At 34.7% G+C, this 115,343-nt stretch carries 96 protein-coding genes (1 of these 96 running past the window's edge); 52 read left to right on the top strand and 44 right to left on the bottom strand.

Annotation, left to right across the window (positions count from 1 at the left end; genetic code table 11):
• Nucleotides 1–188: 188 nt before the first annotated feature.
• On the top strand, nt 189–1,076 hold the full coding sequence (bla, locus tag BUA98_RS01715; RefSeq protein WP_072969934.1) for a class A beta-lactamase, subclass A2: 888 nt from the start codon (nt 189–191) through the stop codon (nt 1,074–1,076).
• A 94-nt stretch (nt 1,077–1,170) separates the two neighbouring features.
• On the top strand, nt 1,171–1,824 hold the full coding sequence (locus tag BUA98_RS01710; protein ID WP_072969933.1) for a 3-oxoacid CoA-transferase subunit B: 654 nt from the start codon (nt 1,171–1,173) through the stop codon (nt 1,822–1,824).
• 138 nt (nt 1,825–1,962) lie between these two features.
• On the opposite strand, the gene BUA98_RS01705 is transcribed toward BUA98_RS01710, so the two are convergent.
• Both BUA98_RS01705 and BUA98_RS01700 read right to left on the bottom strand, forming a co-directional pair.
• Complete coding sequence (locus BUA98_RS01705) at nt 1,963–2,493, bottom strand: DUF6646 family protein (RefSeq protein WP_072969932.1); 531 nt, start codon at nt 2,491–2,493, stop codon at nt 1,963–1,965.
• Nucleotides 2,494–2,541: 48 nt separating this feature from the next.
• Nucleotides 2,542–3,276, bottom strand: a complete 735-nt coding sequence (locus tag BUA98_RS01700; protein ID WP_072969931.1) for a metallophosphoesterase family protein — start codon at nt 3,274–3,276, stop codon at nt 2,542–2,544.
• A 136-nt stretch (nt 3,277–3,412) separates the two neighbouring features.
• On the opposite strand from BUA98_RS01700, the gene dinB reads away from it, so the two are divergent.
• Both dinB and BUA98_RS01690 read left to right on the top strand, forming a co-directional pair.
• Nucleotides 3,413–4,495 carry a DNA polymerase IV gene (dinB, locus tag BUA98_RS01695; protein WP_072969930.1) on the top strand — a complete coding sequence of 361 codons (1,083 nt, stop codon included), beginning with the start codon at nt 3,413–3,415 and terminating at the stop codon, nt 4,493–4,495.
• Nucleotides 4,496–4,590: 95 nt separating this feature from the next.
• The gene (locus BUA98_RS01690; RefSeq protein WP_072969929.1) at nt 4,591–5,088 is read left to right on the top strand and encodes a PAS domain-containing protein; all 498 of its coding nucleotides are present in this window, start codon (nt 4,591–4,593) and stop codon (nt 5,086–5,088) included.
• 126 nt (nt 5,089–5,214) lie between these two features.
• On the opposite strand, the gene BUA98_RS01685 is transcribed toward BUA98_RS01690, so the two are convergent.
• The 8 genes from BUA98_RS01685 to BUA98_RS01650 form a co-directional block, all read right to left on the bottom strand.
• On the bottom strand, nt 5,215–6,819 hold the full coding sequence (locus tag BUA98_RS01685) for a fumarate hydratase (RefSeq protein ID WP_072969928.1): 1,605 nt from the start codon (nt 6,817–6,819) through the stop codon (nt 5,215–5,217).
• Between the two features lie 89 nt (nt 6,820–6,908).
• On the bottom strand, nt 6,909–8,348 hold the full coding sequence (locus BUA98_RS01680; RefSeq protein WP_072969927.1) for a nucleoside recognition domain-containing protein: 1,440 nt from the start codon (nt 8,346–8,348) through the stop codon (nt 6,909–6,911).
• A 358-nt stretch (nt 8,349–8,706) separates the two neighbouring features.
• Nucleotides 8,707–9,780, bottom strand: a complete 1,074-nt coding sequence (locus BUA98_RS01675; RefSeq protein ID WP_072969926.1) for a winged helix DNA-binding domain-containing protein — start codon at nt 9,778–9,780, stop codon at nt 8,707–8,709.
• A 78-nt stretch (nt 9,781–9,858) separates the two neighbouring features.
• Complete coding sequence (locus BUA98_RS01670) at nt 9,859–10,572, bottom strand: 3'-5' exonuclease (RefSeq protein WP_072969925.1); 714 nt, start codon at nt 10,570–10,572, stop codon at nt 9,859–9,861.
• A 95-nt stretch (nt 10,573–10,667) separates the two neighbouring features.
• Nucleotides 10,668–11,144 (bottom strand): methylated-DNA--[protein]-cysteine S-methyltransferase, encoded by a 477-nt coding sequence (locus BUA98_RS01665; protein WP_072969924.1) that lies wholly within the window; start codon nt 11,142–11,144, stop codon nt 10,668–10,670.
• Between the two features lie 192 nt (nt 11,145–11,336).
• Complete coding sequence (locus BUA98_RS01660) at nt 11,337–12,161, bottom strand: SDR family oxidoreductase (protein WP_072969923.1); 825 nt, start codon at nt 12,159–12,161, stop codon at nt 11,337–11,339.
• Nucleotides 12,162–12,306: 145 nt separating this feature from the next.
• Nucleotides 12,307–12,756 (bottom strand): GNAT family N-acetyltransferase, encoded by a 450-nt coding sequence (locus BUA98_RS01655; RefSeq protein WP_072969922.1) that lies wholly within the window; start codon nt 12,754–12,756, stop codon nt 12,307–12,309.
• The gene (locus BUA98_RS01650) at nt 12,741–13,643 is read right to left on the bottom strand and encodes a LysR family transcriptional regulator (RefSeq protein WP_072969921.1); all 903 of its coding nucleotides are present in this window, start codon (nt 13,641–13,643) and stop codon (nt 12,741–12,743) included. Before BUA98_RS01650 ends, BUA98_RS01655 begins: the two co-directional genes overlap by 16 nt.
• A 144-nt stretch (nt 13,644–13,787) precedes the next feature.
• On the opposite strand from BUA98_RS01650, the gene BUA98_RS01645 reads away from it, so the two are divergent.
• Nucleotides 13,788–14,183 (top strand): rhodanese-like domain-containing protein, encoded by a 396-nt coding sequence (locus BUA98_RS01645; protein ID WP_072969920.1) that lies wholly within the window; start codon nt 13,788–13,790, stop codon nt 14,181–14,183.
• 39 nt (nt 14,184–14,222) lie between these two features.
• Here the strand turns inward: BUA98_RS01645 and BUA98_RS01640 are convergent, their stop codons facing one another.
• Genes BUA98_RS01640 through BUA98_RS01630 form a run of 3 tightly spaced genes read right to left on the bottom strand, consistent with a single transcriptional unit; the run spans nt 14,223 to nt 18,511 of the window.
• Nucleotides 14,223–16,625, bottom strand: a complete 2,403-nt coding sequence (locus BUA98_RS01640; protein WP_072969919.1) for a M28 family peptidase — start codon at nt 16,623–16,625, stop codon at nt 14,223–14,225.
• A 12-nt stretch (nt 16,626–16,637) separates the two neighbouring features.
• Nucleotides 16,638–16,985 (bottom strand): hypothetical protein, encoded by a 348-nt coding sequence (locus BUA98_RS01635; RefSeq protein WP_026984200.1) that lies wholly within the window; start codon nt 16,983–16,985, stop codon nt 16,638–16,640.
• On the bottom strand, nt 16,982–18,511 hold the full coding sequence (locus tag BUA98_RS01630; protein ID WP_072969918.1) for a bifunctional GNAT family N-acetyltransferase/carbon-nitrogen hydrolase family protein: 1,530 nt from the start codon (nt 18,509–18,511) through the stop codon (nt 16,982–16,984). The genes BUA98_RS01635 and BUA98_RS01630 overlap by 4 nt, the downstream gene beginning before the upstream one ends.
• 178 nt (nt 18,512–18,689) lie before the next feature.
• Between BUA98_RS01630 and BUA98_RS01625 the strand changes: the two genes are divergently transcribed.
• Nucleotides 18,690–19,022 carry a single-stranded DNA-binding protein gene (locus BUA98_RS01625; RefSeq protein WP_072970564.1) on the top strand — a complete coding sequence of 111 codons (333 nt, stop codon included), beginning with the start codon at nt 18,690–18,692 and terminating at the stop codon, nt 19,020–19,022.
• A 59-nt stretch (nt 19,023–19,081) separates the two neighbouring features.
• Here the strand turns inward: BUA98_RS01625 and BUA98_RS01620 are convergent, their stop codons facing one another.
• The 10 genes from BUA98_RS01620 to BUA98_RS01570 all read right to left on the bottom strand — a co-directional run bounded on the left by BUA98_RS01620 (nt 19,082) and on the right by BUA98_RS01570 (nt 30,125).
• Nucleotides 19,082–19,774, bottom strand: a complete 693-nt coding sequence (locus BUA98_RS01620) for a DUF2461 domain-containing protein (protein ID WP_072969917.1) — start codon at nt 19,772–19,774, stop codon at nt 19,082–19,084.
• A 330-nt stretch (nt 19,775–20,104) separates the two neighbouring features.
• Nucleotides 20,105–20,290 carry a hypothetical protein gene (locus BUA98_RS01610; RefSeq protein WP_026984196.1) on the bottom strand — a complete coding sequence of 62 codons (186 nt, stop codon included), beginning with the start codon at nt 20,288–20,290 and terminating at the stop codon, nt 20,105–20,107.
• A gap of 81 nt (nt 20,291–20,371) precedes the next feature.
• Nucleotides 20,372–20,890, bottom strand: a complete 519-nt coding sequence (locus BUA98_RS01605) for a ferritin (RefSeq protein ID WP_056188711.1) — start codon at nt 20,888–20,890, stop codon at nt 20,372–20,374.
• A gap of 94 nt (nt 20,891–20,984) precedes the next feature.
• Nucleotides 20,985–22,382: a hypothetical protein gene (locus BUA98_RS01600; protein WP_086065104.1), complete on the bottom strand. Its 1,398-nt coding sequence runs from the start codon at nt 22,380–22,382 to the stop codon at nt 20,985–20,987.
• Between the two features lie 234 nt (nt 22,383–22,616).
• Nucleotides 22,617–23,753, bottom strand: coding sequence for an OmpA family protein (locus tag BUA98_RS01595; protein WP_072970563.1), 1,137 nt, complete (start codon nt 23,751–23,753; stop codon nt 22,617–22,619).
• A 108-nt stretch (nt 23,754–23,861) separates the two neighbouring features.
• Nucleotides 23,862–24,491: a chloramphenicol acetyltransferase gene (locus BUA98_RS01590; protein ID WP_072969914.1), complete on the bottom strand. Its 630-nt coding sequence runs from the start codon at nt 24,489–24,491 to the stop codon at nt 23,862–23,864.
• Complete coding sequence (locus tag BUA98_RS01585) at nt 24,491–25,198, bottom strand: HAD family hydrolase (RefSeq protein ID WP_072969913.1); 708 nt, start codon at nt 25,196–25,198, stop codon at nt 24,491–24,493. The genes BUA98_RS01590 and BUA98_RS01585 overlap by 1 nt, the downstream gene beginning before the upstream one ends.
• Nucleotides 25,199–25,634: 436 nt before the next feature.
• Entirely contained in the window at nt 25,635–26,522 is an 888-nt protein-coding gene (locus BUA98_RS01580; protein ID WP_072969912.1) for a DMT family transporter, read from the bottom strand.
• An 81-nt stretch (nt 26,523–26,603) separates the two neighbouring features.
• Nucleotides 26,604–28,739 (bottom strand): methionine--tRNA ligase, encoded by a 2,136-nt coding sequence (gene metG, locus BUA98_RS01575; RefSeq protein ID WP_072969911.1) that lies wholly within the window; start codon nt 28,737–28,739, stop codon nt 26,604–26,606.
• Between the two features lie 498 nt (nt 28,740–29,237).
• Entirely contained in the window at nt 29,238–30,125 is an 888-nt protein-coding gene (locus BUA98_RS01570) for a 3-keto-disaccharide hydrolase (RefSeq protein ID WP_072969910.1), read from the bottom strand.
• 255 nt (nt 30,126–30,380) lie between these two features.
• On the opposite strand from BUA98_RS01570, the gene BUA98_RS01565 reads away from it, so the two are divergent.
• Nucleotides 30,381–30,608: a CDGSH iron-sulfur domain-containing protein gene (locus BUA98_RS01565; protein ID WP_026984188.1), complete on the top strand. Its 228-nt coding sequence runs from the start codon at nt 30,381–30,383 to the stop codon at nt 30,606–30,608.
• A 49-nt stretch (nt 30,609–30,657) separates the two neighbouring features.
• Here BUA98_RS01565 and BUA98_RS01560 read toward each other — a convergent pair whose 3' ends face one another.
• The 7 genes from BUA98_RS01560 to BUA98_RS01535 all read right to left on the bottom strand — a co-directional run bounded on the left by BUA98_RS01560 (nt 30,658) and on the right by BUA98_RS01535 (nt 35,012).
• Nucleotides 30,658–31,149 (bottom strand): SMI1/KNR4 family protein, encoded by a 492-nt coding sequence (locus BUA98_RS01560; protein WP_072969909.1) that lies wholly within the window; start codon nt 31,147–31,149, stop codon nt 30,658–30,660.
• A gap of 6 nt (nt 31,150–31,155) precedes the next feature.
• The gene (locus tag BUA98_RS01555; RefSeq protein WP_072969908.1) at nt 31,156–32,058 is read right to left on the bottom strand and encodes a PhzF family phenazine biosynthesis protein; all 903 of its coding nucleotides are present in this window, start codon (nt 32,056–32,058) and stop codon (nt 31,156–31,158) included.
• Between the two features lie 89 nt (nt 32,059–32,147).
• Complete coding sequence (locus BUA98_RS01550) at nt 32,148–32,705, bottom strand: YdeI/OmpD-associated family protein (RefSeq protein ID WP_072969907.1); 558 nt, start codon at nt 32,703–32,705, stop codon at nt 32,148–32,150.
• A gap of 20 nt (nt 32,706–32,725) precedes the next feature.
• Entirely contained in the window at nt 32,726–33,004 is a 279-nt protein-coding gene (locus BUA98_RS22250; RefSeq protein WP_139256984.1) for a hypothetical protein, read from the bottom strand.
• Between the two features lie 16 nt (nt 33,005–33,020).
• Entirely contained in the window at nt 33,021–33,449 is a 429-nt protein-coding gene (locus BUA98_RS01545; RefSeq protein ID WP_072969906.1) for a lysozyme inhibitor LprI family protein, read from the bottom strand.
• A 50-nt stretch (nt 33,450–33,499) separates the two neighbouring features.
• Nucleotides 33,500–34,456, bottom strand: coding sequence for a hypothetical protein (locus BUA98_RS01540; RefSeq protein WP_072969905.1), 957 nt, complete (start codon nt 34,454–34,456; stop codon nt 33,500–33,502).
• Between the two features lie 37 nt (nt 34,457–34,493).
• Nucleotides 34,494–35,012, bottom strand: coding sequence for a HEPN family nuclease (locus tag BUA98_RS01535; RefSeq protein WP_072969904.1), 519 nt, complete (start codon nt 35,010–35,012; stop codon nt 34,494–34,496).
• Between the two features lie 324 nt (nt 35,013–35,336).
• Between BUA98_RS01535 and BUA98_RS22455 the strand changes: the two genes are divergently transcribed.
• The 13 genes from BUA98_RS22455 (at nt 35,337) to proC (ending at nt 47,482) form a co-directional block, all read left to right on the top strand.
• Nucleotides 35,337–35,507, top strand: a complete 171-nt coding sequence (locus tag BUA98_RS22455; RefSeq protein WP_167547708.1) for a hypothetical protein — start codon at nt 35,337–35,339, stop codon at nt 35,505–35,507.
• A gap of 69 nt (nt 35,508–35,576) precedes the next feature.
• Complete coding sequence (locus BUA98_RS01530) at nt 35,577–36,119, top strand: DMP19 family protein (protein ID WP_072969903.1); 543 nt, start codon at nt 35,577–35,579, stop codon at nt 36,117–36,119.
• A 170-nt stretch (nt 36,120–36,289) separates the two neighbouring features.
• The gene (locus tag BUA98_RS01525; protein ID WP_072969902.1) at nt 36,290–36,856 is read left to right on the top strand and encodes a hypothetical protein; all 567 of its coding nucleotides are present in this window, start codon (nt 36,290–36,292) and stop codon (nt 36,854–36,856) included.
• 97 nt (nt 36,857–36,953) lie between these two features.
• Complete coding sequence (locus BUA98_RS01520) at nt 36,954–37,313, top strand: PKD domain-containing protein (protein WP_072969901.1); 360 nt, start codon at nt 36,954–36,956, stop codon at nt 37,311–37,313.
• Between the two features lie 122 nt (nt 37,314–37,435).
• Nucleotides 37,436–38,980 (top strand): patatin-like phospholipase family protein, encoded by a 1,545-nt coding sequence (locus tag BUA98_RS01515; RefSeq protein ID WP_072969900.1) that lies wholly within the window; start codon nt 37,436–37,438, stop codon nt 38,978–38,980.
• Nucleotides 38,981–39,176: 196 nt separating this feature from the next.
• On the top strand, nt 39,177–39,590 hold the full coding sequence (locus tag BUA98_RS01510; RefSeq protein WP_072969899.1) for a lipocalin family protein: 414 nt from the start codon (nt 39,177–39,179) through the stop codon (nt 39,588–39,590).
• 284 nt (nt 39,591–39,874) lie between these two features.
• On the top strand, nt 39,875–41,146 hold the full coding sequence (gene serS, locus BUA98_RS01505) for a serine--tRNA ligase (protein WP_072969898.1): 1,272 nt from the start codon (nt 39,875–39,877) through the stop codon (nt 41,144–41,146).
• A 94-nt stretch (nt 41,147–41,240) separates the two neighbouring features.
• Entirely contained in the window at nt 41,241–42,062 is an 822-nt protein-coding gene (lgt, locus tag BUA98_RS01500) for a prolipoprotein diacylglyceryl transferase (protein ID WP_072969897.1), read from the top strand.
• Between the two features lie 96 nt (nt 42,063–42,158).
• Nucleotides 42,159–43,940, top strand: a complete 1,782-nt coding sequence (locus BUA98_RS01495) for a tetratricopeptide repeat protein (RefSeq protein ID WP_072969896.1) — start codon at nt 42,159–42,161, stop codon at nt 43,938–43,940.
• A gap of 138 nt (nt 43,941–44,078) precedes the next feature.
• Nucleotides 44,079–44,390, top strand: coding sequence for a DUF4286 family protein (locus tag BUA98_RS01490; protein ID WP_026984172.1), 312 nt, complete (start codon nt 44,079–44,081; stop codon nt 44,388–44,390).
• A 96-nt stretch (nt 44,391–44,486) separates the two neighbouring features.
• Nucleotides 44,487–45,272, top strand: a complete 786-nt coding sequence (gene rsmA, locus BUA98_RS01485; protein WP_072969895.1) for a 16S rRNA (adenine(1518)-N(6)/adenine(1519)-N(6))-dimethyltransferase RsmA — start codon at nt 44,487–44,489, stop codon at nt 45,270–45,272.
• Nucleotides 45,256–46,605 carry a magnesium transporter gene (gene mgtE, locus BUA98_RS01480; RefSeq protein ID WP_072969894.1) on the top strand — a complete coding sequence of 450 codons (1,350 nt, stop codon included), beginning with the start codon at nt 45,256–45,258 and terminating at the stop codon, nt 46,603–46,605. The genes rsmA and mgtE overlap by 17 nt, the downstream gene beginning before the upstream one ends.
• A gap of 100 nt (nt 46,606–46,705) precedes the next feature.
• The gene (gene proC, locus BUA98_RS01475) at nt 46,706–47,482 is read left to right on the top strand and encodes a pyrroline-5-carboxylate reductase (protein WP_072969893.1); all 777 of its coding nucleotides are present in this window, start codon (nt 46,706–46,708) and stop codon (nt 47,480–47,482) included.
• A gap of 227 nt (nt 47,483–47,709) precedes the next feature.
• On the opposite strand, the gene nhaA is transcribed toward proC, so the two are convergent.
• Nucleotides 47,710–48,852, bottom strand: coding sequence for a Na+/H+ antiporter NhaA (gene nhaA / locus BUA98_RS01470; RefSeq protein ID WP_072970562.1), 1,143 nt, complete (start codon nt 48,850–48,852; stop codon nt 47,710–47,712).
• 245 nt (nt 48,853–49,097) lie between these two features.
• Between nhaA and BUA98_RS01465 the strand changes: the two genes are divergently transcribed.
• The 4 genes from BUA98_RS01465 (at nt 49,098) to BUA98_RS01450 (ending at nt 51,324) form a co-directional block, all read left to right on the top strand.
• Nucleotides 49,098–50,042: a 2-hydroxyacid dehydrogenase gene (locus BUA98_RS01465; protein WP_072969892.1), complete on the top strand. Its 945-nt coding sequence runs from the start codon at nt 49,098–49,100 to the stop codon at nt 50,040–50,042.
• Between the two features lie 214 nt (nt 50,043–50,256).
• Nucleotides 50,257–50,682 carry a DUF805 domain-containing protein gene (locus BUA98_RS01460; RefSeq protein ID WP_072969891.1) on the top strand — a complete coding sequence of 142 codons (426 nt, stop codon included), beginning with the start codon at nt 50,257–50,259 and terminating at the stop codon, nt 50,680–50,682.
• A gap of 18 nt (nt 50,683–50,700) precedes the next feature.
• On the top strand, nt 50,701–50,979 hold the full coding sequence (locus BUA98_RS01455) for a TM2 domain-containing protein (protein WP_072969890.1): 279 nt from the start codon (nt 50,701–50,703) through the stop codon (nt 50,977–50,979).
• A gap of 81 nt (nt 50,980–51,060) precedes the next feature.
• On the top strand, nt 51,061–51,324 hold the full coding sequence (locus tag BUA98_RS01450) for a TM2 domain-containing protein (protein ID WP_072969889.1): 264 nt from the start codon (nt 51,061–51,063) through the stop codon (nt 51,322–51,324).
• 60 nt (nt 51,325–51,384) lie between these two features.
• Here BUA98_RS01450 and BUA98_RS01445 read toward each other — a convergent pair whose 3' ends face one another.
• A complete protein-coding gene (locus BUA98_RS01445) occupies nt 51,385–53,187 on the bottom strand; it encodes a GNAT family N-acyltransferase (protein WP_072969888.1) in 1,803 nt (600 codons plus the stop codon).
• Nucleotides 53,188–53,307: 120 nt separating this feature from the next.
• On the opposite strand from BUA98_RS01445, the gene BUA98_RS01440 reads away from it, so the two are divergent.
• The 3 genes from BUA98_RS01440 (at nt 53,308) to BUA98_RS01430 (ending at nt 56,416) form a co-directional block, all read left to right on the top strand.
• A complete protein-coding gene (locus tag BUA98_RS01440) occupies nt 53,308–54,069 on the top strand; it encodes an exodeoxyribonuclease III (protein WP_072969887.1) in 762 nt (253 codons plus the stop codon).
• 199 nt (nt 54,070–54,268) lie between these two features.
• On the top strand, nt 54,269–55,213 hold the full coding sequence (locus BUA98_RS01435; protein WP_072969886.1) for an OmpA/MotB family protein: 945 nt from the start codon (nt 54,269–54,271) through the stop codon (nt 55,211–55,213).
• Between the two features lie 165 nt (nt 55,214–55,378).
• A complete protein-coding gene (locus BUA98_RS01430; RefSeq protein ID WP_072969885.1) occupies nt 55,379–56,416 on the top strand; it encodes an aldo/keto reductase in 1,038 nt (345 codons plus the stop codon).
• 126 nt (nt 56,417–56,542) lie between these two features.
• On the opposite strand, the gene BUA98_RS01425 is transcribed toward BUA98_RS01430, so the two are convergent.
• From BUA98_RS01425 to panC, 5 genes are all read right to left on the bottom strand, one after another.
• On the bottom strand, nt 56,543–58,507 hold the full coding sequence (locus BUA98_RS01425; protein ID WP_072969884.1) for a transglycosylase domain-containing protein: 1,965 nt from the start codon (nt 58,505–58,507) through the stop codon (nt 56,543–56,545).
• Between the two features lie 19 nt (nt 58,508–58,526).
• Nucleotides 58,527–59,888, bottom strand: a complete 1,362-nt coding sequence (radA, locus tag BUA98_RS01420) for a DNA repair protein RadA (RefSeq protein WP_026984157.1) — start codon at nt 59,886–59,888, stop codon at nt 58,527–58,529.
• On the bottom strand, nt 59,888–61,042 hold the full coding sequence (locus BUA98_RS01415) for an alpha/beta hydrolase (protein WP_072969883.1): 1,155 nt from the start codon (nt 61,040–61,042) through the stop codon (nt 59,888–59,890). The genes radA and BUA98_RS01415 overlap by 1 nt, the downstream gene beginning before the upstream one ends.
• A 201-nt stretch (nt 61,043–61,243) precedes the next feature.
• Nucleotides 61,244–61,594 (bottom strand): aspartate 1-decarboxylase, encoded by a 351-nt coding sequence (panD, locus tag BUA98_RS01410; protein WP_026984155.1) that lies wholly within the window; start codon nt 61,592–61,594, stop codon nt 61,244–61,246.
• Nucleotides 61,595–61,608: 14 nt separating this feature from the next.
• Complete coding sequence (gene panC / locus BUA98_RS01405; RefSeq protein ID WP_072969882.1) at nt 61,609–62,487, bottom strand: pantoate--beta-alanine ligase; 879 nt, start codon at nt 62,485–62,487, stop codon at nt 61,609–61,611.
• 78 nt (nt 62,488–62,565) lie between these two features.
• Here panC and BUA98_RS01400 point away from each other — a divergent pair, with 78 nt between their 5' ends.
• The 16 genes from BUA98_RS01400 to BUA98_RS01320 all read left to right on the top strand — a co-directional run bounded on the left by BUA98_RS01400 (nt 62,566) and on the right by BUA98_RS01320 (nt 81,573).
• Nucleotides 62,566–63,372 (top strand): glycogen/starch synthase, encoded by an 807-nt coding sequence (locus BUA98_RS01400; protein ID WP_072969881.1) that lies wholly within the window; start codon nt 62,566–62,568, stop codon nt 63,370–63,372.
• A gap of 21 nt (nt 63,373–63,393) precedes the next feature.
• Nucleotides 63,394–64,980, top strand: coding sequence for a BamH family beta-barrel-assembly machinery protein (locus BUA98_RS01395; RefSeq protein ID WP_072969880.1), 1,587 nt, complete (start codon nt 63,394–63,396; stop codon nt 64,978–64,980).
• A 10-nt stretch (nt 64,981–64,990) separates the two neighbouring features.
• Nucleotides 64,991–66,838 carry a glutamine--fructose-6-phosphate transaminase (isomerizing) gene (gene glmS, locus BUA98_RS01390; RefSeq protein WP_072969879.1) on the top strand — a complete coding sequence of 616 codons (1,848 nt, stop codon included), beginning with the start codon at nt 64,991–64,993 and terminating at the stop codon, nt 66,836–66,838.
• 304 nt (nt 66,839–67,142) lie between these two features.
• Nucleotides 67,143–69,935 (top strand): TonB-dependent receptor, encoded by a 2,793-nt coding sequence (locus BUA98_RS01380; RefSeq protein WP_072969877.1) that lies wholly within the window; start codon nt 67,143–67,145, stop codon nt 69,933–69,935.
• A gap of 94 nt (nt 69,936–70,029) precedes the next feature.
• Complete coding sequence (locus tag BUA98_RS01375) at nt 70,030–71,601, top strand: SGNH/GDSL hydrolase family protein (RefSeq protein ID WP_072969876.1); 1,572 nt, start codon at nt 70,030–70,032, stop codon at nt 71,599–71,601.
• 234 nt (nt 71,602–71,835) lie between these two features.
• A complete protein-coding gene (gene atpD / locus BUA98_RS01370; protein ID WP_072969875.1) occupies nt 71,836–73,347 on the top strand; it encodes a F0F1 ATP synthase subunit beta in 1,512 nt (503 codons plus the stop codon).
• A gap of 78 nt (nt 73,348–73,425) precedes the next feature.
• Nucleotides 73,426–73,707 (top strand): F0F1 ATP synthase subunit delta/epsilon, encoded by a 282-nt coding sequence (locus BUA98_RS01365; RefSeq protein WP_072970561.1) that lies wholly within the window; start codon nt 73,426–73,428, stop codon nt 73,705–73,707.
• 63 nt (nt 73,708–73,770) lie between these two features.
• Nucleotides 73,771–74,286, top strand: a complete 516-nt coding sequence (locus BUA98_RS01360) for a hypothetical protein (RefSeq protein ID WP_072969874.1) — start codon at nt 73,771–73,773, stop codon at nt 74,284–74,286.
• Nucleotides 74,287–74,316: 30 nt separating this feature from the next.
• Complete coding sequence (locus tag BUA98_RS01355) at nt 74,317–75,453, top strand: aminotransferase class I/II-fold pyridoxal phosphate-dependent enzyme (protein ID WP_072969873.1); 1,137 nt, start codon at nt 74,317–74,319, stop codon at nt 75,451–75,453.
• A gap of 148 nt (nt 75,454–75,601) precedes the next feature.
• Nucleotides 75,602–75,916 (top strand): GxxExxY protein, encoded by a 315-nt coding sequence (locus tag BUA98_RS01350; protein ID WP_244279160.1) that lies wholly within the window; start codon nt 75,602–75,604, stop codon nt 75,914–75,916.
• A 147-nt stretch (nt 75,917–76,063) separates the two neighbouring features.
• Nucleotides 76,064–76,927, top strand: coding sequence for a TraB/GumN family protein (locus BUA98_RS01345; RefSeq protein WP_072969872.1), 864 nt, complete (start codon nt 76,064–76,066; stop codon nt 76,925–76,927).
• A gap of 7 nt (nt 76,928–76,934) precedes the next feature.
• On the top strand, nt 76,935–77,438 hold the full coding sequence (locus BUA98_RS01340; RefSeq protein ID WP_072969871.1) for an RNA polymerase sigma factor: 504 nt from the start codon (nt 76,935–76,937) through the stop codon (nt 77,436–77,438).
• On the top strand, nt 77,428–78,042 hold the full coding sequence (locus BUA98_RS01335) for a hypothetical protein (protein WP_072969870.1): 615 nt from the start codon (nt 77,428–77,430) through the stop codon (nt 78,040–78,042). Before BUA98_RS01340 ends, BUA98_RS01335 begins: the two co-directional genes overlap by 11 nt.
• Before the next feature lie 176 nt (nt 78,043–78,218).
• Nucleotides 78,219–78,836, top strand: coding sequence for a dethiobiotin synthase (gene bioD, locus BUA98_RS01330; RefSeq protein ID WP_072969869.1), 618 nt, complete (start codon nt 78,219–78,221; stop codon nt 78,834–78,836).
• Between the two features lie 100 nt (nt 78,837–78,936).
• Nucleotides 78,937–80,208, top strand: a complete 1,272-nt coding sequence (gene bioA, locus BUA98_RS01325; protein WP_072969868.1) for an adenosylmethionine--8-amino-7-oxononanoate transaminase — start codon at nt 78,937–78,939, stop codon at nt 80,206–80,208.
• A 195-nt stretch (nt 80,209–80,403) separates the two neighbouring features.
• The gene (locus BUA98_RS01320; RefSeq protein ID WP_072969867.1) at nt 80,404–81,573 is read left to right on the top strand and encodes a beta-ketoacyl synthase N-terminal-like domain-containing protein; all 1,170 of its coding nucleotides are present in this window, start codon (nt 80,404–80,406) and stop codon (nt 81,571–81,573) included.
• A gap of 76 nt (nt 81,574–81,649) precedes the next feature.
• Here BUA98_RS01320 and BUA98_RS01315 read toward each other — a convergent pair whose 3' ends face one another.
• Nucleotides 81,650–86,209, bottom strand: coding sequence for a T9SS sorting signal type C domain-containing protein (locus BUA98_RS01315; protein WP_086065100.1), 4,560 nt, complete (start codon nt 86,207–86,209; stop codon nt 81,650–81,652).
• Between the two features lie 469 nt (nt 86,210–86,678).
• On the bottom strand, nt 86,679–87,149 hold the full coding sequence (locus tag BUA98_RS01310; protein ID WP_072969865.1) for a regulatory protein RecX: 471 nt from the start codon (nt 87,147–87,149) through the stop codon (nt 86,679–86,681).
• 286 nt (nt 87,150–87,435) lie between these two features.
• On the opposite strand from BUA98_RS01310, the gene BUA98_RS01305 reads away from it, so the two are divergent.
• The 4 genes from BUA98_RS01305 to BUA98_RS01290 all read left to right on the top strand — a co-directional run bounded on the left by BUA98_RS01305 (nt 87,436) and on the right by BUA98_RS01290 (nt 103,373).
• Nucleotides 87,436–91,929: a T9SS sorting signal type C domain-containing protein gene (locus BUA98_RS01305; protein WP_072969864.1), complete on the top strand. Its 4,494-nt coding sequence runs from the start codon at nt 87,436–87,438 to the stop codon at nt 91,927–91,929.
• Nucleotides 91,930–92,081: 152 nt separating this feature from the next.
• Nucleotides 92,082–95,942: a T9SS sorting signal type C domain-containing protein gene (locus BUA98_RS01300; RefSeq protein WP_086065098.1), complete on the top strand. Its 3,861-nt coding sequence runs from the start codon at nt 92,082–92,084 to the stop codon at nt 95,940–95,942.
• A 473-nt stretch (nt 95,943–96,415) separates the two neighbouring features.
• Nucleotides 96,416–99,361: a T9SS sorting signal type C domain-containing protein gene (locus BUA98_RS01295; protein ID WP_072969863.1), complete on the top strand. Its 2,946-nt coding sequence runs from the start codon at nt 96,416–96,418 to the stop codon at nt 99,359–99,361.
• Nucleotides 99,362–99,890: 529 nt separating this feature from the next.
• Entirely contained in the window at nt 99,891–103,373 is a 3,483-nt protein-coding gene (locus tag BUA98_RS01290) for a T9SS sorting signal type C domain-containing protein (protein WP_139256983.1), read from the top strand.
• Between the two features lie 61 nt (nt 103,374–103,434).
• On the opposite strand, the gene BUA98_RS01285 is transcribed toward BUA98_RS01290, so the two are convergent.
• From BUA98_RS01285 to BUA98_RS01270, 4 genes are all read right to left on the bottom strand, one after another.
• A complete protein-coding gene (locus tag BUA98_RS01285) occupies nt 103,435–104,301 on the bottom strand; it encodes a cupin-like domain-containing protein (RefSeq protein ID WP_072969861.1) in 867 nt (288 codons plus the stop codon).
• Between the two features lie 83 nt (nt 104,302–104,384).
• Entirely contained in the window at nt 104,385–105,473 is a 1,089-nt protein-coding gene (gene bioB / locus BUA98_RS01280) for a biotin synthase BioB (RefSeq protein WP_072969860.1), read from the bottom strand.
• Between the two features lie 172 nt (nt 105,474–105,645).
• Nucleotides 105,646–106,083 carry a hypothetical protein gene (locus BUA98_RS01275; protein ID WP_072969859.1) on the bottom strand — a complete coding sequence of 146 codons (438 nt, stop codon included), beginning with the start codon at nt 106,081–106,083 and terminating at the stop codon, nt 105,646–105,648.
• Nucleotides 106,084–106,201: 118 nt separating this feature from the next.
• Nucleotides 106,202–107,131, bottom strand: coding sequence for a bifunctional riboflavin kinase/FAD synthetase (locus BUA98_RS01270; protein ID WP_072969858.1), 930 nt, complete (start codon nt 107,129–107,131; stop codon nt 106,202–106,204).
• Nucleotides 107,132–107,326: 195 nt separating this feature from the next.
• Between BUA98_RS01270 and BUA98_RS01265 the strand changes: the two genes are divergently transcribed.
• Entirely contained in the window at nt 107,327–109,996 is a 2,670-nt protein-coding gene (locus BUA98_RS01265; RefSeq protein WP_072969857.1) for a zinc-dependent metalloprotease, read from the top strand.
• A 111-nt stretch (nt 109,997–110,107) separates the two neighbouring features.
• Here the strand turns inward: BUA98_RS01265 and BUA98_RS01260 are convergent, their stop codons facing one another.
• Entirely contained in the window at nt 110,108–110,686 is a 579-nt protein-coding gene (locus tag BUA98_RS01260) for a ComF family protein (RefSeq protein ID WP_244279159.1), read from the bottom strand.
• Nucleotides 110,687–110,889: 203 nt separating this feature from the next.
• Here BUA98_RS01260 and BUA98_RS01255 point away from each other — a divergent pair, with 203 nt between their 5' ends.
• From BUA98_RS01255 to BUA98_RS01240, 4 genes are all read left to right on the top strand, one after another.
• A complete protein-coding gene (locus BUA98_RS01255) occupies nt 110,890–112,428 on the top strand; it encodes a glycine--tRNA ligase (RefSeq protein ID WP_072969855.1) in 1,539 nt (512 codons plus the stop codon).
• Between the two features lie 199 nt (nt 112,429–112,627).
• Nucleotides 112,628–113,446 (top strand): LytR/AlgR family response regulator transcription factor, encoded by an 819-nt coding sequence (locus tag BUA98_RS01250; protein ID WP_072969854.1) that lies wholly within the window; start codon nt 112,628–112,630, stop codon nt 113,444–113,446.
• 174 nt (nt 113,447–113,620) lie between these two features.
• Nucleotides 113,621–113,872, top strand: a complete 252-nt coding sequence (locus BUA98_RS01245; RefSeq protein WP_072969853.1) for a hypothetical protein — start codon at nt 113,621–113,623, stop codon at nt 113,870–113,872.
• 97 nt (nt 113,873–113,969) lie between these two features.
• Nucleotides 113,970–115,343, top strand: the 5' portion of a protein-coding gene (locus BUA98_RS01240) for an ATP-binding protein (protein WP_072969852.1). Its footprint extends 690 nt past the window's final position; the window shows 1,374 of its 2,064 coding nt (coding positions 1–1,374); the start codon lies at nt 113,970–113,972; the stop codon falls past the right edge of the window.

Raw genomic sequence — 115,343 nt, 5'->3', positions numbered from 1 at the left:
AATGAATTAGATTGCGCAGAGACAGGCATTATCTAATTATCAAATTTCTAATTGACACATTTAAAAAATTAGATAATTGAGATAATTAGTCAATTAGATAATGAATTAGATTGCACAAAGCCCAGCATTATCTAATTATCAAATTTTCTAATTGGCACATTCACAAAAGGCCTTATAAAAATAAAATAATGAATCGTATTTCTATACTTCTAATTTCTTTTCTCTCGTTTCAGAGTTTTTCACAAACGACGTCTGATCTTAGGCAACAATTAAATCAAATTATTGCAACTAAGAACGCTACAGTTGGGATCTCTATTAAAAGTATTGAGGATAAAGATACGATTAGCATTAACGGAAATCTAAAGGCACCAATGATGAGTGTTTTTAAATTCCATATTGCTTTAACTGTTTTAAGTCAGGTTGATGAAGGAAAGCTTTCATTAAATCAAAAAATCTTTATTAAGAAGAAAGAATTACACGAAAATACGTGGAGCCCAATGAGGGAAGAATACCCAAATGGGAATATGTTTTTAACATTAGATCAGGTGTTGAGGTATACAGTTTCACATAGTGACAATAACGGATGTGACATATTGATAGATTTAGTTGGAGGTACAAAAGTCGTTCAGAAGTTTATAGACAAACAAGGAATTAAGGATTTCGTGATTAAGGTCAATGAAAAGCAAATGGAAAGCTGGAAAAACCTTTATGTAAATACAACAACACCATTGGCCACGACGGAATTGCTGGAGAAATTCTATAAAGGAGAAGTTCTAAAAGAAAGTACAACTCAATATTTATATCAGATAATGGTAGAAACTTCAAGAGGACTTACCTGGATGAAAGCCGGTCTTCCCGCAGGAACAGAATTGGCACACAGAACTGGTACATCTGGAACTAATGATGATAACCTGAGAGTTGCCATGAACGATATTGGAATTGTAAAGCTTCCAAACGGAAAACATTTTATTCTTTCGGTTTATTTAAAGGAGATTACAGAAAAACAAGAAGATACTGAGAAGGTAATTGCAGACATTGCCAGAGCAACCTGGGATTATTTTTCCAAGAAAAATTAGATAATTATAAAATGTGATAATTAGATAATTACATAGATTATGCAAAGTGAGGCATTATCTAATTATCTAATTTCCAAATTGACACATTCAGTTTATGTTAACAAAAGAAGATATTGCAAAACGTATTGCAAAAGAAGTAAAAGACCGATATTTCGTTAATCTTGGAATCGGGATTCCGACATTGGTTGCGAATTATGTGCGTGAAGATGTTGCAGTTGAATTTCAAAGTGAAAACGGAGTTCTTGGTATGGGGCCTTTCCCGTTTGCAGGAGAAGAAGATGCTGACATTATCAACGCTGGAAAACAAACGATTACAACACTTCCGGGAGCGAGTTTCTTTGATTCGGCTTTTAGTTTCGGAATGATTCGAAGCCAAAAAGTAGATTTAACGATCCTGGGAGCTATGGAAGTTTCAGAAAATGGAGATATCGCCAACTGGAAAATTCCTGGAAAAATGGTAAAAGGAATGGGAGGTGCTATGGATTTGGTGGCTTCCGCCGAAAATATAATCGTTGCGATGATGCACGTTAATAAAGCTGGAGAATCAAAAATTCTTAAAAAATGTACTTTACCATTAACGGGTGTAGGCTGCGTTAAAAAGGTTGTAACGGAATTGGCAGTTCTCGAAGTAACAGAAAAGGGTTTTAAGCTCTTAGAAAGAGCGCCAGGAGTTTCTGTTGAGCACATCATTGCATCAACTGAAGCAGAATTGATAATTGAAGGTGAGATTCCGGAAATGGCAATTTAATTAACCTCAAAGGTTATTGCCACAAAGGCACGAAGGCACGAAGAAAAATTACATGTTAATTTAAATAATAAAACCGCCCTAATTCAGGCGGTTTTATTATTTATAAACTTTGTGTCTTAGTGACTTTGTGGCAATAATTTATTGCAAATTAAAAGAAGCGCCTAAACTAAAAGTAGCCTGATTGTTTAAATGATCAAATATGTCGTTGTTGTCGCTATATTTAGCAATTGGAAATCCAATTTCTGTGAAAACACCAAAACCGTCAGTGAAAAAATAACGACCACCAATATGTCCTCCAAAATTATGTAATCCAAGACTCAAACCAGGATAAATGTCTAATTGTTCTACGCCAATTACACTACTTAAATTGGCATTTATTCTTGCTTTTGCGTCAAAACGATCTTGAAATTCTGGTTTTTCATCAGTGTAAGGAGTTGGATTATTATGGTAATAACCGGTGAAATTATCTACTCCTAAAAGATAAGTCGAAACAAAACCAAAAGAGAAATTTTCTCCTAAACCAAAATCAACAGAACCCTGAATTCCTGAACCACCATCTTGTAAATTAGCACCAACGTTAACTCTTACATCACCTTTTCCTGTAAACGCCTGTTGCGCTTGTGTTAAACCGAATGATACTAAAAACAAAAATGTAATAACTTTTTTCATAAATTTAAATATTAATTATTTTGGATTGCAAATTTAATTTTTTATAGATTAATTCCTACCTTTTTCGTTAGAATACAATTCATTTAGCGGATCACTTTGCCAGAATTCTTTAGTGTCAACATTCATAATCGTTAACGGACCTTTAAAAGCTGCCCCTGTATCAACATTCCAGACACAGGCTCTATTAACTGGAATAGTTTGGCCAATTCTGGTTACCGGAGTGTGTCCAATAAATATTTCTTTGTAAACAGTAAAGCGTTTAGGGTAATAGGGATCATACATGTTAAGTTTTGGGTCTAACGAAAGTGCCGTTTCCCAAAGCGTTCTGTCCCAATAGAATAATTTTGGGAAATATTCCCAGACAACACCGTTCAAATTAGTAAAGCCAGCATGCACAAATAATCGATTTTGATCGTCATGGTAATAATCCTGTAAAGATTCTAAGAAAACAATATGCTCTTTTTTTCTTTGTTCAGACAATTTAGCGTAGCCTTCAACAGTGGCTTTACCGCCATGTTTGTACCACATTTCCTCATCAAATTCTTCATGTCTGTTCTCCAGCCAGTCCAATGCAAGCTGATCATGATTTCCTCTGATGCAAATACAGTTTTGCTTGTTTTTAAGATCAATCAAATATTCGATTACTTCTGCTGATTGACTCCAGCCATCAACATAATCGCCTAAAAAAATTAGAGTATCTTCTGTGGTAACTTCGGCTTTTTTCAACACTTGTTCAAGTGCGAGTAATCCTCCGTGTATATCGCCTATAACAAATGTTCGCATTTTAATTTATTTCGAATAGCATACAAAAATAAAGAAAATGATTTGTTTGCGATCATTTAGTTGTTAATCTTTAAATGAGTTTATTTTTATGATTTTTTTCATCTCATTTTCAAGCTTTCCTGTTTAAATTTGTAGTATGTCTGAAGCACCTACATACCGTAAAATTATCCATATTGATATGGATGCTTTTTATGCTTCGGTAGAGCAAATGGACAATCCTGCTTTACGAGGAAAACCTGTTGCTGTAGGCGGTTCAGAGAATAGAGGAGTAGTTTCAGCAGCAAGTTATGAAGCCCGTAAATTTGGTGTTCGAAGTGCTATAAGTGGGGTTTTGGCCAAAAAATATTGTCCTGAAATAATTTTTGTCCGTCCGAGATTTGATAGGTACAAAGAAATTTCAGGTAAAATTCACAAAATCTTTCATGAATACACAGATCTTGTGGAGCCATTGTCACTAGATGAAGCCTATCTAGATGTTACTCAGAATAAAAAAGGAAATCCGAGTGCCAGTTTACTAGCTCAGGAAATCCGGTTGAGAATCTTAAATGAAGTTGGATTGACTGCTTCGGCAGGAATTTCAGTGAATAAATTCGTAGCTAAAATCGCCAGTGATATCAATAAACCAAACGGGCAGAAAACAGTAAATCCGGATGAAATTTTATCTTTTCTGGAAGAATTACCTATTCGGAAGTTTTATGGTGTCGGAAAAGTAACTACCGAGAAAATGTATCAGTTGGGAATTTTTACCGGTGCCGATTTAAAAACAAAATCGGAAGAATTTCTGGAAAAGCATTTCGGGAAATCAGGCGCATTTTATTATAAAGTAGTTCGGGGAATTCATAATAGCGAAGTAAAATCATATCGGGTTACAAAGTCAGTAGCGGCAGAACATACCTTTGATGTGAATTTATCTTCGGAAATTTTTATGTTGGAGCAGCTGGAAAGAATTGCAACTTCTCTTGAAAAACGATTAAAAAAACATAATATTTCAGGAAAAACAGTTACTTTGAAAATCAAATACAGTGATTTTACACAGCAAACACGTAGCAAAACATTACCTTATTTTATTTCTGATAAAAGTTTAATCCTTGAAACCGTAGAAGAATTATTGTACCAGGAAAAGATGAAAGATTCTGTTCGCTTACTCGGAATCTCTTTAAGCAATTTGAATAATGAAGAGAAGAAAGCGGTTGTTGTTCAGTTAAAGTTTGCTTTTTGATAAACAAACTAGCGTTAAAAACTTAGAAATCTAGCTTTTATGATGAATTTTCTCTCTATCTTTACTGTAGAAAATTTTTCAATACCACTTCAAAAATGAAAAATACTAAAGAAGAAATCCCGCAACGGAATACCGTTCCCATTTTATCCTGGGATTTTCACTATGAATATCTAAATGAACTACGGGCAGTTTTTGCTGATTTAAAAAAAGTAGATAAAATTTCAAATCGTTTTAAATGGAATGATAAAAAACTGCAAATTAGAGACCGAATTTTAGATGAGGTTATTTTAGTTACCGATGTGAATTTGAAAATCGTTTTTGCCTCCAACGGAATCAAGAAAATGACGGGCTATACAGAAAGCGAAATCCTTGGGAAAACCCCAAAGATGTTCCAGGGACCAAAAACATCTGAAATAGCCTTAAATGAGATAAAAATGGCTATTCAGTTGCAAGTTCCGTTTGAGAAAACTATTGAGAACTATAAAAAAGATGGTGAAATCTATAAATGCAAAATAGACAGCGTACCTATTTTTAATTTAAAAGGAGAGCTGTCACATTATATCGCTTTTGAAAGTGAAGAGAAAAGTGCCTGATGTTATTTGCCACAAAGTCACTAAGATACAAAGAAAATAATTCCTTTAATGAAACAAAAAAAACCGCCCAAAAGGCGGTTTTTCAGTATAAAAAAATTTGTGTCTTAGTGACTTTGTGGCAAACCCTTAAAGATTTTCAAAGAAATCATTTCCTTTATCATCTGTAATGATAAATGCAGGGAAATCTTTAACGGTGATTTTACGAACAGCTTCCATTCCTAACTCTTCAAAGTCAACAACTTCAACTTTTAAGATATTATCCTGAGCTAAAATAGCTGCCGGACCTCCGATAGAACCCAAATAGAATCCACCATATTTGTTACAAGCATCGGTAACTTGTTTAGTACGGTTTCCTTTTGCAAGCATAATCATACTTCCGCCATGTTTTTGGAATTCATCTACATAAACGTCCATACGTCCTGCGGTTGTTGGTCCAAAACTTCCTGAAGCCATTCCTTCCGGAGTTTTTGCCGGGCCAGCGTAATAAACAGGGTGATTTTTAAAGTATTCCGGCATTGGTTGACCAGCTTCCAACATTTCCATAATTTTTGCGTGCGCAATGTCACGGGCAACAATTACAGTTCCGTTTAGTTTTAAACGTGTTTTTATTGGATATTGAGATAATTTTGCCAACATATCTTTCATTGGCATATTTAAATCAATTTCAACCGGAGCTTCTAAATGTGGAGCCGTTTCTGGTAAAAATTGTTTCGGATTTACTTCTAATTGTTCTACGTAAATTCCATCTTTTGTGATTTTTCCTTTGATATTCCTATCCGCAGAACAAGAAACTCCCAACCCAACCGGACAAGAAGCAGCGTGACGAGGCAAACGAATTACACGAACATCATGTGTGAAATATTTTCCCCCAAACTGTGCCCCAATAGCACTTTCCTGGCAAATTTGCTGTACTTTTTGTTCCCATTCATGATCACGAAAAGCCTGACCAGCCATGTTTCCTGTAGTTGGTAAATTGTCGTAATAACCAGCAGATGCTTTTTTAACCGCGCTTAAGTTCGCTTCCGCAGAAGTTCCACCAATAACCAAAGCCAAGTGGTACGGAGGACAAGCAGAAGTTCCTAAATCTTTGATTTTTGCACGAACAAAAGCATCCATAGACTTTTCATTCAATAAAGATTTAGTTTGCTGGTATAAATAGGTTTTATTAGCAGATCCGCCACCTTTTGCCATGAATAAAAATTCATATGAATCTCCCTTTTTAGCATAAATATCAATCTGTGCCGGAAGATTTGAACCTGAATTCTTTTCTTCAAACATCGAAATTGGAACGATTTGCGAATAACGTAAATTACGTTTTTGGTAGGTATTAAAAATTCCTCTGCTTAACCATTCAGCGTCATCAACACCGGTAAAAATGCTTTCGCCTTTTTTGGCCATTATAATTGCAGTTCCAGTATCCTGGCAGCTTGGCAACTGACCTTCAGCTGCAACCGAAGCATTTTGAAGTAAATTGTAAGCCACAAAACGATCGTTATCTGTAGCTTCTGGATCGTCCAAAATGTTTCTTAGTTTTTGCAAATGACTCGTTCTTAACATGAACGAAACATCTGTTAAAGCTTCTTCAGCTAATAATTCTAATCCTTTTGGATCAACTGTTAGAATTTCACGTTCTCCAAATTTTTCAACTTTTACAAAATCAGAAGTAATTTTGCGATATTGTGTGTCATCCTTTAAAATAGGATAGGGGTCCTGGTATATAAAATCAATCATTTCTTTGTTTTTGACAAAGTTAAAAATTATTTATCTAAGAAAGAATTTGAATTAGGGGTGTTTTTCGATCGTAATTTATACGCGAATAATTAAAAAAACCAGCTGGCCACAAAAATTGCCGTAATTACACAAATCACATCAACCAAAAGCATGGTTCCTAAAGCGTAACGCGTATTTTTTATGTTTACAGAACCAAAGTATACCGCAATCACATAAAATGTACTTTCAGCACTACATTGGAAAATACTGCTCAATCGTCCAGTTAAGGAATCAGCTCCAAAAGTATTCATCGAATCAATCAAAAATCCTCTTGATCCTGCTGAGCTAAACGGTCTTAGCATGGCAACGGGTAAGGCATCTGTGATTTGTTTGTTAACGCCCATATTCGAGAAAACAAAGGCAATACCATCACTGATAATTTCAAATAAACCGCTGTTTCTAAATAGTGAAATGGCTACTAACATCCCTAGAACATAAGGGAAAATAGTAACTCCGGTTTTAACTCCATTATTTGCCCCTACTACGAAGGATTCAAAAACAGTTGTATTGGCATCAGTGAATTTCTTTTCATGTATGAAGGAGAAAATCAAAGTAGCAAGAACGATCACCATCAGTATTAATGCAGAAAGATTAGTGGTAAAGTAGTTTTTACCAATTAAATCTAAATGGTTTACATACATTAATAAACCAATGATAGCGGCAATTAATACCATCAAACCAATAACAAGAGAAGCACTTTTGAAATTGATTTTTTGTTTGATTCCAACGATCAAGAAAGCAGCAATAGTACCAATAAACGAGGTAATGATACAAGGAAGCATAACATCAGCAGGATTACTCGCACCTGCTGCAGCGCGATACCCAATAATGGAAGTTGCGATTAAGGTTAAACCTGAAGCATGAAGACACATAAACATAATCTGCGCGTCACTTGCTTTGTCTTTGTCTGGATTTATTTCTTGTAAACTTTCCATTGCCTTAAGGCCAAAAGGAGTTGCAGCCGAATCTAGTCCTAAGAAATTGGCGGCAAAGTTTAATGTCATGTATGAGATAGAAGGGTGGTTTTTTGGAATAGTTGGAAACACTTTTACAAAAACCGGACTCAATACTTTGGCTAATTTTCCAGAAACTCCTGAAATGATTAAAAGCTCCATTAATCCACAGAAAAAGGCTAAATAAGCCATTAATGGTAAAATTAAATCAAGTAAAGTAGTTTTACAAGTTGGTAATAAACCATCAGATTTTTGAACACCGCTGAAAATTTTTACGGTTTTGTTTTTATAAACGTAAGTGGTGTCAGCATTAAGTGTATCACGATTGATGATCATGGTTTGATCAGGCGCTTTTTTGATGCTGTCTTTGATGAAAGCAGGAAGTTGTTCAGCGTATTTTTCGGAAATAAGAATAGGATCGTCTTTTTTGCCATTCAGAACATAATCAATGGTATAAGTGTTGGCAGTAAACAAACTGAATATAACAAAGATAATCGACGAAATAAAAATAGTTAACCAAAATCTACTTAATACCATAGCACTGTTTTTTTTGTAAATGTAATTATTTAGCAATAAAATGCACAAAGATTTTAATGTTGAAACGGGAAGAATTTATTTTGGAATTGTAATGTTTCAATTTGTTAGTTTGGATTTGAGGTTGTTTTTGATTGGTTAATGTCGCCCCGAAGGGGCTGTATAATTTGTAATAGATACTTATTTCTATAAATATAGCACTCCTAACGGAGTTGTTTGTATCCTGCTGGATTATTTATTGATAGGGCTTTTTATTAGGTAATACAGTTGTAGACCCAGAGGGGTAAAAATATTTACAGAAAATACAAATATTTGAGTTTTAATAGCTCCTTAGGAGCGACATAGATATCTCAATCCGAATTTATTCTATTACAATTTTGGTTTCCAAATAATTTTCAAATGCCTTAATGCCTTCAAAAAGAATTGCTTTTTTATGATTTTCAGTTTCATTAAAAAATTGCGTTTCTATTTTGGCGTGGTCTTTTGCGATAGTTCTTTTCCAGGTTCCAATGACTTTACTGTTTTCAAGAATAACAGGTTTGAAAATGCCATTATTGGTAAATGCTTTCGATTGATGTTCTAATTGAATCGAAGCTTCTCGGGTTTTGTATGAAATCAGAATCTCATCAAATGCGGGTAGAAAATGTACGCTTTCGCGGAAGGTGTTTTCATCAGAAATATCAATTTTAAACCAATAAATTTGATCATTAATTTGAATCGAATTCAATTGCAACTTAATTGCATTAAAGATATTTTGACAAGTTGTTGGAGGGAAACCAGACCACCACGAAAAGTCAACAAGCGTTGCAGGGCCATGGCTTTCTAAATATTTGAGGGCTAATTTTGCAAGGCCTTCTTCCTTGGTTAATTTTGATTTTGGTTTTGAAACCCGTTCTTCAAGTAGAGCATAAGTGATTTGTTTTCCTTTCATTCTTCCGTTACAAACCAAACCGTCCAATTCAGCATTCATCATAATGGCAGCACTCAGGAAATCTTCCTTGGAAGTTTTTTTGATGCCGAGTTCCTGCATGATTTCATCACGCGTCAAATGATTATTTCCGGAAAGGAGTTTTTCGATTTTAGAATTGGTCTGATCGAATTTTTTCGCATCGTAACCGTATTTTTTCCCCGCCGAAGCCGTAAATCTTTTTACCTGAGTCGCCGATACATCCAACATCCAATAAATATCATCAGCAGAAATAAAATGCCAGGTTGGTCGTAAAATATGAGTTCGGATGATTTGTGCAGAATTTATAGCTTCTTCAATCACTTTTTCAGTAGCATCACATCGCGAACCAATCGCCCATTTCGCCATCGAATAATCCTGAGCCTGCATGGCGCCAAGATGCTTTACAATTTCTTGCGGAGAGTTTGCATTAGTTTCGAGAAGCTTTTGCGAAACAAGCCTATAATGAGAGATTTCGTGATAAGTCATTTTATAAACCTTATAATAGCTAATAGTCGAAAACCTTTGTAACTCTGTGCCTTTGCAACTTTGAACCTTCAAAAAAAATCATACATGAATAATCTCCTCCTCAATCAACAAATCTTCACGACGCAAACGCAGGAAAATCTGTGCAACCGCAATCGTATCTTTTTCGCAATAGGTAACAATTCGATCAATATCTTTTTCAACATAAAAAACATGGGCAACCTGACTTCCGTCGATATCGCCTTTTGGAGATGGAACTCCCAGAATTTTAGTCAGTAATTTTAATGAAGTAAAATGTTTGTAATCGCCAAATTTCCATAATTCTAAAGTATCTAAATGTGGAATCTCCCAAGGTTTTTTCCCGAATAAATTCAATTTATCCGGAATGGCAATTTGGTTGATAATCATTCTTCTGGCAATAAACGGAATGTCAAATTCTTTAGCATTATGTCCGCATAAAAGATGATAGGGCTGATTAAAATGATTGTTCAGCAGATTATTAAAGTCTTTCAAAATCTTTTTTTCATCTCCAAAAAAAGAAGTTACCCTGAAATTCCGAATATCGCCTTTGATGGTAAAATACCCAACCGAAATACAAATGATTTTTCCGAACTCAGCCCAAATTCCGGCGCGATCATAAAATTCTTCCGCAGTAAAATCGTCTTTGCGCTGATATTGTGTTTTATGATCCCAAAGCGATTGCATTTCCGCGTCAAGCGAATTGAAATTCTCTTCTTCGGGAACGGTTTCTATATCGAGAAATAAAATGTTGTTGAGGTTTATTTTTTCAATCATTATTATTTGGGACTTCTTAGCTATTAGATTACAAGACTTCTTAGATTTATAAAAGTACAAAAAATTGATTTTATCTAAGAATTAACTTATATATTTTAGAATAAACTTTGTTGTGTGCTTGGATTCTCGTGTTCAAGTAGCCACTTTTTACGAGATAAGCCTCCGGCGTAACCGGTTAAAGATCCGTTTGTACCAATAACGCGATGACAGGGAACAACAATCCAAAGCGGGTTTTTTCCATTGGCAGATGCAACGGCGCGGATTGCTTTTACATCGCCCAGTTTTTTGGTTTGATCCATGTAACTTATGGTTTTTCCGTACGGAATTTCTAATAAAGCTTTCCATACTTTTTGTTGAAATTCGGTTCCTTGCGGATTTAGTTTTAGATCAAAATCCGTTCTTTTTCCTTCGAAATATTCTTGAAGTTGTGAAACGGCTTCCTTTAAAGTATCGGGAATATCTGCAGAAACTTCATTTTCACCAACATCGGAAACGGAGATTACAGCAATACCGTTTTCATCTCCAATTATTTTGGTGATTCCTAAAGGCGAGTTGATATATACTGTTTCCATTTTTTTACCGCAAAGAAGCTAAGGTTTTACGTAAAGTTCGCAAAGTTTTTGTTTTTTTTACCACAAAGGACACAAAGGTTTTTCACAAAGTTCGCAAAGGTCCTTCCTTGGATATTGTGTAAATAAACGTTTTGATTAGAGATCACGAAGCTTTGAGATATGCATTATATTAACTTATATTACTGATATGGTTTAATATTCGTTCAATTTGAATTGGTATTTTAAAATGTTTTCAATTTTTTCGCTTGAAATAACCTTTTTTATGTTTGATTTTTCAGTGCTGAATTTCGGTGAAACCAAGTTATATTCTTTTGCTTTTTGAGTGTAATACTTTTCTCTTGAAGGATGAAAAGGTGCTACGGCATTGAAAACTTCATTCCATTTTGATTGAAGGATGATTTCTTCGATGATATTGATGCAATCATTTTGATGAATTAAATTGACAGGCGCATCAGGATTTTCGAGGTTTTCTTTTCCTGCAAGAAATTTTACGGGATGTCTATCTTCGCCAATTAATCCGCCAAAGCGTAGAATGGTAGTTTCGAAGTTTTGATTTTCCTGTAGTATTGCTTCAGCTAAAAGCAATTGTTTACCGCTCTCTGTTTCCGGATTTGGGTTAGTTTCTTCAGTAATTAAATCATTTTGATCTCCATAAACAGAAGTGGAACTCACAAAAAGTACTTTTTTGATAGTTGATATCTCTATAAACGGAATTAAAGTTTGGACTTTTTCTACGAATACTTTTCTTCTAGAATCAGAAGTATCGGCATTATTTCCTCTTAATTTAGGTGGAATATCAATAATTAGAATTTCACTTTCGGCTAAAAAATCATTTATAGTTTCTGAAACACTTTCGCTTTCAAGCGCAACTAAAAACGGATTTATTCCGGCGTCTTTCAAAATAGAAAGTTTACTTTCAGAAGTTGTAGATCCGTTGACCGAATTTCCTTTTTCTATTAATTTTTTTGCTAGAGGCAAACCCAGCCAGCCACAGCCTAAAATACTTATTTTCTTCATTGTTTTTAAAAAGGTACAAAAAGGTACAAAAAGGTACAGAGGCTCAAAGGTACAAAGGTTTTACTATGCTAAAGTCTTAAAGTAAAAACTTAATAAAGCTTTTTCTTTGCGACTCTGCGACTTTGCGAGATTAATTTTTAAAGCATCACAAATCCAGAAAGAAGCAAATTTTGTCTTTTCCTTTTGCACCCATCCTATGGTAGAATTTTATGGCTCTTTCATTAAATTGGGGCGTTCTCCATTGCATATTGACGCAGTTTTTTGCTTTTCCTATTTCTTTTAATTTATTGATTAGAACTTCTCCGATGCCATAATTTCGGACTTCTTCTTCCAAAAACAAACAATCCATATAAATGAAATCGCCGGCACTCCAGGTTGAATACGTGAAATTATAAGAAACGTAACCTACAATGTCATTTTCAGTAGCTACTACTAAGCAAAATAATTTTGGATTTTCACTGAATAGTGCTTCTTTTAATCCTTCTTCTTTTCCTGTCGGATCGTAATCGGCTTTCTCAAATTCAGTATGTTTTTGACATAAGATGACCAGTTTTGGTAAATCGGCTATTTCGCAATTTCTTATTGTATATTCCATTTCACGTTGATTTCGGTTTGTAAAAAGGTTATAAAATGATGAAAATAGGCGGGGTATTCCTGATTGTCCCGAATGGCGATAAAATGCTTTCTTTTTAAGCCGTTTTTTCCAATTTTGATGGCTTTGATAGGATTGTTCTTTAAATGTGGTAATAAAGCCCATTTTGCCATCGACATGACGCCCATATCCGCTTTTACCATTTCAAGAGAAGCTTCGGTCAAAGGCAAAGCTGTAATCTTCTTCGGAGTCACTTTGGCTGGAGCCAAAATAAACTGATGAATCGTAACGGTTTCCATTGGAAGGGAATGAATCAAAAGATGTTCGTTGACAAAATCTTCGGCAACAACGTATTTTTTATTCGCCCAGGCATGGTTTTCAGAAACGGCCATGACAACTTCATCCTGAAAAAGTTCCAGATATTTGATATTATTATCGTTAATCTGATCGCTGATAATCGCGATATCAATCGTGTTTTCTAATAATTTTTGAAGAGGAATATGCGTCGCTTCGGTCACAATTTTCAATTCTACATTCGGATAAAGCAAATGAAATTGTTTCATCACCGATGGAAGCCAGTGATAACTGGAAAAACATTCGGTACTAATTCGGATTTCACCATATTCTCCAAAAACCATTTGTTTGATCTGAGTTTGGGTTTGCGAAAGTTTATCCAGAATTTCATTAGCAAGCTCGTAGATTTTCTCGCCGGCTTTTGTCAAAACTAATTTTTTGTTTGTTCTTAGAAAAATGGCTGTTCCCAATTGATATTCAGCCTCTTTGAGTTGATGGCTCAAAGCCGATTGCGTCAAATGAAGTTTATCTATCGCTTTGGTGATGCTTCCTTCTTCGACAATCGCTTTTATCAATCTTAAGTGACGTATTTCCATTTTTAGAGAATTTATACAAAGAAACAAAATTTTAGAACGGCTTTTTCATGAAAAAAAGTAATCAACTTGATGAATTCTTTTCGTTTTTCTGGTGTGTGATGTTGGTATACTTTTGAAAAAACTAAATCATAAAAACTAAAAGAAATGGAAGCACAAATTAAACATTATGAAAACAAATTGGCCTTTGAAATGGATCCTTCTGATTTGTTTAATGCCTTGAATAATGGGGAAAAAATTGTTGTTATCGATGCCCGAAAAACATTTGGATTTGAAGCAGAACATATTCCGTCAGCGATTAATATTCCGCATCGAGAAATGACAGCTGAAAGTACTCAACATTTAGATAAAGCCGTTTTGTACGTAACGTATTGTGACGGAATTGGTTGTAACGCTTCAACAAGAGGTGCTTTGAATATGGCCACATTGGGTTTCAAAGTAAAAGAATTAATCGGCGGAATAGAGTGGTGGAAGTTTGATGGATATGCGACTGAAGGAACAAACGGTGTAAAAGCAGGATTGAAAATCGAATGCGCGTGTTAAAAAAGAAGGCCAACTCTAGTTATAAAGTTGGCCTTTGTTTTATTTCATTTGTTCGGGTTTAACAACCGTTGGTGCTAAACTGTCTTTTACAACAGTCAAGCTATCTTTGACCGGAGCAGTTTCTATTACCGGCAATGGAGCGGTATATCTTTTTATTTTTTGCTGAATTAAAACGGCATCATTCAAAACAAAAGGTGTCGGCATCATCCAGTCAGCTCTAGGTTTCACTTTGAACAATGGATTGGTCATCAAATCAAAAGAACTTTCAATTAAATCCATATCGAAAATTGAAGATTTATTAATGTAGAATTCCATTACAAGAGGTTCGTTACCTACTACATAATAGCATAAAATCTTCATTCCATCTCTTTCCAGACGATTTCCTTTCTGGTCTGAAGTTGAAACTCCATTAGCCTTAAAATTAAAGAAATTCATTTTAGGATGGGCGAAAATATCATATCGATTTACCTTACGATTTGGCGTAATTTGAATTTTTATATAGCGGTTGTTGCCCACAACACTATCTTTCAGGAATGAAATTGTTGGTTTTGGAACATCAACAACCGGAGCAATAGCACTATAAGTAAAGCCTGAATTGTATTTGCTGGCAAGTGGCAAGGCATTTAAACCAACTGCTTTTTGATTTTTTTCTCCTAAGTACGTTTTGGTCCAATCGTCAAGGTTTACATCATATGTAGTCCAAACAGCAGAATTTGTATTGGCGTTGTAAACGTAAACTAAACTGTTCGATTTTGCTTCGCCATGCTCGTAACCGGAATGGTAGCCAGCGTAAATAAAAAAGCCAATTGAAACAAGAAAAAAGAATACTGTCCATGCACCTTTTCTAATAAAATCTCCAAAAATTGGAAGTAATAATCCGAAAAGTAAAACAGTAAGAACTGCACTTCCAAAAAGAATTTTTAAACCTAAACCAATTGGAAACATCACAATAAATGGGGCAACAATTACAAGCGCCGGCAATGTGAATATTAAGTTTAAGCCTAAACTATAATGTTGTGTAATAACAAAAATTCCAAATAAGAAGATTCCAAAGTAAACTGGAATAATCAGAAATCCTGCACCTGTCAAACTATTCGCCAAAAACATATTGATAACAATCCAAAGTAGCAAAGGCGCTACAAAATGATTCATCGTGGTTTTTGGTTCTGAAAAATGGTTGTAAAAAGCAAAACAAATGGCGATGCTTAAAGTTACAAATGCTCCAATGTAAGCATGTCCATTGTAGGTAAAGCCGTTCAGTAAATCGGAGTATTGCGGATAGATTTGTAAAACAATTTTCCATCCTAAAAAAGTAACCAAACCTGAAATGATCAAAGCACCCAAAAACGGGACAAAACCCTTAAAAATCTCTCTAAAAGTGATTACTCTTTTGGCTTTTCCGATAAAAATGAAAAGAATTAATAATCCTAAAGCGATTACAGTCATTGGGAAAACCCAAGTAAACGGATAACTTATAAAGGAGAACGGAATGGTAAAATAAACATCGTCTGCAGTTGAATTGGTTTCATTTAAGTCGATGTTTGAAAAATATTTTAATAAAGGCATCAAATAAGTTCCCTGATGGGCTAATGTCATTTTATTTAAATGCTGAACATCATCCTGTTGCGTGTGATAATTGTAATGTCCATCAATAAATGCAAAATTGAATCCCTGAATATTTCCTTGTTCTCTAAAAACGGTTAAATCTGTATCATTTGGGAGCATTTTATAAATGCTGTACATCAATGAATTTGAAACGGGATATTTGGTTTTTGCATTTGAAAATTCTTTTACAAGAGCTTCATTTCCTTTATTCGTTTCCATTAACATGTAACTTGGTCCTGAAGATCCTCTTGCTTCAAAATTAATAACCAAACCTACATCTTTTGCCCATGGATGTTTGTTTACAAAAAGTGCGGCCCCGTTTAATCCCAATTCTTCAGCATCTGAAAAAAGAATTATAATATCGTTTTTTTGTGGCGTTTTGGAGTACATAAAAGCACGAATGCCTTCCAGAATTGTTGCTACGCCCGAAGCATCATCACTTGCTCCTTTTGAAAAAGAATGTGGCGCACTGTCATAATGAGATAGTAATAAAAGTGCTTTGGAGTTGTTGGTTCCCTTAATACGGGCCAGAATATTTTTAGACTTCACTAAAAGCCCCTTGTCGTTTAGTGTAAATCCTTCCTGAACAGAAGTCTCTAAACCAATGCGGTTCAATTCAAGTTTAAGGTAGTTTGCTACTAATTCGTGATTAGTTGATCCCACATAATGTGGTTTTTGAGCAATAATTTCAACTTGGTTTAATGCCCTTTCGGTCGAAAATTCAGCAAGAGCTTCCTCTTCTTTCGAAATCCATTGCGGCATCATGGTAGCGTAAATAATACCAAGAATTGCTAAAATGCAGACTACGGCAAGAATTGAGGTGGGGTTTTTTTTCATGATGAATAAGTACTAAATTTCTTTTTTAACAAGCATAAAATAATCATTGTCCAAAGATCTATATCCCTGGTCATACAGGAAATAGTAGGTATTTCCTGTTTTGGTGTGCAAGATATTGGTAAAGAAATCAAAATCAAAACCTTTATTGATCATTTTATCCCTTGTAGCTTTTGATTTTCCTTCCGTGTTTAACTCGGCCAAAATACGGTAATTTTTTCGTAATTTGTTGTTTACATTTCGCATGAAATTAGTGCTGTCCTTATTTATTTTATTGTTGAAGGCATTGCGACAGCTATCCGAACAAAACTTTTTGTCTTCACGACCTACAATTTTTTCAGAACATTCGAGGCATGTTTTCATTGTTCAATTTTTTTAATTTCATATAAATCGTGTCGTCTGTCTTTTAATATTCGCACACTTCCATGTTCATGAAGTTGTTTTAAAAGGTTCAAATCGACATCAACAATTAATGTCATTTCAGTATTTGGAGTTGCTTCGGCCTTAATTCCATTGCTTGGAAAAGCAAAATCAGATGGCGTAAAAACAGATGCCTGTGCATACTGAATATCCATATTATTTACTTTTGGCAAATTACCAACACAACCGGCAATGGCAACATAACATTCGTTTTCTATTGCGCGTGCCTGCGAACAATGCTTTACGCGTGTATAGGCATTTTGAGTATCTGTTAAGAATGGAACAAAAAGAATATTCATACCTTCATTTGCCATAATTCTGGAAAGTTCCGGGAATTCGACATCATAACATATCAAAATTCCAATTTTTCCGCAATCGGTATCAAAAGTTTGGAAATGTGATCCGCCTTTCATTCCCCAATGTTGGACTTCATTTGGTGTTACATGAATTTTGGTATACATTTCTGAAGTTCCGTCTCTTTTGCATAAAAAACCAACATTATAAAGATTATTGTTGTCTAAATATGGCATACTTCCGGTAATGATATTGATGTTGTACGAAATAGCAAATTCCTGAAAGCGCTTTCTTATTGGGTCAGAATAACGGGCCAATTCACGAATGGCTTCGGCCTCAGATAAATGATTGTAATCTGCCATCAGGGGAGCGATGAAGAGTTCAGGAAATAAGGCAAAGTCGGCGCCATAACCCGAAACGACATCTATAAAAAATTCTGATTGTTCGAAGAATTCTTCTATATTATTCAATTGACGCATTTGCCACTGAATTAACCCAAGTCGAATAACACTTTTCTCAAGATTGATAAGTTTTGGGCTTTCATCGTAATAAACATTATTCCATTCTAATAAAACCGCAAATTCTTTTGATTCTTCGTCACCTTCCAGATAATTTTTGATGATTCTTAAAACGTGAAAGTCATTGCTTAATTGAAAAGAAAGAACAGGATCATGTAACTCTTTATGTTTTACCTTGTCAATATAAGTTTTAGGTGTAAATTTTTTGGAATGCTGTGCGTAATTAGGAATTCTTCCTGCAAAAACGATAGCTTTTAAGTTTAGCTGCTCACAAAGTTCTTTACGGGCATCGTATAAACGACGTCCCAATCGTAAACCACGATAATGCGGATGAATGAAAACGTCTATACCATACAAAATTTCACCATCTGGATTATGGGTTGAAAAAGTATAGTCTCCAATGATTTGTCTGTAATTATGTCTTTTGTCAACTAGTTTTTCATCAACGATTAACGATAATGCAGATCCGACAACAACTCCGTCTACCAATATAACTAATTGACCTTCAGGAAATATGGAAAGTAATTTTTTGATATCTTTTGATTCCCAGTATGAATTCGCCATTTCCGGATACGATTCAACCATTGAATTTTTCAATTGCTTGTAATCGTCTAATTCTAAATTTCGTAATTCAACTTTGTTAATTTGTGCCTGCATATAAGTAAGATTTATCTCAAATATACGAAAACATTTCCATTTACAAACGTTTACAAATAGTTACAACCGAAAGTAAATAGTTGCTAACCGACTAATTTTTGAAAGCGGCCACATCTTTGCACTGTTGAATTTGATAAACGAATTCGATTTTATAAGCACATTTAAAAAAGTATACGCCATGAATGCAATGAAAAACAGAGTTCAATTAATTGGTAACGTAGGGAACGACCCTGAAATTAAAACATTAGAAAATGGAAAAAAATTAGCGCAACTAACGATCGCAACACACGATTATTATAAAAACGATAAAGGGGAAAAAATAGAACAAACGGATTGGCATCGTGTTACAGCCTGGGGAAAAGTTGCTGAAATTATTGAAAAGTATGTTGTGAAGGGAAAGGAAGTTGCCATTGATGGAAAACTATCCCACAGAAGTTACGATGATAAAAACGGTGAAAAGAAATATATAACCGAAGTTGTTGTAAATGAAATATTGTTGTTAAGCAAGTAATACTTACTCTGTGGATTAAACCCGACAGGTTTTTTAAACCTGTCGGGTTTTATATATAATTATAAAACAGAAGCTCCATTTACGTCCGTTGTCAGTATTTCGCTCATATAATCAAAAAAAGGTCTCATGCTTTTGAAGGTTTCCAATGCCTGTTCTAAAAAATTAGGACTTAAAACTTCCTCATCAGTAAAACGTTTCATGACCAAGAACTGTTTGTACCGAAGTAAATCAATGGCTTCATGATTTACATCATAACCTTTTGGGGCTGTTTTGAGCTGTTCGCCCTGCAAAGTCCCAAAAGTGTTGATGAACGATTTTGAATTCAATATTTTTTTCATGGATTCCGGATCATGGGCAAATTCACTTCTTATGCGTTTTAAATCTCCGGCATTTGGGCCCCAAAATCCACCAGCGAGAAAACTGTTTCCTTGTTCTAAGTGAAAATAATAGCCACCACGTCTTGCCGCTGTTGCTCTGGTATAACTTCCTCCCCAGAAGGTTTTAAAAGGAGTTTTGTCTTTAGCGAAACGAATATCGCGATAAATACGATAAACGCTTTTTTTGCCGGAAGCTGTTTCCAAAACATCAGTTTTAGAAAGTTCATGCAGCAAAGCGCCTGCAAAATTTTCAATATGATTTAATTCGATTAAGTAAGTAGGCTTATTGGCCTCAAACCAGGGTTTGTTATTGTTTGTTTTAAGCTGAAGCAAGAAATCAAGAGAGGATTTAGGTATCGTAATCTGGTTTTCCATAGTTAAATTTTGAAACTTTTTAATATCAAAAGAGGGGATCGACGCTAAATGTTGTGGAAAAACATAAAGAATAAATCTACTAATTATTTTTTACCACAGAGAACACAAAGATTTTATCTACGAATACGGCAGAAAACACAGAGTTCACAAAGCTAGATCAATACAAAGCTTTGCGAACTTAATAAAGATCCTGCAAAGACTATATAAAAAAAATTTTGCGTGCTTTGCGGTAAATTTTTTTGCTGATCCACAGGTTTTCGTGTTGATCCCAAAAGAGGTCTGCAATTTAAAAAAAAAAACCACCAATTTGGTGGGTTTTGAATATATTGTTTAAGCAGTTTTTTTGAATAAATCAAACATAGGACAACGCGAACAACGCTTCTTCTCGCTTTTTTTGTATTTTTCACAACAAGAAGATTTACAGTTTTCTAACTTCTTAATGTTCTCAAGGATAGCTTTATTCTTCTTTTTCTTTTTATCCTTTTTTTTGTCCTTGTCTTTTTCTTTCTTGCTCAATTTTCCTCTGTATTATAAAAACAGAGGCAAATATAAAAGAATTTTGTTATTTTTAAGTATTCTAAATAAACTTTAACTTTTTTATTTTGGGTTGATAGCGATTGAGCTTGTAACTGTTAACTGCTGAATATCACGATCAAATAGGTAAAGTCCGCCTTTGTCATCACCAATTAAGTTGATTTTATCTAAGATTGATTTAGCAGTAGCCTCTTCTTCGATTTGTTCAGATACATACCATTGTAAGAAATTATGTGTTGCATAATCTTTTTCTTCAAAAGTGATGTGAACCAATTCGTTAATAGATTCTGAAACAAAAATTTCATGGCTATAAAGCGCTTCAAACATTTCTTTAAATGTAGTATAGCTTGTTTTAGGTGCTTTTAGATCTGTAATTGTTGCATGTCCGCCACGCTCGTTAACATATTTAACCAGTTTTAGCATGTGCGCGCGCTCTTCGTCTGACTGTGTGTACATAAATTGAGCAATTCCCTCTAGTCCGTGTACTTCAGCCCAACAAGCCATAGAAAGGTAGGTTTGCGAAGATTCTGCCTCTATGCGTATTTGCTTGTTTAAAGCTGATTCAATATTTTTCTTTAGCATAATATGTGTCTTTTTTGTAAAGTTAAAAAAAATAATCCATTCCGCTTTTTTGAAACGGTGATACCTAAGACATTTGGATTAATTCTCAATAAATTTAAGGCGTTTTTAAAAAAGGCCTTTTGAAGGAGGATGGAGTCTTTATCTCGTTTAAAAATGGGTCATCTGCATTAAACCCATCTTTGAATTTACGCATTATATATTGCTTAGAAGCACTGTCATAATAGCCAAGAATATAAAAGTCTTTATATTTTATAATATTATTTAAGGCTATCTTTTTATTGGTGTTTAAGAAGTAATAAATATTATCCATGGCCAAAGGCTCAATGTTTTCCTGTTTTAAAAAGGTGTAATTGGAATCAAAAACGCTTTCAAAATAGACACTTTCAGTATGAACAATACCTATTGAATTATATGCTCCCGGTAGCATTGCAGCTAAATCAGGGTCTAAATATTCAAAATTTGAAAAGGCATTCATTTCGTGTATTCTCGGAGTTCCGCCAATTGTAAAATAACTGTTTTCATTATTATTAAATACAGATAACCCAAGATCTAAGTAAGAAAGATGTTTTAGAAATTTTTTAGTCGTCTTTAACTCAGTTGGTTTTCGGCCTTCCCGTTGGATAAACAATGGCGAGATTTTAAATTTAATAGTATCATTTTTTGAAACTTTGATACTATGCAGGTTCTGCCCTGTGTTATAGTCTTTTATGTCAAATGAAAGTTCTTCTTCATTGGCTGTAACCTGATATAGTTTATCATTCTGAAAAAACGAATTACTAAGCTTTCTGCCTTTTTCACTAAGAGATTGCATGAAGTTTTTTTCTTTTATTTCTTCGGTTTCAGTATTAAAGTCAAATATTTGGGTGCTTTTTGGATTATAGTCCAAAGTGAAGATCATACGATTGGGTAATACATATAATTTCGTTTTTGCCGTACTCGTATACAAAGGATTATATTCCGTTTCATCCATTTTTTCAATAGGATTTTCTCTGATAATCTCAGTAAAAGTTCGCAATTTTCCATTTTTATCCTGAAAACGATAAGTTGAAAAATCAAGTAATTTTTCATCTACAGCTCCATTTTTAAAGGAATATAACATGAGTGTATGGTCATCAAGATCTTTAGTAAGTATGTTAAAGGAGTCATTCTGCTGAAATTGTGAAACAACATATTGTCTTGATGAGGCAAATTTGAAATATAAAATCCGGGATGTTTTGCTCTCAAGAAAACATTTAACCGCCAAAATGATTTCAAAGTCTGGCGTTGACCAATAAAGAGTTGGGTTTCCGTCTTCACTGAAACTGTAACCAATTAAGGACTTATTATTTATGTTTTTTAGTGGTGTAGTATACTTATCCTTTAAAAATAAAGAACTGCTATATTGTAAAATGGAAAGGTTTTCATTGTTGGCAGCGAAAACAAATACATCATGTGTTGCTTTGTTTTCAATGGTTAACAACTGATTGGATCTGTTTGATTCTCTTATTTCCAATGGAGTAGAGTTCAGTATTGTCTGGCTGAACAATACCGATGTAGAAAAGAGAAGAAATAAGAATATAGTTTTTTTCACAAGTATTTAACCACAAAAAACATTCCAACTTATCAGATAGATTATTTTGAATGATGAAAAGTACAAATTATTTCTGAGAGATTCTATACCTATTAAATGACAAAATAAAAAAGCCCTAAAGAAATTTAGGGCTTAATTTTAAAAAAAAAGTAATGTTTATTTTACTTTAAAAGTAACTCTTCTTGCTAATCTTCTTGCTTCTTCAGAATCTTTTTGAATAGACGTGTCGGCTCCTTCAGAAATTACATTTAATCTGGAAGATGAAATACCAGCTTTCTCCAGAATAGTTTTAACGTTGGTTGCTCTTGCCTTTGATAATTTATCATTATACTCTGAGCTACCAACCTGATCAGCATAACCAAGAATATCAAGAAAGGCCGAAGGATTTTTTCTTAAATAAGTTAAAACAACATCTATAGCAGCAGTTGAATTTTCGATTGGAGTCGATTTATTGAAATCAAAATAAACACTGTAGTATTTGTCGTTGATCAATTCTTTGATAACATCTTTGTCATTTACTACTGTATTAGTAACTGGTTTTTCAACAATTACCTGCTTTTCGGGCATTTTATTTACCTGAGCTTCAAGATTGGCAAGCTTATTTTCTAATGCAGCAACATCAGCATTTTCGGAGATTACAGTCCAGTCAGCATGTTTAGTGTTTTTACCTAAATAAATATTTAAACCGGCCGTTCCGGTAAATAATAATCCACTGAAGCCTCTTGAGTTTGTAGCGCCATTACCATCAAAAGTATGATCCTGGTAGGCATTTAAAATAGTTGAGACATCACCTGTTAAAGCAAAACGGTCTGATAATCTGATTTGTCCTGTAAGACCAGCAATGAAATTACCTACATTGTCTTTTACATGTAAATCTTTATTTTCTAAACGACCAACACCAAAACCGGCGTGTCCAAGTAGTCCAAACGTGTTTGTCCATGTTTCGAAATTCATGATTCTTCCCAGGTTGGCTACACCTTGTAAATCAACTCTGTAATATTTAGAGTCAAAATCAATTGAACTATTATTCTGGTCAGTGAAGCTGTTATATCCAGCATCAACTTTTAATCCAAATTTGTTGTTCAACATGTATCTCACACCTAAATCAACAGTAAAGGGATTAATTCGAGACGTGTAATAATTTCCAGAAGTAAAGGGACGTTGAGGTTTATTGAAACCACCGTCTAATTCTACAGACCACTTGTTGTAACTGGTTGTAGTATTGTTTTCTGTTTGTGCTTTTGCATGCATTAAACTTAAAGCAAAGGCCAGAGTAATTACAATTTTTTTCATTGTATTTGAGATTTTAAATTTTTCCCAAACCAACAATTATTTGCAAGAATTACTTTCTGCTAAAAGTCCAAAACATATTAAAATAAGGCTTATTAGGTAAGATGAACATTAGGAGTTCATTAGCTCTTGAAAAGAATCTACAAACTGACCTACATGTAAACCATCCATTAAACCATGATGTACATGTACAGACATGGCAATACTCCTTTTTCCAGATTCTGAAGTCATCATTTTTCCAAATGAAATTTTAGGACAACTATCCGGAAAGGTATAGCTTCTTGCATGTGAAAGTGATGTGAAATTCAGCCACGGAATCGCCGAAAAGTGAATTACATTATCATCATCAAAAGATCTGGTGAAAAGTCCGGTTGTATTTTGAATACGTTCGATTTCTGCCAAAGCAGTCTGCTCAAAAATCCTAAAATTACTATTATATTCAATTAAAGAAAACCCAAATGTGCCATCTTCACGGCCAATTGTTGCCGAGGCATCAACGCGATCGTTAATATAGATTTTTCCTTCTGAAATACGATATTTAAAATTCTCAATTGCATTTACTGCAACTAAAGTTTTATGTAAATAATAGAGGAAAAAAGAACTATTCAAACTTTTGGCAGTTTGATAGGCTTTGGTACAATCAATTGTAACAGTTGCACCAAAAAATGGTTCTTCCATTCGGCTAAAATGCGCAAAATGCTCTTTTCTATTCCAGTTTTCTAAGTCTAAAAGTGTTTTCATTACAGCAAATTAGGGAGTACTTCAGATATTTTCTCGAAAGAACTAAAATATTTGTGCTCAACTTTATGATTAATTTTCTCGTGTTCCCAAGTAGTATGAAATGGAATATGAACGGCATAACCACCAATTTCCAAAACAGGCAAAACATCTGATTTTAAAGAATTTCCAATCATTAAAAATTCACTCGCCTGAATGTCTAAACGACCCAATAATTTTTCATAATCAATCGTCTGTTTGTCTGACATCACTTCGATATGGTGAAAATAGTGCCCTAAACCAGAACGATGCAATTTACTGTGCTGGTCTTTCAAATCGCCTTTTGTGGCCACAACCAATTTGTATTTTCCATGTAAAGCCTGCAAAGTTTCTTCGATTCCATCAAGAAGCTCAATAGGTTTTTCGAGTAATTCTTTTCCGTATTGAATGATTTTCTCAATAACTTCTATCGGAATTGTATTGTTTGAAATATTCATCGCCGCTTCAATCATCGACAAAATATAACCTTTGATTCCGTAACCGTACAAAGGTAAATTGGCAATTTCAATTTTGAATAATTCCTGCGAAATGCCTTGATGTGAAAGATAATCCTCCATCAAAGCACAAAATTTATGTTCAGTTTCCTGAAAATAAGGTTCGTTTACAAATAGAGTATCATCTGCATCAAATGCGATTACTTTTAAATTTGGTATTTTGCTTTTATGTAACATAAGTTTTTTGTTTCAAGTTTCAGGTTTTTTTGTTTCAGGTTTTTCGCCACGAATTCACGAATTTTTTTGCCAAAGATTAAAATGATTTTAAAGGTTTTTTTAAAATATCTGCACTGATCTGATTAAATCTGCAAAATCTGCGTGAAATTTTTTTTAGCCAAAAATTGCTCAAATTTTCACTAATTTTTTTTCCTCTCCTGATCGCATCAGTGACTGAAGTTTTTTTAACCACAAATTACACAAATTTCCGCTAATTTTTTTACCACTGCTCCTCATAGCTATCGTGATAAATGATTAATGAAAATCTGCCTGATCTGCAACCCGAGCAATAGCGAACAGGCGAAGCAAATCTGTGTAAAACTTTTTTCGGCACTACTTAAAAAAAATCTGCGTAAATCCGCCCACATCCACGTCATCCGTGTGCCAATTCTCAATCTTAATCTTTAGAAAATAGTCTTTTTGACGAAATAGTCTTGTCGTAAAAAGTAATTCTAATTCCGAAAAGCAAAATGATCCCACCGAAAACCATCTGTAAAGTTATTTGTTCTTCTAAAAACAACCAAGCTAATATTGAAGTTATTACAGCCTGACTTAATAAACTCAATGAAACTCTGGTCGCGCGCATGTGTTGCGTCGCATAACTGATCGACAGCCAGGCACATAATTGACAAATTACAGCTTGCAAAACCAGCACAAACCAACCGGTATTTGAAAATCCGGTAAAAGGCTGATCCAGCGAATAACAAAGAACTCCCAAGTAAACACTCGAAGCCAATAGGCTAATGGTCATAAACGATAAAACATCAACTTCTGAAAGTACATTTTTGCTGACCAAAAGATAAATCGAATAGAGAATACCAGATAAAACCGCAAATAAGAAAGCCTGATCAAAATTCAATTCCATAAAAAAGCTAAAGCCAACCAAAGTCACCATTCCGAATAATGAAACCGCTGTTCCAATCCAGAAATTAGTTGCCGGTCTAACCTTCAAAAAGAAAAAAGAACCAATTCCGACCCAAAGCGGCGATAAATTCGTCAGCAAAGAAGCCTGAGTCGCACTCGAATCCTGAATGGCAATATTCCAAACGGCAACATCAGAAGAAAATAATACACCGCAAAGCATAGCCAAAAGCAAGAACTTTGGTTTTGGCAGCTTAAAACTCTTCGTTATAATTACATAAGGCAAAAGCAAAATAACCGCAAAAAACATACGGTAAAAAGCGGAAATTAGTCCCGGTGCCAGTTTCAATTTAACCAATATTGGGAAGATGGAAATACAAAGTATTCCACAGCTTAAAGCTAATCTTGGTTTGGTGAGTTTCATTATTTGTATTTTTTTAAATCAAAAAGCGTGAATCAATTAGATATATAATCGATTCACGCCATTTTATAGTAGTATAAAACTTTAGTTTACCGTTTCGCCATTAGGAGCGTCAGCATCCGGATTGATAAAAACCAATTTTCCTTCAGCATTTGTAGTCATTAAAATCATACCCTGACTTTCGACACCACGTAAAGCTCTTGGCGCTAAATTAGCTAATACAGAAACACGTTTTCCGATAATTTCTTCTGGAGAAAAGCTCTCGGCAATTCCAGAAACGATAGTTCGAACATCAATTCCGGTATCTACTTTAAGAACCAGAAGTTTATTCGCTTTAGGCATTTTTTCTGCTTCCAGAATAGTTCCAACACGAATGTCCATTTTAGCGAAATCCTCAAACTGAATCAAATCTTTTTGTGGTTCCGGCTGTTTGCTTTCTGCAAGATTGGCTGTTTTTGTAGCTTCCAATTTATTTATTTGTTTTTGTATTTCTTCGTCTTCTATTTTAGCAAAAAGCAATTCTGCTTCGCCAATTTTATGTCCTGCCGGAATTAAATCTGAATTTTCAGCAATATCATTCCAGCCTAGTACTTTATCAATAATGATGTCTTTTGCATCACGATTCTTCTCTTTAAGAAATTTACTAAATCCTTCAAAATGTTCTTTAAGATCTCTTAAATTAAGGATTTTAGAAAGTTTAGCCGATGTAAAAGGTAAAAACGGTTCAGCCAAAACGCTCAAAGCAGCAGCAATTTGCAAGGCTACATACATTTGAGTTTTAACACGCTCTGGATTGTCTTTCATCACTTTCCAAGGCTCTTCGTCTGCTAAATATTTATTTCCTAAACGGGCAACATTCATCAATTCACCTAAAGCTTCACGGAATCTGTAACGCTCCACCGAACTTGAAATTACAGCCGGATACGCTTTTAATTCGGCCAAAGTTTGCTCGTCAACTTCACTAAATTCATTTGGCGTCGGAATTACTCCTTCGTAATATTTGTTGGTTAAAACCACCACACGATTAATGAAATTCCCGAAAATAGCAACTAATTCGTTGTTGTTTCTCGCCTGGAAATCTTTCCATGTAAAATCGTTATCCTTAGTTTCTGGAGCGTTCGAAGTTAATGCATAACGCAAAACGTCTTGTTTCTCCGGAAATTCTTCTAAATATTCGTGCAGCCAAACTGCCCAGTTTTTAGAAGTCGAAAGTTTGTTTCCTTCCAAATTCAAAAACTCATTTGCAGGCACATTGTCCGGTAAAATATAACTTCCTTCAGCTTTCAACATCGCAGGGAAAATAATACAGTGAAAAACGATATTGTCTTTCCCAATAAAGTGAACCAATTTCGTTTCTTCATCTTTCCAGTATGGTTCCCAGTCTTTTCCTTCGCGCGCCGCCCATTCTTTCGTAGACGAAATATATCCGATAGGCGCATCAAACCAAACATATAATTTTTTTCCTTCGGCACCTTCAACGGGAACATCAATTCCCCAATCAAGGTCACGCGTTACCGCACGAGGCTCTAATCCGCCGTCAACCCAAGATTTAACTTGTCCGTAAACATTCGGTTTCCAGTCGTTTTTATGTCCAACCAAAATCCATTCTGTTAGGAAATCAGTATATCTGTCCAAAGGTAAAAACCAGTGTTTTGTTTCTTTTAAAATTGGAGTTTCTCCAGTAATTGTTGATTTTGGATTGATCAAATCAGTCGCATTCAAAGTGGATCCGCAATTTTCACATTGATCTCCATAAGCTCCGTCATTGCCACATTTTGGACAAGTTCCCACAACAAAACGATCCGCTAAAAACTGATCTGCTTTTGCATCATACAATTGCTCTGTTGTTTCTTCAATAAAATCGCCATTATCATACAAAGTCCTGAAGAATTCCTGAGCCGTATCATGATGAATTTTAGCCGAAGTACGAGAATAATTATCAAACGAAATTCCGAAATCAGCAAATGATTTTCTTATAATTCCGTCGTATTTATCAATAACTTCTTGTGGTGTAATTCCTTCTTTTTTGGCTTTCATCGAAATTGCAACACCGTGTTCATCGCTTCCGCAGATAAATGCAACGTCTTTTCCTTGCAAACGCAAGTATCTCGAATATATATCTGCAGGCACGTAAACCCCCGCCAAATGCCCAATATGGATAGGTCCGTTGGTGTAAGGTAAGGCTGCCGTAATAGTATATCTCTTTGGATTCTGTATCATAACTCAATTTTATTGAGTGCAAAAATAAGCAATAGAATTGAGATTTTGTTATTACACGGAGATTCGCAAGCAATTTGACAGAGTTGCACGATGAAAAACAGAGATTCGCTTAGTTTTTTAAGCTAAAGCCACAGATTAAAAAGATTAAAATGATTTTTAAATTAAATCTCCTAAATCTCCTGAATCTGCGTGAAACAGAAATTTAATGACAATATTTAGTGTTGATTGTTTTTTTAGGAGCTAATCCCGCTATCCGTTTCAATCTTTTGTGGCGAACCCCGCCACAAAAGGATTTCCACTTCTATCGGGGCTAGGGCACTCATTTTCATAAGAAGTTTCCCGTTTTTGTGATTCGTTATTTCTGAAGCTAAATACCGCTATCCGTAGCAATGTTTTTCTTTTTAAAGAGAAAAGCGAAGGATTTTTTCTTCAACCGAAGTTCATTGAACGCTTTTGAAGATAGTAGTTTAGCGAAGTAAACAGGGCTAGTTATTCCATTTATTTGAAATAATTTTCAAACTCAGCAGGCAGTTTGTTTATTGGTTTTATTTGAATGTTTTTATAGTAAACTTCACCAGCTTCGCTTTGCAATTGGATTTTTCCTTCGGTTAAAGGCATAAATTTTTCACCATCAAAATAACGGGAATTTTGCAAAACCATGACCACTTTACCGTTGATGATATGAAGACTTTTTCCTTCAAAACAAACCAATTCTATTTCTGTCCAGCCATTATTAGGTGTTTCAGCTCTCATTTTTCGCATGCAAAACCCGGTATTTTCAGTATGTGTCCCAAACGGAATGAATTTTTGATCCTCATCAGCTACAGCACTCATGCTTCCTTCCGGAATATAAGCTTTAATGTCAATGGCCGAATTAGCAATGTTCCAGTAATCGCCAAAATGGCCTTCCATTATTTGAAATTCTTGTGATAACATCCAGGCACGCCAGTAATCTACGCCCGCTTTTCCCTGCGAATGATAAAGTACACCCGCATCCATCAATTTTTCGGTTCTGGGTTCCCATTTTTTAGTTCCAAATTTAACTTTTAGCTTCAGTCGATAGTTTTTGAAATTTTCTTTGGTGAAGACACAGCCATAATATTCTCCGGAAACTTTAAGTACAGGTTCATTGTTTTCCTGAATTACCGTGAACATATTGTTTACATTTTTATTATAACCAATAGGCTCTATTTCTTTTCCATTAGCATCCGTTGGGACTTTACCGGAATAGCCATTCTGGTGTTTGTAACTTAGATACATATCCCATTTGCTAAGGTTATTATCTAGTAAATTAATCCAGTCCTCTTCGAATGAATTTGTTTTGTTAGTTGCAGAGGTTAGGATAAATAGAAGGGCAAATGCTATTAGAATGGAGTATTTTTTCATAAGTGGTTGATAATTTGGATAAAATGATTTCTCAAATCTACAAAATAATGTCTGAATGATATTGTCCTATTAATTCAAAATCAGATATCATTCTTACACTTTGTATTTCTTAAATAATGACATGATTGGAAATCTTAATTTGTTAAAAAATGGAGAAAATTAGTTTTAAATAGAACCAGTTTAAACTACGTTTGACGCTTATAAATAAAGATATATTTTGCAACCTTTGCCCAAGAAAAAAACAAAGACAATCTTATGAGCAAGACAAAACTTATCATCAATAAAAACGGATCAATCAAAATCGAAGGTGATTTTGAAATCATGGATTCAGAAGGAACAGTTTACGGACTTCAGGGAAGATCTGCATTAGGGCTTTGCCGTTGCGGATTATCTGCAAACAAACCATTTTGCGATGGTGGACATAGAAACAATTTCGAACACGACTCAGTTGCGTTTGATTTACCACCAATGAAAACGAATTAATTTCTGGTTGAGATATAAAAAAAGCTGCATTGTATAATGCAGCTTTTTTTTATGATTCGTGATTTTCAATTATAAATTGCAGCACATCTTCGAAATATTCTTTTAAATTTTGATATGGATGTTCACCAGGATACCAATTGGCAAACTTCCAATATCTCCACTGTTCATTTTTTGATTTTGGAGGTAGTAATAAAAAATACTGTTCTTCTTCTATACCTCCAATAAGAATGGAATTCTCTAATTCCGGTAAATAAGCATAAGCTTCGATTGCAAAAGGTTCAATATTCTTTAAAAAGTCAATATTTTCAATTGCTTCAAAAGTTGGTTCAATGTCATTTGGAGCTGAAAAGCCATTAGTTATTTTTAAAAACTCAATGTAATCGTTAGGTAATTTTATGCCAAGTTTGTTTTCAACGTGACTTATTTGTTTTTCTGAAGCAGGGATAGTTCCTAGCCAATTATTTTCAATGTGCTCAGATGTAAAATTGAAATCTTCATATTGAATTGCTTTTTCTGAAATTGAAATCAGTAAGTTTTTCATTATCTTTTATAAATAAAGTTCGCCTTTCATAGTAATAATCGAAGAACCACCAACCAAAATGTCTTCTTCGCGATTCATAACTTCAATCATGGAGGCCTGTTTTAGTTTTACACCTTGAAGAATTTTATATTCTTTCTCTGATTTGGTGAATTTCTTTTGTGTTAAAAAACCAATTAAAGGACCCGCAGCCGTTCCGGTAGCCGGATCTTCAAATATTCCAATTATAGGGTTGAAAAACCTTGTTTCAACTATATGTTCCTGATTTTCATCAGCAGGGGTGAAACAATAGAATCCTTCAAATTGATATTCTTTTGAGATCTCAATTAAGAGTTGATTGTCTGGTACAATACTATTGAGAACCTGACTGTTTTTTATTGGCACCATCGTATGGGCAACTTCTGTTTTAACGATAGTGGGAACAAAGGCGTTTACGTCTAAATCCTCGATTTTTAAACCAAGCGCCACTGCAATTCTATAAGTTGGGATTTCTTGTTTAATGACCGCCGATTTTTGATGCATTTGTACCACAGGATAATTCGTAATCGAATCAAAACTTACCGTTAATGGAATAGGTGAATTTTTCATCATTACAAAACGCTCGCTTTCATTTTGTTCTTCAAAAATGGGCATTCTTTTTAGCAAAGCGCCACAAACCGCACCCAATAAATTATGTCCGGCACCATCAATTTCGATTCCAGTTGGGGTAAAGGAACGAACATTGAGTGCTTTTTGCTTTGTAGAATAATAAACAAATGAAGTTTCAGAATAGCCAAATTCTTTTGAAATATTCTGATAGGTTTCTAATGCTAAATCACCATTTGTAAAAACAACCGACAATGGGTTTCCTTTATAACTTTTATTCGAGAATACATCTAAAACGTAGTATTGTAAGGTGGTTCTGTTTTCCATTGTTTATCTTTTTTTTTGATGATGAAATTATAGATAGAGGATAAAGTTACTATTTGTCGTGCAATCAAATTGATAAACATTTGTTATTTTTATAACATTCGTTTCTGCTCTTCGCTAAATTTTATTGCCTTCTCCAATCTGGAAAGTCTGGTTTTTTCTTGTTTGGCGCTCATAATTACATGAATTATTACTTTTTTGTACGATGGCGCCTGATTGTTGAAATATTCCCACGCTGTTTTATTGGCTTTAAATTGTTTTTCGAACTCAGGGTCTAGAACATATGCTTCATTTTCATGAGAGTAAATTTTAGATCTTTCGTCAGATTTTAATTCGAAAGCTTTTATTCCGGCTTCTTTCATCAAGCCGGCTTTTTTGAGAACTTCGACTTTTTTAATATTGATTACACTCCAAATACTGCTTTTCTTTCTCGGTGTAAAACGAATGGTATAACTTTCTTCGTCAATTGACTTACGAACGCCGTCGATCCAGCCAAAACAAAGCGCCTGATCTACAGATTCTGACCAGGTCATACATGGTTTTTTGGTGCTTACTCTATAGAAACCAACGATAAGTTCGGTTTCAGTTGCGTAGTGCTTTTCTAACCATGCTCTGAATTTTTCCTGGGTTGCGAAGAAGGTTGGGGTCATTTTGGGATAAGTTAGTTCAGTTACAAATTCACAATCGCTCTTATAATCCACAAAAGTATTATAAATCCAATAAACGAGAATTGCACTTTATTTACTTTTTGATTGCCAAACTTTCGGACTAAAAAGCGATCAATCAATATAACTAACAAAACCGGAATCAGGCAAAACAAAATGTAAATTCCCATTAAGCCGTCTTCTGCAGAGTTGCCGTTTATTAGCATTATCGCATAAATTATTCCTGCTATAATGGAAAGAATTCCTGAGACGTAGAATAGGGTTAGGTTTTTTGGGAGGTTCATTTGGGTTAAGTTGATTTTAGTTTTTTGAATATGTTTTTTCTAATTCAATAATCCTATCTCTCACAAATAGAGCATTTTTATGAGAACAGATCATCCTGTAATCTTGTGATTCATTTTCTCCATCAAGTTCCTTTGTGGTTTCGGCTTTGACTTTTTTAAAATACTGATCTCTTTTTTTAAGCCACGCCAATTGCTGGGTTTTTAATTTTTCCTGTTCTGGTTTGCTTAAGTTAGTTCTAATTTTTTTGTAAGTTATATTAAGTTGTTCGTCTATTTTGGTGTAATATACTTGGGTACAGTTCAACATATTGTTCTGTGTATCATCTAAACATTTTTGAAGTTCTGTATCTAGTTTTTGTATTGCTTTGTTTTCTTGTGAATAAGAATGGAAACTGATTAAAAATAGAATAGAGAATAGAGATGTTTTGTTTGAGTATTTTCTCATTGCAGGAATGGATTGCAAATATGTTAAGTTAGTTTTTTACTGCGAGATGATTACTTTTTTAATATAGATATTTTAGCACAATTAAATTGGTTGTCCTCTTTAAAAATTTTAAAAACGAAATTATTATGAGTGTTATTACCCATGTATTTTGTTAACATTATATCAAATTTATCTTTGCTAACTAAATTGTCAATCATATTATAATCGGCTAAGGTTCCTGCTATATAATCAGGGATTTTAATGAATTGGTCATAAAAAACATCAAAATTTGAATTGGATAATGATGAAACAAATTGATATGGAATCTGTTTGTCATACAAAAGGCAATGTAAATTGTTGTTAAAAATATTTACTATGAATCCATTTTGAACGTCAAAAATTTTATCTCTATCCGAGAACCAGCCAAATATTTCTATATTTTTAAGTTCATTTAATATTATATAGGAAACATAAGCGCCTAAAAATGCTACTAAAAAAACATCAATATATATGTTTATTTTTTTTCCTCTTTTAACTTCCGAAATACAAGAATCAATTGTTTTTATTATCTTCCTATAATATAATTCCTTTTCAGGTTGATTTTTAATCCAATTAGAGTATAAGTCTTTTGTTAAATTAAGTTGTTGTAAGACATTCTCCTTTCTTATATCATGCGTATGTCCAAATATCTCTTTTCTGTCATTTAAAATGAAGCTAAAGTTTATTAACGGATATTCTTTTAGAAAAGTTATGAATTTATCTTGAATCGATTTTGTGTTTTTTATATCTGTTTTTGCAATCTCTTTAATATGATTTTCAATAATAGAATAATCTGTAATGTATGGAACTAAAGAAAAAGTAACCACATCATTTGGTTTGTTTTTATCATCAAAACAATAGTCACTGAAACAACTCCATTTCGTAATATTCTTCAGATCTTTTAGGTAGTTATTTTTAATATTTTCTTTTACATTTTTATTAAGTGTATCGTCCAATAAACGTAAGAATAAATTGTCTTCATTTTTCATTTTTTATATGATCTTTATTTTAAATTCTTTATGAACGCTATTTTTTATTCTTAAGATACTCAATAAAAGCTAGGAATATTTTTTGCAACTCTCCTATAAATAAGCCGAAATTTTGAAGAGTAATTTTAATTTCACAGATTTCGTTCGTTCTGCTATTTATATCATTAAAAACCACCAAATCATTTTCAAAACTAACTTTCCCATGAGCCACAGAATTTCGTATATGTCGTAAATAATCGATATTTATAGAATCTGCATTATAAGTCGTTTGAGCTGATACGGTATTTAATTTTAAAAAAACATTCAAATCGCTAAATTCTTTTGGAAATTTATTAGAAATCAATTCTTTAGGTAATACAAGTATCGAATATAAGGTTTGAATTATTGTTCCATGGTTACCTATTCCAATTGAGGGAAGATTCGCTTTAATATATGAATCTTGAAAATTCATTTCTTTATATGCATTACTCCTTAAAAAATTGTTATTATTAAGTTCTGCAAGGAATGCAATTGTAAAATATGATTGTATTATTAAATCTTCTTCTGCTGAATACATAATTTTTTAGTTTTTTAACTTTTTTACTAACGGCGTTTTAATTGATAGTTGTTTTTGTTGTAAGTAATTATTTTTTGTCTAGCTAAAATACTGAATTTAATAGTACAAAATAATCTCACAAAACTAAATCTTCTAATGAAACCGTGAGCGTTAGGGATAGAGGCGGTATCTCCCGATTTAGAAAAACAAGGCTTTTTAGCCGTAGTTTTTGTTAATCGGGAATATAGCCGAAAGCCCGACCGGAGGGAACGCCCAAAAAATTATTCCCAATCGTATCATTATTTCACCGAAATTTGCAGAACAAAGTACTAAACCATAGAAATCATGGCAAAAGGACCTGAAAAGAATACGAAAAACAAAGCTTTACATACCAAATTGCTCAATCGGAAGAAAGCCAAACTTCAGGAAGAAAAGAGAGAACGCGCCTTGCGTTTGAAAGCTTTAGTGGCAAAAATGAACGAAAAAAATAATACGGACGGAGCTGAGGGCATATAAATTCAGATTGTATTTCTTTTCTGTTTTTATTTAACTGAAATTTGCAAATCAATCTCAAAACAAAATCAAATGGAGGAATTCGGTAGAATAATAGTTTCTGAAACGGCAATGAATAGTGAAAATCTTCATGATGTGATTCATTCTAATATTTCGGTAATCAATTTAATGCGTGAGGAAGGTGTCGATGACGAATTTATTCACGAAGATGCTTTGATGAGTTATTACCTGGATTATTACTGGTCGCAATATGCCGAAGGAAATTTTGCGCAGTTTGTTTATAAATCAGGCTGGAATAAGGAACTGAACGAATTAATCGAGGAAGGCCTGACTTTGATTGGTGCCGAAAAACACCTGGAATTGTTTCAACAGCAAAGTAAGAAAGTCAAATTGATGAGCAGCGTTAAGCTGAATAAATTTGTAAGCGGGAAATTTGAAGGTGTGAATCCGGTTCGCGATTCTTTGAACAATGATACTTTTTATGAACTCGAAGAAAATCTGGTTACACTAAATGCTAATTTTCTGAAAAATCACCCTGATTTCGAAGTGCTTTCGGTAGACGATATGTTTGCTACTTTAGAGGAATATGTTGGGCATGAGATTAAGAGAGCTTAAGGTTTTTTAAACCGCAAAAGGTTTTACCACAGAGATACACAAAGAAATTTCACAGAGTTACACAAAGAAAATTAAACTTTGCGCCTCTGCGTCTTTGCGAGATTAAATAAATTCTTTGTGTATCTCTGTGGTAAAATGCTTAATTTTAGTTCTTTATGAAATAGCATTTTATGGAAGAACTAACGCACATCAAATCAATTATCGGGATTATTCTTGGGTTGAGTTTAACGCATCTTATCAAAGGATCGGTTATTTTTATTCAGCATCCAGGACGGAAGAAAATCTATTTTGTGCACTCGCTTTGGGTGTTTTATGTTTTTTTGCTGATTATTCATTTTTGGTGGTGGGAGTTTAATCTGAAGCTGATAACCGAATGGTATTTTATAGATTACTTCTTCATTATCTGCTACATTCTGATTTATTATCTGCTCTGCGCGATTTTGTATCCCGACGATCTTGTGGATTATACGGGTTATGAAGATTACTTTTATTCTCGTAAAAACTGGTTTTTTGCCATTCTGGCCATCAGTTTTATTGCCGATATGATTGATACGGCTATAAAAGGCGGAAACTACTTTTTATACAATCAAACCGAATATTATGTCAGGATTGCAACACACGTTGTGCTTTGTGTAGTGGCGATAAAAGTTCACAATAAAACTTTTCATACCGTTTTAGCAATACTTTTTATCGTTTATGAGCTCTCTTATATTTTAAGATTGTTTAATGTAGAGTAAAAACGGTTTTTTGATGATTATTATTGAAAAGTTGGCGCTGAATATTTATTATATTTGTGTAAATAACAATTTCAGAAAATCCTAAAGAATCAAAGTCATGAAAAAGATCATTACAATTTTATGTTTTGCTGCAGTACTAATTCTAAATTTTTCTTGCGGAAAAGATGATATTGAAAAAGGAATCGACTGTGTTGCTGAATCGATATATCAAAAAGTGAAACATACAGCCGACGCTACAGATCCTAAAAAGATCAATTTTTCAGTTGAATATACTGGAGATAAGACATTAAAATCTGTGAAATGGACCTTTGGAGACGGAACGCCGTCTGTAGAAGGAGTATCGGTTTCTCATACGTATAGTGCTGCAGGAACTTATTCAGTAAAAGCAGAGATCACTGTTCAGGAAGGGAAAGGTACTTGTACATCATCTCCTGTAAAAAGTGTTACTGTAAATTAAACTATTCTGAACCCATTAAATGTAAGCTTTGCATTTAATGGGTTCAGTTTTTGATAGGTAATTTTCTGCCGGGTCCTTAAATTTTGCTTATAATGACTTTAGTTATTTAAAATAGATTCAAAATGAGATATAAATACGTGCAGATATTGCTTTTTCTTCTAGTCGAAACTGGCTTTTCTCAAAATAAAATCAATCTTTTCTCGGAGATTAATTATAGTTCTATTCCGGCTGTTTCTTTAAATGATTATAAATCCGTTCAGGAACGTAATACTAGATTTCAAAATCCTAATATCGCTTTAGGAATTGCCATTTCGGGTGGTGGTTCGAGAGCGCAGTTTTTCAGTATGGGTGTTCTTTTGGGTTTAGAGGAAATTCAGGAAGACAAGCAGCAACGTAACTTCTTAAGTGAAATTGATTATTTTTCGACCGTTTCCGGAGGCTGTTATTCGGCAGGATATTATTTAACGATTCTAAAAAACAGACTCAATCACGACAATTGTACTTTTAATGAGTTTTATTTTTCGAAAGCTGATGCGTTTAAAGACTATGTAGATAAATCTGCTACCATTTTGTCACTTTTAAACAATAGTCGAAACGAAAAAGGCGATAAAATTTCGATGGCACAGCGATTGGATTCGGAGATTCTACAATACGACAACACGAATCCTGATAACCCAAATAAGTTTTCAACCCAAATGTTGATGTCAGATTTTTTTGTTCCGAAGGAAAGTAAGATTGAACCTAGTTTACCTATGATGGTTGCCAACGGAACAGCTTATAACAACGGAGAACGTATTCCGTTTATGCCTCATATCATTCACGGTTTAAATTTAAATTCGTCTTTAGCACCAAATAAAGCTTCAATTCCATTAAATCATAATGAAGTAAATGATGGTTTTAATTTTCCGGTTACTTATGCTATTACTGCAAGTTCTGCTTTTCCGGGTGTTTTGCCAAAAGTGAAATTTGGAGTTAAAAATCACGATAAAATATTATGTATTATCGATGGCGGTGCCTCAGATAATATGGGATACAAAACACTGGTAGAATTATTGAACAATGATTCTAAAGTTGACAACAAAAACAAACGGGCCCTTTTTATTGATTGCCTGGGTCAGGGAAAAAAAGAACCTTACATCAGTGATCAAAAAATTAAATTGATTTCGCTTTTTGAAACCGCATCGTTATATACAGTCCAAACGCGCTATATCACTTTTGACAGAGATGTCGAAACTTTAATGGACCGCTATAAAATCCCGGTTACGAATTATCAGGTTATTGGTTTTACAACGCTTCGCGATTATTTATTAAAGATGCAGAAAGATCAGAAGTATGAAGATTTGGTAACCGAATTGAAAAATTCTGACGATGATTATTCGACCTGGCTTCGTTTTTATACTAATTTCAAGAAAGACTTAATTGATCAATTTGGAGAACTCAGTTTTACCAAAGACAAAGATGGTGAAGTGATCCTGGCCACTTTGAGCCGTGATAAATTTAATGAATTAAAAGCCAGTGAAATTCTTATTTTATATGAATTTGCCTCCCATGTTCAGACCAAACTACGAATTGCTCCCGAGGAAAGAGAGGTCTTATTACTTTCGGGCCGATTGGCAAGCTACTTAAAAGCAAATCAACTCAAGGAATTATTAGTGGAGCGCAAGTAAAACGATTTAGATCGATTCATTAAGAAAACACTTAGATATTTTGCCCCCATGTTGTGGTATCGTATATTATTTTTATGTAACTTTATGAAATAACTTACGAATTTCTAGAAATTATGTAAATCATCGGTGAATTTGTGTAACACATCGGGAATGCTTTAAAATTAATTTAGCATTATTAATTTTAAAGAAATCAAACATGAAAATTAGAAGCTTATTACTCGCCTTAACACTTAGTATTGGATTATTTGCAACATCTTGCAGCAATGATGATAACGAAGGGGAAACACTTGTTCCATTAGAAGGAAAATGGGATCTTAGTAAGACAGGAACTGTTGTTGGCGGAACCGAACAATTAATAGATGCGCCAGAAAATCAAAGTGGATGTAACAAAGATTATTTGGAACTAAAATTGGATAATACAGCACATGTTGGAGATTATAGTACAACTGCTTGTGCATTAACAGTTCAATCAGGAATTTATTCCAGATCACACAATAATTTAACTACGGTTATTAATGGTGTAACTAAAACTCAGGATATCGTAAATCTAACACTTAAAGAATTAAAAGTGAAAGATGCAGCAGGTATTATTACGGTTTATACAAGATAAATTATTCTATCCTATTTTGCTAGTTCTCATTATGGAGATTTAGCTAACGGAAACAGCTTGGGGGCTGTTTCCGTTTTTTTTTGTTTTATTAGGTGTTTCACAGAGATACGCAATCCCGAAGCATCGGGACGCAAAGATTTGCAAAAAAGACTTTGTGTCCCTCTGTGTAATTTTTGCGTATCTCTGTGGAATAACTTTTTAGGCTAAACTTTGTCGTATTCTTAGCAAACATTTCCTTAAATTTGCTTCCTTTATATAAAAATACTAGTTATAAACACAAAGCTATGTTACAAATCGCATTTATTAGAGAGAATCAGGAGAAAGTAATCAAGGCTTTAGCAAAACGAAATATCGATGCTAAAAGCGTTGTTGAAGAAGTGGTGCAATTAGACGAAAATCGTCGCGCAACACAAGTTGAATTAGACAACACTTTAGCTGAATCTAATAAATTATCCAAAGATATAGGGGAATTGATGAAAGCAGGTGAGAAATCTAAAGCTGCAATCTTAAAAGAAAAAACAGTTTCCTTAAAAGAAAAAAGTAAAGAATTAGGTGAAAAAGCAGAAGCTTTGGCAACCGAATTGACCAATAAACTATACACTTTACCTAACCTTCCGGCAGATATTGTTCCTGAAGGAAAAACTCCGGACGACAATTTGAATGTTTTCCAGGAAGGTGATATTCCCGTTTTGCATGAAGGTGCACAACCTCACTGGGAATTGGTAAAGAAATACGATATTATCGATTTTGAATTGGGTGTAAAAATTACAGGCGCAGGTTTTCCGGTTTACAAAGGAAAAGGTGCTCGTTTGCAACGTGCCTTAATCAATTATTTCTTAGATAAAAATACGGCTGCAGGATACAATGAAGTTCAGGTACCGCATTTGGTAAACGAAGCTTCAGGTTACGGAACAGGACAATTGCCAGATAAAGAAGGACAAATGTATCATTCAACTATTGATGATTTATATTTGATTCCAACTGCTGAGGTTCCGGTTACGAATTTATACCGCGATGTTATTTTAAACGAAACAGAATTACCGGTTTTACATACAGCTTATACACCATGTTTCCGTCGTGAAGCAGGTTCTTACGGAGCTCACGTTCGTGGATTAAACCGTTTGCACCAATTTGATAAAGTAGAAATTGTACGTATCGAACATCCGGATAATTCTTATGCAGCATTGGACGGAATGGTCGAGCACGTAAAAGATATCTTGAAAGAATTAAAATTGCCATACCGAGTTTTACGCTTATGCGGAGGCGATATGGGCTTTACATCGGCTTTGACTTATGATTTTGAAGTGTTTTCTACAGCACAGGATCGATGGTTAGAAATTAGTTCAGTTTCTAATTTTGAGACTTTCCAGGCTAATCGCTTGAAATTACGTTTCAAAGACAAAGACGGAAAAAACCAATTGGCGCACACATTAAACGGAAGTTCATTGGCTTTGCCAAGAGTTTTGGCCGGAATTTTAGAAAATTACCAAACGCCGGAAGGAATCGTAATTCCAGAAGTTTTACGCCCTTACTGCGGATTTGATATTATAAATTAAGTTTATAGTTCTTAAGACTAGACCTAACAGGTTTTTAAAACTTGTTAGGTTTTCTCAGTTTTAAATAGGAACTTTAATAAAAAAATACCAAGAGATGGACGGAATTTTAAACTGGAATGTGGATCCGGTTATTGTTATGATAACAGATAGTTTTCCTTTGAAATATTACGGAGCTCTTTTTGCTACAGGACTCTTACTTGGATATTACATTGTCAGGAATATTTATAAAAAAGAGCGTCTTTCTTTAGATAATCTGGATAGTTTACTGGTTTATGTAATTGTAGGAACGATTTTAGGAGCCCGATTGGGACATTGTTTCTTTTATGAACCGGAGTATTTTTTGAAACATCCCATCGAAATACTTTTGCCAATTCAGAAGATTGCCGGAGTTTATAAATTTGTTGGTTTTCAGGGTTTAGCCAGTCATGGTGGTACAATCGGAGTATTAATTGCTATAGTTTTATATTGCAAAAAATATAAAGTGAATTTTTTAGGACTCTTGGACAGAATGGCGATTGGAGTTCCGGTTACCGGGGCTTTCATTAGGTTGGGAAATTTCATGAATTCTGAAATCTACGGAAAACCTACAAATGGAAATTGGGGCGTTGTTTTTCAAAGAGATGATTTGATTCCGAGGCATCCAACGCAATTGTATGAAGCATTTTCATACTTACTGATCTTTGCCCTATTATTTTGGATGTATAAATCAGAAAAAATAAAACAAGCAAAAGGATTATTATTTGGAAGTTTTTTGACATTGTTGTTTTTAGCCCGATTTTTAATTGAGTTTTTTAAAGAAAACCAGGAAAGTTTTGAAAACAATATGCTGATCAACATGGGACAAATTTTAAGTATCCCTTTTATTTTAATTGGCTTAACTTTGATTGTCTGGAAATCGAATGTTGAAATTAAATAATAGTTTGCAGTCACAGTCTCAGTTTACTGTTTTATACTGCGACTGAAACTAACGCTGAAAACTGCGACTAAAAACTGTGACTAAAAAAGCTGAAATATGAAAAACATCTTTATCTATATCATTTTGTTGTGGTCCGGTTTTGCATTTTCTCAAAACGAACAGCTGGCGCAATATTACTATGATAAAGGCGATTTCGAAAAAGCGAAGATCAGTTACGAAGAGCTTTTAAACAGCGCACCCTCCAATACACAATATTTTTTAAGAACGGTTGATTGTTATCAGCAACTCCAGCAATTTGCCTTGGCTGAAAAAATGATTCAGGATCGTTACAGCAAATACAAACAAGGTGTTTTTTTAGTAGAATTGGGATATAATTTCCAACTTCAGAAAAATGATGCAAAAGCGAAAAATTTCTACGATCAGGCTATAGAGAAAATCAAAACGAACGCTAATGATGTTTATGGAATCGGAAATTCTTTCGAGAAAAAAGTATTGTTAGAATATGCTTTAAAGGCTTACCAAACAGCAATGCAAGTGCAGCCGAATTACAATTTTAATTTCCAAATCGGAATGTTGTACGGGCAGTTGGGTAAGACCGATCAAATGATTGATCTTTTGTTGACAGAATCGTATAACAATCCACAAAATGCCAATTTAATTCAGACACAATTATCCCGTTTCATGAATGGTGAAACGGATAATACGGCTTTTAAAGATGCCATGCGAAAAGCATTAATCCTTAAAACGCAAAAAGATCAGGATGTATTCTGGAATCATTATTTGAGCTGGTTTTACGTACAGCAAAAGGAATTCGGAAAAGCTTTTATTCAGGAAAAAGCGATTTACAAGCGCGAACCTGAGTCGCTTTCTAGTATTGTCAATTTAAGTCAGTTTGCGTTGAATGAAGATGACACAGAGACGGCTGCGGAAATTCTGAACTTTATCCTTCTTAATACCAAAGATTTAGATCTATTGGTGCAGACCAATTACTATTTAATGCAAATTAAAATTGATAAAGCACAGGAAAAAGAGTATCCAATAATTGATGCTGAGTTACAACAATTGCTTACATCCTATGAAATAACTCCTTTTACCTTATCTTTGCAATTAATTCAGGCGCATTTTAAGGCATTTAATTTAAAAAAGCCAGAAGAAGGTATCGCAATTGTCAAACGGGCTCTAGAGCTTAATTTGAATGATTATCAGAAAGCGGATGCTAAGATGGAGTTGGGAGATATTTTGCTTTTACAGGAAAAATTCAATCAGGCGTTGATTTATTATTCGCAGATTCAATTGGATTTAAAGAATGATGTAATGTCGCACGAAGCGAGTTTAAAGGCAGCAAAAACAAGTTATTATAAAACTGATTTTGAATGGGCTTTAAAACAGTTCAAAGAATTAAAGTCGGCAAACACGCAGTTGATCGCAAATGATGCGCTGGAATATTTTTTATTGATAAATGACAACACCGTTGCCGATTCAACACAAACCGCATTGAAACAATTTGCTAAAGGTGATTTTCTACTTTATCAGAATAAAAAACAAAAAGCGATTACACAGTTTCAGAGCATTCTGAAAACCTATAAAGGACAGGAAATCGAAGCTGTAACAATGTTGCGTTTGGGTAAAATTTACGAAAGTCTGAAGGATTACACTTCGGCTTTAAGCCAATACCAGCAGATCATTGATCATCATAGCGACGGAATTTATGTTGATGAAGCATTGTTTTTTTCGGCAGAAATTCACAACGACGAATTAAAAGATATAGAAAAGGCAAAACCTTTGTATGAAAAGGTGATTTTTAACCATCAGGACAGTATTTACTTTGTTGATGCGAGAAAAAAATACCGGGAGTTAAGAGGAGATAAGAATTTGTAGAATTAAATTCCAAAAAAGAAAATTCCAAATTCCAAGAAAAAAAAGAATTTATAATATGAAGATTTCTTCAAGGTTTTTGAGCAACAAAAATAAAAACTCAGAATCTTAGAGACTTAGAATCTTAGAAACTTAAAAAAAATGATTATTTACAACGTTACAACAAATATACACGAGAGCGTTCATGACCAATGGTTAAAATGGATGCAGGAAAAACACATACCAGAAATTCTGGCCACGAACAAGTTTTCTTCAGCAAGAATTGTAAAAGTTTTAATTGAAGAAGAAATGGGCGGGATTACGTATTCTGTTCAATATGTTACCGATAACAAAGAAACTCTGGAGCGTTATTACATAGAAGACGAACCAGGATTTCATAGAGAAGCTTTAGAGCTGTTCGCAGACAAAATGCTTTCTTTCAGAACCGAATTAGAAGTTATTTCGGAACATTAAAATAGATTACATGATTATTTGATTTTTGGACTATTCGACATTTCGAAAAAATCTAACGATCTAAGAAGTCTAAAAATCTAAGAATCTAAAAAGAAAATGGAAAAAGTAAAAGCTAAAAAACATTTAGGACAACACTTCTTAAAAGACGAAAGTATCGCCAAAGCAATTGCGGATACCTTGAGTTTAGAAGGATACAATGAGGTTCTTGAAATAGGACCAGGAATGGGTGTGTTGACTAAGTATTTGCTTGACAAACCAATTAATACGCACGTGATCGAGATCGATACCGAATCTGTGACGTATTTGGGTGAAAATTATCCGAAATTAAAAGATCAGATTATCTCTCAGGATTTTCTGAAATACAATATCAATGAGGTTTACAAAGACAAACAATTCGCTATAATCGGGAATTTCCCTTATAATATTTCGACTCAGATCGTTTTCAGGACTTTAGAGTTCAGAGATCAGATTCCTGAGTTTTCCGGAATGTTTCAAAAAGAAGTTGCCGAACGTATTTGCGAGAAAAAAGGCTCTAAAGCTTACGGAATCTTATCCGTATTAGCACAGGCTTTCTATATTACTGAGTACTTGTTTACTGTTGACGAAAATGTTTTTATTCCTCCGCCCAAGGTGAAGTCGGGTGTGATGAAAATGACCCGAAAGGAAGATTACAGTCTTCCGTGCGGTGAAAAGTTGTTCTTTACTGTGGTGAAAACTGCTTTTCAGCAAAGACGAAAAACATTACGTAACAGTTTGAAAACATTAAATTTAACTGATGATTTGCGATTAGACACTATCTTTGATAAACGTCCTGAGCAACTTAGTGTAGAAGAATTTATTGAACTGACTCAAAAAATAGAAGCCGATGGAGTTCAAAGTTAGCAAAGATTTAATCCACCAATTAGAAGAGCATATTGTAAATAAAAACGACAAAGAACTTGAAGTTTTATTAAACGATTTGCACCACGCAGATATTGCCGAAATCCTGGATGAGCTCGATTTTGACGAAGCAACTTATATTTTCAGGGTTTTAGATAGTGATAAAACAGCAGAAATTCTTCTTGAACTAGAAGATGATTTGCGTGAAAACATCTTAAGCCGACTTTCACCTAAAGAGATTGCAGAAGAGCTTGATGAGCTTGAAACCAATGACGCGGCCGATATTATCGGGGAACTTTCGCAGGAAATAAAAGCGGAGGTAATCTCAGAATTAAATGACGTTGAGCATGCGAAGGATATCGTCGAATTGTTGCGTTACGACGAAAATTCTGCCGGTGGTTTGATGGGAAAAGAGTTAGTAAAAGTCAATGAAAATTGGAATGTACTAACATGTGTGAAAGAAATGCGTATTCAGGCAGAAAACGTTTCCAGAGTGCATTCAATTTATGTTGTGGATGATGAAAATCGCTTAAAAGGCAGATTATCATTAAAAGATTTATTGACTACTTCTACTAAAACGCAGATTGGAGATATTTATATCAGAAAATTAAATTTTGTAAATGTTGATACCGAAGATGTTGAGGTAGCACGTATCATGCAAAAATACGATTTAGAGGCCATTCCGGTCGTGGATGAGCTTGGTCGCCTTGTCGGAAGAATTACCATTGATGATATCGTAGACGTAATCAAGGACGAAGCTGATAAAGATTACCAATTAGCGGCGGGTATTACACAAGACGTTGAATCAAACGATAGTGTTTTGGAATTGACCAAAGCGCGTTTGCCATGGCTTTTAATCGGGATGGTAATCGAAATTGTAGCGTCTTTTGTCCTGAAAGGAAATGAAGATGTCTTCAAACTCCATTCTACCTTAATTATTTTTGTGCCATTACTTTCGGCAACTGCTGGAAATATTGGGGTTCAGGCTTCTGCAATTGTCGTACAGGGTTTGGCAAACGGAACGTTGAAAGAATTTAGCCGAGGTTATTTTACTAAAGAAATTACCGTTTCGATGATTTCAGGAAGTATTATTTCTTTGCTTTTATTAGGATATCATTCCATTATGTACCAACAATACTTAGTTGGATTTGCGATTTCGATTTCAATGATTGTAGTGATTTTATTCGCTGCGACTTTAGGAACTCTGGTGCCGCTTTTCCTTCATAAAAATAAAATTGATCCCGCTATTGCTACAGGTCCGTTTATCACAACAACCAATGACGTTTTTGGAATTATGCTTTACTTTGGAGTAGCCAAATTGATCCTTGGGGTTTAGATTTTTGCCACAAATTAATAGATTACAGTGATTTAAGATCCTTAAAATCTATGTAATTTGCGAATTGAAAAGATGCTATTAACCAGCCAATACATAAGCAATGAAAGTACATATAATTGGAGGAGGAAATCTTGGGGTTTCTATTGCCTTGGGAATTGCCAAATTCTCCAAAAACAACCAAGTTACAGTAACAAGAAGAAACACGGCCAGTATTCAATATTTAACTGAATACGGAATCACGGTTTCTAACGATAATAAGCACAATATTCAGGACGCTGATATAGTGATTTTAACTATAAAACCGTATCAGGTTGATACTGTTTTTGCTGAAATCTTACCGGTAATAAAAGGAAAAACGATTGCATCTGCAGTAAGCGGTTTGTCTTTGGATATGCTTCAATCCAAAACAAAGAACGAATATCCTGTTGTGCGTATCATGCCCAATATAGCAGCGCAGTTTGGAGAATCAGCAACTTGTATTTCTTTTCCTGAAACAGATCGTGAAGAAGCGATGCCAATTGTAGATTTGTTCCAAGATTTGGGAACAGCTCCGATTATCGATGAAAAATTAATGGATGCAGCAACAGTTCTTGGAGCATGCGGAACAGCTTATGCCTTAAGATATATACGTGCCTCAATGCAAGCAGGAATCGAAATTGGTTTTGATTCACAGACAGCTTTGGCAATTGCAGCACAAACCGTAAAAGGAGCTGCAAAAATGTTATTAGAGGAAAAAGTACATCCGGAACAATTAATCGACCGTGTAACGACGCCTCAGGGTTGTACAATCGTCGGTTTGAATGAAATGGAACATAATGGGTTTAGTTCTTCTTTGATTAAAGGGATTAAAACTTCTTTGAAACAAATAAAGGGATAAATTTAAATCCCAATCTTTTTAAATTCCAAATTCCAATTTTGTTGGGGTTTGGATTTTTTGTTTATAATAATCGCCTAATGAGTATTGTTTGTCATTGGAACGAAGGATCTCCGCGAGAATTTGCCGTAAAGTTTATTAATCTTTGCCGAGTTACTTGCGGGGATTCCTCGTGTCTGGGAATAACAATATTGCGGGAAAGTTGGAATTTGGGGTTTTAATATTGGAATTTAAGCTCTTTTCTTCTTCAAAACATATTTCAAATAAACAAATCCGAAAATTCCGGAAAGTACAGAAGCAATCAAAATAGCAATTTTAGAAAAAACAATGGTTTCAGGATCTTTGAAAGCCAAAATAGTAATGAAAATCGACATTGTAAAACCAATTCCACCCAACATTCCTGCACCCAAAATATGAGGCCATTTTAATTTCTTCGGAAGAGCACAAAGGCCGGCACTTACTCCTAAAAAAGAAAAAAGAAGAATTCCTAAAGGTTTTCCAACGACCAATCCTAAAACAATTCCAAATGTATTAGGATGATTTAATCCTTCATGCCAATCAGATTCTATGGCAATGCAGGTATTGGCAATAGCAAATAATGGCAAAATTAGGAAAGCAACGGGTTGATGTAAAAAATGCTGTAATTTATAAGAAACTGACTTTTCTCCACCATCACCAAACGGAATCACAAACGCTAAAATTACTCCAGTAATGGTCGCATGAACACCAGAGTTCAGCATAAAATACCACATAAAAACACCACCAACTAAATACGGAATAATATTGTTGACTTTCTTCCTGTTTAAAATAAACAAGAAGCCCCATATCGCTAATGCAATGCCAAGGTTTATAAAGGAGATTGAAGTAGTATAGAATATAGCAATAACAATGATGGCGCCTAAATCGTCAATAACCGCAAGTGCCGTTAGAAATACTTTTAACGAAGCAGGAACTTTATTTCCTAACAATGACAAAATTCCAATCGCAAAGGCAATGTCTGTCGCCATCGGAATTCCAGCTCCGTTTTGAGTTGCAGTTCCAAAATTTAAGGCCAAAAATATTCCGGCTGGAACCAACATTCCGCCTAAAGCGGCCATTAGTGGCAAAGAAGCATTTTTTATACTCGATAATTCTCCATGGTAAATTTCGCGTTCTAATTCTAAACCAATCAACAAAAAGAAAATCGTCATTAATCCGTCATTAATCCAATGTGTGATGGAATGTCCGCCTAAATCTTTTTCCCAAAAAGCTATATATTCAGTTTGAAAGGGCGAATTGGCAAGGTAAAGCGAAATAATAGTAACGAAAAGCAATAACAGCCCTCCTGATTTTTCGTTTTCAAAAAAAGATTTAAAAGTTTTGGTCAATATCATTAGTGAGGATTTTTGCTGATTTAAAAATGAATATCGGGTAGAATTCTCAGCGTTGTTATTTTCAAAGTTAAAAAAAATATAGGCAATAAAAAATTCTGGAACGACTATGGGCTTAAAGTTTGGTGTCAATTGATCTCCCAACAGATTAATTGACAAAGTTTTGAGCCTGAAACCTGAAACTTGAAACTTTCCAATATTTAAGAATAAATAATAAGCTGTATTTTTGTGTTTATTAAATCTATTTTATGAGCACAAAAATTCTACATATCGACAGCAACAATCCAATCCTTTGGCAACAACTTGAAGAAGCGGGTTTTGAAAACCATGCCGACTTCAAATCTTCGAAAGAAGAGATCGAGGCAAAAATTCACGAGTATAACGGAATCGTAATTAGAAGCCGTTTTAAAATTGATAAAACGTTTTTAGATAAAGGAACCAATTTACAGTTTATTGCCAGAGTTGGCGCGGGTTTAGAAAGTATCGATTGTGATTATGCAGAGGCAAAAGGAATCCACTTAATTGCTGCTCCGGAAGGTAATCGCAACGCTGTTGCAGAACATTCTTTGGGTGTAATTTTATCACTTTTCAATAATTTGAATCAGGCTGACGCCGAAATAAGAGCCGGACACTGGAATCGTGAAAGCAATCGCGGACATGAACTTGACGGAAAAACAGTCGGTATTATTGGTTATGGAAATATGGGGAAAGCATTTGCCAAAAAACTTCGTGGTTTTGACGTTGCTGTTTTATTTCATGATATTTTAGAAAACATTGGTGATGAAAATGCCAAACAAGTTTCGCTGGCAGAATTACAAAAAAGGGCAGATGTTTTGAGTTTACATCTTCCATGGACACCAGAAACAGACAAAATGGTAAACGCAGATTTTATAAACGCATTTGCAAAGCCATTTTGGGTCATTAATACTTCACGTGGTAAAAATATCGTTACAGCAGATTTAGTTGAAGCCATGAAGTCTAAAAAGATTCTGGGAGCAGGTTTGGATGTTTTGGAGTATGAGAAGTTATCTTTTGAAACACTTTTTCAGGATAAAAACACTCCGGAAGCTTTTCAATATTTATTACTAGCCAAAAATGTTTTGTTAACGCCGCATATTGCAGGCTGGACTTTTGAAAGTCATGAAAGATTGGCGCAGGTTATTGTAGACAAAATTAAGGCAGTTTATGCTTAATAATGCAATGTAGCTAAGGCTTAAAGAGTTGTGTTTTTTCTGTAATATCAATTTAGTTTTTAATAACAAGGCTTTTCTTTAAAAGTAACATTCAGAATTAGTTTTTAAGATTATTTTTTTCTAATATTGTTCGGAAAATTTTTAACAAAATTTTTGGACAGGAGCAGCCGAAAATCCTAAACAGAGTAGGATTAACTAACTAATTTTATAAATAATGATTGAATGGTACAAAAAAGTAGTTTTTAAAAACTATGGAAATTTTAGCGGAAGAGCTAGAAGAAGCGAATACTGGTACTTTATGCTTGCGCAGTTTTTAATTTTTATTGGTTTTGTAATGATTGGATCGTTAATAGGCTTAATTTTCGATAGCCCTGAAAATGGCTTCTTTATAGCTTATGGTCTTTTTGTTTTTTATTTACTACTTATGATTATTCCTTATCTGGCAGTTGTTGTTAGAAGGTTGCATGATACAGGAAAAAGCGGTTGGTATTATTTAGTTTCTTTTATACCATTTGTTGGAGGAATTTGGATGTTGGTACTAATGTGTACAGAAGGAGATTATGGAGCAAATGATTATGGAGCAGATCCTAAAAATGAGTTTGAAGAAATGAACGAAATCGGAAACGTTGAATTACAATAAATAATAATATAATAAAAGATGGAAACTACAAAACCAGAGGCTTGGAATACTCCAGCCGCACCAAGACAAGAAAATAAAAAAGTATTAGCAGGCGTTTTAGCTTTAGTTTTTGGATATTTAGGAATTCATAAATTTATACTAGGTTATACTCAGGAAGGAATTATTCAATTAGTAATTAGTATTGTTACTTGTGGACTAGGTGGTATAATTGGGTTTATAGAAGGAATTATTTACCTGACAAAATCAGACGAAGATTTTTATCAAACCTATCAGGTTGGGAAAAAAGGCTGGTTCTAAAACATAAAAAATCCCATTCGTCGCGGCGGATGGGATTTCTTTTTTTTAAAATAATTAATTTCAAATCTAAAATTAAAGAATATGGAAAATACACAATCAGAGTTTGGAGCTCCCAAGCCAGAAAATAAAAAAGTACTAGCGGGTGTTTTAGCTATAGTTCTTGGATATTTAGGAATTCATAAGTTTATATTAGGTTATACCAAAGAAGGAGTTATTCAGATTCTTTTAACGCTTCTTTGCGGAGTCGGTGCCGTAATTGGTCTAATAGAAGGAATTATTTACCTGACAAAATCGGATGAAGATTTTTACCAAACGTATCAGGTGGGTAGAAAACCCTGGTTTTAAAACATAAAAAATCCCGTTAGTACTTTACTAACGGGATTTTCTTTTTATATCAATTTGCAATTAATCTTCTTTCTCAGATAATTTGCGTTCTAATTCTATTTGAAATTCTTCAATAACAGGTTTCATTGTGCTTTCTGGAATATCGGCTATTCTAATGTACATTAAACCGTCAATTGCATTGTTGAATAAAGGATCGACGTTGAAAGCCACAACACGCGCATTTTGCTTGATGTATTTCTTAATTAAAACAGGCAAACGTAAATTTCCTGGTTCTAATTCGTCAATGATTTTATCAAATTTATTTAAGTCCGATTCGGCTTCATCAAAAATAAAGTCTTTATCAGCATCTTTCAGTTTTACTTTATATGCTTTTTTCGGATGAATGTATTGCGCAATATAAGGATCGTAATAATTTGACTTCATAAACTCAATCATCAATGATTTAGAGAAATCAGAGAATTGATTACTGATACTCACACCACCTAACAAGTATTTATGCTCAGGATAACGTAGAGTCGTATGAATAATTCCTTTCCATAATAAGAACAAAGGCATTGGTTTTTGCTGATAATCTTTGATGATAAAAGCACGACCCATTTCGATCGATTTGTGCATCATATCATGCAATTCTGGCTCAAATCTAAACAAGTCATTCAGGTAAAAACCTTCAATTCCGTATTTAGGATAAATTTCAGACCCCAATCCCATACGGTAGGCACCTGCAATTTTTTTGGTTTCATCATCCCATAAAAACATGTGGTGATAATATTGGTCAAATTTATCTAAATCGATAGATTCATTTGTCCCTTCACCAACTTCACGGAATGTGATTTCGCGTAGACGACCAATTTCATGCAGAATATTCGGAACAGATTTAGCTGTAGCAAAAAAGACTTCGTAATTTTTACTTTGCAACAAACGGCAATCGCTGTTTCTTAAAGCATCAACTTCAGCAATCATTTTTGATTCACTTGCCGGCGTAACGATTTTTTTAGGTGCTTTTGGTATTTTTAAACTTGCAGTATCAATTAATTTACTGTCCTTTTCAAAAGGATTGGCAAGCATATACGTTTTCTTTCTTAAGAATTCTGAATACTCTTCAAACGATTCAATTTCGTTTTGTTCGTTTACCGAGATCGGTTTACCAATACGAACTTTAATGACACGGTCTTTTTGAGTTAACAATTCAGATGGCAATTTTGCTGTACGCAAAGTATCATCAATTTTAGAAAGCCAATAAAATAATCTGCTGTTTTTAGCGTGGAAATAAATGGGTACAACAGGAACTTTTGCTTTTCTGATTAACTTCAAAGCGCCTTCTTCCCAAGGTTTGTCAACGACCAATTTCCCATCTTTATAAGTCGAAACTTCCCCGGCAGGGAAAATTCCTAACGGTTTCCCATCGCTTAAGTGACGTAAAGTTTCTTTGATTCCCACTACGCTTGATTTGGCATCCTTATGATTTTCAAAAGGATTCACCGGCATGATGTATTTTTTAAGCGGAACAATTCGGTGTAATAAAAAATTGGCGATGATTTTGAAATTGGGTTCTCTCTCAAGCATTAATTTCAAAAGCAAAATACCGTCAATCCCTCCAAGCGGATGATTTGAGATCGTAATATAGGCGCCATCTTTAGGTAAACGTTTTAAATCTTCTTCAGGAATTTCGAATTTAATCTCCATTTCATCCAAAATACCGTTCAAAAATGGAACATCCTCTAAGTGTTTATTGTGATCGTAAATTTTATTAAGGGTAGAGATCTTAAGAACCTTCATAAGAATCCAGCCAGAAAAAGTACCGAAAACTCCGTACTTATCAACATTTATTGCCTTTGCAACTTCTTTCGCGGTAACTAAACCCATGTACTATTTTTAATTTATTAGAGCAGCGAACAAAGATAACAAAAAACTCTACTTTTCGTTGATTCAAACGCAAACTTTCCACTTTTTTATTACATTTGGAATCCTAAAAAAAATACAGTGATGAAAATTATTTCTTATAATGTTAACGGAATTCGTGCAGCAATTACTAAAGGTTTTATCGAATGGCTGCAACACGCGAACCCTGATGTAATTTGCCTTCAGGAAATAAAAGCGACCCAGGAACAAATTCCGGTCGATGATATCACGGCCGCTGGCTATCCGTTTCAATATTATTATCCCGCAACAAAAAAAGGGTATAGCGGTGTAGCTATACTTTCTAAAATAAAACCCAATAATGTCGTTTTCGGAACCGGTATTCACCATATGGATTATGAGGGGCGTAACCTTCGTGCCGATTTTGACGACTGTTCTGTAATGAGTTTATACCTTCCATCGGGAACAAATATTGAAAGATTAGATCATAAATTTATGTTTATGGATGACTTTCAAAACTACATCAATGAATTAAAAGTAACCATTCCGAATCTGATAATTTGCGGCGATTATAACATATGCCACGAAGCTATCGACATTCATGATCCGGTTCGTAATAAAACCGTTTCCGGATTTTTGCCTCAGGAACGTGCCTGGCTAGATGCTTTCATGAAATCTGGTTTTATAGACAGTTTCCGTCATTTTAACAAAGATCCGCATCATTATTCATGGTGGAGTTACCGTGCCGGAGCCCGCGGGAATAACAAAGGTTGGCGTATTGACTACAATTTGGTAAGCGATTCTATGGAGCACAGATTAAAACGTGCGGTAATTCTTCCAGACGCCGTTCACTCAGATCATTGTCCTGTTTTAGTTGAAATTGACTAAAGTTTGGTATTGTTCTTGTTGAAAGAATAGCAGTTTAAAATTCAAAATTGATATTGTCATTGATATTGTCATTGATATTAACATTGAAATTGACATTGAAATTGATATTAACATTGAAATTGACATTGAAATTGAAATTGACATTGAATTTTGATATTGTATAATTATTAATACCCTCCAAATAAAAACAGAAAATAAAATGATTAAAAAGGCCTCAGTCGGATTACTAGTTGTAGCGATGTCTATGACTTCATGCGTATCCAAGAAAATCTACAACGATCTTGAATCCAAATATTCAGATCTTAAAAAAGAAAATCGTTCCATTGCTGATGAAAATGCAGAATTGCAAAAATCAAAAAATCAGTTAGAATTAGATCGTGATAAATTAACCAAAGATTTAGAAAGCACAAAGAATGATCTTGCCAAGCAAAAAGCAGATTTAGCTGCAGCTCAAAATAAATTTAAGGTTTTACAAGATTCGTATAATGCATTAGAGAAAAACAGCAACGATGCATTAGAAAGCAATATGGCTAAAAACCGTGAATTGTTAGCGCAATTAGAAGCAAAATCTAAAAAATTAGCCGAAGAACAAGCTCGTTTAGATAAAACAGCAAGTCGCCTAAATGAATTGGAAGCTATGATCGCAGCAAAAGAAGCAGCAATGAAAAAACTGAAAGAAACGTTGTCTAAAGCCCTAAACGGTTTTGAAGGAAAAGGTTTGACTGTAGAACAGAAAAACGGAAAAGTATATGTTTCTATGGAAAACAAATTGCTTTTCAATTCAGGAAGTTGGGCTGTTGGAGTAGAAGGTAGAAAAGCAGTTGTTGAATTAGGAAAAGTATTAGGAGACAATCCGGATCTTTCTGTTCTTATTGAAGGACATACAGATGACGATCCATACGCTGGTTCTGGACCAATTGCAAACAACTGGGATTTATCAACAAAAAGAGCAACTGCAATTGTAAATATTTTAAGTGAAAACACTAAAATCAACAAACAAAAATTAACAGCGGCGGGTCGTAGCGAATTTTCTCCTTTGGCAAGCAACGCCACTCCGGAAGGAAAGGCTAAAAACCGAAGAATCGAAATCATCTTGACTCCAAGATTAGATGAGATTGCTGAGATGCTTAATAGCATTAATTAAGGTACAGAGGTTCAAAGATGCAAAGGCTCAGAGTTTTTAACTTTGGGCCTTTTTTTTGCAAGGTTTCCAAAACCTTATTCTTTTTTTAACTTCTGTAGAATTTTCATTTGAATTTTACCTTTGTACCTTTGAACCTCTGCAACTTTGAACCTTAAAAAGAAAAGAATGAAATACACAACTTTACCCAATACCGATATAAAAGTTAGTAAAATCTGTCTCGGAACGATGACTTTCGGGCAACAAAATACAGAAGAAGAAGGCCATGCGCAAATGGATTATGCACTTGAAAGAGGCGTAAACTTTTTTGATACTGCCGAAATGTACTCGGTTCCGGCAAGTGAAGCGACGTACGGAAGTACCGAGAAAATTGTTGGAACCTGGTTTAAGAAATCAGGAAACCGTGAAAAAGTGGTTTTAGCTTCAAAAATAGCGGGTCCAAATGCGAATTTTGGCTATATGCGCGAAAAATTAGATTTCTCTCCGGCAAGTATTAAACATGCTGTAGAAAATAGCTTAAAACGCCTTCAAACGGATTATATCGACTTATATCAAATGCATTGGCCAGAACGCAAGACCAATACTTTTGGACAGCGTGCTTTTAAAGTTCAAAGTGACCATTGGGAAGATAATTTCAGAGAAGTCCTGGAGACTTTTGATGGATTGATTAAAGAAGGGAAAATAAAACATATTGGTGTTTCAAATGAAAATGCCTGGGGAATGATGCGCTTTCTGGAAGAAAGCAAGTATCAAAACCTTCCAAGAATCAAAACAATTCAAAATCCTTACAACTTATTAAATCGCCTTTTTGAGGTTGGTTCTGCAGAAGTTTCGATGCATGAAAATGTTGGTTTACTAGGATATTCCCCATTAGGATTTGGAACTTTGACGGGTAAATTCTTAACAGGTGAAGAACATCCAAATGCGCGAATCAAACTTTTCCCGCAATATACGCGTTACGCTAGCGAGCAATGTACGCAAGCAACAAAATTGTATTTGGAAATTGCTAAAAAACACGGATTAACATTGACAGAATTAGCAATGGGTTTCGTATTGCAACAGCCATTTCTAACAAGTGCTATTATTGGGGCTACAACATTGGCACAATTAAAAGAAAATATCGATACAATTGATATTGTGCTTTCAAAAGAGATCTTAAATGAGATCGAGAAAGTTCAGGCTATTATTCCTGATCCTGCGCCGTAAGGAGCTATTGCCACAAAGTCACGAAGTCGCAAATTTTTTTATTTAAAAATGAAAAACTTTGCGACTTCTTAGCTTTTATGATATTAAAATAAACACTTTGTGTCTTAGTGCCTTCGTGGCAAATCTTTAAAGATCAAATTCATCTCCAATAGCCAAAGAATCAACAGGAACAAGAGTCGAATCCGGTGCTTTAATTCTGATTAAAGAACGAGCGTTTCCAGAAATGTAAACAGGTAATTGCCCAATTGTATCTTCGGGAACTAAAAGTCCTCTTCTAAACATTAAGTTCTTTAAGAATTTCTGATTTTTTACAGCGTAATCTTTCAAATTTCCTTGTTCATTAAATTGATACATGAACTTTCGAGGCTTTGGGATAATGGTTGCCAAATACAAGCATTCGTCTACATTTAAGGCTGAAGGGCTTTTTTGGAAGTAAAAATGACTCGCTTCGCCAATTCCGTATACGTTTGGTCCCCATTCGATAATGTTGAAATATACTTCCAGCATTCTTTCTTTACTGGCAATTCGGTTGTTTTCTAAGATATAAACCAAGAGAATTTCTTCCAGCTTTCGCGAAAGCGTTTTTTCCCTTGTCAGAAAAACGTTTTTAATCAACTGCATGCTGATGGTACTAGCACCGCGCGAGAATTTTTTGGTTCTAATATTCTTCAGAATCGATTGTTTGAAAGCTTCATTTATAAATCCGCGATGCGAAAAGAAAGATGGATCTTCTGTTGTCAGAACAGATTTTCTCAAATAAGGCGATATCTGGTCTAAAGGTGTGTAATTTGGATTTGCATTTCCGACCAAAATTGGACGTTGTAATACGTTTTGAATAATGGCGCGATAGACAAATTCACCATTCAATTTGTTTAGATTGGCTTCTCCGTATTTCGTTATTCTTAAATCTTCCTTATTCATTTTGCTGTCAAAAACCAGCGTATTCGGTTTGTTTTTGTTGAATTTGAAGTCTAGTTTATAATCGAAATTTCCAGTCGCTTCCATTCCCTGGAAATGCGTAAACAATCCATCAGGCAAGGAAACAATAAAATCCTGTGCCTTCATTTTCGGAATAGTAACCTTCAAAGTATAAACAGTATCTTTTTCTGTATTATAAGAAACATAAGGTTTTACTTTTATCTTGTTCAATTGCATGGTTGAAGTGCTGTCAATCGAAATAAAATCGTCTCCCAATAAAAAACGATAATCAAAACGGGCATTTTTGATCACAACATCTTTACTGGCAATTTTGGGATGATTGATTTTTAAATTGGTAATCGAAGTATAACCATCAATATGCAGCTCGCTTCCGTCTTTATCAATATTTGCAACGTTCAGACGAATTGAATCAAAACTGGCTTTAAGATTATAACGTTCGTCTAAATAAGGAACGCGAATAGCGCCGGTATCCAAGTTGAAAAATCGGATATCTGCTTTTTTGTTTCTTGGATCTGCAAAACCTTTTATATTCCAGCGTTGATCGAAATTCTTGCTTTGTACATGAAGATTGGTTTCGAGCTGTTTGTTGTCTAAAACGAGTTTATTAATTGCAATTGACGCTTTTTTGCCATTGTCATCAATTTTAAAATTCAGATTTTCCAGCTTCATATCGGTTGGAACCAAATTCAATAGTTGTGAGATAATGCGATAAGCAAAAGTCGCATATTTACGTTTTTCGTTAGTATCCGACTCTGATTTATCTCTTTTTAAAAAGGCATCAAAATTTCGAACTTTTCCTTTTTTTACAAATTGAACATAGCCGTTGTTGATTTTCAAAGTTCCAACCTGAACGTCGCCAATCAATAAACTGGATAAACTGATGCTGGTTTCTATTTTATGGATGTGAAAAAGCGTGTCTGCATTTTTAGGAACCAGAATAACATCTGATAATTTAATCGTAGACAAACCGTCAAACGAAGCCGATTTCACTGAAAAAGTACTATTATAATCGACATTCATTTTGTGGGTTACTTTGGCAATAGCTTGTTTTAAAAGCGAATTACGGAAAAAGTAAAGTCCTGAAAAAAGCACTGCTAATACCAGGGCAAGTATTAAGAGTGCTTTATATATTTTTTGTTTTGGAAAATTCATAAAGTAAGTTTATAAATAATTAACCAAATAAAATACTGGCTACATCTTCAATTTTGGCCACAAGCTCAATTTTGATTCCGGTATTTTTTAAGGCGATTTTATTGTACTTGGATACAAAGATAGTATTGAATCCTAATTTTTCAGCTTCCTGAATGCGTTGGTCTACGCGATTTACAGGACGAATTTCGCCCGAAAGTCCAACTTCGCCGGCAAAACAGAATCCCTTGGTTACCGGAATATCTTCATTTGAAGATAAAATGGCGGCGACAACGGCTAAATCAATTGCGGGATCATCAACAGAAATTCCACCTGTTACATTTAGGAATACGTCTTTGGCTCCTAATCGGAATCCAGCTCTTTTTTCTAAAACAGCCAAAATCATGTTTAATCTTTTTGCGTTGTAGCCTGTAGTGCTTCGTTGAGGTGTTCCGTAAACGGCAGTACTTACTAATGATTGTATTTCAATCATCAACGGACGCATACCTTCCATAGTAGTGGCAATCGCAGTTCCGGACATTTCTTCGTCTTTGTGCGAAATCAATATTTCTGAAGGATTGCTAACTTCTCGCAGACCGCTTCCTAACATTTCGTAAATACCCAATTCGGCGGTTGAGCCAAAACGGTTTTTTAAGGAACGTAAAATTCGGTAAACGTGATTTCGATCGCCTTCAAATTGCAAAACGGTATCAACCATATGTTCGAGAATTTTTGGTCCGGCGATATTTCCGTCTTTTGTAATATGCCCGATTAAGATAACCGGAATATTGGTTTCTTTAGCAAATTTGATCAGCTCAGCGGTAGTTTCTCTAATTTGAGATATACTTCCAGCGGTTGATTCAATATAATCCGTGTGCAAAGTCTGAATCGAATCGATAATGACAATTTCGGGCTGAATGGCTTCAATTTGTTTGAAGATATTCTGCGTTTTAGTTTCTGTTAAAATATAACAATTGTCACTGTTTGGGGTGATTCGTTCCGCACGCATTTTTATTTGTTTCTGACTTTCTTCACCAGAAACATAAAGTGTTTTATAGGGTAGTTTTAACGAAATTTGAAGCAAAAGTGTACTTTTTCCTATTCCGGGTTCGCCTCCTAAAAGCGTCAAAGATCCAGGAACGATTCCGCCACCTAAAACACGATTCAATTCACCATCAGTAGTGTCCATTCGGATTTCCTGAGCCGAATCAATTTCGTTGATTTTTAAGGGGCGCGGAGCTTTGGTGCTGGAAGTTGGTTCGCTTTTCCAGGCCACTTTTTCCTGCTTCTGAATGATTTCCTCAGCAATAGTATTCCATTCTTTACAGGCATTGCATTGTCCTTGCCATTTGGCATATTGGGTTCCGCAATTCTGACAAAAAAAGGAAGTTTTAACTTTTGACATTATTTGGTTTTTTTGGCAAGTGTATTCATTTCATCAATTTTCTCATACATCAAATCCTTGTTCAAATCGCCAATTGGTTCCATTTGCGAAGCATTTTGATATTTTTTTGAAGCATGTTTCGGATCGCCCATTTTTTCATACATCAGTCCTAATTCATATTCTCCCAACATAGCTTTTGGATAATTTACATTTCCAATTTCGGCCATTTTTCCTAATTCGTCGTAGGCGTTCTTTTTTAATATAAGAGTCTCTATAATTTTGAAATCACTAATTCTTACAGGAATTTGAACTCCTAAAACTTTAGACATGACATTGTATTTATTCTCCAGATAATCAGCATAACCTGATTCAAGAACAGCGATTTTTTCATTGTATTCTGCAGAATTTATCGGTCTGTACACTTCAAAAATTTGATATAAAGCGCTTGGTATGGCATGTAATACCTGAGTGTAATGTGTTGTTCCTTTGAATAAATCGTATTTATAATTTACTAACGGATTGTTAGCAATTTTAATATTGCTGTCTAATTTTTCAATAGGTTCTTTAATTTTTTTATTGTCTCCATCAGCTACAGATAAATAGTAAAACAAAGGCTCAGTCACTTTGGCAAATTTTTCAGGAACCCTAATTTCCATTTTATTGGCAAGTTCAGGACTGAAAGATATGTATGCATTAAAAAGAGGTTGCTCCTTATATAAATAGAAATTAATGAAACTTGCAGTTATATCATGTCCGGCAATAATTCTAAAAGGCGCTGTGCGGTATTTTTTTTCAATGTACGGAACTAATTCGGCACCTATAAATTCATAAAATTCGGCACCTTTTTCAAAAGGAAGCCCAGTATTTTGATCAATAGTTGTATCGTCTTCGCGTTCATCATTTTTATTTTGATGAACCCCAATGATGATCATTTCTGGTAAATCTCCCCAGTAATTGCCGTAACTTATAGCTCCGGAGAAAGGATCAAATAAATAATCTCCATCTAATAAATATAGGACAGGATATTTTTTTTCAGGATTTGCTTCATAAGAAGCGGGAAGTCCGATCGTTATTCTTCTTTCTTCTCCCAATTTTTCAGATTGAATATTGTCAAATTTTTTCTGGGCAAATGAAGAAATTGACACTAAAATAAACAGTAGGTAAGCTTTTTTCATGATTTGTGGCATTTCAGTAAATTAAAAAGTATTGAAATAGTGTAGCAATATAATACTTTATTTGCTTTTTTCTTACAGTAGGATTTTAAAAAGCAAGTAACTTTTGGGTTGGAATCTGTTTTGATTTTAGACCAAAGAAATAGCGTTTGTACAAAATAAATTTTGCCAAAAAAATGGGAAGATAAAGTGTAAAAGGAATACTTAAGTTAACGAATTGTCGTTTTCATTAGGGAAAATGATCCATGGTTTGAAGGTTTTGGCTTCTTCAAAATCCAGGGTAGCATATGATATAATGATAATAATGTCATCTTTTTGAACTTTTCTTGCTGCAGGACCATTCAGTGTAATGTCACCTGAATTTTTTTCTCCTTTAATAGCATAAGTTTCAAAACGTTCGCCATTATTGATATTTACAATAGATACTTTTTCACCTTCAATAATATTTGAGGCTTCCAGTAATGTTTCGTCAATAGTAATACTGCCGATGTAATTTAAATCAGCTCCAGTTACTTTTACACGATGAATTTTAGATTTTATAACTTGAATTTGCATGTTGCAAAGGTAAATTAATTTAATGAAATGGTGTCAATCAGTCTTATAGAATTAACAAATACCGCTATAAACGCACGATATTTTTTATCGTTAATTTTGTTTTCTATAGGTAATAATGTGGATTCGTCAGCAATAACGAAATATTCAAGTTCAAATCTTGGATTGTCTTTGAAAGAATTTTCTACAAATTCTAAAGTTTCTTCCGGGCTTTTAGTTTTAAATATCTCTTTGGCTTCCGTTAATGTTTGATAAATAATAGCTGCTTCTTTTCGTTCTTCAGCAGTTAAGCGTTCATTTCGGGAGCTCATAGCCAACTGATTGTCTTCTCTGAAAATAGGACAGCCCACAACATTTACCGGCATATGATTTTTTTCGACCATCTTTTTAACGATTTGCAGCTGTTGAAAATCCTTCTCACCAAAATAAGCATTGGTTGGAGTAACAATTTCAAATAATCGTTTTACAATGGTTCCGACTCCGTTAAAATGTCCGGGTCTGAATTTTCCTTCCATTTGATTTTCCAGTCCGTCAAAATCGAAATCCTGTGATATTGTCTTTCCTTCATAGATATCTTCTACAGAAGGAGCATATAAAATCATTTTGTCACTTAAACCTCGCATTTTTTTCACATCTTCTTCAAGTGTTCTTGGGTATTTTGCAAGATCTTCAGGATTGTTGAATTGAGTAGGGTTGACGAAAATACTAACAACAGTATCATCGTTTTCTTTAAGAGATCGTTGCATTAAAGCCAGATGCCCTTGATGTAAAGCGCCCATTGTTGGTACAAATCCGATCGTTGAATTTGTGGTTTTGATAGTTTTTAAATAGGCTATCAAAGCTACTTTACCGTAGAAAATATGCATGGCGGTATTATTAAAATTTAGTGCAAACATAATATATTAGTTATAAACTGCATAAATTTTTGTAATTTTGCAACGTTTTTATTACCAAAAATTAAGTAAAATACTATTATGAAAGATAAGAGGATATTATATGTATCATCTGAAGTCGTGCCTTATTTGGCTGAAAATGAGGTTTCTTTAATGTCTTACGACGTTCCAAAAATGATTAATGATCAAGGAGGTCAGATCAGAATTTTCATGCCAAGATATGGAAATATCAACGAACGAAGACACCAGTTACACGAAGTAATTAGACTTTCAGGAATGAATTTGGTAGTGAATGACTTAGATATGCCATTGATTATTAAAGTAGCTTCAATTCCGAAAGAAAGAATTCAGGTTTATTTTATCGATAATGATGAATATTTTAAGCGTAAAGCAACTTTTGCTGACGAGGAGGGAGTTTTGTATCCTGATAATGACGAAAGAGCAATATTTTTTGCAAAAGGAGTTGTAGAAACAGTAAAAAAATTAAATTGGGTTCCCGATATTATTCACGTTCATGGTTGGTTGGCTGCTATGTTGCCAATTTATATGAAGCATTATTATAAAAACGAAGCCTTATTTTCTGAAACTAAAATTGTAACATCTGTTTATGGGCAGTCTTTTGATGAAAATTTAGATTTAGAAATGATAAACAAGGTGAAATTTGATGGTGTGCCACATGAGTCCGTGTCTGATTTAGAAACTCCTAATTACGAAAATATCTTAAAGGCCAGTATATTACATTCTGATGCTGTTATTATAGCGTCTGAAAACGTATCCCCAAGTTTAACAAAATTTATAGAATCTTCAGGAAAACCTTTTTTACCTTTCGCCACGAAAGATGCATTCGCTGAAGCGTATACAAATTTCTATAAAAGTATGGGTCTTTAAATTTTAACTTTATTATTAAACATGTATAATACTTCTTTTATTAAGAAAATTCTATTAGTTGCAACGGTTGTTCTTTTATATTCTTGCGATAAAGATTTTAATGCGATTGGTGATGATTTGATCGGAGATAATCATTTCGATCTTCAGGGTGAAAAATATGATGTATTGGCTTATAATCAGGAAGTAACACCAGTACAGTCAAATGCATTGGCAGTTAATGGTTTGGGAATTTATGATAATCCTGTTTTGGGTACAACTACTGGTAATTTTGCAACGCAGCTTACAATGGCTACCTACGCGCCAACTATCGGTGCAGAAGCTGTTGTTGATAGTGTAATGTTAAGTATTCCTTATTTTAAGCATGTAAAAAGTGTAGAAACGAATGGGAGTACTATCTATGAATTAGATTCTATTTTTGGATCACCTGAAGGGAAGCTTAAGTTAAGTATTTACGAATCCGGAGTTCAGATGCGTACTTCTTTTTATGATAATGGGTCGCAAATGGCACAATTATATTATACAGATCAAAATGCTGATTTTGATAATTTTAAGAAAGGAGATCGTTTGAATGATAACAACGAAAATAAGAATGAGCAAAATGATAAGTTCGGTTTTAGTGCTAAAGAGATTATTCAAGTAACAAAAGACGATGCTGACAAAAAAGTAATTACAAGAGTTGCGCCTGAAATGCATTTGAAATTAAATAATACTTTTTTCCAGGATAAAATTTTGAATGCACCTGCTGATAAGCTTGCAAACGCAAATGTTTTTCAGGAATATTTCAGAGGGTTGTATTTTAAAGTAGAAAAATCTGAAAGCAGCCCTAGTAATATGGCATTATTAGATTTTGCGAAAGGTAAAATAACGATTTATTATAAGGCTAAAACAGCTATTACAACCGACTTAGAGACTGTTAAGGAGAATAAAACTCTTGACATTAGCTTAGGCGGGGGCGCAACTGCCAGTTTATTGAATGATGTTAAGAATGTTAATTATGATACTGCAATAAAGAATCCTGACAATGTAAATGGAGATGAAAAACTTTATTTAAAAGGAGGTCAGGGATCACTTGCTGTTATAGATCTTTCAGCTTTTGGTACTAAGTTGGCTGAAATCAGAGAAAATAAGTGGATGGTTAACGAGGCAAATCTGGTATTCTATATCGATGCTGATAAGATGACTGGAGCAGAGGAGCCAAAAAGAGTGTATTTGTATGATCTAACAAATAATATTCCCGTGATTGATTATGCTGATGGAACCAGCGGATTTTTGGGTAGTGATTCTAAAGCAACAAGATATATTTTTGGTGGTATAATTGAAACTGATGCAACAACTAAACGAGGAAAATCATACAAGGTTAGAATTACAAATCATATCAGGAATCTTATTAAAGATGCTACTGCCACTAATGTAAAGTTAGGTTTAGTTGTAACAGAGGACATTAGTATTTTTGCTTCAAATAAACTTAAATTAAAGAACAGTGTTATTTCAGAGGCTCCAAAAGGATCAGTTACGAGTCCGTTAGGAACAATCTTGTACGGAAGCAAAGCTTCTGTTCCGGAAGCTCAAAGGCTAAGGCTTGAAGTTTACTACACGAAACCAAATTAATAAATAATATATGTGTGGAATTGTTGGATATATCGGCCATCGAGAGGCGTATCCTATTATTATAAAAGGATTAAAGCGGCTCGAATACAGAGGGTATGATAGTGCGGGTGTTATGTTATATGACAACTCAGGCATTAAACTTTGTAAAACAAAAGGAAAGGTTTCGGATCTTGAAGCTAAAGCAAAAGATGGTTTTACGACAAACGGAACTATTGGAATAGGACACACTCGTTGGGCAACTCATGGAGTTCCAAATGATGTAAATTCGCATCCGCATCTTTCTAATTCTGGTGAATTAGTGATTATTCACAATGGAATTATCGAGAATTATGCGCCTCTTAAAGAGGAATTGATAAAAAGAGGGTATACTTTTAAATCGGATACTGATACTGAAGTTTTAGTGAACTTAATTGAAGAAGTTCAAAAAAATGAAAACATAAAGTTAGGGAAAGCAGTGCAAATTGCTTTGAATCAGGTTGTAGGAGCATATGCAATTGCCGTTTTTGATAAGAAAAACCCGGATGAAATTGTTGCTGCAAGATTAGGAAGTCCACTGGCTATTGGTGTTGGTGAAGGAGAATATTTTATTGCTTCTGATGCTTCTCCTTTTATTGAGTATACTTCAAATGCAATTTATCTTGAAGATGGTGAAATGGCAAACATTAGATTGCATAAGCCTCTTAAAGTTAGAAAAATTAAAGATGACTCTTTGGTTGATCCTTATATTCAGGAGCTTCAAATGAATTTGGAGCAAATTGAAAAAGGAGGTTATGATCATTTCATGTTGAAAGAGATCTACGAACAGCCAAGTGTTATTAAAGATACTTACAGAGGAAGACTTCATGCAAATGAAGGAATTGTTCAAATGGCAGGTGTTGAAGATAATCTTGAAAAATTCTTAAATGCTAAACGAATTCTGATTGTTGCTTGTGGTACTTCATGGCATGCAGGATTAGTTGCAGAATATATTTTTGAAGAGTTTACGCGTATTCCTGTAGAAGTAGAATATGCTTCTGAATTCAGATATAGAAACCCGATTATAAATAAGGATGATGTTGTAATTGCGATTTCTCAATCGGGAGAAACTGCTGATACAATGGCGGCTATTAAGTTGGCTAAAGAAAACGGAGCTTTTGTTTTTGGAGTTTGTAATGTTGTAGGTTCTTCTATTTCGAGAGAAAGTCATGCTGGAGCTTATACACATGCAGGACCAGAAATTGGAGTTGCATCAACTAAAGCTTTTACCACTCAAATCACAGTTTTAACTATGATTGCCTTGAGGTTGGGGAAAGCAAAAGGAACGTTGTCAAATCCTGATTTTCATGCATATTTGCAAGAATTAGAATTGATTCCGCAAAAAGTTGCTGAAGCATTAGAAACAAACGATAGAGCAAAAGAAATAGCTGCAGCTTTTAAAGATGCGCCAAATTGTTTGTACTTAGGTAGAGGATATAATTTTCCAGTTGCTCTGGAAGGAGCTTTAAAATTAAAAGAGATCTCCTATATTCATGCTGAAGGCTATCCGGCTGCAGAAATGAAACACGGGCCAATTGCTTTGATTGATGAGCATATGCCAGTAATTGTAATTGCGCCTAAACAAGGACATTACGATAAAATTGTAAGCAATATTCAGGAAATTAAATCAAGAAGTGGTAAAATTATTGCCGTAGTTACTAAAGGTGATACACAAGTGCGTGAATTAGCTGATTATGTTATTGAAGTTCCTGAAACATCGGATGCATTGTCTCCGCTTATTACTACAATACCTTTGCAATTGCTTTCGTATTATATTGCAGTTATGAGAGGTTGTAATGTTGATCAACCGCGTAACTTAGCTAAATCGGTTACGGTAGAATAAAGTTTATAATTCATTATATGTTAAAAAAGCGAGATTTATGTCTCGCTTTTTTTTATTATCATATTTTTTTTCTTACCCCTCTATTTTTATTATATCCTCATTTTTTTTCTTAATTTTTATATGTATGCATACTATTTTGGTTTTGTGAAGCTTTGTTGTTGCTGTTAATTTAATAAAACACAATGTGAAAATGTTAAAATAGTTACCAAAAACATGCATTATATTAATTTTTTTTAAGGTTTTTTTAGTAATCTCAAAAATATTTGTATTTTGGCTAGATAAACTAACCAAAAAACTAACCCACATGAGAGTGTATTTGCTAATTATGTTGTTTTTCTGCGTCGCGTCCTTTGCGCAGAATACAATTACTGGTTCTGTTACCGATAGTAACAAACAATCTATTCCTGGTGCCAATATAAATGTGGTTGGAAGTTCTACCGGAACTTCAACAGACTTTGATGGTACTTTTAAATTAAACACTACTGCAAAACCACCTTTTTCAATTAAGGTATCGGCAATAGGTTTTGAGACTAAAACAATCAGTGTTACATCTCTAAATCAAAAAATTGATGTAGTTCTGAAAGACGAAGAAACTAAATTGGATGAAATTGTAGTCTCGGCTTCGAGAACTCCTGAAAGAGTAATTGAATCGCCAGTAACTATTGAAAGAATGGGGATTCAAGAAATTAAAAATACAACTGCGCCAACTTTTTATGATGGTTTGGAAAATTTAAAAGAGGTGAATTTTAATACGAGTAGTATCTCTTTTAAGTCGATCAATACACGTGGTTTTGCTTCTGTGGCAAATACACGTTTTATGCAGTTGGTTGACGGAATGGATAATTCATCTCCCGCATTAAACTTTGTTTTAGGGAACTTAGTTGGTATTTCTGATATAGATGTGGCAAATGTTGAGTTGTTGCCAGGTGCTTCTTCTGCGCTTTATGGAGCGAATGCCTTTAATGGTATTATGTTTATGAACAGTAAAAGTCCTTTTACAAATGAAGGAATTAGTGTTTACTACAAATATGGACAAACTAGTCAGGATGCAGCAGGAACAAATGATTATAACGATTTTGGAATTAGAGCAGCAAAAGCATTTACAAAGCATTTTGCATTAAAAGCGAATTTCACTTATATGGAGGCATCGGAATGGATTGCCGCTGATAAAAGAAGTATGACTGGGGGTTCTGAAGGTCATGCAATGAATCAAAATTATGATGGATTAAATATTTACGGAGACGAGGTAACTACTTTTATTCCGAATGTAGGGCAGGTTAGTAGAACTGGATATCGTGAGCAGGATTTAACAGATAATAAGGTTAAAAATATAAAAGCAGATTTCGCTGCCCATATTAAGCCTTTTGCTGACGATACAGAAGTTATTTTGCAGTATAAAATTGGTTTAGGTAGTACAATCTATCAGGGAGCTAACAGATATGCGTTAAAAGATTTCATGATGCAACAAGCAAAAATTGAAGTGAAGGGGAAAAACTTTTTTGCACGATTTTATGTAACTGATGAAGATGCTGGAAATTCTTACGATATGAGATTTGCGGCATGGAACGTAAATAGAGCAGCAAAATCTGATCAGGAATGGTTTACAAATTATGCGACGGCTTATCAGTTTTCTGGGGCTGTTATGGGAACTAATGCAAATGAATCTGCTGCAATTGCAAGAAATTTTGCTGATTATAATGTGCTTCCAGGTGCTCTTTCTTTTATACCTAAACCAACAGGTTCGCCAAGATTTGAACCAGGTTCGGCTCAGTTTAATAATGCGTTAAAAGCAGTGATTTCTAATCCTGATTTAACGCAAGGTGCTAAGTTTATTGATCATTCAAAATTATATCATTCTGATGTGAATTATAATTTCAGGGATATGATTAAATGGGCAGAGGTTCAGGTTGGTGGTTCCTGGAGAAAGTATATAATGGATTCAGAAGGGACAATCTTTACGGATTATGATGGGCCAATTGATTATAAAGAATACGGTGCATATGCGCAATTGCAAAAAAAGTTCATGGATGATCGTTTAAAATTTACTGGGTCATTACGTTATGATAAGAGTCAGAACTTTGATGGTAACCTTTCTCCAAGAGTTTCATTTGTTTATTCTGCAGGTGAGTCTAAAAGACATAATTTCAGATTGTCTTATCAAACAGGTTTCCGCAACCCAACAACACAAGATCAATATATTGGTTTAGATTTAGGGCCATTCGCGTTAATTGGTTCTGCTGCTGAAAATTTAGATCGTTTTCAGGAGACCGTAAATGTAAGTGCAGCTGGACAAGCAATTGCAGGACAGCCGGCAACTATTGGTATGTCTGGTCAAAATGCTTATCGTAATGCATATACAGTTGCTTCTGTTCAGGCCTTTGCCGCTTCTGCAAATCCTGCAGATCTTCAGGTTGCTAATATTGGCTTAGTAAAACCGGAGCAGGTTCAGGCTTTTGAAATCGGCTATCGTTCAGTAGTTCAGAATGATTTATCAATCGATTTAAATGCTTATTATAATATTTATAATGATTTCATGAATACAGCGAGAGTAATTTCTCCTTATTATGGGACAGTAGGGACTGATTCTTCTAATCCGGCAGTGCAGCAAACTTATCAGGCGTTAGCATTTGGAGACAGAAGAGTTTATCAGGTATATACAAATACTACTGCAGAAGTTTCTTCATTAGGTTTTGGAGTTGGTTTATCCAAAAAAGTTTATAAAGACTTTGAAATTGGTGCGAATTACAACTATGCTCAATTTGATTTTGATCAATCAGAGGATCCTAGTTTTATTGCAGGATTTAATACGCCAAAACACAGAATTAAGGCTTCTCTTGGAAATGCTAAAGTGATTAAAAATTTAGGCTTTAATTTGAATGTGAGATGGAACTCAGAATATTTATGGCAATCTTCTTTTGGAGACGGTATGATTCCTGAAAATACAGTTCTTGATGCACAGGTGAACTATGCTTTTCCAAAACTTAAGTCGGTTATTAAAGTTGGGGCAACTAACCTTTTTGGATCAGATTATCTTCAGGTAATTGGTGCTGGAGCAATTGGTCAAATGTGGTTTGCTTCATGGACGATTAATCCATAATTGTAACAAGTTAGTATGATGAAGTAGGGTTTTCTTTCTGTTTATTCAGTAAAAAATGAAATAGAAAGAAGTAATAATTTTAAACTTTAATGACATGAAAAAAAATATAAAATGGCTTTTATTGGTTTCTTTAACCTTTATGGCATGTAATAATGATGAAAGTGACGCACCTGCAGAGGTTCCAGTTGTTCCTGGATCAGCAGTTTTTACAAAATATGTTGCCCTTGGGGATTCTTTTGCAGCGGGATATAGTGATAATGCGCTCTTTAAAAAAGGACAGGAAGGGGCTTATACTAATATTTTAGCGCAACAATTTGTTGCGGCTGGCGGAGGTGCATTTGCGACACCATTCATGAATGATAATATTGGTGGTTTGTTATTGGGAGGAAATGTGATTGCAGGGACACGTCTTTATTTTATCGGCGAAACTCTTTCTCCGACAAATGTTCCTGGAAAACCAACGACTGAGGTTACATCTCATCTTACAGGTACATTTGGTAATCTAGGAGTTCCGGGTGCTAAAAGTTTTCATTTATTAGCTGCTGGTTATGGAAACGTTGCTGGTGTGGCTACTGGTGCTGCAAATCCATATTTTGCCAGATTTTCCAGTGCGCCGGGAACTACGGTTTTGGCTGATGCAATTGCTCAAGATCCAACGTTTTTCTCTTTGTTTATAGGAGGAAATGATGTTTTAGCATATGCAACTTCTGGGGGAACAGGAAAAGATCAAACAGGAAATATGAATTTGGCTACATATGGAAGTAGTGATATTACGGATCCAACCGTTTTTGCAAGCGTATTTAATAATTTAGTTACAGGTCTAACGGCTAAAGGAGCAAAAGGGGTAGTGGCAAATTTACCATATATTACAGCATTGCCTTATTTTACTACTGTTCCGTACAATCCGCTTACACCAAAAATCCTTGGAGGAGGGAATGAAGCGGTAGGTAAAGCGACAATACAAGCGTTGAATGCGCAACTATATGGTCCGTTAAAACAAGCATTAACTGCTTTTAACGCGGGAGACAGGATTAATTTGTTGTCTGAAACGGCTACAAATCTTCCGCTTTTAATAAAAGATGAGAGTTTGACAAATTTATCCGTGCAGTTAACAGCAGCATTTACTCCAACATTAGGGGCACAAACGGCTGCATTTTATGGTGCAGTATTTGGACAGGCCAGACAGGCTAAAGCGACAGATTTAGTAGTTTTAACAACGAGACCAGACATTGGTACGGCTCCAACGGCTGCAAATTCAGGTTTAGGAATTGCACCGCCAGCTCCTTTAAATAAATTTGGGATAACTTATCCATTACAAGATAAACACGTGTTAATTCCAACAGAAGCTGCTGAAGTTAAAAAAGCTACGGATGCATACAATGTAACAATTGAGACAGTGGCTAAAGAAAAAGGCTTAGCTTTTGTTGATACAAGAGCAACCCTGACACAATTAGCTAGTGGGGGAATTAGATTTGGAAATTTCACTATGTCGTCTTCATTTGCTACAGGAGGTGCTTTCTCTTTAGATGGAGTTCATCCAAGTGCAAGAGGATATGGATTGATTGCTAATATTTTTATAGATGCAATTAATGCAAAATATGGTTCAACATTGCGTCGTGTTGATTTGGCTTTGTATCCAATTCAGTTTCCGCAAGTAATTCAGTAAAGCCAATTTTTTTTAGTAAGAAAGTCACTCGTTTCTAAAATGCAGTGGCTTTTTTTATTTCCATAAAAAAATGCCATTTTAGATATTTTTGACCTCTCTTTTAGGAATCAAACAAAATCATAGTATTTTTTATGAAAAAAAAATTGATTTTATATTTTAAAAAATTATCTTTGCGCTCTGAAAAAAGAGGTATTTTCGATAAACCTAAATAGCTATTTAATAAATACATAAGTAATGTCAAAAGTAATAGGAAAAGTTGCTCAAATCATTGGACCAGTAGTTGACGTAGTTTTCAACGGTAAGGATGTTGAACTTCCAAAAATTTATGATTCACTAGAAGTCACTAAAAAAGATGGAACTTTATTAGTTCTAGAAGTACAATCTCACATTGGAGAAAACACTGTTCGTACAATCTCTATGGACTCTACAGACGGTTTGTCTAGAGGATATGAAGTAGTTGGAACTGGTAATCCAATCCAAATGCCAATCGGTCCAGATGTATATGGAAGATTATTCAATGTAATTGGAGATGCAATTGATGGTTTAGGAAACTTGCCAAAAACAGGAGAAAACGGTTTGTCTATTCACAGACAAGCGCCTAAATTCGAAGATTTATCAACTTCATCTGAAGTTTTATTCACAGGTATTAAAGTAATCGATTTGATTGAGCCTTATGCAAAAGGAGGAAAAATTGGATTGTTTGGTGGTGCTGGTGTTGGTAAAACAGTATTGATTCAGGAGTTGATCAACAATATCGCAAAAGGTCACGGTGGACTTTCAGTATTCGCAGGAGTAGGTGAAAGAACACGTGAAGGAAATGACTTGCTTCGTGAGATGTTAGAGTCAGGAATTATTAAATACGGTGATGATTTCATGCACTCTATGGAAAATGGAGGATGGGATTTATCTAAAGTAGATATGCCAGGAATGAGAGAGTCTAAAGCTACTTTCGTTTTCGGACAAATGAATGAGCCTCCTGGAGCTCGTGCACGTGTGGCACTTTCAGGATTATCTATCGCTGAGTATTTCCGTGATGGAGCTGGATCAGACCAAGGTAAAGATGTATTATTCTTCGTTGATAATATTTTCCGTTTTACACAAGCAGGTTCTGAGGTATCAGCACTTTTAGGTCGTATGCCTTCTGCAGTAGGATACCAACCAACTTTGGCAACAGAGATGGGAGCTATGCAAGAGCGTATTACATCTACAAACAAAGGATCTATTACATCTGTACAGGCGGTTTACGTTCCTGCGGATGACTTAACTGACCCGGCACCAGCAACAACGTTTGCTCACTTAGATGCTACTACTGTATTGTCTCGTAAAATTGCTGAGTTAGGTATTTATCCTGCGGTTGACCCGTTAGATTCTACTTCAAGAATTTTGACTCCTCAAATTTTAGGAAATGAGCACTACGACTGTGCACAAAGAGTAAAAGAGATTCTTCAAAAATACAAACAATTGCAAGATATTATTGCGATCCTTGGTATGGAAGAGTTATCTGAAGAAGATAAATTATCAGTATCAAGAGCACGTCGTGTTCAACGTTTCTTATCTCAACCTTTCCACGTAGCGGAGCAATTTACAGGTATTCCTGGAGTTTTGGTTGACATTAAAGATACTATCAAAGGATTCAACATGATTATCGACGGTGAGTTAGATCATCTTCCAGAAGCAGCTTTCAACTTGAAAGGTTCTATTCAGGATGCTATCGAAGCTGGAGAAAAAATGTTAGCTGAAGCGTAATTGGTTGTTAGTTGTTAGTTGTCAGTTGTTAGAAAGCAACCATCAACCATCAACGACCAACTATTAACTAAAAAAAATATGATTTTAGAAATAGTATCACCAGAAGCAAAATTATTTTCAGGAGAAGTAACATCGGTTACATTACCTGGAGTTGATGGAAGCTTTCAAATATTGAACAATCACGCTCCTATTGTTTCTATTTTAGAAAAAGGAACTATTAAAATTGCAGCGTCAAGTTTCAATTTTTCTAAAGATGTAGCGGATAAATTCACGAAAGTAAATGACCAAACCTATACATTAGAGATCACGTCAGGTACTATCGAAATGAAAGACAATAAAGTAATTGTTTTAGTTGACTAAGATAATTTCAAAATAAATGAAAAAGCCAAACAGAAATGTTTGGCTTTTTTTATTTTTGATAAAATGGAGAATAATCAAAAAGATAAGTTAGTTTATATTTCAAAAAGACCATTTTGGCACTACTTAATTGCAACAGTATTTTATTTTGTTATTGTTTTAATGGTGCTTAAGATGTATGAACTTTTTTATTTAGGTGATGTTCTAAATGGATTGAAATTTGGACTGGCTATCTTAGTTATGTTTGTATGTGCAGCCGGATTAACGTTTGTCAAAAAAGTATATACAAATTCGGATTTAAAAATCGTCAAATTTAATTTTACATTATTTCGGATACAATTAGGTAAAGACGATGTTTTTAATGATGTGAAATATATTTCGGTCTATAAAAATTACTCGGATAGAGATTATGAGATTAAAATCTGGCTTTCAGATACTAAAAATAAAAAAGTGTCAGTTCATTTAGATGTAGCATCGGCTTTTAATCTTGCTAATTCTATCGCTGATGGTTTGGAGGTAGATCTTCTTGATGCTACTGAAAAAGGAAATTTTAAATGGGTTGATAAAGACAATCTCAAATAGTTTAATCTTTAATTTCATAACTTTGCTTTTATGAAATTACCTGAAAATCTTATTCAAAAGCTTGAAACCCGCAAGCAAAACAATGCGTTAAGACAATTGCCAAGTTTTAATAATCTTGTCGATTTTTCTTCAAACGACTATATTGGATTTTCAAGATCTGAAGCTATTTTTAAATTGGCGCATCATTATTTGATCGAAAATGATATTGTTCAAAATGGCGCGACAGGTTCTCGTTTAATTTCAGGGAATCATTCTTTATATCAAATTGCAGAAACTTTCATTGCTGAATTTCACGACGCTGAGTCGTCTTTAATTTTTAATTCGGGTTACGATGTCAATGTTGGGTTTTTTAGCGCTGTACCGCAGCGAAATGATGTTATTTTGTATGATGAGCTAAGTCATGCTTCCATTCGTGACGGAATCACAATGTCGAATGCCAAATCATACAAATTTAATCATAACGATTTTGAGGATTTAGAGCGACTCATCTTAAAATTCCCTGATACAACTATCTACATCGTTACTGAAACCGTTTTTTCTATGGACGGTGATAGTCCAAACCTGGAAGAATTGGTTATGCTTTCTGAAAAATACAATTGCTATCTGGTTGTCGATGAAGCCCATACTTTGGGTGTTTTCGGAGAGAAAGGGGAGGGCTTAACACAATACCTGAATTTACACCATAGAATTTTTGCGCGTATTATGACTTTCGGAAAAGGTTTGGGGTGTCACGGAGCCGTAGTTTTGGGAAGTCAGGAACTTAAAGAATATCTGGTAAACTTCGCCAGAAGTTTTATTTACACAACAGGATTGTCTCCACATTCTGTCGCAACAATTTTGGTGGCTTATCAGTCTTTAGAAATTGAAAAGGAAAATATTGAGAAACTTCGTCAAAACATTGTATTCTTCAATCAGCAGAAAAATTTATTAGGCTTAAAGCCGATGTTTGTGCGAAGCAAATCGGCTATTCAGTCCGCTATTGTTCCCGGAAATGAAAAAGTAAAACAATTAGCACAGCAACTACAAGATAAAGGATTTGATGTAAAACCAATTCTTTCTCCAACCGTTCCCGAGGGTCAGGAGCGACTTCGTTTTTGCATTCATAGCTATAATTCAGAAGAAGAAATTAATCAGATTTTAGAATTATTAAGAAATTTCGTATTTTAGCCCGCGGATGAAACAGGTTTAACGGATTACCGCTGCTTATTATGGGAGATTTAATGCACAAAGAAATTTCGAAACCAATTTTGAAGATTTTTTATGATGTTTATAATGAACTTGGTTATGGTTTTCTGGAGAAGTCTATCAGAATGCAATGTACTTCGAATTAAAAGCGCAAGGTTATAAAGTAGAAGCTCAGAAACAAATAAAAGTTTATTTCAGAAATCAATTAGTTGGCGAGTTTTATGCTGATTTACTAATTGAAGATACAATAATTGTTGAACTCAAGGCTTGCGAATATCTTATAAGTTCGCATATTGCTCAGTTGATCAATTATTTAAAGTCTACTCAAATTGAAGTTGGTTTACTTCTCAATTTTGGAGAAACTCCAGATTTTAAACGTTTAGTTTATACAAATAACAGAAAGTCAAACTTAAAAATCAGTGACAATCAGTTTAAATCCGTTTAATCTGTGGCCATTTTTTCTCTGTGAAACAGCCTGTATTTGCTCACTTTTAAAAAACTTTTAAATTTTTTGTAACGTTTTGATTATTCGATTACTTACGAGTCGTAATCAAATAATAGGGTTTTAATCATCAACTTAAATCACAACCAAATGAAAAATTTATTCAAATCAGCAGTTACAGCTATCGTACTTATTTTTAGTCTTTCAATTCAGGCACAGACAAAATCTCCAAAACTTGAAAACTCGCTTTTGTGGGAAGTCTCAGGAAACGGATTAGAAAAACCTTCTTATTTGTATGGAACCATTCACATGATTTGTGGAAGCGATTTTTTTATGTCAGAAAAAGCAAAAAAAGCATTCGAATCTTCAAATAAATTAGTTTTAGAAATCAATTTTGCAGATCCCAACGAAATGAGTGATATCCAAAAAATGGCGATGGGAAAAGAACCTTTAAGTAAAAAATTAAGCCCGGAACAGTTGTCCCGATTAGATGCGATTTTGAAAAAGGAAACCGGAATGACAGTACAACAAGTTGATGGTTTTAGTCTGATGACCGTAATGAGTTTGATCTCCATGAAAAGTTTTGGCTGTACTGATCTGAAATTTTACGAAATGGAATTTATTGAACAGGCTAAAAAAAGAAATATTGAAGTAGGCGGTCTTGAAACTGTTAAGTCGCAATTTTCAATTCTTGAAAATGCCTATTCTAATGATGAAATGATTGACTTACTAAGCGAGTCAACTCCGGAAGAAACGACTAAATTAGTATCTCTTTATAAAGGGGAGAATGTGGATGGAGCCTATGCCATTGCCACAGATTTGAAATTTACCAGTGAGAAAACTAAAAAAGCGATTCTTGATGATCGAAATAAAAATTGGGTAAAAGATATGCCCGAAGTAATGAAAAAAGAAAGTGCATTTTTTGCCGTTGGAGCAGCGCATTTAGGTGGGGAAGAAGGAGTAATTAATTTGTTAAGAAAAGCGGGATATAAAGTAAAACCAATATTGAAATAAGATTGTTTTGAAAGAAAAAGAGCAAGAATTTTTAAACCGGATAGAAAAACACAAAGGAATTTTGTACAAAGTCTCTAAGATGTACATGGATAACCATGATGATCAACAGGATTTGTTTCAGGAAATTGTTTGTCAGCTTTGGAAATCGTACGATACTTTTCGGAATGAAAGTCAGTTTTCTACCTGGATGTATCGGGTTGCTGTAAATACTGCAATTGTTTTCCTCAGAAAAGAAAAGCGTAAAGTTGATAAATATGAAATTGCTTCGGAGAATATTAAGGATGATGAAAGCGATTCGCATATCAAAGAAAGTCAGCTGGATCATTTTTACAAAGCAGTTCAGAAATTGGAAAAAATTGACAAAGCGATTATTTTCTATCAGTTGGAAGGTTTCTCCCATAAAGAAATTGGAGAGAATCTTGGAATTTCTGAAGGGAATGCCCGCGTAAAATTAAACAGAGCAAAAGAAAAATTAAAAGAAATTATTAAAAATCAAGGATATGGATTTTAACGATATACAAAACGCATGGAAAAACGAACAAACTGAAAATGTTGTTCTTCCAAATAATTTAGAAAAAATACAATCGGCCAAGACGCCTTTGGATAAAATTAGGAAAAACTTAAAAAACGAATTTATTTATCAAATCATTTCAATTGTTTTGATTGGACTAGCCCCTTTTTTATTGCATTTTCCAGCTAAAGGAGTGATTTTGTTTTACCTGCTATTTAGCCTTTTTGTGGCAGTTTGTGTTTACTATTTTATCAAGTTTTACTTTTTTTATAAAAGACTGAACACAATTACGTTAAAAACAAAAGACAGTTTATATGAAACTTATTTTGATATCAGGCTGAATATGGAATTGTATAAGACCTTCGGATTTGCCTTGACGCCTTTTTTAATTTTATATTTCATTGGGTTTTTTTACTATGAATTTTCTAAAATTCCAGGTTTTTTTGCCGATGGATTTACAAATTATCAATTAATAGGATTGTTTTCCGTTGTCGTTTTTTGTATGCTTTTTATGGGAATTTCACTGGAGTGGTGGGTTCATAAGTTTTACGGAAAATATGCCAAAGAAATTAGAAAAGTGATCGACGAACTAAAAGAAGAATAAAACACAACCCATCGTAATTGATGGGTTTGTTATTTTATTGGTATTTTTGCGTCATAGCCCGCAGATAAAAACGGATACTGCGGATTTACACAGATTATTATATTACTGTGTAGATTGAAAATTTAAAAAAATCCGCGATAATCCGTATAATCTGTGTTATCCGCGGTCTATTAATTATGAAAATATTTATAACAGGAATTTCAACTGATGTTGGTAAAACAGTAACATCAGCAATAGTAGTTGAAGCTTTAGAAGCTGATTATTGGAAACCCATTCAAGCTGGAGATTTAGACAATTCAGATAGTCATAAAGTAAAATCTCAGGTTTCAAATTCCAAATCTCAATTTTACCCAAACGCTTACCAATTAAATACACCAGCAAGTCCACATTTGGCGGCTGAAATTGATGGAATTACAATTGATTTAAAACAAATTCAGGAGCCAAAAACAGAAAATCATTTGGTTATTGAAGGTGCGGGAGGAATTTTTGTTCCCTTGAATGAAAAAGATACAATCATCGATTTGATTCAGTCAGACTATAAAGTGATTGTAGTTTCAAGACATTATCTAGGAAGCATCAATCATACTTTGTTGACTATTGAAGCGATTCAGCACAGAGGTTTTGAAGTAGCCGGAATTATCTTCAGCGGAAGCGAAAACAAATCGACCGAAAGTTTGATTCTCAATAAAACCGGAATAAAATGCATTGGAAGAATTGATGAGGAGCCGTATTTTGATCAAAACGTAATTCGGGAATACGCCGATTTGTTTCGGGAAAACTTGCTTTCGTTATAGAGTAAAGAATATAGAATAAAGAAAATAGACTTTCTTATCTTTGTCAAAACTATAGAGTATAGTCTTTATTCTATACTCTCTTTTCTATATTCTAATAAAAATGACTTTAACAGAAAAAGACAGCCAATACCTTTGGCATCCTTATACTCAGCACAAAACATCACAAACACCAATCGCCATTTCCAGAGGAGAAGGTGCATTGCTTTGGGACGAAAACAATAAAGAATATATTGATGCGATCGCATCTTGGTGGGTAAACCCATTTGGACACAGTAATAAATTTATTGCTGATGCGATTTACAAGCAATTAACAACTTTAGAACATGTTTTGTTTGGTGGTTTTACACATGAACCAGCTATAAAAGTGGCAGAGAAGCTGATCGAAATTCTTCCAAAGAATCAACAGAAAATCTTCTTTTCAGATAATGGTTCAACTGCTGTTGAAGTGGCAATCAAAGTAGCTTTGCAGTATTTTTTCAATAAAAATGAAAAACGCACCACGATAATTGCTTTTGAAAATGCCTTTCACGGAGATACTTTTGCGGCAATGGCGGCAAGTGGAATTTCGTTTTATACACAGGCTTTTCAGGGAATGTTTATTGATGTAGTTCGAATTCCGGTTCCGGTAAAAGGGCAGGAAGAAGCAAGTTTTCAAGCGTTGAAAAATGTGATTAAAACGCACAATTGCGCTGGATTTATTTTCGAGCCTTTGGTTCAGGGTGCAGCTGGAATGGTTATGTACGAACCGGAAGCCTTAGCAAAACTGATTCAGATTTGTAAGGAAAACAAAGTGTTGACAATTGCTGACGAAGTAATGACAGGCTTTGGTAAAACCGGAAAAACCTTTGCAATGGATTATGTTTCAGAAGATCCGGATATGATTTGTTTGTCAAAAGCTTTGACAGGAGGAACAATCCCGATGGCGATTACCACTTTTACACAAGATGTTTTTGATGCTTTTTATGATGATGATATTAATAAAGCATTATTCCATGGGCATACTTTTACAGCAAATCCAACAGGTTGTGCCGCAGCTTTGGCTAGTATCGATTTATTGCAGACTGACGAAATGCAAGCGAATATTGAACGAATCAATAAAAGTCATTTAGCCTTTCAGCAGAAGATTGAAAATCATGCAAAAGTAATTACGGCCAGAACATTGGGAGTTATTTTTGCAGTTGAAATCAAATCAGATGCTGAAGAAAGGTATTATGGATCCATGCGTACCAAATTGTATAATTTCTTTATTGATAAAGGCGTTATTCTGAGACCAGTAGGAAACATCGTTTACATTCTTCCTCCATACATAATGACAGACGAACAGCTTCAAAAAGTTTATAAAACAATTGAAGAAGCTATAGAAATGGTCTAATTTTGCCCACAGATTTGACGGATTAAACAGATTTACGCAGATTAATAATTAAAATCAGTGTAAATCTGTTTCATCCGCGTAATCCGCGTTCCATGTTTCCGAAAAGCTTTGCGAACTTTATACGCAATTAATTAAGACATTTTATAAACTTTTGCGACCTTTGCGGTTAAATGCAACTGGCATAAAAACAATATTTTGAATACACAAAAAATCTCCATAACAGCTTTTTCTTCTATTTCTCCTTTAGGAAATAATGCCGACGAAGTTTGGAAAAAATACCTCGATAACCAACATTGCTTTTCGAAACAATTTTTAGATCAGCAGGAAACTTCGGTAGCTGCTTTAGAGGTTGAATCGAAACAAATTGTTGCTGAGATTCGCGAATCGGATCCTAAATATAAATTTTTAGATGATTCCGTTTTGTTTGCATTGGCGGCTTCAAGAAAAGCAGTTGAGCAAGCAGGGTGGAGTTCAGAAGATATCTTCGGAATAAACATTGGATCTTCTCGCGGTGCTACTGATTTATTCGAAAAGCATTACAAAGAGTATATAGATACCGGAAAAGCGCAGACTTTAGCTTCTCCAACCACCACTTTAGGGAATGTTTCGTCCTGGATTGCTCACGATTTGCAAAGTGTGGGACCAGAAATTTCGCATTCTATTACCTGTTCAACTGCGCTTCATGCAGTATTAAATGGCGTTGCCTGGTTAAAATCCGGAATGGCAGATAAATTTTTAGTAGGGGGAAGTGAAGCCCCATTGACTGATTTTACTATTGCTCAAATGAGAGCTTTAAAAATATATTCTCGCATTAATCAAACAGAAGAAGCCTGGCCAAATCTGGCTTTTGATTTTGAGAAAACACAAAACACCATGATTTTGGGTGAAGGTGCCGCAGTTTGTTGTTTAGAAGCTGGAGAAAAAGAAAATGCAATCGCTTATATTATCGGTGTTGGTTATGCAACAGAAATTTTAGAACATAATATTTCTATTTCTGCGGAAGCAGATTGTTTTCAAAAATCGATGAAGATGGCTTTAAAGGAGGAAAATCCTGAAGATATTGATGTTATTGTAATGCATGCTCCCGGAACGATTAAAGGAGATTTAACAGAATTACGTGCGATCGAAAAAGTATTTGGCTCAAAACTGCCTTTGTTGACTACAAACAAATGGAAAATTGGGCATACGTTTGGAGCTTCGGGAATTTTGAGTTTAGAACTAGCGCTTTTGATGATGCAAAATGACACGTTTATTGGAGTGCCGTTTGGAGAAAAGCAAACACAAACTAGACCAATTAAGAAGGTAATGATTAATGCCGTTGGTTTTGGAGGAAATGCAGTAAGTATTCTGATTGAAAAGAGATAGTAAGATTTTAGATTTTACACACAAAAAAACTCCTTTTGCATAGCAAAAGGAGTTTTTTTGTGTTCATAGGTTTTATTTATTGAAATACAATTTTCTTGGTTACGACAAATTCATTTTCTAGAGTCACTTTCACCAATAGAACCTGATTGGCTGCTTGAAGAGCTGATATCAGAAGTTCAGTTGAACCAATTTTGTTTTTGCTTTGAAGCTGTTTTCCGTTTATATCAAAAATGGTTACTTCTTTAATGTTTTCTTCTGCCGATGTAACTTTTATCACTTTATCTTTCACAGAAACTAATAGTCCGTTTTCGATATTTTCGAAATCACCCGTTCCAAGTGTTTTGTTGGTATAACGAAGCACAAATCGATCTTCAAAAGTCCCTTTTTCAGTTGCAAACGTATAATCTGCAGCTCGTAAATCGACTGTTTTTCCAGTTGTTTTATCTTCTAAATAAACAGCTTGGGTATCAAAGAATCCGTCAGCCTCCTCGATAGATATGGTAAAATCTCCAACAATTTTACTTACATATCCTAGCGGAACAAGATCTGTGTCATTAAAAGGCAAGGCACGTCCCTGGATAGTTAATTTGTCAGTATTGTTAATACTATAAAAATCTACATATGCATTTCCACTATTAGTAGGTGCGTCATAGTTATAATCCAGGTTATCTGTGGCTCCATCAATGTAGCCAATTAGAGCTTGTTTAAAAGCACCTTCTGTATTAGAAAAATTTAACCAAAGGCGATTGTTTTCCTCAGTTGTTGTCTTTTCAGTCTTAAAAAACTGATCATTTTTACCGACCACTCTCATACCATTGGTAAACGAAATTTTATTACCTGAGTTAGGCCTGATAAAGAAAGACTCTGCAGCCGCAATATATCCTGTTGGCTTTGCATTATATCCTGGAGTATTCGAACCCTTAGTACTGCCTGTTAAGTTAAAAACGGCATAATCTGCGGTGTTGTAATAATATTTTTTATCTCCAGGAATAGAATTGACCGGAGGGCTATTGTGTGTCCAAAAATACAATGAACCTACATCAACACCTGCAATACTATTGTCATCGATGAATTTCTTGGCATTCAATGCTGAAGGATAGGGATTTCCTACCAAAATATTTTTATTTGCTTCAGGAGTTATTTGTATGGTTCCATTATTAGGCTTTCCGGTAAATGTCGCCGGGTAGACAGCAGCGGTGTTTATATCATAAGTTTGAGGTGCTCTCACAATGTAACCCATCCCAGGTTCCATAGGCAGGACTCCACTATAACTAATTTTCCATCCTGTTGATGGATTAAAGCTATAATATTTATCAGCCAAAGTAAGTGGTGAAACATCATGAAGAGTAAAGCCAGATGGACGGTTTACAGGTGTTGACCAACAAGTAAAGTCATATCGGCGTACTGGTGAAGTGTTTCTTTGCATCACAAATGAATCAAAATCTCCGGTATAAGCATCTGCTGCCACACTTGTTTGTAGTAAAGAAGCGTTGTTTTCTAGTAAAAGTTTACCACCAGCACCAACTGTAATGTTCTCATTTACCGTTAATGTTTTGTTGGAAGGAACGGTTAGTGTTATTCCCGGGTTAATTGTACAGGAACAAACTTCAAGATCTGTTTGTAAAGTTGTATTGCTTGCAATTGTTATTGCTGTTGTATTGGCGGGAGGTGTTCCTGTTCCATCGTAAATTACTGGAGTAGATTCAAATTTTATTCCCATGTATGCGTCTCCGCCATTTTCTTTTAAAAGTACCTCGACTTTCGAACTACTATTTAAAACAAATACTTCACCATTATTTATGTATTGAGGTGCCGTCTTATTGGTGGTAAGAGGGAATTTCAATACGCCGTTGACATATATTTGAACATCATCGTCATAATTTACAAGCTGTATTTTGTAGTTTCCACAAGGAAAACCCTGACGTCTGTGCGTAGTTGTAAAATTATCTATCGGCATCGGTGCTCCCTGCCATTCAGTATTAGCAGAGGGAGATTTCTCTTTAGGCCAGGATCCGGTTGTAGTAATATTTACATTAGAATCAACATAAGTACCGGCATAAACCGTTTGGCTAAGATTGAAATTATTTTGAGTAAAACCATATACATTCCAAACGTTAATACCATATGGTAAATTAAGATTATCCCCTTTTATTAATCCGTATGAAAAAGTGGCACGTGCCGCTCCTCCATTTTCATAATATTCGAAAATAAATTCATGACTGTCTGCAGTTAGCTCTATTAAAGCGCCATCAATGATGAAGCTGTGGTCGTTCCAACGTGATATAACCAATTTTCCATCTATATAAAGTCGTGCACCGTCATCTCCACCAATACTGAAATTATAAATTCCTGCAGCTGTGGTGGTTTTCATTTTATATCGGACTAGGAATTTGTCTAAAGGAGCGGGACCGCAAATGTTTATTGTAGTACCTGTTATTGCATTGTTACCAACGTTTCTGTCAAATACTTGTGATGATTCAGTAACTGTTCCAATATAAACAGTTGTGTCGTTGCCAGGTAATGCGGTAGGTTTGGGATCTGGAGCATTAGTTCCTGTCCATTTATATACATAACCAATCCAGGAGTCGTTACCAAATGCAATTTCATTACCAACCGGAGTACAAGTTTTAATTTCATAAGCACCCATGTAAGGCTTAACACGTATTGTGCCATCGATATCAGTAATAATATCAGTGATAGGGTCTCCTTTTAATATATTGTTTGCTGCATCAGTTGTATTTAAACGATAGGTAGAGGTGAAAGCAGGTGCAGTAACAACTGAGTTTGCATCTTTGATTTTCATCCAATCACTGAGTTTGTATGAGTTGTCTTGGTTACGAACTACATTGTCTGTATTACCTGATGTTACATAAAATGAATTATAATTACTAGTCAGATTAGCGTTGGCTATTTTTGAGTATAAAGCGTACTGTGTTCCGCTAGTACGGCTATTGTATAAGATATTGTTTTTTAGATCAACAGATGTAGCACCTTCAATATAAACACACGACGATCTTCCGTTATTTTGATTGGATGGAATCATTGCAATTGTGTTGTAATACAATTTGTTAATTCCATTTTTTATATAAATTCCATGACCCTTATAGTTGATGTTACTGTCGCCATTGTCGTTGGCCTGAGTATAAACATTGCTTATGATATTGTTGTAAATTGTAGTAGTGCTGGTTGCACTGTTGTCAATAAAAATACCAGCTGTATTGCTTTGGTTAGATTGGTGTGTATTGTTAACGTTATTTATTATATTGTTATAAATTGTTCCTGCCGTACTTGATCCCAGAATAGATATACCAGCCGCAGTTCTTATATTGTCATTGGAAAATTTTGTGATTCCCGAAATAGTGTTGCCGGAAACCGTATATCCATTAACATTATTTATGTAAATACCCACTGATGGTTGAATATCTGTGTTATCTGATCCCAGTTTATTTTTAGAAATAATCCAGTTGTTTCCGCCTTCGATGAAAATAGGTTGTTTGGTTTCAGTAAAAGTAATATTTGAGACCGTATTGTTTGAGTTATTGCCTGAACTGCCAATAGTGTTACCACCCGAAAAAATACCTGTTGCAAAAACATCTATAGTTTTTCCTAAGATGGTCATTTGAATATATAGGTTCTTGAAAGTATTATTATTTGCATCATTATAAAGCCAAATACCTAGTCGATTGTCATTGGCTCCGTTACTATAGTTATTAAACAATTTTAAGTTATTATCCGTAAAGGCATTATTCCCATCAATGATAACATTATCAGCACCATTTAAGGCTATCAACGCACCATTCCTAATGCTTCCGATAATACTAACGTTTTTGTTATCATTTGGTCTAATGGTAACTGTGTTCGTTGCGCTTGTGCCTGTAAACTGATTTATGGTTAACTGTGAAGCAATTGTTTGATTTTCATCGATCAGGAAAGTTACTGGTGCACTTACTCCAACATTATTAAGAGCATTAATGGCAGATTTAATAGATGTGAAATCCGAAACTGTACTATTCCCAATTATGTATGGACCAGCTAATGGCCCCATAAGTTTACCAGTGAATTTTAATGTATTTGGCAAAAATTGCCATTTAATTGCATTGAAATCGTTTCCTTTCGTATAGAAACGAACGATCAGTTTTTGAGTTGAGTTTAATGACTCGTTTATTTTAATGGTTTTATAAGGATTTCCTGAAATGGATTCTTCTGCAACTAATGGTGTGGCAGTGTTGTAAAAAGTAGATGCATCCGGAGTAGTTCCGTTCTGGGTAATGGCATATTTAGCAATATAGTTAGAAAGCCCTCCATTCGGAATACTTGATTGCTGAAGTATAAGATTTGAAATCCATATCACGTTATTGGTTGTTGGCACAATCGAAATCTCTACATATCTGTAGTGTACGTAATCTGAATTATTCCATCCTGTTACAAGTGCTCCTGTGCTGCCGTATGTTATGGGGTTTTGACCAGCATCTGATGTAAAAGAGGCGTTTTGAACATAATTTTGTTTGAAAGTGCTGTCTCCATTAGAGGTTAAAGACCATGTTGCTAAATCAATTGTTTGTGCAAATCCAAAAAAAGGCAATAGTAAAAATAAAAAAGGTAAAAGTAATTTTCGAATCATATTAAATCGTGGCATTTAATTTTAAAAAAAAATGTTTTTTTATTTTGTTTTGTTTAATGTTTGTATGCCATCAATTACTTGAAAAAGCTACATCAAAAAGAAGCCAAGTAGTCATGTTAAGTGGTTTCAATCAGGATGTTATGCTGGCATAGTATTTAACCTAGCAAAGATATATACATCTACGAGTTTCGAAAAAAGATGGTTTTAGAAATGGTAATTAATCGATGAAGTGTTTAGATTAATCGTTGAAGCGCATATTGAAAATGCGGTATCTATGGAAATTCTTATAAAATGATAAAAATAATCATAAGAAAAATCTCAGTATATTGAATAAAATCGTTTGATTTTTACAATTTTAAGCTAAAAAACGTCTAACATACTGCGTAATTCGCAAGTATTTGACATTTGTATAGGAAAGTATTTTCTGATAAATAACTTGTTTTTGAAGAAGTTGTTCTAGAGTGATTTGCAAGAAAAAAGGAAGTTATTTTAGCTCCATCTCTTTTGCTTTTTCATAAACAAAATGACTCTCATAACCACGACGAAGAAGATAGTCGCAGAACTTTTTCCTTTTCTTAAGGATATTTTTTTCTTGAATACCATCCCAACATCTTTCAGCAAGATTATTGAAGGTAGTTTCGTACTCATTAGCTGAAATTTCTTTAAGTGCCAGTGTAATATTTGTTGAAGAAATTTGTCTGGCTTTGAGTTCATTTGTAATTCTAATTTTTCCCCACGACTTCATACGATGTTTTCCTCTTGCAAAGCTGCAGGCAAATCTCGTTTCATTTAAAAAGTTCCCTTCAATTAGCTGAACAACAATAGAATCAATTTCATCCGCAGTCATTTTTAGACTGTATAATTTCGTAACCACTTCTGCATGACAGCGTTCCTGATAGGCGCAAAAGTGTTCTAATTTTACTAAAGCTTCCTTTGGAGTACAAATTGAATTCATGTGTTTTTTCTTGCTTTTTAACTATTATTGCTAAAAATAGTCATTTTGTTGTTAATTTTTTACCAATTTTATTGCTTTTTCTCAAAAAGAAAATCGGTAAAATGTTGTGTGTGTGCCGAATTATAATATTTTTGTACGGGATTATATCAAGTATAGTACTGTTTGGAAAACAGGATTTTAGCTTGATTTTTTTTCATTTTAAAAGCCAAATTTAAAGCATTGTAATAATAATGCATTGCTTTTATGTTTCTTTTAAAGCCAAAAACAAATTTAAATACCACGCTATATGATTAAAAAATTACTTTTATTCGTTCGTTCTTTATTTTGTTCAATAGAAGATAACTCTGAAATTACCTTTCATCAACAATCTTACAAATTGTATTATTTGGTTTTCTTAGCTTTTTTCTTTGTGAATTTTGCAGAGGCTCAGATATGGACGAATCCAATTACGGGTACAGCCCCTTCTCTTTCAAATCCTTACACGGCTTCTACTGGTCAAACTATTAATTCTAATATCACTGTAGGGGGTATAGGAAGAGGTAGTAGTGGTTTACTTCCGGGTACTGGAAATAATACTTATTCTGCTACTGGTTGGACAACTAATAATAATACTACTGGTATCGATAGTAACGACTATTTTGAGTTTACTCTAACACCAAATGCAGGTTATGAAATAGATTTTTCTAGTTTAGTCTATACATCTACTAATAGTAATGGTCCACGAAGTTTTGTTTTAAGATCTAGTATAGATGGTTATGCAGTAAATATTGGAGGCGTTGCTACTAGTACTACTGGAAATACGTTTGTGATAAGTGCTTTTCAAAATATTACCACTGCTATTAAATTTCGTCTATACGGTTATAATTCAAGCAATGCTGTAAATTCTTTCAGTATAAATGATTTTACATTTACTGGTACAGTATCAATTTGTAGTCCAAATATTGCTGCAACAGGGGCGACTATATGTCAAGGTGATCCTGGAAAAACCATCTCATCTGGAAAGGGTAGTTCTACTATTTCAGGTAATACAATAACGGGAAGTTGGAATGTAGCAACAGACCCAACTGCACTTAGACCTATTGGTGGGCAGTCAGGATTTGTTAATACAACTACTTGCGGATTTAATACCTCGAATACTTCAAGATCTTACGTAGCGACTACATTTCAGGTTAGTGTGTCGGGTAACTATACTTTTACTATGGCGGATAATGGTGCCTACGATGGTATGGCGTATATTTATAGTGGAAATTTTACTCCGGGAAATTGTAGTGGAGGTGGTACATTTATTAGAGGTGATGATGATGAAGGTACTGGTAGTGGCGGTCAACTGGAGCCTATTATGTCAGGTGTGCCTTTGGTGGCTGGTATAACATACACTCTGATTTCAACTCAGTACTATGCATCTATAAATTCAAATTTTACATGGACTGTAACGCCTCCTTCTGGTGGAGCTTTAGTTGCACCAAGTTGGTATGTTGATGCTACAACTACTACTGCATTCGCAACAGGTTCATCGATTAATCCTGTAGGATTGTCAGGTTCTGGATTACCAGATACTAATACTGCACGAACAAAAACTTATTATGTTTCTTATGCGTCTATTTTGGGATGTAGAACATCTGTAGATTTTGTAATTAATCCTTCTCCAACAATAAGTGGAACTCTAGGTATATGTGTAGGTTCAACTACTCAGTTAACAGGATCACCAACAGCTGCTACGACGTCAGCTTGGGTGTCAGGTAATCCTGCTGTTGCAACCGTTAGCAATGCAGGATTAGTGAATGCTATTGCCGCAGGAACAAGCTTAATTACATATAAAAATAGTAATGGATGTACAACTAAAGCTACTGTAATAGTAAGTGCATTACCGACATTAACGATTACCAATCCTACTGCAGTTTGTGCACCGTCAACAGTTAATGTTACAAACTCATCCGTTCAAACAACGAATACAGGAACTACGACTAAATATTATAGTACATTGGCATTGGCAAATGCAGGTGGAGCATCAGATATTACAACTCCAGGAGCAATTGCTTTAAGTGGTACTTATCATATAAGAAGTGAATCCACTGCCGGGTGCTTTGTTGTTAAACCAGTAACGGTAACAATAAATCCACAACCCATATTAACTATTGTCGATCCAGCTGCAGTATGTTCACCATCAACGGTTAATATCACGACTACAGCAGTTCAGACAGCTAATACAGGAACGACTACTAAATATTACAGCACATTGGCATTGGCAAATGCGGGAGGGGTATCAGATATTACAACTCCAACAGCAATTGCTTCAAGTGGCACTTATCATATAAGAACTGAGTTGTCTACAGGGTGTTATGTTGTTAAGCCAGTAACGGTAACAATAAATGCATTACCGACATTAACGATTACCGATCCAGCTGCAGTATGTTCACCATCAACGGTTAATATCACGACTATAGCAGTTCAGACAGCTAATACAGGAACGACTACTAAATATTACAGCACATTGGCATTGGCAAATGCAGGAGGGGCATCAGATATTACAACTCCAACAGCAATTGCTTCAAGTGGCACTTATCATATAAGAACTGAGTTATCTACAGGGTGTTATGTTGTTAAGCCAGTAACGGTAACAATAAATGCATTACCGACATTAACGATTACCAATCCAGCTGCAGTATGTTCACCATCAACGGTTAATATCACGACTATAGCAGTTCAGACAGCTAATACAGGAACGACTACCAAATATTACAGCACGCTTGCCTTGGCAAATGCGGGAGGGGCATCAGATATTACAACTCCAACAGCAATTGCTTCAAGCAATACTTATTACATAAGAAGTGAATTCGCTACAGGATGCTTCGTAGTTAAGCCAGTAACAGTAACTGTAAACGCTTTACCAGCAGCGCCAGACACAAATACAACCCAGCCAAACTGTGCAGTTGCAACAGGAACGATTAACGTTACAAGTTCTGAAGCAACGTCTTATTTTATTACTAAAATTAGTGATGGATCAATTGCCACAAATGCAAATGGAATCTTTTCAGGACTTCCAGTTGGAGCTTATGATGTTACCATTCAAAATAGTTCAGGATGTATTTCGCCGGCAGTTAGGATAAACATTACTTCGGTTGTGGCAAAACAATGGATAGGAGCATCAGATACAGACTGGAATAACTCAGCAAACTGGTCACCGTCAGGAGTTCCGGGAACTGGAGATTGTGTTGTAATTCCGGATACACGAGCAATTAACAAACCAATTATTAACTCCAATATAACAGCTTATTCAATTACAGTAAATGATTATGGTTTATTGACCGTTAACTCAGACAAGATTTTGACAGTTTCTAAAGAGATAATTGTAGATGCAGGTGGCTCTTTTGTATTCAAAAACAATTCAAGTTTACTGCAATCGGATCCTAATGCTGCCAATACCGGAAATATCACCTACAAACGTATCACATCAGATGTACGCCGTTACGACTTTACATGTTGGTCATCTCCTATACAACGTACTCCTTATTTTACTCTTCATGATGTATCACCACTTACTTTGGCTGATAAATATTATAGTTTTAATCCGTCAACAGGATGGAAAATTAGTTATAATGGAATCTTGCCTATGGAAAAAGGTATGGGGTATATTGTTAGGGCTCCTCAACATTATGATATAGTTAATCCTGCTCCTTACGAGGCTTCCTTTATTGGGACACCAAATAATGGAACAGTAGACATAGTGGCAGAAGCAAATAAAAATATTTTGGTCGGAAATCCTTATCCTTCAGCTTTGAATGCCAAGAAATTCATCGATGACAATCATGCTCGAGGGGTTGATGTAGGTTCGCTATATTTTTGGACACACAATAGCCCTCCCGTTAATTCTATTCCGGGAGATAGAAAGTATTATTACAATACTGCAGATTATGCCGTTTTTAACTTAAGCGGTAGTACCGAGTCATTTAGTGGGGCGAATAGTAATAAGCCATCAGGCTATATTGCCGCTGCAGCATCTTTCTTTATAAGACCTAATCGTGATGATGTTAGGTTTACCAACAGCATGAGAGAGGGTATTAAAAATGATCAGTTTTATAAGACTGCAAAGAAAAATGATGAAGGGAAAAATCGCCTTTGGTTAAATTTCGCTAATACAGAAGGTGCTTTTAAACAAGCTCTAATTGGTTACATTGATGGAGCCACAGATAATCTGGATTATAATTATGACGCACCTACTAATAGTGGAAATGCTTACGTAGATTTTTATAGTATTAACAATACAGATAAATTAACTATTCAGGGTCGTGCCTTGCCTTTTAATGATGCAGATCTTGTTCCGTTAGGATATGTAAGTAAAATAGTTGGAGATTTTACCATCTCTATAGATGAGGCAGATGGACTATTTGATACACAGGCTGTATACCTGGAAGATAAAAAGACTGGAAAAGTTACCGATTTACGTGCTGAAAACTATACGTTTGCAACTGAAAAAGGAACTTTTGAAGATCGATTTGTGCTTCGTTATACAAACAAGACACTTGGAACGGGTGATTTTGAAGATATCGAAAACGGACTTCTAGTTTCTGTAAAAGATAAAACGATAAAAATTATCTCTGCTAAAGAAGCACTAAAAGAAGTTACAATTTTTGATATAAACGGTAAACTACTTTATGATAAAAAGAAAATCAGTTCAACTGAGCTACAGGTCTCAAATCTACAGGCAGCAAATCAGGTTTTATTGGTAAAAGTGATACTTGAAAATGGTTTTACAACTACTCGAAAAATTATTTTTCAATAGATAAATAAAAAAACAACAACAGTTTAAAGAGAGATGCACATTTTTGTGCGTCTCTTTTTTTTTAAATATCACCAAAAGTGGGTATTGCCCATTTTTATAAAACGGTATAATTTCAGGGTATTCTTCTAATATTAACCTGAAATTTTTCTATTTTGATTAAAAACATATTTTTTTCGCTGATTTTACTTTGTCTCGTTGATAAGACTAAAGTTTATGCACAACAAGGAAAAGTAGATAGTAGTTTTAATACTTTTGATGACGGCTCGATTGGAGATGGTTTTGATAACCCGGTGCGAACCCTATTTTTGCAGGACGATCAAAATCTAATTGTAGGAGGAGAATACTTAAATCTCAATGGAATTCCATCTCCTTACTTAGCTCGTTTAAAACCTGACGGAACCGTAGACGAGAGTTTTAATATTGGAACCGGTTTCAATGGTAAAATTTATGCCTCTTATGTTCAGTCAGATGGTAAAATAATTGTTGGAGGTAGTTTCAGTTCTTTTAAAGGAATAAGTTGCGGAAGATTAGTTCGATTAAACTCAGATGGCTCGTATGATGTTTCTTTTAATACTTCAATTGGAGCGACAACAGGAATCGTTTATGCAATTGCTTCGCAGCCCGATGGAAAAATTATTATTGTTGGCAGCTTCACTAAATACAATAATAACACTGTAAACCGAATTGCCCGGATTCTACCGTCTGGCGATCTGGATACTTCTTTTATAACAGGATCTGGTTCAATACTAAATATTATGAATGCCAGTGTTCTGACAGATGGAAAGATTTTGCTCACCGGAAATTTCGCTGCTTTTAATGGAGTTCCGGCCAATAGAATTTTGCGTCTGAATTCTGATGGTCGTGTTGATAACGATTTTAATAGTGGAATCGGTTTTGATGATAATGTAAGTGCGGTGGCGGTCCAGCAAGACGGGAAAATTATTCTGGGAGGGAAATTTACAAACTATAATGGAATTGTCGCCAACAGAATTATTCGGATCAATTACGACGGCAGTATTGATAACAGTTTTTTTCCCGGTACCGGTTTTAGTAACGGAGCAGTTCTGACAATTAAAACGAATAGTTTGGGTAGTATTATGGTAGGAGGATCTTTTAGCGGCAACTATAATGGTGGCGATGTCAACAGAGTTTGTCTTTTGAATTCCAATGGGGTTCTGAGTACAGATGTTGATTTTGGATCAGGACCTGCTACTGCTTCTGTTTATACGCTAGAAAACGACAGAGAAGGTTCCTGGTATATTGGCGGTTCGTTTTCGGTTTTTGATGGATTAAATCAGGGTAGGCTGGCTAAAATTAATTCGGAAGGAGAATATGATACCGGGTATTTATCCGCCGGAGTTGGTTTTGATAACTCCGTTTTAAAAGTATTGCCATTAGAAAACAAAAAAACAATGGTTTTTGGCAATTTTAAAAAATTCAATGGCGTTTTCATTTCCAGAATTGCCTGTCTTTTAGAAGACGGATCATTAGATACTGGTTTTAATACGCAGCAATCCGGAGCCAATAACCTTATAAAAAATGCCGTAATACAGTCAGATGGAAAAATCATTTGCGGAGGAAATTTTACAAAATACAACGAAACACTGATCAACAGGATCGTGCGAATTTCTCCTGATGGAAATATTGATGAAACCTTTACTGTTGGTACAGGTTTTAATAGTCAGGTGTATGCGCTGGCTGTTCAATCAGACAATAAAATAATAGTTGGAGGGAATTTTACGCGTTATAATGATATTCCTTCCGGAAGATTAATCCGATTGCTTCCAAATGGTTTGCCCGATTTAAGTTTTGATGTTGGTCTCGGAGCCGATGCTATTATCGAGACCGTTTTGATTCAACCTGATAATAAAATTTTGGTCGGCGGACATTTCTCCAGTTTTAATGGAAAAATGGTTTCCCGTCTAGTTCGATTAAATGCTGATGGTAGTATTGATCCGGCATTTAATATCGGCAATGGTTTTGACAAGTACATCTACACGATAGCATTACAGTCGGATGGAAAGATAATCCTGGGCGGAAATTTCGTAAATTATAACGGAACCGCGCAAAAAAGAATAGTCCGATTAAATGCTGATGGTAGTCTGGATTCCACTTTCCAATCAGGCTCCGGGTTTAGTAAAGGAGATGTTCGAAGCATTTTGATCCAGCCCGATGGCCGTATCATCGTGGGAGGTACCTTCTCCGGTACGTATAGAAATAATATTGCGATGCGATTAATTCGCTTGTTGAAGTCCGGTGATTTTGATCCTTCTTTTGATGCCCGTCTTAACAGTAAACTTTATACGATGGAATTTACTGCCAATTATCGTTTAATGATTGGTGGTGATTTTAATTCTATATCGGGAATATCCAAACATAGAGCCGCAAGATTGAAACTTTGTTTAGATTCAACTTTTTGGGATGGATTCAGTTGGTCAAATGGTCTTCCTTCTGGAGGAAAGGAAGTTACCTTTAAAGAGAATTATCCTTCTTTAACAACTGCAAATGTTTGCAGTTGTTCAATTGAGGAAGGAAAAGTGGTAACTCTTTTAAGTGGTCATACTTTAGAAATTGAATTCTCTTATTTCGGTCAGGGCACCCTAATTTTGGAAGATTCAGCAAATCTGTATCAATCCGATGATGATATGGTTAATACGGGAGTAATCAATCTTAAAAGAAAAACGTCACCTATCCTACGCTATGATTATACCTGTTGGTCAGCACCTGTTGAGTTTCAAAAACTAGTTGACGTTTCCCCAAATACGTTGTCTGATAAATATTATTCTTACGATTGTCGGATTAAAAGTTGGCAGCTCGAAAATCCTTCTAATGTTATGATTCCCGGAAAAGGATATATCATTAGAGGCCCCCAATACTTCTCTATTACTGATCCAACTGTTTATGAATCAACTTTTAAGGGAATTCCAAACAATGGCAAAATTGAAGCTGATTTAGGGGATGATGGTCATCTTAGTTTAGTTGGAAATCCTTATCCCAGCACTTTAAATGCAGATGCTTTTCTAAAAAAGAATGCCTCAAAAATTAAAGGAACATTGTATTTCTGGACCCATAATACTCCCGTTACAGATCGCAAGTATAATACTGATGATTATGCGGTCTACAATCTGCTTGGCGGTGTAGGGACTCGCGGCGCTTTTTCTACTGGGATTAATGAAAATATTCCGGATAAAACAATTGCTTCAGGACAAGCTTTTTTTGTTACTAGTAAAGGGAGCGGAACCGTAGACTTTAATGATAATATGCGTTTGAATTATAAAAGTTTAGCTTTTTTTAAACCCGGTAGAAATGAGAAAAGTAAAGAGGTTGATGAAGTGGAGAAGCATCGTGTCTGGTTAAACCTAAAAAATGAAGATGGTATTTTTAAACAAATACTCGTAGGATATATAACCGGTGCAACAGATTTTTATGATGAAGATTTTGATGCAGAATCTATCAATGGTAATAAGTTTGCTGATTTTTATAGTATTAATGAAAAGAGAAAATTAGTAATTCAGGGAAGGTCATTGCCTTTTGATGACACAGATTCAATTCCAATAGGTTATACCACTACTGTAGAAGGAGATTTTAATATTAGTATAGATCATGCCGATGGTGTGTTTTCAACTCCAAGAGATTTTTTCATAGAAGATAAGGAGTTAAAAATAATATATAATCTAAAAGATGGACCTTACTTTTTTAGTACAGGAAAAGGAACGTTTGATGATCGTTTTGTGTTGCGTTTTGTTGACAGCAGTTTAAAAATGCAAAATTTTGAAGGTCAAAAGGATCAAATTTTAGTGTCGGTAAACAAACAAAATATCTTTTTTGATAGCACTAATAATGACATAAAAAATATCGTGATTTTTGATCTTTCAGGGAAGCAGATTTACAATAAAAACGACATTAAAAACAGTAAATTTTCTATTCAAAATTTCCCTGTAAAAAATCAAGTTTTAATGATCAAAATAACATTAGAAAAGGGAAGTAGTAAAACATTTAAAATTTTTATTTAGTAGGTTTTTTCTTTAATTATCCATGCCTTTTATCGATAAAAGGCATGGTTTTTTTTTGAAACAAATTTTAGCTCAGTTTGCTTTTGCTGACGTTTTTTTTCGTGTTAAAATTAATTTTAACATAATTTTTTTTCAAATCATCATATTTTTTGATTAATAACTTAAAAAAGTGTATTTGCTTTATCAGATGAGTTGCATTTTTTAAATGATGAATTACATAAAAAATTTTTTTTTATGAGAAATAACTTAGAATAATAAAATCGCCGTTTTTTAGCCGAAATTTAAGGGCTTGATTTAGATTTGGTTAGATGGAAATTGTACATTGTTTAAGGCGTTTTAGCGATAAAATGGGGCTGTAAAAGCAACTTGAAAAATCGATGAAATGCAACTCGAAAAAAGCCGTTTTTTTAAGCGCTTTTTTTTGAAAATAATTTGCTTAAAAAATCTATTGTTAAATTTAAAAAGCACATAAAATGGACAAAAAATTACTTATCATTTTTTCGATGTTATTTTGTTTTGGATTTGCTAATGGGGCCACTATTACAAGTACAGGAACAGGGAATTGGTCTTCCGCCTCATCTTGGGTTGGTAATGTTGTGCCTGGCCCAGATGATGATGTTATTATAGCCTCCGGATCGACTATTACTATTAATTCAAATGTTTCAGCAAAATCTATAACAATAAATGGAACATTACTTGTTTCTGGTGATCGAACTGTAACAACATCAGCAGGGAATACTCTTGCTATAATTATTAATGGTACACTTGGTTTTTCATCAAATCAAAGTGACATAAGATTTCCGGAAGGAACGACCTTATTTATTAATAAACCTTCGGGAAAAATTGATGAGTCAGGAGGTTGCTCTAATAATGTTGCTTTGTACATTGGTTCGTTAAAATTTGCCGTTTGTGTTGGAAGTGGAAATGGAAATAATGCCACTTATACTTTTGAACAACTCAATGAATTAGGCGGAACTATACAGTCTAACCCTACTAGTGACGCACCGATTTGTGAAGGCAATACCCTTAATTTTACAGCAGCGAAGATAGGTGTTGATGGGACTGGATTGAAGTGGGATTGGTCTATAAAACCTCCTGGAACGGCATCTTTTGAACCCTACCTTAATAGTCAAAATGTAGTGTCTTTTGCAAATGCTGTCGCAGGAATTTACGAGGCAAATCTAACTTATACAACTACTTACGGAGGGGTAAGTTATACTAGTAGTAAAACTATTTTTGCGACCGTTAACGCAAAACCAGTTGCTAGTATTACTGCAAGCGGTCCAACAACATTTTGTGACGGAGGTAGTGTTACTTTAACATCAAGTGCTGGTTCGAGTTATGCATGGTCAAATGGTCAGACAACACAAAGTATAGTTGTGACATCATCAGATGATTATAGTGTTATCGTAAAAAATGCATTGGGCTGTGAAAGTCTTGAATCTGCCCCAATTACAGTAACGATGAGACCTATACTTGCAGTGCCAAGTGTTTTTAGTAATATTGGTGCTACTTGTGTTTCATCGACAGGGACTGTTGTATTGAGAAATTTACCAACAACAACTACAGCAATACCAAATTGGGTTATTCATCAGACTGGTACCGTGTTACAAACATATACTGGAGGTGGTGGTGCAGATCCAACTACATATACAATCTCAAATTTAATTCCAGGAACCTATAATTTTTCTATAGAATTTGGAGATTACTGTCCGGTTTCAATAAATGGTGTTGTGGTTAAAACAGCAGAAACAAATATCTGGCGAGGCCCCGGCTCCGGCCCCACCTTTGGATGGTCAAAAGGTAGTGACCCTTCTAGCGACGGGACTGAAAGCATAGAATTTGCTGCTGATTATCAATCTACAGGTGATTTGGCAAGTTGTTCCTGCAAAGTAAATGCCGGAAAATTGGTAACTATAAATGCTGGACATACATTGTATGTTGAAAACCAGCTGGTAGTGGAGTCTGCTGCAGGGGCGAAATTAACATTTGAAAATAATGCAAGTTTAGTGCAGCTTAACAATGTCGCTAATACTGGAAATATTATTTACAAACGTAATACAACACCGGTTCGTCGTTATGATTTTACCTGTTGGTCGTCACCAGTTACCCGCACACCTGCTTTTATGTTAAAAGATCTTTCTCCAGATACTTTAGGAGATAAATACTATAAATACAATCCAACGACGGGGTGGATTATTATTTATAATGGTGCAGCAGAGATGGTAAAAGGGGTTGGATATATTATTCGGGCACCGCAATATTGGGATATATATCAGCCTTTAGTGTATAGTGGCTCTTTTACTGGTGTTCCTAATAATGGACCAGTTACTGTTCCTCTAATTGCGGCTGAAAGATCAAGTTTGCTTGGTAATCCTTATCCGTCGGCAATCTACGCTGATTATTTTATTCGTGATAACCAGAATAATGTATATGGAACATTATATTTTTGGACCCACAATACTCCTCCGGCAAAAGTTCTTCCCGGCGATAAGACCTATCAGTATACAACTGATGATTATGCGATTTATAACTTAACCGGTAGTGTCGATGTTGGACATCTTTCTAGCGCGGGCGCCACAACTAGTCCTAATCAAGATCCCCCATCAGGATACATAGCAGCGGGTCAATCCTTTTTTGCCAAATCAAAAACGAATCTTAGTGCGGTTTTCACCAATTCAATGCGGGTTCGTGGTAGTAATGCTCAGTTCTTTAAATCGGTTGCTACTCAAAAGGAAAACACTGAGTCACATAAAGTTTGGCTTAATTTGAGTAATGCTGAAGGAGCTTTTAAACAATTATTAGTTGGTTATCTTGAAGGAGCAACAAATTCGTGGGACGATAATTACGACGGACTTACAATAAATGGAAATAAGTATGTTGATTTTTATAGCATTAATACCGATCAAAAATTAATAGTTCAGGGGCGCGCTTTGCCTTTTGAAGAGACCGATATTGTACCGCTTGGCTATAAGTCAACAATTGCGGGTGAGTTTGTGATTTCTATTGATCATGCTAGTGGAGATTTAGATACACATCCTATTTATCTGGAAGATAAAGCAAATAACATGCTTCATGATTTAAGAAGTAGTGATTATAAATTCACAACGACTATTGGAACTTTTAACGATCGTTTTGTTTTGCGTTATGTTGGTGAAACTTTAGGAAATGAGGAATTTCAAGATTCGGAACAAGCTGTTTTGGTTTCAACAAAAGATAAAGTTATCAAAGTGACATCAACGAAAGAAATAATTAATGTAATAACTATTTTTGATCTTACAGGAAAAGTTATCTACAGTAAAGATAAGATAGATTCTACAGAGTTACAGATAGCCAATATCCAGTCTGGAAGTCAAGTACTATTAATAAAAGTATCGCTTGAAAATGATGTAGCATCTACAATCAAGATCGTTTTCTAGACACTAAAAATAAAAAAAGTGAAAACCCATTCTATAAAAGGAATGGGTTTTTTTTATGTCTAATAACTATTTTTTTATCACCAGTTCGTATTTGAAAATGTTAAAGTGCTGTTTTTCAGTAAAATTATTTGGAGAGGTTGTAAATAAAATCGTACCTTGTTGTTGTTTTCTTTCGATAAAACACATAAAAGCCCGTTATACTGCATCTTTTTACATCTTTTACATTAAAAACTAAATAGAGATTTTAGTTTTTTACCCGCCTAAAATACAGATTGTTAATTTGAATACCGCGTTTAATGACAGAAGAAATTTAGATTCTCTTCGTGTGTTGTATGTGCTTGAAGAGCTTGTTTACATTCTGTTCAAAATGGGGTATTTAAAAATTTTGAAATGATTTTCATTGAGTTTGAATCTGATTTTTTAATTATTAAAATGCCACAGTATGAAAGAATATTTACTCCTAGTATTGATTTTTTTTCGGTTTTTAATATCATCTAGTTTTAGCAGGAAGCAGAAAAGAAATCTCGTTTTGTTTACAAAACTACGACTGGCATCCTTCTTATGTTTAATCTCTCTTTCTTTATGGGCACAACCGCCCCCACATACTTTTGATCTTAATGGATCTTTAGTTGTTCCAGCCGGAATAACTAAGATGACTGTGCAGGCCTGGGGTGGTGGCGGTGCCGGTGGTGGCGCTTCTGGTGCCACAGATTTACTTGGTGTTGTTACTGGTCGCGGTGGAGCAGGTGGTGGAGGTGGGGCTTATGCAACGGCTGAAATTACCGTTATACCAGGAGTAACTTTAAATGTAATTGTGGCTCGTCAAGTCGCTGGATCAAGTAATGTTACGGGTACTGTAGGGGAGACATCAACTATATCAGGTTTTGAAAATTTTATAAAAGCCGTTGGGGGACAAGGAGGTGGTGCGAATTATAATGGACAAGTTCCTACAGGCGGTCTTGGTGGTCAGGCTTCGGCTTGCTCTGGTACAGCGGTTGATGGTAGTACTGGCGAAATAGGTAGTACTGCAGTACTATCTTTAGGACTTAAGTCTGGAGCTGGAGGGAAAGGGGGTATTCCTGGTGGCGGAAATGGAGGTGCAAGCCTTATGGGGACCCTAGTATTATCAACTAGTAGGGCAGGTAATTCAGGAAGCGCACCTGGTGGAGGTGGAAGCGGTGCAATTGATGCTATAGGCGGTGCTAAAATAGGGGGAGCCGGTGCTGCAGGGCAGGTTATTGTAAGTTATACTTGTCCAACTTATAGTATTACATCCGTTACGGCTGAAAGTGTTTGTGCTTCATCCGGATCTTCTAAAATAACTTTACTAGGAAGTGCAGATTCTTTGCCAGTTGGTGATTATACCGTAACTTATAGTCTTACGAATCCGCCTCAAAATGATTTGTCTATTGCCATGACCGTTACAACAGCAGGAGTGGGCGATTTTACGCTGACAGGTTTTACTGCTGTGGGTACAAGAGATATCACAATTAAAAAATTAAGCTCAGGTGCTTGTTTTAAGGAGTTAACTTCTAATAATGTGGCCAGTATCATTACTTCCGCGGTTACAGCTGGTGGTACGGTAGCTGGCGGAACAGCTATTTGTAATGGTGCTACTAGCGGTACACTTTCATTGACCGATCATACTGGGTCGGTTTTGAATTGGGAATCCTCAGTAAGTCCTTTTACTACATGGGTTCCTATAACAAATACAGCAACAACGAGTTACGTATCGATGCCATTAACAGAAACTACCAGATTTAGAGCAGTGGTTCAAAGTGGAGGATGTGCTGTTGAACGTTCTGTTGAAACAACCGTAGTTGTTAATCCATTACCTCAGGGAAGTTTAACGGGCAATGGGACATTTTGCGCTGGCGGATCGCCGCAGCTGCGCTTTACAGCTACCTCTGGTACAGGACCTTATACAATAGTGTATAAAGAAAATGGAGGGGCAGACCGCACAGTGACAAACATAAGTAGTGGGATAGATTTTGCAGCTTTTACATCGCCGGTAAATAGTTCCGTGAACTATTCACTGGTTTCTGTTACAGATGCCAATAATTGTACACGAAATACAGCGTTCACGTCTCCTTTGACAACCATAACAGTTAATGCACAATCATCTACGCCAATAGTAGGAACTATTATTCAGCCTAACTGTCTCATTTCAACAGGAAGCGTACCCTTAACTGGATTACTCTCACCCGGGTCATGGACAATTATCCAAACCGGAGCAGTTAATAAAATTTATAATGGTACAGGAACTAGTTTTACAGTTCCTGATTTGGTACCTGGCAACTATCTTTTTACCATACAGGATGCTACGGCTTGTCCCTCATTGCCCACTTCCAGTGTTGAAATTAAACCTTCAGTTGTAAATACCTGGAATGGGAGTAATTGGTCAGAAGGTAGTGAACCAAAAAATAATACAAATGTTGTGCAATTCTCAGGCGACTATGAAATCAGTGACAATCTAAGTGGATGTTCTTTAATTATAGATTCAGGTGTAAGTGTTGTGGTTAATTCCGGGTATACCCTGACAATTGCAAATGCTGTAAATAATAATGGAGGAACATTAACATTTGAAAATAACGCAAGTTTATTGCAAATTAATGAGAATGTCAATATTGGAAACATTATCTATAAACGAGATACATCACCTGTACGACGCTATGATTTTACTATGTGGTCTTCTCCTGTTACACGTAATCCAGTTTTTAAATTAAATGATTTATCGCCTAATACACTTGCTGATAAATATTATAAATACGATCCGCTAACAGGTTGGATTGTAATTTATAACGGTGCTGAAGAAATGGAAGCAGGAAGAGGTTACATTATAAGAGCTCCGCAAAATTATGACATAAATAATCCATCTGTTTTTAGTGGGAGTTTTATCGGTACACCTAATAACGGCACGATATCTATATCGTTACCTGCTGCCGAAAAATCATACTTACTTGGAAATCCTTACCCTTCAGCAATATATGCAGATCAGTTTATAGTTGATAATACAGCAAATTTGTACGGAACCTTATATTTTTGGACACATAACACTTCTCCAAGTAAGGAAGCTGGTGGGGATCACAAATACTACTACGACACGAATGATTATGCTATATATAATTTATCGGGAAGTATTACTGTTGGAGCAATGCAAGGTGATGGAGCAATATCGCCTGGAAATCAAAGGGCTCTAGAGGGATATATTGCGGCGGGGCAATCCTTTTTTGTCAAATCAAAAACAGCTTTAAATGCAGTGTTTACGAATTCAATGCGGGTTCCGGGTCTTAACGATCAGTTTTTTAAAAGTAGTGCTGTCAAAAAAAAGAATGATACCGGTCACAGGGTTTGGCTCAATTTTACGAATACACAAGGAGCCTTTAAGCAAATATTAATTGGCTATGTGGAAGGAGCAACCAATTCCTGGGATAATAATTATGACGGACTTACGATGGACGCTAATAAATATCTGGATTTTTACAGCATTAACGAAATGCTGAAATTAGTAATTCAGGGGCGCAGTCTTCCTTTTCTTGAAACTGATGTTGTTCCTTTGGGTTATAGATCTATAATTGAGGGCGAGTTTACAATTTCTATCGATGACACTACCGGTGATTTGAGTACCCATGATATTTATTTAGAAGATAAACTAGCCCAAAAAATGCATAATTTAAAAACTAGTAACTACAATTTTAATACGGCTACAGGAACTTTTGATGATCGTTTTGTATTACATTACACCAATAAATCTTTGGGGACAGTTGATGTTGAAAATACAGAAGAAACAATTTTTGTTTCCGTAAAAGAGAATAGTATCAAAGTGACATCAGCTAAGGAAAATATTAGTGAGGTTGCGGTATTTGATATTACCGGAAGGCTTCTTTACAACAAATTAAAAGTTAATGCAACAGAATTGCAAATAACCAGTTTGCAAGCTGGTAGCCAGGTTTTGCTAGTAAAAACGACATTAGAAAATGGATATAGTACTTTGAAAAAAGTGGTTTTTTAATAGTAGTTCAATAAATAAAAAAACGGTTGAAATTTTAGTTTCAACCGCTTTTTTAATTCTATTATGCAGATTTTGCTAAATTCTCATTGGTATTTTCAATCGCTTTTTGATTTTTATAATCAATCCATTTTTGGCCTTTAAACCTTCTCATCATAATATCAAAATAACGCATAATGAAAACATTATAGGCGGCCTTGGATAAATTGGTAATGTTTTTTGGAAAAGCACGTAAACTCATAGAGAATCCCGGAGTCAAATATTTCATATAATGCCAATATCCTTCGGGCATATATAACATCTCACCATGTTTAAGATTGGTAATATAGCCTTCGGCATTTTTTAAGGCAGGAAATTTTTCATAATCCGGATCATCAAAATCAATATCTTCTCTCGAAATCAATGCATGGGGCACTTTATACATGTATTTTGACTGATCAGGAGGAAAGATCATACATTGTTTTTCGCCATGAAAATGAAAATGCAGAATATTCGAGTAATCAATATCAAAGTGCATAAAGACCTTTGAGTTTTCTCCGCCAAAAAACAGCATCGGCATTTGCTTCACAAGTTTCAAACCAATATCAGGCCATAAAAAGTCGTTTTTCAATACTGGGACTTCCTTCATTAAATTATAAAGGAAAATACGATAGTTAGTAGGTTTAGATTGTAAAAGAGTGATGTAATCGCTCATTTTCATTTTAGTATGTGCTTCGTTAAAGCCATCCTCATGATTTACAGGTCGATCATCGTATAGAGGAACGGTAATGTCACCGGCGATTTCATTAATATAGGATAATTTCCATTTATGATATGCTGGCCAGTCTTCGGTCAGTTCTTCAATAACAACGGGAATTTGTTTTTTGACATATTGGGAAATAAAATCAGATTTTGAGATTTTTTTTACCCTTTCGATTTGTTTTAACTTCATCTTTGATAAATAAAAAAATTGCTTCTGACACTAAGTCAAGAAGCAATTTAAAAATATTTATTGAGATTTATTAACTCTTTAGCTTAAATTTTTGATTTGATCGAAGCTTCAAGATTTCTTTCAATTGTATGTCCAGGTCTTGACCATTTAGGTTTTTCGCCTAATGGCGCGAACTGAGAATCTTCAGCTTCAACTGTTTGAGGCTGCGAAACTTTAACGAATGGTTTTTGTGGAATCAATCCTAGCATCTCAAACATTTTCATGTCTCCGTGTACATCCGGATTTGGAGTAGTAAGCAATTTATCTCCTGCAAAAATAGAATTTGCACCAGCAAAGAAACACATTGCTTGTCCTTCACGACTCATGTTAGTTCTTCCGGCAGATAAACGAACTTGTGTATCCGGCATAACAATTCTGGTAGTGGCTACCATACGAATCATTTCCCAGATCTCAACTGGTTTTTCTTCTTCCATCGGAGTTCCTTCAACGGCAACTAAAGCATTAATTGGCACTGATTCCGGTTGTGGATTTAAAGTAGAAAGGGCAACAAGCATTCCGGCTCTGTCTTCAACACTTTCTCCCATTCCAATAATTCCGCCACTACAAACCGTAACATTCGTTTTACGAACATTTTCGATAGTTTGTAAACGGTCTTCAAAACCACGAGTAGAAATTACATCTTTATAATATTCTTCAGAAGTATCTAAATTGTGGTTGTAAGCGTATAATCCTGCTTCTGCCAAACGTTGTGCCTGGTTTTCAGTAATCATACCAAGTGTACAACAAACCTCCATATCAAGTTTATTAATAGTACGAACCATTTCTAAAACCTGATCAAATTCTTCGCCATCTTTTACGTTCCTCCAGGCTGCTCCCATACAAACACGAGAAGATCCGCTTGATTTAGCACGCAAAGCCTGAGCTTTTACCTGACTAACACTCATTAAGTCATTTCCTTCAACGCCAGTGTTGTAACGTGCAGCTTGCGGGCAATAGCCACAATCTTCAGGACAGCCTCCGGTTTTAATAGATAGTAATGTAGATACCTGAACTACGTTCGGATCGTGTTTTGTTCTATGAATTGTGGCTGCTTCATATAGCAGGTCCATCATAGGTTTGTTATATATGGCGATTATTTCGTCTTTTGTCCAATTGTGTTTTGTAATGCTCATCGATACATTTTTTTGATGCTTCAAAAGTAGTTAAATTGTTCTAATCAACCAATGTGTATTTCTGTAAATGAATATTTGACAGCTATTTTCAAAAAAGAAACACTCTAAAATCATAGAATTATACTTTTTCATGATTTTAGAGTGCTTAAATGAGAGATTTATTTAATAAAAATTAATCGGCTGCATATTTGTTATTCCAATATAACATCATCATTAAAGTCACAATTACGGACGATGCGACTCCTTCAAAAAGCAAACAAATGCAATAAGTTGGTACAGAAGGATTTCCTCCAAACATAAATGTTTCTGATAAACTTTGCACATAGGCGTCTCCACCTCTTGCATAACTGTAAACTAGTAATCCGAAGACGCTCATGCACACACCAACTACAGAAGTTGTCATTGCTGACACTGCATTAGACACAAAGTTGGTTTCGCCCTCGCGAAGATTCATTTGCATTGTTCTGTTAACACCATAAAATATAAAGAATACATTTAGTGTACGCAGATAAAACAAATCTGCAAGCCCTAATAGATTCATCAATAAAAAATAAATTCCTATTCCGAGGAAAATTAAAAAACCGTTGGTTATTTCTTTAGGTAATTTCATAGTGGTTATTTTTAAAGAAGTTAATAGTAAATGATTGACAAACAGAGTTGTATATCAAATTTACTAAAAAAATAACTACGATGATTTAAATTTGGTGAAAAGTATGTTTGAAAGCTTTCTAAAGTTGAGAAACAAAAGCTAAAGCATCAATTTTATCTTGATTTAATTGCGCTTTTAGTAAATCAACTGAGCCAAATTTTTGTTCGTCACGAAGATAGTGTAGTAATGAAACTTCAATTTTTTCGCCGTAAATGTCAGCATCAAAATCAAAAAGATTCACCTCGATTGTTTGTTTTTCACCGTTCACTGTCGGATTAAAACCAATATTCATCATTCCAAAAACTTCTTTTCCACCAATTAAGGCTTTTGCAACATAAACCCCATTCTTTGGAATTAATTTATAATCTTCTTCAATTTTAATGTTGGCTGTCGGGAAACCAATGGTTCGTCCTAATTGTTTTCCTTTTACAACTTCACCTGATAAAAAGTAAGAATAACCAAGGTAATCATTGGCCAAATCCATGTTTCCTTCGTTTAAAGCTTTTCTGATTTTGGTAGAGCTTACAGAAACATCCTGAATTTCCTGTGCTGAAATTTGTTCAACTTCAAAACCATATTCGGCTCCAAAAGCAATAAGGTCATCAATATTAGCCGTTCTGTTTCTTCCAAAACGGTGATCATGTCCAATAATTATTTTCTGAATATGAAATTGATCTACTAAAATAGAATGCACAAATTCTTCGGCAGTTAATCTTGAAAAACTTTCATTAAAAGGATGAATTACTAAATTTTCAATGCCTGTTTGTTCTAAAAGTTTTGTTTTTTCAGCAATCGTGTTTAAGAGTTTAATTTCTGATTTCTCTTGTAAAACCATTCTGGGATGCGGAAAAAATGTAAGAACCAGACTCTCGTATTTTCCGTTTTCAGTGTTCTGAGTGATTCTTTCCAATATTTTTTTATGACCAATATGTACGCCATCAAAGGTACCAAGAGTTAAAATAGTTTTCTTGGTTGAATGGAAATCGTTTATAGAATGAAAGAGCTTCAAAACAAATAATTTAAGATGGTGCAAATTTATACTATCTATTTGAAATTTTACACTACCCCCGATTGATTTTTTGAAGAGATTTGACTACTTTTTGTGAATAACGGTCAACTGGTCGACTAAAAAGGATTAAATGTCGTTTATATGTAAGAATTTGATTTAATTCTCTTAATTTTGATTTTTCAAATACCGTTGAGTATGAAAAAACTACTACTTTTTTTATTTGTTATTTTTTGCTGTGTTGAAATTCACGCTCAAAATGATGACTTATGGCAAAGAACAACCTCAAATTCTGCTTTAACTAAGAGGGCAAGTTCATCAAATTCCGGAAGATTATATTACAGACTGAATTCGGATTTCTTAAAAAGCAAACTTGCTGCAACAACCGGAAAGACATCGAAAGCGATTAATTCTGAAATTACAATTCCAAATGCGGATGGTGTTTTAGAACGCTTTACAGTTTGGGAATCATCTAATTTTGAGCCAGAATTACAAGCGAAGTATCCTGAAATAAGGGCTTATGAAGGAAATGGTTTAGATGATAAATCGGCAAAAATACATTTTAGTGTTTCGCCATTGGGAATCCAAACTATGGTTTTTCGTGCTGATAAATTAACTGAATTTATTGAAGTTAATCCTGACGACAAAACAGAATATGTTCTATTTGCAAAAAACGAATCGGGTTCTAAAAAGTTGATTTGCAAGACAAACAATGACGTTTCAAATACTAATGCGACAGCGAAAACTGCCAAAGTAGCATCGAATACTAAAGTTTTTAAAACAATGCGTCTTGCATTATCCTGTACAGGAGAATATACTGCTTATTTTGGTGGTACAAAAGCAGGTGCATTAGTAGGAATGAATGCAACGCTTACAAGAGTAAACGGTATTTTTAATAAAGACCTGGCAGTAAAGCTGGTGTTAATTGCTAATACAGATGCTTTGATCTATACAGATGCAACAACAGATCCCTATGCAGATGCAGAAGAAGGAGCAGACGGTGAGTGGAATACAGATTTACAGGAGAATTTAACTGCTGTAATTGGAAATGCTAATTATGATATTGGGCATTTATTTGGTGCTTCGGGTAATGGCGGAAACGCTGGCTGTATAGGTTGTGTTTGTACAAATCCAACAACTAACAACCCTTTAGGAAAAGGGAGTGGTTATACCTCGCCTTCCAATGAAAGGCCTGAGGGCGATACATTTGATATTGATTTTGTTGCCCATGAGATGGGGCATCAATTAGGTGCGACACATACTTTTTCTTCTGAAGAAATTGAGGGATCTGGTACTCACGTTGAGCCGGGAAGCGGATCAACTATTATGGGATACGCAGGAATAACAGATTATAATGTTCAGAATAATTCAGATGATTATTTTGCTTATGCCAGTATAATTCAAATTCAAGATAATCTTGCTTCAAAGACTTGTCCGGTAAATACAGCAACAATAAATAACCCACCTACAGTTGATGCAGGCAAAGATTACACGATACCAATAAGTACAGCTTTTGTATTAAAAGGGTCAGGCTCTGATCCTGAAGGTGATTCGATAACTTATAATTGGGAACAATACGATAGTGCCACAACAACTTCAGGAGGAAATAGTATTGCCTATCCTACAAAGCCAGACGGACCTTTGTTTAGATCGGTAATTCCTAATTCAAGCCCAATTCGCTATATGCCGGCGCTAAATTCTGTTATTCAGAATCAATTAACTACAAAATGGGAATCGGTTTCTTCTATAGCCAGGACATTGCATTTTACATTAACGGCAAGAGACAATGCAGCTTCAGGAAAAGCCCAGACAAATACAGATGAGATGATTGTAACTGTTGCTTCTTTTGCCGGCCCATTTGAAGTAACATCGCACATAAATGATGATGTAAGCTGGTGGCAGGGATTGAGTGAAACGGTAACATGGAACGTTAATAATACTAATACACTTGAAGGTTCATCGGCAGTTAATATCAAATTATCTACAGATGGTGGTTTGAGTTTTCCAATAGTTCTGGCATCAAATACACCAAATGATGGTTCTGAAGTGATCACGCTTCCGACAAGTGTTCCTTCTTCTAAGAATTGCAGAATCCTGATTGAACCAACTGGCAATATTTATTATGCATTAAACCTTAAACCATTTGCAGTAGGATATACTTCAGCAACAACCTGTGATTCATATAGTTTCGGAAGTTCCTTTTCTATTCCAAACACCACAACATTTGTTACAAAAACCATTATGATTCCGGCAACTACAGCAACGGTTTCAGATGTAAATGTTTCGGTTAATGTAACACACACAAGGTTTTCTGACATTGAAATCCAAATTGTAAATCCACAGGGAACCGTGGTGAGACTGTTTAATAAAGACTGTGCATCAACAAATTCAACTTTAGCTATGCAATTTGATGATTCCGGTAATGCCTTAGATTGTAATAGAACAACAGAGCAAATCGTTTTACCAGTTGATTTGTTAAGTGCTTTTAATGGCCAAAACCCTGCGGGAACCTGGACTTTAAGAGTTCGTGATGCTGTCACGGGAATGTTCGGAACGGTAAATTCAGCTTCCATAAACATTTGTGGACAAACATATACCTTGGGAACGCCTGATTTTGAAAATATCGATTTTGTATTATCTCCAAATCCCAACAAAGGAAGTTTTACTATTCAATTTGAAAGTCAATCAAATAATGGAGTAATTGTTTTTGTACATGATATTTTGGGTAAGAAAGTTTATGAAAACACCTTTGAAAGTACAACAGACTTTAATCAAAACATTCAATTGCAAAATGTTTCTGCCGGAATCTATCTGGTAACAGTTGTTGATGGAGACAGAAGAACCGTTAAGAAAATTGTAGTCAATTAAACCCCCAATTTCTTAATTCCAAATTCCAATCCGTTGTCTTTTTTACTTTTAAAGTAAATTGTTTTCTAGACAAAGATTGGAATTTGGAATTTTTTTATTGGAATTTTAATTTTAAGAGTTCGCCATCGCCATACAAACAATGCTAATTTTTGCTCCAGGAATTTTTAATAACGCCCTTGAACAGGCTTCTAGCGTAGCGCCGGTTGTGAGTACGTCGTCGACAATTAGAAAATGTTTGTTTTGATTTTCTTCGGAAATATGAACGTCGAATATATTTTCGATGTTTTCAGATCTTCCTAATAGATTCTTTTTTGATTGCGTTTTGGAGTATTTCTTTCGATATAAAACAGCATCATCAAAAGTTATCTTTAAGCCTGCGGCCAAAGCTTTTCCAAAAGTGGTTACCTGATTATAACCGCGTTCCTTAAATTTTCTTTTATGGAGCGGAACCGGAATCACAACATCAAAAGGAATTTCTAAATTCAGGTCTTTTAAATCTTCTACATACCAGTTTCCTAAAATAAAACCAATTTCTTCATGACCTTTGTATTTTAAGTTGTGAATGAGTTCTTGGACAATTCCTCTTTTATTGAAATATAAAAAGGCAGAAGCATGTTGAATGTCAATTTTGCCGTAGAATTTCTTTACAGCTTCATTTTTGGTATCCAAATGATATTGAGTGAGAGGCATTTCGTGTCGGCAATATGTACAGATTACAGATTCATTTGACATTAAAAGAGTGTGGCAGGCGGCACAAACTTTAGGGAAAAACAGGTTAAGAAGATAATTAATCACAAATAGAAGGAATTTGGTTACAAAAATAACGAAATCAATCCTTCAATCTTTATATTTTTTCTTTTTTTTAAACGTACTTTTTATATTTTTGCATCACTATGGCAAAACAAGAAGATATATTTAAGAATGTGGTTTCGCACGCAAAAGAGTACGGATTTATTTTTCCCTCTAGCGAAGTATACGATGGATTGAGTGCAGTGTATGATTATGCACAAAATGGTGTCGAGTTAAAAAAGAATATCCGTGAATATTGGTGGAAATCAATGGTTCAGATGAATGATAATATTGTCGGTTTAGATGCTGCAATATTAATGCATCCAACAACCTGGAAAGCTTCAGGCCACGTTGATGCTTTCAATGATCCGTTAATTGATAATAAAGATTCGAAAAAAAGATATAGAGCCGATGTTTTAGTGGAAGATTTCGCTGAAAAGATCAATCAAAAAGCTCAAAAAGAAATTGAAAAAGCAAGAGCTCGTTTTGGTGATGCTTTTAATGAAGAAGAATTTGTTACCACAAATACCCGCGTTGTAGAATACCTTTCGAAATACAAAGAAATTTTATCAAGGCTTGCAAAAGGAATGACAGATAATCTTCAGGATGTAAAAGCTTTAATCGAAGAATTAGAAATTGCTGATCCTGAAACAGGTTCAAAAAACTGGACAGATGTAAAGCAATTCAACTTAATGTTCGGAACAAAATTAGGTGCTTCTGCAGATTCTGCAATGGATTTATATTTACGTCCGGAGACAGCTCAGGGTATTTTTGTGAATTTTCTGAATGTTCAGAAATCAGGCCGTATGAAAGTTCCTTTTGGAATTGCTCAAACGGGTAAGGCTTTTAGAAACGAAATTGTTGCAAGACAATTCATTTTCCGTATGCGTGAATTTGAACAAATGGAAATGCAGTTTTTCGTGCGTCCGGGTGAAGAAATGCAATGGTACCACCACTGGAAAGAAACACGTTTAAAATGGCACTTGTCCTTAGGATTAGGAAAAGAAAATTATCGTTTTCATGATCACGAAAAATTAGCGCATTATGCAAACGCTGCTGCGGATATTGAATTCAACTTCCCATTCGGATTTAAAGAATTAGAAGGAATTCACTCTCGTACCGATTTTGACTTAAAAGCACACGAACAATATTCTGGTAGAAAACTACAATATTTTGATCCGGAATTGAATGAAAATTACGTTCCTTACGTTGTAGAGACCTCTGTAGGTTTAGATCGTATGTTCTTGGCAGTTTTTGCAACATCATTGCAGGAAGAAACTCTTGAAGATGGCTCTACAAGAACAGTATTGAAATTACCAGCTGTTTTAGCGCCAACAAAAGCAGCCGTTTTACCACTAGTTAAGAAAGACGGTTTGCCAGATATCGCTAAAAAAATCATCGATGATTTAAAATGGGATTTCAATGTAGCGTATGATGAAAAAGATGCTGTTGGACGTCGTTACAGAAGACAGGATGCTCTTGGAACTCCGTTTTGTATCACAGTAGATCATCAAACAATCGAAGATGAAACAGTAACCATTCGTCATAGAGATACAATGAAACAAGATCGTGTAAAAATTAGCGAATTAAGAGCTATTATTGAAGACGAGGTTTCGATGAAAAACTGGTTGATGAAAATGTAATTTTTTTAAATTTTATCATATAAATCCCAAATTCCTTAGGTGGAGTTTGGGATTTTTTTACTTTTGAAAAGTGCATTTCGTCGATTTATTTTGCATTTCATCCTTATGTATTAACATTTTGCTGCAATGTGTTAACAATGAAATGTTTAGAAAATAGAAATATGTAAATTTAATTGGGCATAAAACATAAAAGCTAAACTTGAAAAAGTATTCCTATATAATAATTGATGATGATGCTGAAAGTATTATGAGAACCAAAACAACTGCGGAAGGTTTCTCAGAATTAATTTTTGTTGCATCGGCTACAAATTACCAAGATGGTTTGCATTTGGTTTTAGAGCACAAACCTTCTTTTGTTTTTTTAGAAATCGATCCGGAAGACTTGTCAAGTAATTTATCGCTTGCCTTTATTAATGAATTACATCGATATTTGGCTGCAATACCTAAAATAATTGTTACAACTACAAAAAAAGCATTGGCTTTTGATGCCATTCAATATGGTGCTTTTGATTATTTACTAAAACCTCTCGCACATATTGATTTACTTAAAGCGACTTTGAAATTAGAAAAGATATTTTTGGAGACTAATACTGTAGACATAATAAACGAAGCTGTTTCTGTTGCAACTCCTCATTCAGAAGTGTCACATGTCGCACAAATTGTCGAAAAACCTTTAATTATTTGTATTAAATCATATGGCGACTATCGTTATCTAAATGCGGTCGACATCGCCTATTTTCAAGCCGATAATAATTCGACAGATATTTATCTTAGTACAGGCGAAATGATAACAGCCTTTAAAACATTAAAGCATTTTGAGAGTATTTTATCTCATCCGTTTATTCGAATTCATAACAGTTATATCATAAATCAAAATTACATTGCAAGGATTCATAACGGAAACTCAGTTTGTTATATAAAAAACTCACCTAAAAAGCTTCCGTTTTCGAAGACCTATAAATCAAATGTCGATCTAATTATTGCCAATTTTTCAGCAGGTAACTACTTAGAGGTCTAAAAATTAGACAATTACATTGAATTAACGCTCATTGACTATCATTTGGGCATGTTCTACCATAAACTCCATTTTTCGTATACATTTTTTTTGATTCCATACCTAGTTTTACATCATCGAATAGCGAAAAGCATTCGACTCCCAAAAACAAAAATCAAAACAAAATACCTCAAGATTATGAAAAAGACAGCTTTAACATTCGGATTATTTTCTTTAGCAATGGTAGCAACTTCATTTGCACCTCAATCTTTAACTATAAACGAAGATGCTTCAGTTCAGAATAATAAAACTACTATAGCTCAAGAAAGTATTATTCCACCTGATGGAAGTATTGTTGGAGGAAACAAAAAACGTGATTTTCACGGAGTAACAGCAAAATTAGACATTAACGGAAGTATCGTTAGAGGAAATAAAAAATTAGACTTGTAATAAATTTTTACATTATAAACAAAAAGGTTGTCAATCTATTGGCAACCTTTTTTTGTGTCAATAGTTTTGCTATTTTTGGTAAAATTGTAAAACATCATTGAGAAAAAATTACTTCATATTGTTTTTTTCGCTACTGTCTTTTCTTAGTTGCACTGAGAAAATAAACAAGAATGATGACTCTTCATCCGGACAGGATAGTCTTAAAATTTATCTGTCATTAGCCGAAGATGATAAGCTGCCTCTGGAATATAAAATCAAATACAGTGAAAGGGCTTATGAATTAGTATCGAATCAGACTAATGATTCTTTAAACCGGGTCAATTTTTTTAAAGTTGCGAACCGGTTTTATAATAATAACCACTGGAATAGCTTTAAAAGAACGGTTCTTGTAGTTCTAAACAGAGCGCAGGCAGCCAAAGATTCTGTTTTTATTGCAAAATCATATACGTATCTGGGCGATTATTACAGTACTCGTGCAATTTCTGACAGCGCCTATATGTTTTACTTTAAAGCTGAAAAAATTTATTTTCAGTTGAAAGATAATTCAAACCTGGCGACAACGCGCTTAAGTAAGGCGTATCTGCAATATGCAGAAGGGGATCTTTTAGGAAGCGAAAAAGCCGTTTTTAATGTGCTAAAAGTTTTAGATACCCAGAAAAATGCTGAAATTGTTTACGAATCCTATAATTTGCTGGGTGCGATTTATAACGATTTGGAGGAATATGATAAAGCGTTGGAATTTCATAATAAAGCACTTTCAAGTGTTGACAGTAAAGTAATACCTGCTGAATTTCAATCAAAAGCAACTTCATTAAATAATATTGGCTATGTGTATAATAGTATTAAAAACTACAAAAGAGCCAAGGATTTTTATGAAAAAGCTTTAAAAGAGAAGAATTTAAAAACGGATAAACCCTCTTTATATGCCATGCTGATTGATAATTTGGCATACGCCAAATTCAAGCTCTTAGAAAAAAAAGATCTTCCGGACATGTTTTACAGATCGCTTAAATTTAGAGACAGTCTAAAACTTACTTCTGGATTGATTTCTAATAAACTTCATCTTTCGGAATTCTATGCTTTTAATAAAGATACGGCTAAGGCAATGAAATTTTCTGTCGAATCTCTTCGGGAATCAAAAAAAATGAGTAATTCGAGAAACGTTTTGCAGTCATTGAAACAGCTGGCTCTGATTGATCCAAAAAAAGCATCTCTCTATTCTGAGGAATATATTCGTATTAATGACAGTCTCCAGAAAGGAGAACGCCAAATGGGAGACAAGTTTACCCGAATCGAATATGAAACCAATGAAATAAAAGATCAAAATTCGAATCTACAAGAGAAAAACAGAGCTTTGGTGTATGTTTTTAGTATCTGTACCTTGTTAGGTCTATTTTTCTATGTTTATAAAACGCAACAAGCAAAACACAGGGAGTTGCTTTTTAAGCAAGAGCAGCAAATTGCAAATGAA

The organism is Flavobacterium saccharophilum (genome assembly GCF_900142735.1).
GTDB classification, from domain to species: Bacteria; Bacteroidota; Bacteroidia; order Flavobacteriales; family Flavobacteriaceae; genus Flavobacterium; species Flavobacterium saccharophilum.
This window is presented reverse-complemented; position numbering and strand designations above follow the sequence as displayed.

What these genes read in the sequence shown, in the direction of transcription:
- bla (WP_072969934.1), top strand. Translation starts at nt 189, where the DNA reads ATGAATCGTATTTCTATACTTCTAATTTCTTTTCTCTCGTTTCAGAGT.
- BUA98_RS01710 (WP_072969933.1), top strand. Translation starts at nt 1,171, where the DNA reads ATGTTAACAAAAGAAGATATTGCAAAACGTATTGCAAAAGAAGTAAAA.
- BUA98_RS01705 (WP_072969932.1), bottom strand. Translation starts at nt 2,493, where the DNA reads ATGAAAAAAGTTATTACATTTTTGTTTTTAGTATCATTCGGTTTAACA.
- BUA98_RS01700 (WP_072969931.1), bottom strand. Translation starts at nt 3,276, where the DNA reads ATGCGAACATTTGTTATAGGCGATATACACGGAGGATTACTCGCACTT.
- dinB (WP_072969930.1), top strand. Translation starts at nt 3,413, where the DNA reads ATGTCTGAAGCACCTACATACCGTAAAATTATCCATATTGATATGGAT.
- BUA98_RS01690 (WP_072969929.1), top strand. Translation starts at nt 4,591, where the DNA reads ATGAAAAATACTAAAGAAGAAATCCCGCAACGGAATACCGTTCCCATT.
- BUA98_RS01685 (WP_072969928.1), bottom strand. Translation starts at nt 6,819, where the DNA reads ATGATTGATTTTATATACCAGGACCCCTATCCTATTTTAAAGGATGAC.
- BUA98_RS01680 (WP_072969927.1), bottom strand. Translation starts at nt 8,348, where the DNA reads ATGGTATTAAGTAGATTTTGGTTAACTATTTTTATTTCGTCGATTATC.
- BUA98_RS01675 (WP_072969926.1), bottom strand. Translation starts at nt 9,780, where the DNA reads ATGACTTATCACGAAATCTCTCATTATAGGCTTGTTTCGCAAAAGCTT.
- BUA98_RS01670 (WP_072969925.1), bottom strand. Translation starts at nt 10,572, where the DNA reads ATGATTGAAAAAATAAACCTCAACAACATTTTATTTCTCGATATAGAA.
- BUA98_RS01665 (WP_072969924.1), bottom strand. Translation starts at nt 11,144, where the DNA reads ATGGAAACAGTATATATCAACTCGCCTTTAGGAATCACCAAAATAATT.
- BUA98_RS01660 (WP_072969923.1), bottom strand. Translation starts at nt 12,161, where the DNA reads ATGAAGAAAATAAGTATTTTAGGCTGTGGCTGGCTGGGTTTGCCTCTA.
- BUA98_RS01655 (WP_072969922.1), bottom strand. Translation starts at nt 12,756, where the DNA reads ATGGAATATACAATAAGAAATTGCGAAATAGCCGATTTACCAAAACTG.
- BUA98_RS01650 (WP_072969921.1), bottom strand. Translation starts at nt 13,643, where the DNA reads ATGGAAATACGTCACTTAAGATTGATAAAAGCGATTGTCGAAGAAGGA.
- BUA98_RS01645 (WP_072969920.1), top strand. Translation starts at nt 13,788, where the DNA reads ATGGAAGCACAAATTAAACATTATGAAAACAAATTGGCCTTTGAAATG.
- BUA98_RS01640 (WP_072969919.1), bottom strand. Translation starts at nt 16,625, where the DNA reads ATGAAAAAAAACCCCACCTCAATTCTTGCCGTAGTCTGCATTTTAGCA.
- BUA98_RS01635 (WP_026984200.1), bottom strand. Translation starts at nt 16,985, where the DNA reads ATGAAAACATGCCTCGAATGTTCTGAAAAAATTGTAGGTCGTGAAGAC.
- BUA98_RS01630 (WP_072969918.1), bottom strand. Translation starts at nt 18,511, where the DNA reads ATGCAGGCACAAATTAACAAAGTTGAATTACGAAATTTAGAATTAGAC.
- BUA98_RS01625 (WP_072970564.1), top strand. Translation starts at nt 18,690, where the DNA reads ATGAATGCAATGAAAAACAGAGTTCAATTAATTGGTAACGTAGGGAAC.
- BUA98_RS01620 (WP_072969917.1), bottom strand. Translation starts at nt 19,774, where the DNA reads ATGGAAAACCAGATTACGATACCTAAATCCTCTCTTGATTTCTTGCTT.
- BUA98_RS01605 (WP_056188711.1), bottom strand. Translation starts at nt 20,890, where the DNA reads ATGCTAAAGAAAAATATTGAATCAGCTTTAAACAAGCAAATACGCATA.
- BUA98_RS01595 (WP_072970563.1), bottom strand. Translation starts at nt 23,753, where the DNA reads ATGAAAAAAATTGTAATTACTCTGGCCTTTGCTTTAAGTTTAATGCAT.
- BUA98_RS01590 (WP_072969914.1), bottom strand. Translation starts at nt 24,491, where the DNA reads ATGAAAACACTTTTAGACTTAGAAAACTGGAATAGAAAAGAGCATTTT.
- BUA98_RS01585 (WP_072969913.1), bottom strand. Translation starts at nt 25,198, where the DNA reads ATGTTACATAAAAGCAAAATACCAAATTTAAAAGTAATCGCATTTGAT.
- BUA98_RS01580 (WP_072969912.1), bottom strand. Translation starts at nt 26,522, where the DNA reads ATGAAACTCACCAAACCAAGATTAGCTTTAAGCTGTGGAATACTTTGT.
- metG (WP_072969911.1), bottom strand. Translation starts at nt 28,739, where the DNA reads ATGATACAGAATCCAAAGAGATATACTATTACGGCAGCCTTACCTTAC.
- BUA98_RS01570 (WP_072969910.1), bottom strand. Translation starts at nt 30,125, where the DNA reads ATGAAAAAATACTCCATTCTAATAGCATTTGCCCTTCTATTTATCCTA.
- BUA98_RS01565 (WP_026984188.1), top strand. Translation starts at nt 30,381, where the DNA reads ATGAGCAAGACAAAACTTATCATCAATAAAAACGGATCAATCAAAATC.
- BUA98_RS01560 (WP_072969909.1), bottom strand. Translation starts at nt 31,149, where the DNA reads ATGAAAAACTTACTGATTTCAATTTCAGAAAAAGCAATTCAATATGAA.
- BUA98_RS01555 (WP_072969908.1), bottom strand. Translation starts at nt 32,058, where the DNA reads ATGGAAAACAGAACCACCTTACAATACTACGTTTTAGATGTATTCTCG.
- BUA98_RS01550 (WP_072969907.1), bottom strand. Translation starts at nt 32,705, where the DNA reads ATGACCCCAACCTTCTTCGCAACCCAGGAAAAATTCAGAGCATGGTTA.
- BUA98_RS22250 (WP_139256984.1), bottom strand. Translation starts at nt 33,004, where the DNA reads ATGAACCTCCCAAAAAACCTAACCCTATTCTACGTCTCAGGAATTCTT.
- BUA98_RS01545 (WP_072969906.1), bottom strand. Translation starts at nt 33,449, where the DNA reads ATGAGAAAATACTCAAACAAAACATCTCTATTCTCTATTCTATTTTTA.
- BUA98_RS01540 (WP_072969905.1), bottom strand. Translation starts at nt 34,456, where the DNA reads ATGAAAAATGAAGACAATTTATTCTTACGTTTATTGGACGATACACTT.
- BUA98_RS01535 (WP_072969904.1), bottom strand. Translation starts at nt 35,012, where the DNA reads ATGTATTCAGCAGAAGAAGATTTAATAATACAATCATATTTTACAATT.
- BUA98_RS22455 (WP_167547708.1), top strand. Translation starts at nt 35,337, where the DNA reads ATGGCAAAAGGACCTGAAAAGAATACGAAAAACAAAGCTTTACATACC.
- BUA98_RS01530 (WP_072969903.1), top strand. Translation starts at nt 35,577, where the DNA reads ATGGAGGAATTCGGTAGAATAATAGTTTCTGAAACGGCAATGAATAGT.
- BUA98_RS01525 (WP_072969902.1), top strand. Translation starts at nt 36,290, where the DNA reads ATGGAAGAACTAACGCACATCAAATCAATTATCGGGATTATTCTTGGG.
- BUA98_RS01520 (WP_072969901.1), top strand. Translation starts at nt 36,954, where the DNA reads ATGAAAAAGATCATTACAATTTTATGTTTTGCTGCAGTACTAATTCTA.
- BUA98_RS01515 (WP_072969900.1), top strand. Translation starts at nt 37,436, where the DNA reads ATGAGATATAAATACGTGCAGATATTGCTTTTTCTTCTAGTCGAAACT.
- BUA98_RS01510 (WP_072969899.1), top strand. Translation starts at nt 39,177, where the DNA reads ATGAAAATTAGAAGCTTATTACTCGCCTTAACACTTAGTATTGGATTA.
- serS (WP_072969898.1), top strand. Translation starts at nt 39,875, where the DNA reads ATGTTACAAATCGCATTTATTAGAGAGAATCAGGAGAAAGTAATCAAG.
- lgt (WP_072969897.1), top strand. Translation starts at nt 41,241, where the DNA reads ATGGACGGAATTTTAAACTGGAATGTGGATCCGGTTATTGTTATGATA.
- BUA98_RS01495 (WP_072969896.1), top strand. Translation starts at nt 42,159, where the DNA reads ATGAAAAACATCTTTATCTATATCATTTTGTTGTGGTCCGGTTTTGCA.
- BUA98_RS01490 (WP_026984172.1), top strand. Translation starts at nt 44,079, where the DNA reads ATGATTATTTACAACGTTACAACAAATATACACGAGAGCGTTCATGAC.
- rsmA (WP_072969895.1), top strand. Translation starts at nt 44,487, where the DNA reads ATGGAAAAAGTAAAAGCTAAAAAACATTTAGGACAACACTTCTTAAAA.
- mgtE (WP_072969894.1), top strand. Translation starts at nt 45,256, where the DNA reads ATGGAGTTCAAAGTTAGCAAAGATTTAATCCACCAATTAGAAGAGCAT.
- proC (WP_072969893.1), top strand. Translation starts at nt 46,706, where the DNA reads ATGAAAGTACATATAATTGGAGGAGGAAATCTTGGGGTTTCTATTGCC.
- nhaA (WP_072970562.1), bottom strand. Translation starts at nt 48,852, where the DNA reads ATGATATTGACCAAAACTTTTAAATCTTTTTTTGAAAACGAAAAATCA.
- BUA98_RS01465 (WP_072969892.1), top strand. Translation starts at nt 49,098, where the DNA reads ATGAGCACAAAAATTCTACATATCGACAGCAACAATCCAATCCTTTGG.
- BUA98_RS01460 (WP_072969891.1), top strand. Translation starts at nt 50,257, where the DNA reads ATGATTGAATGGTACAAAAAAGTAGTTTTTAAAAACTATGGAAATTTT.
- BUA98_RS01455 (WP_072969890.1), top strand. Translation starts at nt 50,701, where the DNA reads ATGGAAACTACAAAACCAGAGGCTTGGAATACTCCAGCCGCACCAAGA.
- BUA98_RS01450 (WP_072969889.1), top strand. Translation starts at nt 51,061, where the DNA reads ATGGAAAATACACAATCAGAGTTTGGAGCTCCCAAGCCAGAAAATAAA.
- BUA98_RS01445 (WP_072969888.1), bottom strand. Translation starts at nt 53,187, where the DNA reads ATGGGTTTAGTTACCGCGAAAGAAGTTGCAAAGGCAATAAATGTTGAT.
- BUA98_RS01440 (WP_072969887.1), top strand. Translation starts at nt 53,308, where the DNA reads ATGAAAATTATTTCTTATAATGTTAACGGAATTCGTGCAGCAATTACT.
- BUA98_RS01435 (WP_072969886.1), top strand. Translation starts at nt 54,269, where the DNA reads ATGATTAAAAAGGCCTCAGTCGGATTACTAGTTGTAGCGATGTCTATG.
- BUA98_RS01430 (WP_072969885.1), top strand. Translation starts at nt 55,379, where the DNA reads ATGAAATACACAACTTTACCCAATACCGATATAAAAGTTAGTAAAATC.
- BUA98_RS01425 (WP_072969884.1), bottom strand. Translation starts at nt 58,507, where the DNA reads ATGAATTTTCCAAAACAAAAAATATATAAAGCACTCTTAATACTTGCC.
- radA (WP_026984157.1), bottom strand. Translation starts at nt 59,888, where the DNA reads ATGTCAAAAGTTAAAACTTCCTTTTTTTGTCAGAATTGCGGAACCCAA.
- BUA98_RS01415 (WP_072969883.1), bottom strand. Translation starts at nt 61,042, where the DNA reads ATGAAAAAAGCTTACCTACTGTTTATTTTAGTGTCAATTTCTTCATTT.
- panD (WP_026984155.1), bottom strand. Translation starts at nt 61,594, where the DNA reads ATGCAAATTCAAGTTATAAAATCTAAAATTCATCGTGTAAAAGTAACT.
- panC (WP_072969882.1), bottom strand. Translation starts at nt 62,487, where the DNA reads ATGTTTGCACTAAATTTTAATAATACCGCCATGCATATTTTCTACGGT.
- BUA98_RS01400 (WP_072969881.1), top strand. Translation starts at nt 62,566, where the DNA reads ATGAAAGATAAGAGGATATTATATGTATCATCTGAAGTCGTGCCTTAT.
- BUA98_RS01395 (WP_072969880.1), top strand. Translation starts at nt 63,394, where the DNA reads ATGTATAATACTTCTTTTATTAAGAAAATTCTATTAGTTGCAACGGTT.
- glmS (WP_072969879.1), top strand. Translation starts at nt 64,991, where the DNA reads ATGTGTGGAATTGTTGGATATATCGGCCATCGAGAGGCGTATCCTATT.
- BUA98_RS01380 (WP_072969877.1), top strand. Translation starts at nt 67,143, where the DNA reads ATGAGAGTGTATTTGCTAATTATGTTGTTTTTCTGCGTCGCGTCCTTT.
- BUA98_RS01375 (WP_072969876.1), top strand. Translation starts at nt 70,030, where the DNA reads ATGAAAAAAAATATAAAATGGCTTTTATTGGTTTCTTTAACCTTTATG.
- atpD (WP_072969875.1), top strand. Translation starts at nt 71,836, where the DNA reads ATGTCAAAAGTAATAGGAAAAGTTGCTCAAATCATTGGACCAGTAGTT.
- BUA98_RS01365 (WP_072970561.1), top strand. Translation starts at nt 73,426, where the DNA reads ATGATTTTAGAAATAGTATCACCAGAAGCAAAATTATTTTCAGGAGAA.
- BUA98_RS01360 (WP_072969874.1), top strand. Translation starts at nt 73,771, where the DNA reads ATGGAGAATAATCAAAAAGATAAGTTAGTTTATATTTCAAAAAGACCA.
- BUA98_RS01355 (WP_072969873.1), top strand. Translation starts at nt 74,317, where the DNA reads ATGAAATTACCTGAAAATCTTATTCAAAAGCTTGAAACCCGCAAGCAA.
- BUA98_RS01350 (WP_244279160.1), top strand. Translation starts at nt 75,602, where the DNA reads ATGTACTTCGAATTAAAAGCGCAAGGTTATAAAGTAGAAGCTCAGAAA.
- BUA98_RS01345 (WP_072969872.1), top strand. Translation starts at nt 76,064, where the DNA reads ATGAAAAATTTATTCAAATCAGCAGTTACAGCTATCGTACTTATTTTT.
- BUA98_RS01335 (WP_072969870.1), top strand. Translation starts at nt 77,428, where the DNA reads ATGGATTTTAACGATATACAAAACGCATGGAAAAACGAACAAACTGAA.
- bioD (WP_072969869.1), top strand. Translation starts at nt 78,219, where the DNA reads ATGAAAATATTTATAACAGGAATTTCAACTGATGTTGGTAAAACAGTA.
- bioA (WP_072969868.1), top strand. Translation starts at nt 78,937, where the DNA reads ATGACTTTAACAGAAAAAGACAGCCAATACCTTTGGCATCCTTATACT.
- BUA98_RS01315 (WP_086065100.1), bottom strand. Translation starts at nt 86,209, where the DNA reads ATGCCACGATTTAATATGATTCGAAAATTACTTTTACCTTTTTTATTT.
- BUA98_RS01310 (WP_072969865.1), bottom strand. Translation starts at nt 87,149, where the DNA reads ATGAATTCAATTTGTACTCCAAAGGAAGCTTTAGTAAAATTAGAACAC.
- BUA98_RS01305 (WP_072969864.1), top strand. Translation starts at nt 87,436, where the DNA reads ATGATTAAAAAATTACTTTTATTCGTTCGTTCTTTATTTTGTTCAATA.
- BUA98_RS01295 (WP_072969863.1), top strand. Translation starts at nt 96,416, where the DNA reads ATGGACAAAAAATTACTTATCATTTTTTCGATGTTATTTTGTTTTGGA.
- BUA98_RS01285 (WP_072969861.1), bottom strand. Translation starts at nt 104,301, where the DNA reads ATGAAGTTAAAACAAATCGAAAGGGTAAAAAAAATCTCAAAATCTGAT.
- bioB (WP_072969860.1), bottom strand. Translation starts at nt 105,473, where the DNA reads ATGAGCATTACAAAACACAATTGGACAAAAGACGAAATAATCGCCATA.
- BUA98_RS01275 (WP_072969859.1), bottom strand. Translation starts at nt 106,083, where the DNA reads ATGAAATTACCTAAAGAAATAACCAACGGTTTTTTAATTTTCCTCGGA.
- BUA98_RS01265 (WP_072969857.1), top strand. Translation starts at nt 107,327, where the DNA reads ATGAAAAAACTACTACTTTTTTTATTTGTTATTTTTTGCTGTGTTGAA.
- BUA98_RS01260 (WP_244279159.1), bottom strand. Translation starts at nt 110,686, where the DNA reads ATGCCTCTCACTCAATATCATTTGGATACCAAAAATGAAGCTGTAAAG.
- BUA98_RS01255 (WP_072969855.1), top strand. Translation starts at nt 110,890, where the DNA reads ATGGCAAAACAAGAAGATATATTTAAGAATGTGGTTTCGCACGCAAAA.
- BUA98_RS01245 (WP_072969853.1), top strand. Translation starts at nt 113,621, where the DNA reads ATGAAAAAGACAGCTTTAACATTCGGATTATTTTCTTTAGCAATGGTA.